At 72.4% G+C, this 115,343-nt stretch carries 113 protein-coding genes, 1 tRNA gene and 3 pseudogenes (1 of these 117 running past the window's edge); 52 read left to right on the top strand and 65 right to left on the bottom strand.

Annotated elements, in window-relative coordinates:
• From BL253_RS42740 to sigE, 3 genes are all read right to left on the bottom strand, one after another.
• On the bottom strand, positions 1-470 hold a 470-nt coding region (locus BL253_RS42740), incomplete at its 3' end, for a hypothetical protein (RefSeq protein WP_476644099.1).
• 220 nt (positions 471-690) lie between these two features.
• Positions 691-1,401 (bottom strand): anti-sigma factor family protein, encoded by a 711-nt coding sequence (locus BL253_RS00640; protein ID WP_076812388.1) that lies wholly within the window; start codon positions 1,399-1,401, stop codon positions 691-693.
• Complete coding sequence (sigE, locus tag BL253_RS00645) at positions 1,398-2,168, bottom strand: RNA polymerase sigma factor SigE (RefSeq protein ID WP_076812679.1); 771 nt, start codon at positions 2,166-2,168, stop codon at positions 1,398-1,400. The genes BL253_RS00640 and sigE overlap by 4 nt, the downstream gene beginning before the upstream one ends.
• Before the next feature lie 253 nt (positions 2,169-2,421).
• On the opposite strand from sigE, the gene BL253_RS00650 reads away from it, so the two are divergent.
• From BL253_RS00650 to BL253_RS00660, 3 genes are all read left to right on the top strand, one after another.
• On the top strand, positions 2,422-3,084 hold the full coding sequence (locus BL253_RS00650; protein WP_071051403.1) for an O-methyltransferase: 663 nt from the start codon (positions 2,422-2,424) through the stop codon (positions 3,082-3,084).
• A gap of 319 nt (positions 3,085-3,403) precedes the next feature.
• Positions 3,404-4,102 (top strand): PGRS family protein, encoded by a 699-nt coding sequence (locus BL253_RS00655; RefSeq protein WP_076812391.1) that lies wholly within the window; start codon positions 3,404-3,406, stop codon positions 4,100-4,102.
• Between the two features lie 108 nt (positions 4,103-4,210).
• Positions 4,211-4,606: a hypothetical protein gene (locus tag BL253_RS00660; RefSeq protein ID WP_076812392.1), complete on the top strand. Its 396-nt coding sequence runs from the start codon at positions 4,211-4,213 to the stop codon at positions 4,604-4,606.
• Between the two features lie 93 nt (positions 4,607-4,699).
• Here BL253_RS00660 and BL253_RS00665 read toward each other — a convergent pair whose 3' ends face one another.
• From BL253_RS00665 to BL253_RS00675, 3 genes are all read right to left on the bottom strand, one after another.
• Positions 4,700-6,496 carry a leucyl aminopeptidase family protein gene (locus BL253_RS00665; RefSeq protein WP_076812395.1) on the bottom strand — a complete coding sequence of 599 codons (1,797 nt, stop codon included), beginning with the start codon at positions 6,494-6,496 and terminating at the stop codon, positions 4,700-4,702.
• 237 nt (positions 6,497-6,733) lie between these two features.
• Complete coding sequence (locus tag BL253_RS00670; protein WP_076812398.1) at positions 6,734-6,901, bottom strand: DUF3117 domain-containing protein; 168 nt, start codon at positions 6,899-6,901, stop codon at positions 6,734-6,736.
• A gap of 315 nt (positions 6,902-7,216) precedes the next feature.
• The gene (locus BL253_RS00675) at positions 7,217-7,603 is read right to left on the bottom strand and encodes a DivIVA domain-containing protein (RefSeq protein ID WP_116438818.1); all 387 of its coding nucleotides are present in this window, start codon (positions 7,601-7,603) and stop codon (positions 7,217-7,219) included.
• 393 nt (positions 7,604-7,996) lie between these two features.
• Between BL253_RS00675 and folP the strand changes: the two genes are divergently transcribed.
• Positions 7,997-8,809, top strand: coding sequence for a dihydropteroate synthase (gene folP, locus BL253_RS00680; protein WP_081437893.1), 813 nt, complete (start codon positions 7,997-7,999; stop codon positions 8,807-8,809).
• Between the two features lie 91 nt (positions 8,810-8,900).
• On the opposite strand, the gene BL253_RS00685 is transcribed toward folP, so the two are convergent.
• The 6 genes from BL253_RS00685 to fdxA form a co-directional block, all read right to left on the bottom strand.
• Complete coding sequence (locus BL253_RS00685; protein WP_076812401.1) at positions 8,901-9,506, bottom strand: LOG family protein; 606 nt, start codon at positions 9,504-9,506, stop codon at positions 8,901-8,903.
• Between the two features lie 71 nt (positions 9,507-9,577).
• On the bottom strand, positions 9,578-10,498 hold the full coding sequence (locus tag BL253_RS00690; RefSeq protein ID WP_076812404.1) for an LOG family protein: 921 nt from the start codon (positions 10,496-10,498) through the stop codon (positions 9,578-9,580).
• 122 nt (positions 10,499-10,620) lie between these two features.
• On the bottom strand, positions 10,621-11,691 hold the full coding sequence (dapE, locus tag BL253_RS00695) for a succinyl-diaminopimelate desuccinylase (RefSeq protein WP_076812407.1): 1,071 nt from the start codon (positions 11,689-11,691) through the stop codon (positions 10,621-10,623).
• 58 nt (positions 11,692-11,749) lie between these two features.
• The gene (locus tag BL253_RS00700) at positions 11,750-12,589 is read right to left on the bottom strand and encodes a 2,3,4,5-tetrahydropyridine-2,6-dicarboxylate N-succinyltransferase (protein ID WP_076812409.1); all 840 of its coding nucleotides are present in this window, start codon (positions 12,587-12,589) and stop codon (positions 11,750-11,752) included.
• Between the two features lie 214 nt (positions 12,590-12,803).
• Positions 12,804-14,375 carry a succinyldiaminopimelate transaminase gene (dapC, locus tag BL253_RS00705; protein ID WP_076812688.1) on the bottom strand — a complete coding sequence of 524 codons (1,572 nt, stop codon included), beginning with the start codon at positions 14,373-14,375 and terminating at the stop codon, positions 12,804-12,806.
• A gap of 50 nt (positions 14,376-14,425) precedes the next feature.
• Entirely contained in the window at positions 14,426-14,749 is a 324-nt protein-coding gene (gene fdxA, locus BL253_RS00710; protein WP_076812412.1) for a ferredoxin, read from the bottom strand.
• 87 nt (positions 14,750-14,836) lie between these two features.
• On the opposite strand from fdxA, the gene BL253_RS00715 reads away from it, so the two are divergent.
• Both BL253_RS00715 and BL253_RS00720 read left to right on the top strand, forming a co-directional pair.
• Positions 14,837-15,109, top strand: coding sequence for a putative acetyltransferase (locus BL253_RS00715; RefSeq protein WP_076812415.1), 273 nt, complete (start codon positions 14,837-14,839; stop codon positions 15,107-15,109).
• A complete protein-coding gene (locus BL253_RS00720; RefSeq protein ID WP_076812418.1) occupies positions 15,106-15,984 on the top strand; it encodes a transglutaminase family protein in 879 nt (292 codons plus the stop codon). Before BL253_RS00715 ends, BL253_RS00720 begins: the two co-directional genes overlap by 4 nt.
• Here the strand turns inward: BL253_RS00720 and BL253_RS00725 are convergent.
• The 5 genes from BL253_RS00725 to BL253_RS00745 all read right to left on the bottom strand — a co-directional run bounded on the left by BL253_RS00725 (position 15,981) and on the right by BL253_RS00745 (position 21,534).
• Entirely contained in the window at positions 15,981-16,454 is a 474-nt protein-coding gene (locus BL253_RS00725; RefSeq protein WP_241834392.1) for a DUF6113 family protein, read from the bottom strand. The genes BL253_RS00720 and BL253_RS00725 overlap by 4 nt on opposite strands.
• Before the next feature lie 120 nt (positions 16,455-16,574).
• Positions 16,575-17,489 carry an N-acetyl-1-D-myo-inositol-2-amino-2-deoxy-alpha-D-glucopyranoside deacetylase gene (gene mshB / locus BL253_RS00730; RefSeq protein ID WP_076812421.1) on the bottom strand — a complete coding sequence of 305 codons (915 nt, stop codon included), beginning with the start codon at positions 17,487-17,489 and terminating at the stop codon, positions 16,575-16,577.
• A complete protein-coding gene (gene galE / locus BL253_RS00735; RefSeq protein ID WP_241834393.1) occupies positions 17,486-18,547 on the bottom strand; it encodes a UDP-glucose 4-epimerase GalE in 1,062 nt (353 codons plus the stop codon). The genes mshB and galE overlap by 4 nt, the downstream gene beginning before the upstream one ends.
• A 120-nt stretch (positions 18,548-18,667) precedes the next feature.
• On the bottom strand, positions 18,668-20,560 hold the full coding sequence (typA, locus tag BL253_RS00740) for a translational GTPase TypA (RefSeq protein WP_076812694.1): 1,893 nt from the start codon (positions 20,558-20,560) through the stop codon (positions 18,668-18,670).
• Positions 20,561-20,940: 380 nt separating this feature from the next.
• Positions 20,941-21,534, bottom strand: a complete 594-nt coding sequence (locus BL253_RS00745) for a (deoxy)nucleoside triphosphate pyrophosphohydrolase (RefSeq protein WP_081437868.1) — start codon at positions 21,532-21,534, stop codon at positions 20,941-20,943.
• A gap of 208 nt (positions 21,535-21,742) precedes the next feature.
• Between BL253_RS00745 and BL253_RS00750 the strand changes: the two genes are divergently transcribed.
• Complete coding sequence (locus BL253_RS00750) at positions 21,743-23,026, top strand: heparan-alpha-glucosaminide N-acetyltransferase domain-containing protein (RefSeq protein WP_081437869.1); 1,284 nt, start codon at positions 21,743-21,745, stop codon at positions 23,024-23,026.
• On the opposite strand, the gene ychF is transcribed toward BL253_RS00750, so the two are convergent.
• A complete protein-coding gene (ychF, locus tag BL253_RS00755) occupies positions 22,978-24,054 on the bottom strand; it encodes a redox-regulated ATPase YchF (protein ID WP_076812424.1) in 1,077 nt (358 codons plus the stop codon). The genes BL253_RS00750 and ychF overlap by 49 nt on opposite strands.
• Positions 24,055-24,144: 90 nt before the next feature.
• Here ychF and BL253_RS00760 point away from each other — a divergent pair, with 90 nt between their 5' ends.
• Both BL253_RS00760 and BL253_RS00765 read left to right on the top strand, forming a co-directional pair.
• Positions 24,145-25,554: a DNA recombination protein RmuC gene (locus BL253_RS00760; RefSeq protein ID WP_076812702.1), complete on the top strand. Its 1,410-nt coding sequence runs from the start codon at positions 24,145-24,147 to the stop codon at positions 25,552-25,554.
• A gap of 188 nt (positions 25,555-25,742) precedes the next feature.
• Positions 25,743-26,192, top strand: coding sequence for a DUF6542 domain-containing protein (locus BL253_RS00765; protein ID WP_241834394.1), 450 nt, complete (start codon positions 25,743-25,745; stop codon positions 26,190-26,192).
• Between the two features lie 107 nt (positions 26,193-26,299).
• On the opposite strand, the gene glpX is transcribed toward BL253_RS00765, so the two are convergent.
• Entirely contained in the window at positions 26,300-27,286 is a 987-nt protein-coding gene (gene glpX, locus BL253_RS00770) for a class II fructose-bisphosphatase (RefSeq protein WP_241834408.1), read from the bottom strand.
• 317 nt (positions 27,287-27,603) lie between these two features.
• Here glpX and BL253_RS00775 point away from each other — a divergent pair, with 317 nt between their 5' ends.
• Positions 27,604-28,188, top strand: a complete 585-nt coding sequence (locus tag BL253_RS00775; protein ID WP_076812706.1) for a DUF4245 domain-containing protein — start codon at positions 27,604-27,606, stop codon at positions 28,186-28,188.
• An 81-nt stretch (positions 28,189-28,269) separates the two neighbouring features.
• Here BL253_RS00775 and BL253_RS00780 read toward each other — a convergent pair whose 3' ends face one another.
• The gene (locus tag BL253_RS00780; RefSeq protein WP_076812429.1) at positions 28,270-28,524 is read right to left on the bottom strand and encodes an exodeoxyribonuclease VII small subunit; all 255 of its coding nucleotides are present in this window, start codon (positions 28,522-28,524) and stop codon (positions 28,270-28,272) included.
• Positions 28,525-28,666: 142 nt separating this feature from the next.
• Complete coding sequence (gene xseA, locus BL253_RS00785; protein WP_241834395.1) at positions 28,667-29,995, bottom strand: exodeoxyribonuclease VII large subunit; 1,329 nt, start codon at positions 29,993-29,995, stop codon at positions 28,667-28,669.
• A 302-nt stretch (positions 29,996-30,297) separates the two neighbouring features.
• Here xseA and BL253_RS00790 point away from each other — a divergent pair, with 302 nt between their 5' ends.
• The 3 genes from BL253_RS00790 to sthA all read left to right on the top strand — a co-directional run bounded on the left by BL253_RS00790 (position 30,298) and on the right by sthA (position 34,591).
• Positions 30,298-31,257, top strand: a complete 960-nt coding sequence (locus BL253_RS00790) for a 4-hydroxy-3-methylbut-2-enyl diphosphate reductase (RefSeq protein WP_076812433.1) — start codon at positions 30,298-30,300, stop codon at positions 31,255-31,257.
• 264 nt (positions 31,258-31,521) lie between these two features.
• Entirely contained in the window at positions 31,522-32,913 is a 1,392-nt protein-coding gene (locus tag BL253_RS00795; protein ID WP_076812436.1) for a class II fumarate hydratase, read from the top strand.
• A 268-nt stretch (positions 32,914-33,181) separates the two neighbouring features.
• On the top strand, positions 33,182-34,591 hold the full coding sequence (gene sthA / locus BL253_RS00800) for a Si-specific NAD(P)(+) transhydrogenase (protein ID WP_076812440.1): 1,410 nt from the start codon (positions 33,182-33,184) through the stop codon (positions 34,589-34,591).
• A 109-nt stretch (positions 34,592-34,700) separates the two neighbouring features.
• Here sthA and BL253_RS39080 read toward each other — a convergent pair whose 3' ends face one another.
• From BL253_RS39080 to ppk2, 6 genes and pseudogenes are all read right to left on the bottom strand, one after another.
• On the bottom strand, positions 34,701-35,930 hold the full coding sequence (locus BL253_RS39080) for a serine hydrolase (RefSeq protein ID WP_241834396.1): 1,230 nt from the start codon (positions 35,928-35,930) through the stop codon (positions 34,701-34,703).
• Between the two features lie 199 nt (positions 35,931-36,129).
• On the bottom strand, positions 36,130-36,945 hold the full coding sequence (locus tag BL253_RS00810) for a serine hydrolase (protein ID WP_241834397.1): 816 nt from the start codon (positions 36,943-36,945) through the stop codon (positions 36,130-36,132).
• Between the two features lie 277 nt (positions 36,946-37,222).
• The gene (locus BL253_RS00815) at positions 37,223-37,813 is read right to left on the bottom strand and encodes an SRPBCC family protein (protein ID WP_076812443.1); all 591 of its coding nucleotides are present in this window, start codon (positions 37,811-37,813) and stop codon (positions 37,223-37,225) included.
• A 57-nt stretch (positions 37,814-37,870) separates the two neighbouring features.
• Positions 37,871-38,416 carry an NUDIX domain-containing protein gene (locus BL253_RS00820; RefSeq protein ID WP_241834398.1) on the bottom strand — a complete coding sequence of 182 codons (546 nt, stop codon included), beginning with the start codon at positions 38,414-38,416 and terminating at the stop codon, positions 37,871-37,873.
• A gap of 266 nt (positions 38,417-38,682) precedes the next feature.
• Entirely contained in the window at positions 38,683-39,363 is a 681-nt protein-coding gene (locus tag BL253_RS00825; RefSeq protein WP_076812448.1) for an adenylate kinase family protein, read from the bottom strand.
• Positions 39,364-39,415: 52 nt separating this feature from the next.
• Positions 39,416-40,247: pseudogene (gene ppk2, locus BL253_RS00830) on the bottom strand (polyphosphate kinase 2).
• Between the two features lie 271 nt (positions 40,248-40,518).
• Between ppk2 and BL253_RS00835 the strand changes: the two are divergent.
• Complete coding sequence (locus BL253_RS00835; RefSeq protein WP_241834399.1) at positions 40,519-42,279, top strand: hypothetical protein; 1,761 nt, start codon at positions 40,519-40,521, stop codon at positions 42,277-42,279.
• A 164-nt stretch (positions 42,280-42,443) separates the two neighbouring features.
• Here the strand turns inward: BL253_RS00835 and BL253_RS00840 are convergent, their stop codons facing one another.
• Complete coding sequence (locus BL253_RS00840; RefSeq protein ID WP_076812453.1) at positions 42,444-43,076, bottom strand: hypothetical protein; 633 nt, start codon at positions 43,074-43,076, stop codon at positions 42,444-42,446.
• Positions 43,077-43,414: 338 nt separating this feature from the next.
• Positions 43,415-44,179: a class II aldolase/adducin family protein gene (locus tag BL253_RS00845; RefSeq protein WP_096335881.1), complete on the bottom strand. Its 765-nt coding sequence runs from the start codon at positions 44,177-44,179 to the stop codon at positions 43,415-43,417.
• A 132-nt stretch (positions 44,180-44,311) separates the two neighbouring features.
• On the opposite strand from BL253_RS00845, the gene BL253_RS00850 reads away from it, so the two are divergent.
• On the top strand, positions 44,312-45,106 hold the full coding sequence (locus BL253_RS00850; RefSeq protein WP_241834400.1) for an HAD-IIA family hydrolase: 795 nt from the start codon (positions 44,312-44,314) through the stop codon (positions 45,104-45,106).
• A gap of 40 nt (positions 45,107-45,146) precedes the next feature.
• On the opposite strand, the gene BL253_RS00855 is transcribed toward BL253_RS00850, so the two are convergent.
• On the bottom strand, positions 45,147-47,396 hold the full coding sequence (locus tag BL253_RS00855) for an arylsulfatase (RefSeq protein ID WP_076812459.1): 2,250 nt from the start codon (positions 47,394-47,396) through the stop codon (positions 45,147-45,149).
• Between the two features lie 271 nt (positions 47,397-47,667).
• Between BL253_RS00855 and BL253_RS00860 the strand changes: the two genes are divergently transcribed.
• From BL253_RS00860 to BL253_RS00890, 7 genes are all read left to right on the top strand, one after another.
• Positions 47,668-48,489: a TetR/AcrR family transcriptional regulator gene (locus BL253_RS00860; RefSeq protein ID WP_081437872.1), complete on the top strand. Its 822-nt coding sequence runs from the start codon at positions 47,668-47,670 to the stop codon at positions 48,487-48,489.
• A gap of 26 nt (positions 48,490-48,515) precedes the next feature.
• Complete coding sequence (locus tag BL253_RS00865; RefSeq protein WP_241834401.1) at positions 48,516-49,538, top strand: YndJ family transporter; 1,023 nt, start codon at positions 48,516-48,518, stop codon at positions 49,536-49,538.
• A gap of 2 nt (positions 49,539-49,540) precedes the next feature.
• Complete coding sequence (locus BL253_RS00870; RefSeq protein WP_081437874.1) at positions 49,541-50,146, top strand: DUF1990 family protein; 606 nt, start codon at positions 49,541-49,543, stop codon at positions 50,144-50,146.
• A gap of 76 nt (positions 50,147-50,222) precedes the next feature.
• On the top strand, positions 50,223-50,528 hold the full coding sequence (locus BL253_RS00875) for a type II toxin -antitoxin system TacA 1-like antitoxin (RefSeq protein WP_274535161.1): 306 nt from the start codon (positions 50,223-50,225) through the stop codon (positions 50,526-50,528).
• Positions 50,525-50,788, top strand: coding sequence for a hypothetical protein (locus BL253_RS00880; RefSeq protein ID WP_076812465.1), 264 nt, complete (start codon positions 50,525-50,527; stop codon positions 50,786-50,788). Before BL253_RS00875 ends, BL253_RS00880 begins: the two co-directional genes overlap by 4 nt.
• A 432-nt stretch (positions 50,789-51,220) precedes the next feature.
• On the top strand, positions 51,221-52,333 hold the full coding sequence (locus tag BL253_RS00885; RefSeq protein WP_076812468.1) for an NsdA family TPR-like regulatory protein: 1,113 nt from the start codon (positions 51,221-51,223) through the stop codon (positions 52,331-52,333).
• Positions 52,330-52,893: a GNAT family N-acetyltransferase gene (locus tag BL253_RS00890; RefSeq protein WP_076812471.1), complete on the top strand. Its 564-nt coding sequence runs from the start codon at positions 52,330-52,332 to the stop codon at positions 52,891-52,893. The genes BL253_RS00885 and BL253_RS00890 overlap by 4 nt, the downstream gene beginning before the upstream one ends.
• Positions 52,894-52,922: 29 nt before the next feature.
• Here BL253_RS00890 and BL253_RS00895 read toward each other — a convergent pair whose 3' ends face one another.
• The 9 genes and pseudogenes from BL253_RS00895 to trhA form a co-directional block, all read right to left on the bottom strand.
• A complete protein-coding gene (locus BL253_RS00895; protein WP_076812474.1) occupies positions 52,923-54,134 on the bottom strand; it encodes a lanthionine synthetase C family protein in 1,212 nt (403 codons plus the stop codon).
• 83 nt (positions 54,135-54,217) lie between these two features.
• Positions 54,218-55,420 carry a methyltransferase, FxLD system gene (gene fxlM / locus BL253_RS00900; protein ID WP_076812476.1) on the bottom strand — a complete coding sequence of 401 codons (1,203 nt, stop codon included), beginning with the start codon at positions 55,418-55,420 and terminating at the stop codon, positions 54,218-54,220.
• Positions 55,417-56,175, bottom strand: coding sequence for a thiopeptide-type bacteriocin biosynthesis protein (locus BL253_RS42745; RefSeq protein WP_241834410.1), 759 nt, complete (start codon positions 56,173-56,175; stop codon positions 55,417-55,419). Before BL253_RS42745 ends, fxlM begins: the two co-directional genes overlap by 4 nt.
• Positions 56,124-56,378: pseudogene (locus BL253_RS45260) on the bottom strand (lantibiotic dehydratase C-terminal domain-containing protein); the annotation flags it as partial. The pseudogene BL253_RS45260 and the gene BL253_RS42745, both read right to left, overlap by 52 nt.
• A gap of 153 nt (positions 56,379-56,531) precedes the next feature.
• A pseudogene (locus tag BL253_RS45265) lies at positions 56,532-58,285 on the bottom strand (lantibiotic dehydratase family protein); the annotation flags it as partial.
• 12 nt (positions 58,286-58,297) lie between these two features.
• Entirely contained in the window at positions 58,298-58,474 is a 177-nt protein-coding gene (locus BL253_RS39085; RefSeq protein ID WP_081437877.1) for an FxLD family lanthipeptide, read from the bottom strand.
• A gap of 556 nt (positions 58,475-59,030) precedes the next feature.
• A complete protein-coding gene (locus BL253_RS00920; protein WP_076812485.1) occupies positions 59,031-60,323 on the bottom strand; it encodes a PhoH family protein in 1,293 nt (430 codons plus the stop codon).
• A 690-nt stretch (positions 60,324-61,013) separates the two neighbouring features.
• Positions 61,014-63,041 carry a thioredoxin domain-containing protein gene (locus BL253_RS00925; protein WP_076812488.1) on the bottom strand — a complete coding sequence of 676 codons (2,028 nt, stop codon included), beginning with the start codon at positions 63,039-63,041 and terminating at the stop codon, positions 61,014-61,016.
• Positions 63,042-63,331: 290 nt separating this feature from the next.
• Positions 63,332-64,246 (bottom strand): PAQR family membrane homeostasis protein TrhA, encoded by a 915-nt coding sequence (gene trhA / locus BL253_RS42130; RefSeq protein ID WP_338013676.1) that lies wholly within the window; start codon positions 64,244-64,246, stop codon positions 63,332-63,334.
• 131 nt (positions 64,247-64,377) lie between these two features.
• On the opposite strand from trhA, the gene BL253_RS00935 reads away from it, so the two are divergent.
• The 3 genes from BL253_RS00935 to BL253_RS00945 all read left to right on the top strand — a co-directional run bounded on the left by BL253_RS00935 (position 64,378) and on the right by BL253_RS00945 (position 67,171).
• A complete protein-coding gene (locus tag BL253_RS00935) occupies positions 64,378-66,201 on the top strand; it encodes a phosphoenolpyruvate carboxykinase (GTP) (protein ID WP_076812489.1) in 1,824 nt (607 codons plus the stop codon).
• A 424-nt stretch (positions 66,202-66,625) separates the two neighbouring features.
• The gene (locus tag BL253_RS00940) at positions 66,626-66,919 is read left to right on the top strand and encodes a hypothetical protein (RefSeq protein WP_076812492.1); all 294 of its coding nucleotides are present in this window, start codon (positions 66,626-66,628) and stop codon (positions 66,917-66,919) included.
• Positions 66,920-66,982: 63 nt separating this feature from the next.
• Complete coding sequence (locus BL253_RS00945) at positions 66,983-67,171, top strand: hypothetical protein (RefSeq protein WP_076812495.1); 189 nt, start codon at positions 66,983-66,985, stop codon at positions 67,169-67,171.
• An 83-nt stretch (positions 67,172-67,254) separates the two neighbouring features.
• Here BL253_RS00945 and BL253_RS00950 read toward each other — a convergent pair whose 3' ends face one another.
• On the bottom strand, positions 67,255-69,084 hold the full coding sequence (locus BL253_RS00950; RefSeq protein WP_241834403.1) for a chloride channel protein: 1,830 nt from the start codon (positions 69,082-69,084) through the stop codon (positions 67,255-67,257).
• 49 nt (positions 69,085-69,133) lie between these two features.
• Here BL253_RS00950 and BL253_RS00955 point away from each other — a divergent pair, with 49 nt between their 5' ends.
• Together BL253_RS00955 and arfB are read left to right on the top strand one after the other, a co-directional pair.
• Positions 69,134-69,535 (top strand): MarR family winged helix-turn-helix transcriptional regulator, encoded by a 402-nt coding sequence (locus BL253_RS00955; RefSeq protein WP_076812497.1) that lies wholly within the window; start codon positions 69,134-69,136, stop codon positions 69,533-69,535.
• 182 nt (positions 69,536-69,717) lie between these two features.
• The gene (gene arfB / locus BL253_RS00960; protein WP_076812500.1) at positions 69,718-70,173 is read left to right on the top strand and encodes an alternative ribosome rescue aminoacyl-tRNA hydrolase ArfB; all 456 of its coding nucleotides are present in this window, start codon (positions 69,718-69,720) and stop codon (positions 70,171-70,173) included.
• 75 nt (positions 70,174-70,248) lie between these two features.
• On the opposite strand, the gene BL253_RS00965 is transcribed toward arfB, so the two are convergent.
• Both BL253_RS00965 and BL253_RS00970 read right to left on the bottom strand, forming a co-directional pair.
• Complete coding sequence (locus tag BL253_RS00965) at positions 70,249-70,542, bottom strand: YiaA/YiaB family inner membrane protein (RefSeq protein ID WP_076812502.1); 294 nt, start codon at positions 70,540-70,542, stop codon at positions 70,249-70,251.
• A 71-nt stretch (positions 70,543-70,613) separates the two neighbouring features.
• Positions 70,614-70,838, bottom strand: a complete 225-nt coding sequence (locus BL253_RS00970; RefSeq protein WP_076812505.1) for a hypothetical protein — start codon at positions 70,836-70,838, stop codon at positions 70,614-70,616.
• Positions 70,839-70,863: 25 nt separating this feature from the next.
• Here BL253_RS00970 and macS point away from each other — a divergent pair, with 25 nt between their 5' ends.
• Positions 70,864-72,117 (top strand): MacS family sensor histidine kinase, encoded by a 1,254-nt coding sequence (gene macS, locus BL253_RS00975; RefSeq protein ID WP_076812508.1) that lies wholly within the window; start codon positions 70,864-70,866, stop codon positions 72,115-72,117.
• Complete coding sequence (locus BL253_RS00980) at positions 72,104-72,850, top strand: response regulator (RefSeq protein ID WP_081437878.1); 747 nt, start codon at positions 72,104-72,106, stop codon at positions 72,848-72,850. The genes macS and BL253_RS00980 overlap by 14 nt, the downstream gene beginning before the upstream one ends.
• Before the next feature lie 152 nt (positions 72,851-73,002).
• Here the strand turns inward: BL253_RS00980 and BL253_RS00985 are convergent, their stop codons facing one another.
• The 3 genes from BL253_RS00985 to mca all read right to left on the bottom strand — a co-directional run bounded on the left by BL253_RS00985 (position 73,003) and on the right by mca (position 77,628).
• Complete coding sequence (locus BL253_RS00985; protein WP_076812513.1) at positions 73,003-76,008, bottom strand: leucine--tRNA ligase; 3,006 nt, start codon at positions 76,006-76,008, stop codon at positions 73,003-73,005.
• Between the two features lie 237 nt (positions 76,009-76,245).
• Complete coding sequence (locus BL253_RS00990) at positions 76,246-76,515, bottom strand: hypothetical protein (protein WP_158230315.1); 270 nt, start codon at positions 76,513-76,515, stop codon at positions 76,246-76,248.
• A gap of 108 nt (positions 76,516-76,623) precedes the next feature.
• The gene (mca, locus tag BL253_RS00995) at positions 76,624-77,628 is read right to left on the bottom strand and encodes a mycothiol conjugate amidase Mca (protein ID WP_081437879.1); all 1,005 of its coding nucleotides are present in this window, start codon (positions 77,626-77,628) and stop codon (positions 76,624-76,626) included.
• 516 nt (positions 77,629-78,144) lie between these two features.
• Between mca and greA the strand changes: the two genes are divergently transcribed.
• The 3 genes from greA (at position 78,145) to BL253_RS01015 (ending at position 82,588) form a co-directional block, all read left to right on the top strand.
• A complete protein-coding gene (greA, locus tag BL253_RS01000; protein ID WP_076812519.1) occupies positions 78,145-78,630 on the top strand; it encodes a transcription elongation factor GreA in 486 nt (161 codons plus the stop codon).
• Between the two features lie 349 nt (positions 78,631-78,979).
• Positions 78,980-80,437, top strand: a complete 1,458-nt coding sequence (locus BL253_RS01010; RefSeq protein WP_476644100.1) for a sigma 54-interacting transcriptional regulator — start codon at positions 78,980-78,982, stop codon at positions 80,435-80,437.
• Between the two features lie 159 nt (positions 80,438-80,596).
• Positions 80,597-82,588, top strand: coding sequence for a vWA domain-containing protein (locus tag BL253_RS01015; protein WP_076812528.1), 1,992 nt, complete (start codon positions 80,597-80,599; stop codon positions 82,586-82,588).
• Positions 82,589-82,686: 98 nt separating this feature from the next.
• Here the strand turns inward: BL253_RS01015 and BL253_RS01020 are convergent, their stop codons facing one another.
• Positions 82,687-83,316, bottom strand: coding sequence for a PadR family transcriptional regulator (locus BL253_RS01020; protein WP_076812531.1), 630 nt, complete (start codon positions 83,314-83,316; stop codon positions 82,687-82,689).
• A gap of 101 nt (positions 83,317-83,417) precedes the next feature.
• On the opposite strand from BL253_RS01020, the gene BL253_RS01025 reads away from it, so the two are divergent.
• The 4 genes from BL253_RS01025 to BL253_RS01040 all read left to right on the top strand — a co-directional run bounded on the left by BL253_RS01025 (position 83,418) and on the right by BL253_RS01040 (position 88,046).
• On the top strand, positions 83,418-83,900 hold the full coding sequence (locus tag BL253_RS01025) for an antibiotic biosynthesis monooxygenase family protein (RefSeq protein ID WP_081437880.1): 483 nt from the start codon (positions 83,418-83,420) through the stop codon (positions 83,898-83,900).
• Positions 83,901-84,272: 372 nt separating this feature from the next.
• Positions 84,273-85,463: a trypsin-like serine peptidase gene (locus BL253_RS01030; protein ID WP_081437881.1), complete on the top strand. Its 1,191-nt coding sequence runs from the start codon at positions 84,273-84,275 to the stop codon at positions 85,461-85,463.
• A 183-nt stretch (positions 85,464-85,646) separates the two neighbouring features.
• The gene (locus BL253_RS01035; protein ID WP_076812533.1) at positions 85,647-86,111 is read left to right on the top strand and encodes a hypothetical protein; all 465 of its coding nucleotides are present in this window, start codon (positions 85,647-85,649) and stop codon (positions 86,109-86,111) included.
• Positions 86,112-86,249: 138 nt separating this feature from the next.
• Positions 86,250-88,046, top strand: coding sequence for an MBOAT family O-acyltransferase (locus BL253_RS01040; RefSeq protein WP_076812536.1), 1,797 nt, complete (start codon positions 86,250-86,252; stop codon positions 88,044-88,046).
• Positions 88,047-88,112: 66 nt separating this feature from the next.
• On the opposite strand, the gene BL253_RS01045 is transcribed toward BL253_RS01040, so the two are convergent.
• Entirely contained in the window at positions 88,113-89,312 is a 1,200-nt protein-coding gene (locus BL253_RS01045) for a tyrosine-type recombinase/integrase (RefSeq protein ID WP_131831429.1), read from the bottom strand.
• Positions 89,309-89,989: a helix-turn-helix domain-containing protein gene (locus tag BL253_RS01050; protein ID WP_158230316.1), complete on the bottom strand. Its 681-nt coding sequence runs from the start codon at positions 89,987-89,989 to the stop codon at positions 89,309-89,311. The genes BL253_RS01045 and BL253_RS01050 overlap by 4 nt, the downstream gene beginning before the upstream one ends.
• An 83-nt stretch (positions 89,990-90,072) precedes the next feature.
• Between BL253_RS01050 and BL253_RS01055 the strand changes: the two genes are divergently transcribed.
• The 12 genes from BL253_RS01055 to BL253_RS01110 all read left to right on the top strand — a co-directional run bounded on the left by BL253_RS01055 (position 90,073) and on the right by BL253_RS01110 (position 98,279).
• Positions 90,073-90,309, top strand: coding sequence for a hypothetical protein (locus BL253_RS01055; RefSeq protein ID WP_081437896.1), 237 nt, complete (start codon positions 90,073-90,075; stop codon positions 90,307-90,309).
• On the top strand, positions 90,306-90,563 hold the full coding sequence (locus BL253_RS01060) for a hypothetical protein (RefSeq protein WP_076812547.1): 258 nt from the start codon (positions 90,306-90,308) through the stop codon (positions 90,561-90,563). Before BL253_RS01055 ends, BL253_RS01060 begins: the two co-directional genes overlap by 4 nt.
• Positions 90,560-91,363 carry a bifunctional DNA primase/polymerase gene (locus tag BL253_RS01065; protein WP_076812550.1) on the top strand — a complete coding sequence of 268 codons (804 nt, stop codon included), beginning with the start codon at positions 90,560-90,562 and terminating at the stop codon, positions 91,361-91,363. The genes BL253_RS01060 and BL253_RS01065 overlap by 4 nt, the downstream gene beginning before the upstream one ends.
• Positions 91,360-92,568: a DUF3631 domain-containing protein gene (locus BL253_RS01070; protein WP_076812553.1), complete on the top strand. Its 1,209-nt coding sequence runs from the start codon at positions 91,360-91,362 to the stop codon at positions 92,566-92,568. Before BL253_RS01065 ends, BL253_RS01070 begins: the two co-directional genes overlap by 4 nt.
• Before the next feature lie 495 nt (positions 92,569-93,063).
• Positions 93,064-93,222: a hypothetical protein gene (locus tag BL253_RS42135; protein ID WP_158230317.1), complete on the top strand. Its 159-nt coding sequence runs from the start codon at positions 93,064-93,066 to the stop codon at positions 93,220-93,222.
• The gene (locus tag BL253_RS01080; RefSeq protein ID WP_076812559.1) at positions 93,219-93,707 is read left to right on the top strand and encodes a hypothetical protein; all 489 of its coding nucleotides are present in this window, start codon (positions 93,219-93,221) and stop codon (positions 93,705-93,707) included. Before BL253_RS42135 ends, BL253_RS01080 begins: the two co-directional genes overlap by 4 nt.
• A complete protein-coding gene (locus BL253_RS01085) occupies positions 93,704-94,063 on the top strand; it encodes a hypothetical protein (RefSeq protein WP_076812563.1) in 360 nt (119 codons plus the stop codon). Before BL253_RS01080 ends, BL253_RS01085 begins: the two co-directional genes overlap by 4 nt.
• Positions 94,060-94,473, top strand: a complete 414-nt coding sequence (locus BL253_RS40090) for a hypothetical protein (RefSeq protein ID WP_076812565.1) — start codon at positions 94,060-94,062, stop codon at positions 94,471-94,473. The genes BL253_RS01085 and BL253_RS40090 overlap by 4 nt, the downstream gene beginning before the upstream one ends.
• A 42-nt stretch (positions 94,474-94,515) precedes the next feature.
• The gene (locus BL253_RS01095; RefSeq protein WP_076812567.1) at positions 94,516-95,046 is read left to right on the top strand and encodes a hypothetical protein; all 531 of its coding nucleotides are present in this window, start codon (positions 94,516-94,518) and stop codon (positions 95,044-95,046) included.
• The gene (locus BL253_RS01100) at positions 95,039-95,221 is read left to right on the top strand and encodes a hypothetical protein (protein WP_076812569.1); all 183 of its coding nucleotides are present in this window, start codon (positions 95,039-95,041) and stop codon (positions 95,219-95,221) included. Before BL253_RS01095 ends, BL253_RS01100 begins: the two co-directional genes overlap by 8 nt.
• Before the next feature lie 536 nt (positions 95,222-95,757).
• Positions 95,758-96,099 carry a WhiB family transcriptional regulator gene (locus BL253_RS01105; protein ID WP_158230318.1) on the top strand — a complete coding sequence of 114 codons (342 nt, stop codon included), beginning with the start codon at positions 95,758-95,760 and terminating at the stop codon, positions 96,097-96,099.
• A gap of 11 nt (positions 96,100-96,110) precedes the next feature.
• Complete coding sequence (locus BL253_RS01110) at positions 96,111-98,279, top strand: phage tail tape measure protein (RefSeq protein ID WP_241834411.1); 2,169 nt, start codon at positions 96,111-96,113, stop codon at positions 98,277-98,279.
• A gap of 44 nt (positions 98,280-98,323) precedes the next feature.
• Here BL253_RS01110 and BL253_RS01115 read toward each other — a convergent pair whose 3' ends face one another.
• Genes BL253_RS01115 through BL253_RS01125 form a run of 3 tightly spaced genes read right to left on the bottom strand, consistent with a single transcriptional unit; the run spans position 98,324 to position 98,978 of the window.
• A complete protein-coding gene (locus tag BL253_RS01115; protein WP_076812575.1) occupies positions 98,324-98,524 on the bottom strand; it encodes a hypothetical protein in 201 nt (66 codons plus the stop codon).
• Complete coding sequence (locus BL253_RS01120) at positions 98,521-98,790, bottom strand: hypothetical protein (RefSeq protein ID WP_076812578.1); 270 nt, start codon at positions 98,788-98,790, stop codon at positions 98,521-98,523. The genes BL253_RS01115 and BL253_RS01120 overlap by 4 nt, the downstream gene beginning before the upstream one ends.
• Complete coding sequence (locus BL253_RS01125) at positions 98,787-98,978, bottom strand: hypothetical protein (RefSeq protein WP_076812581.1); 192 nt, start codon at positions 98,976-98,978, stop codon at positions 98,787-98,789. The genes BL253_RS01120 and BL253_RS01125 overlap by 4 nt, the downstream gene beginning before the upstream one ends.
• Before the next feature lie 174 nt (positions 98,979-99,152).
• Here BL253_RS01125 and BL253_RS01130 point away from each other — a divergent pair, with 174 nt between their 5' ends.
• Positions 99,153-99,374, top strand: coding sequence for a helix-turn-helix transcriptional regulator (locus BL253_RS01130; RefSeq protein WP_081437885.1), 222 nt, complete (start codon positions 99,153-99,155; stop codon positions 99,372-99,374).
• A gap of 766 nt (positions 99,375-100,140) precedes the next feature.
• On the opposite strand, the gene BL253_RS01135 is transcribed toward BL253_RS01130, so the two are convergent.
• Genes BL253_RS01135 through BL253_RS01145 form a run of 3 tightly spaced genes read right to left on the bottom strand, consistent with a single transcriptional unit; the run spans position 100,141 to position 101,503 of the window.
• Positions 100,141-100,497 (bottom strand): hypothetical protein, encoded by a 357-nt coding sequence (locus tag BL253_RS01135; protein ID WP_076812583.1) that lies wholly within the window; start codon positions 100,495-100,497, stop codon positions 100,141-100,143.
• Positions 100,494-101,273 (bottom strand): hypothetical protein, encoded by a 780-nt coding sequence (locus tag BL253_RS01140; RefSeq protein ID WP_076812585.1) that lies wholly within the window; start codon positions 101,271-101,273, stop codon positions 100,494-100,496. Before BL253_RS01140 ends, BL253_RS01135 begins: the two co-directional genes overlap by 4 nt.
• Positions 101,270-101,503, bottom strand: a complete 234-nt coding sequence (locus BL253_RS01145; RefSeq protein WP_076812588.1) for a hypothetical protein — start codon at positions 101,501-101,503, stop codon at positions 101,270-101,272. Before BL253_RS01145 ends, BL253_RS01140 begins: the two co-directional genes overlap by 4 nt.
• 166 nt (positions 101,504-101,669) lie before the next feature.
• On the opposite strand from BL253_RS01145, the gene BL253_RS01150 reads away from it, so the two are divergent.
• Both BL253_RS01150 and BL253_RS01155 read left to right on the top strand, forming a co-directional pair.
• Entirely contained in the window at positions 101,670-101,891 is a 222-nt protein-coding gene (locus BL253_RS01150; RefSeq protein WP_076812591.1) for a hypothetical protein, read from the top strand.
• A gap of 234 nt (positions 101,892-102,125) precedes the next feature.
• Complete coding sequence (locus BL253_RS01155) at positions 102,126-103,343, top strand: SGNH/GDSL hydrolase family protein (protein ID WP_081437886.1); 1,218 nt, start codon at positions 102,126-102,128, stop codon at positions 103,341-103,343.
• 12 nt (positions 103,344-103,355) lie between these two features.
• Here the strand turns inward: BL253_RS01155 and BL253_RS44620 are convergent, their stop codons facing one another.
• Positions 103,356-103,757, bottom strand: a complete 402-nt coding sequence (locus BL253_RS44620; RefSeq protein WP_076812593.1) for a hypothetical protein — start codon at positions 103,755-103,757, stop codon at positions 103,356-103,358.
• 108 nt (positions 103,758-103,865) lie between these two features.
• Between BL253_RS44620 and BL253_RS01165 the strand changes: the two genes are divergently transcribed.
• On the top strand, positions 103,866-104,102 hold the full coding sequence (locus tag BL253_RS01165) for a DUF4287 domain-containing protein (protein ID WP_076812596.1): 237 nt from the start codon (positions 103,866-103,868) through the stop codon (positions 104,100-104,102).
• 154 nt (positions 104,103-104,256) lie between these two features.
• On the opposite strand, the gene BL253_RS01170 is transcribed toward BL253_RS01165, so the two are convergent.
• The 10 genes from BL253_RS01170 to BL253_RS01215 form a co-directional block, all read right to left on the bottom strand.
• The gene (locus BL253_RS01170) at positions 104,257-105,072 is read right to left on the bottom strand and encodes a Bax inhibitor-1/YccA family protein (RefSeq protein WP_076812600.1); all 816 of its coding nucleotides are present in this window, start codon (positions 105,070-105,072) and stop codon (positions 104,257-104,259) included.
• A gap of 500 nt (positions 105,073-105,572) precedes the next feature.
• A tRNA-Leu gene (locus BL253_RS01175) sits at positions 105,573-105,647 on the bottom strand.
• Positions 105,648-105,925: 278 nt separating this feature from the next.
• Positions 105,926-107,314, bottom strand: a complete 1,389-nt coding sequence (locus tag BL253_RS01180; RefSeq protein WP_076812603.1) for an NAD(P)/FAD-dependent oxidoreductase — start codon at positions 107,312-107,314, stop codon at positions 105,926-105,928.
• A 272-nt stretch (positions 107,315-107,586) separates the two neighbouring features.
• On the bottom strand, positions 107,587-108,411 hold the full coding sequence (locus tag BL253_RS01185; protein ID WP_076812605.1) for a uracil-DNA glycosylase: 825 nt from the start codon (positions 108,409-108,411) through the stop codon (positions 107,587-107,589).
• Positions 108,412-108,565: 154 nt separating this feature from the next.
• Complete coding sequence (locus BL253_RS01190; protein ID WP_076812608.1) at positions 108,566-109,519, bottom strand: Ppx/GppA phosphatase family protein; 954 nt, start codon at positions 109,517-109,519, stop codon at positions 108,566-108,568.
• On the bottom strand, positions 109,516-110,073 hold the full coding sequence (locus BL253_RS01195; RefSeq protein ID WP_076812610.1) for a DUF501 domain-containing protein: 558 nt from the start codon (positions 110,071-110,073) through the stop codon (positions 109,516-109,518). The genes BL253_RS01190 and BL253_RS01195 overlap by 4 nt, the downstream gene beginning before the upstream one ends.
• A gap of 93 nt (positions 110,074-110,166) precedes the next feature.
• A complete protein-coding gene (locus BL253_RS01200; RefSeq protein WP_076812612.1) occupies positions 110,167-110,547 on the bottom strand; it encodes an FtsB family cell division protein in 381 nt (126 codons plus the stop codon).
• A gap of 26 nt (positions 110,548-110,573) precedes the next feature.
• Complete coding sequence (gene eno / locus BL253_RS01205; protein WP_076812614.1) at positions 110,574-111,860, bottom strand: phosphopyruvate hydratase; 1,287 nt, start codon at positions 111,858-111,860, stop codon at positions 110,574-110,576.
• A gap of 159 nt (positions 111,861-112,019) precedes the next feature.
• Positions 112,020-114,611, bottom strand: coding sequence for a signal peptide peptidase SppA (sppA, locus tag BL253_RS01210; RefSeq protein ID WP_076812617.1), 2,592 nt, complete (start codon positions 114,609-114,611; stop codon positions 112,020-112,022).
• A 70-nt stretch (positions 114,612-114,681) separates the two neighbouring features.
• Positions 114,682-115,343, bottom strand: partial view of a nucleoside triphosphate pyrophosphohydrolase gene (locus BL253_RS01215; RefSeq protein ID WP_076812619.1) — the 3' portion only. The gene runs 577 nt beyond the window's last position; 662 of the gene's 1,239 nt are visible here — the last part of the coding sequence; its start codon lies beyond the right edge, outside the window; it ends in the stop codon at positions 114,682-114,684.

Here is a 115,343-nt window from a genome sequence, read left to right on the forward strand (position 1 = left end):
CTCGCGGGCGCCGGGCTCGCGGGCGCCGGGCTCGCGGGCGCCGGGCTCGCGGGCGCCGGGCTCGCGGGCGCCGGGCTCGCGGGCGCCGGGCTCGCCGGGGCGGCCCTGCCGGGGCTCTCGGCCGCCGGGGCCGCCCCGGAGCCTCGCTCGCCCGCCGAGCGCGAGCTCTGCTCGGGCCGCGCGGTCTCTGGCGCGTCGGTCTTCCCACCGGCCGCGCTGGCCGGATCCGCCGCTTCCGACGGAGACCCACGCTCCGCCGGGGTCTTCTCGACCGCCGACGGCGCGGCGGAGGCGACCGACAACGCCCGCGCGCCGGAGGACCGATCGGTGCCCACGTCCCGCCCGCCGGTCAGGTCCGCGGGTAGGACGGAGTCCGCGAGGGCTCGCGCCCGTTCCAGCGCGACCCGCCCCAGGGCGCTCGTCGACGCGGTGTCACGACGCAGAGACTCGCCGCCGTCGGTCACGCCCACGGGCCCTCCGATCACGCCCACGCCACTCGGAAGGATCCCGGGCCCCTGGGCCCGCCTGCCCAGGGCGGCGTGCGCGAAATACACGGTAAAGCCTGTTGGTGAACTTACCCACAGCGGTTGGACAGACAACCCACATCAGGTAGCTGATTCATGGCCTGGAGGGCGCAACGTGTCCTGGATACGCCATGCAGTGGCCCTGGTAGCCGAATTCCGCGGCGACTCAACCTCGGGGAGTGAAGGAAACCGACGAGACCAACGGCGTCGTCCCGCCCCTGTTGACCACAGGTAGTTGGGTGGAGGGGGCGGACGGGCGGATGGTGCTTCCGCGCGCGGCGGTTGGCTGGTCCCCCACCGCGGCCCCGGTCACCGTCAGCAGCATGAGCGCCGCGGACCCGACCAGGGTCCTGCGCACTCTCGCCTGACCACGGCCGGGCCGGCCCTGGTCCAGCCGGCGGATCCGCGTGATGCCCCCTGCCCGAGGAGACCGCGGGCGGGAGAGATCAACCGCGGCGCCCGTCAGGTCGACCCGGCCGGGTGGTGCCGCCAGCCGCCCACGCGGCGACGGGCCTAACGCGGCCAGACTCGTCGGCACCGCCAGCGGCAGGCGCGAGTGCGCCGCGCGCCGCCGGCCCGCGCCCCCCGGTCGTACCGGTCCGGGACGATGGGCCGTCGCGCCCCGGGCACCCGCGGCGCCGGTCGGCACCAGCGGCGGCTGCCGCGTCCCGCCGAGACCGACAAGCCGGTCGGCCAGGCCCTCCGGCAGCGCCGGGGCCCACAGGCCGGACAGCCGCTGCTTCATCCGCCGGTATTCCGCGACCTCCTCGCGGCAGCCGGCGCAGTGCGCCAGATGGGCCAACGCCCGGTCGCGCTCATCGTGGCAAAGCTGACCGTCCACGAGCGGGCAGAGCCGCTCGCCGAGGTGCGAGGTCACGCGCGGCCTTCCCGCGCCGCGCCGATCTCGACGCCGACCACGCCCGCGCGACGTCGGCGGCCACGCGGCCGCGTTCCCCCCTCCCGCGAGACAGCCGCCTCCGCCGGAGGAGGCGGCGACGAGGCCAGCGGGGTGACGTCGCCCGGGGCCTGGGCCGCCGACGCGGTCGTCATCGCGTCGATCTCGGCGGTCAGGGTCTCGGCCGGCAGTGCCACGCCCGAGCGCGACTCGCGCGGGGCGCGATCCGCGAGCGCGGCACGCAGCATCGCCCGGCCCCGGGAGATCCGGCTCCGCACGGTGCCGAGCTTGACGCCGAGCGTCTGCGCGATCTCCTCGTAGGACAGCTGTTCGATGTCGCAAAGGACCACGGCCGCGCGGAAGTCCGGTGGCAGCGCGGCGAGCGCGGCCTCGATGTCCGCGTCCAGGTGCGCCTCGGCGTAGACGGCCTCCGGGCTCGCCTCACGGCCGGCCAGCCGTTCCGTGTCCTCGGGGAGCGCGTCGAAGCGGATCTTCTGCTGGCGGCGCATCCGGTCGAGGAACAGGTTGGTGGTGATCCGGTGCAGCCAGCCCTCGAACGTGCCGGGGGTGTAGTCGGCGAGCGACCGGAAGACCCGGACGAACACGTCCTGAGTGAGGTCCTCCGCGTCGTGCGCGTTGCCAGTGAGCCGGTAGGCAAGCCTGTACACCCGGTTGCCGTGCTCCTTGACCACGTCCTCCCAGGACGGTGGCACCCAGGCCGCATCGGCCGTTGGGCTGGGCACGACCACCGAGGCTTGCTCGGCCGCCGGGACGGACGGCTTGGCGTCCGGTCCGTTCACGGCTGCCTCTCGGTCGACTTTGAACGACGACCGTACTCGACGGGCAGGCCATGGCGCGGCAATTCCCGCTGCGGACACGAGCCCTTCTCCTCTCGGTGGGCTAGGACGAGGCGGTGRCACTGTGCGACATGGCTCGACACGAACTTCGATGAACGAAGCAACGCGCCGCTCTTGTACGCCGTTCCCGTAGGCTGCGTTTGTCATGCCGGACACCGACATCGGCGCACACGATCGAGCCGCCGCCTTCGCCGAGGGCTTCCTGTTGGAAGACCCCATCCTTCGTGCTGCCCGCGCACGTGCCGAGGAGGTCGGGATTCTCCCGGTCAGCCCCGGTGCCGGCGCGGTGCTGCGTTTCCTGGCCGCGTCCGTTGGCGCGCGTGCCGTCGTCGAGATCGGTACCGGGACAGGCGTCTCGGGTACCTGGCTGCTGCGCGGGATGCGGCCGGACGGCACGCTGACCACCATCGACGTGGAGGCCGAACACCTCCGGCTGGCCAGGCGCACCTACGCGGACGCCGGGATGGCGTCCAACCGCAGCCGCCTGATCACCGGCCGCGCCCTCGACGTCCTGCCACGGCTCACCGACGGGGCCTACGACCTGGTGTTCTGCGACGCGGACCGCCGGGAGGGCACCGAGTACCTCACCCAGGCGCTGCGGCTGCTGCGCCCGGGCGGGGTGGTCGTGTTCGCGGGCATCCTGATCGACGGCCTCGCCGCCGACCCGGCGGTCCGCAACCCGGAGGTCATGGCCATCCGGGAGCTGGCGACGGCGGTCCGCGACGACGCCCGGCTCACCCCGATGTTGCTGAACGCCGGCGACGGCCTGCTGGTGGCCGCCGTCGCGAAGTCCTCGCCCGTCGGGTAGCCGAGGTCCGCGGGGTTCCCCCGGGACCGGCGGCCGTCCTCCTGACGGACCGGTCCCGTGGAGCCGGGCGGCCGGCGGTCCGGGAGGTCGGCCGGCGGATCCGAACCCACGGGCCGGCGGTGGTGCTGTCACGTTTTACAGCTCACTCCAGTTGGCTTAGGACCGCCTGAAGGCGCGGTGAGCGTGTCGGCATTCCGACAGCACGGGGGCGGTCGAGGCGACGGCGGTGGGGCCCTGCTCAGGCGCACGCGACCGCGAACTAATGTCGGGTGGCGGTGTCCGCGCACCGCGGAATGAAGCGGCACCTKGGGGAAGGATCATGTCGGGCAAGCGGTTCGGTGGTGGCACTTCCGGTGGGGATCCCACGGAACGCCGCCACCCGTCACGTCGGCGTCGGCCGCCCTTCGTCGACGGTCGCGGCGACCAGGGCAGCAACGGCTCGCTCGCCGCGTTCCTGGTCGGCGTCGCCGTCGTGGCCGGCCTGATCGGCTTCACCCTCAACCGGGTGACCACCGGCAGCGACGGTACCCCCACGCCGGCCGTGACGCCGACCGCCGACGCCGCCGCGGTCGGCCCACTGGCCGGGCTGACCGCCGAACAGGTGGCGATCCGGCTGCTCGACGCCGGCGTGCCGCTGCACACCACGGTCGTCTACGACGCGTCGAGCGACCCCAACCAGCTACTCGGCAAGCCGGACGGCTACACCAGCAAGATCGCCTTTCTGGACGCCAGGACCCAGATCAACCCGGCGGGTGTCACCAGCAAGGACCCGGTCGAACAGGGCGGCAGCATCGAGGTCTTCGCCGATTCGGCCGCCGCGAGCTCCCGGGTTCAGCAACTGCGGACGGTCAGCTCCTCGAGCCAGCTGCTCCAGGAGGCCGACTACCAGCAGGGCGGAGTGGTGCTGCGGGTCTCGCGCTACCTCAGCAAGGAGCAGGCGGACGGCTATGGGGCCGCGCTCACCGCGCTCGTGACGGCCGCCACCGTGGCGCCGAGCGCCACGGCKACAGTCGGCTGAGTATCGGGCTCAGCCATCCGCGGACCGCCATCCGCGGTGCCGCCCAGCCCGGCGATTCGGGACCAACGGGGCAGATTGACGCCGGCTCTCAGTGGGAACCGCACCTCTGTGAACGTCCACGAGTTCTACACGGCCGACCCGCGGCGGCAGGAGTCCGAGGAGATCTCCTTCGGCGAAGGGTGGACCGATCACACGGACCCTTCGTCGACCTACCGGCTGAGCTGGGTCGCGGTGACGGGCGAGATCTACTCCGTGCGCGAGCCCCACCCCGGCGGTGGCCTGCTGGCAGCGGTGTTCGACCACTACAACGTCCACCAGGCCGACGTCGGCGAGATGAAGGTGGAAATCCTTGCCGTCGCCGACCTGGCGAGCGTCGAGCAGGCGCTGGCCGGCTGGCGCGAGCAGCTCGGTGAGCACGACAGCCTGCGATGGGCCCGAGAGCGGCTGAGCCCCATCCGTCAGGCGGCCGAGCCCGCTCGGGGACTCGACGCGCCGAACGTCTGAACCTGGGCGGAACGCGGGCGCGCGCCGCGCCGCCGGCTCACGCGGCGGCGGCGGAGGCGCGGCCGGCCCGGGAACGGTGCCGGCGGCCCAGCGTCAGGAAGCCGGGACGACGGCCGGCGCTGGGGCGTCGACCCGGGCTGGGTCGTCGGCGGCCGTCGGCGCCGGCGCCGTGGTGAGCCAGCGCAGCAGGGTCCGCACGCCCCAGCCGGTACCGCCCCGGGTGATCTCGGCGTCGTCGGAGTCCGAGCGGGCCGTGCCGGCGATGTCCAGGTGCGCCCAGGGCAGCCCGTCGGTGAACTCGCGCAGGAACAGCGCCGCCATGATCGACCCGCCGCCCACGTCCAGCGCGCGGCCGATGTTCGCGAGATCCGCGACCGGCGACTCCAGCGCCGGGCGGTACTCCTCGACGAGCGGAAGCCGCCAGACCCGTTCGCCGGCCGCCGCGGCGGCCGCGGTGAGCCCGTCGGCGAGCGCGTCATCGGACGCGAACAGACCGGCGGTGCGCCGGCCCAGCGCGACCGAGATCGCCCCGGTCAGGGTGGCGAGGTCCACCAGCAGGTCCGCGCCGAGCGCGCCCGCCGCGTACGCCAGCCCGTCGGCCAGCACCAGCCTGCCCTCGGCGTCGGTGTTGAGTACCTCCACCGTCCGCCCGCCCCAGCAGGTGATGACGTCGCCGGGCCGCATCGCCGCGGCTCCGATCATGTTCTCCGCGATGCAGAGCAGCCCGGTGACCCGGCCGGGCGCGCCGAGCTCCGGCAGCGCGACCATGGTCGCCAGCACGGCCGCCGCGCCGGACATGTCCGTCTTCATCCCGGCCATCGACCCCGCCGGCTTGAGCGAGAGCCCGCCGGAGTCGAAGGTGATCCCCTTGCCGACCAGGACGCGGTGCCCGAGCTCGGCGCCGTCACCGGCGGGTGGCCCCTCGTAGCGCAGCTCGACCAGGTAGGGCGGGCGCACCGACGCGGCGCCGACCGCGACCAGCCCGCCGAAACCGCCGGCCTCGAGCTCCCGGACGTCCATCAACGACGCGTCCAGCCCGGCCGCGCGCGCCGCCGCGACCGCCCGCGTGGCGAGCCACTCCGGCGATTTCACCAGGCTTGGGATGTTGATGAGATCACGGGCCGTCAGCACGGCCCTGGCCAGGACGCCGGCCCGCCGAACCGCCTCCGCGGCCTCCGCCAGCTCCGTCGGCGTCAGCGCGCGCGACGTCCAGACGATGACCTCGTCGATGCCGTTCCCGCGTTCCGGCCCCGGCGCTGGCGCGGTGGGCTCCGCCACCGGCGAGACCTCATCCGTCTCCGTGGCGGCGTCCGCGGCGTCAGCGACGCGCTCGTCGCCCGGCAGGTCGGTCTGTCCGGCGCCGAGATCGCCGATCTCGGCGTCCGCCGTGGCGGCGGTGGCATCGGACGCGGCCTTCCCGGCGCCGCGGGGCTGCCGGTAGGAGGCGAGCGCGAGGCCCTCGGTGAACGCGGCGAGGGCCGCCGGGTCCGGGTCCGCGACCAGTGCCACCCGGTCGCCGGCGCCGGCCCGGCGGGCGAGCGCCGCGCCGGCGCAGCGCCAGTCGGCGCCGCTCCCGGTGCCGGCGCCCACCAGGACAAGCCGGGCCGGGGACTCGGCGCGGGCCAGCGGAACCACCAGAACCGAGCCAGCGTCGCCACCGAAGGTGTGGGTGGTCAGCAGCGCGTCGAGATCGATGCCAAGTTCGGCGCACGCGGCGCCCGCTATCGGGCTGACCTGGTGAGCATCCCTGACCGTGGCCGAGCCGCCGGCCGCGCCGGCTTCGCCCGAGCCTCCCCGGCCGTCGGAAGCCGTCTCCTCGGACGACAGCACGACCACTGCGAGCGCGGACGAATCCGGCGCGGCCGGCCCGCCGGGTCGTAGGGTGACCACCGGGACGCTCCAGCGCCCCAGGTCACCATCACGGATGGAGATAGTCACACTTCCCTGATCGCGATCAGCTGTCATGGGCCGAGACGGTTCCTCCCCGCCCATCGCCGCCGAGCCCAAGGTAGAGCGAGGCTCGACCTTGGGCAGTCCAGAGGAAGCTCTCCCGACGGGGCACCCGATGCGAGCCCGCGGAAGCTGCCCCCGCGCCGGGGAAGGCGACGAGCAGGGTGGGCCGGGCGGCTACCCGACCKCCGTCTTGAGGGCGTCGCCGAGGGCGCTCGCCTCGTCAGCGGTGAGCTCAACGACGAGCCGGCCCCCACCCTCGAGCGGGACACGCATCACGATCCCCCGCCCTTCCTTGGTGACCTCGAGCGGACCGTCACCCGTCCGCGGCTTCATGGCCGCCATCGGTGCACCTCTTCCTGCCGTCGGACCTACGTCTGCCGACGATTATCCCGTAGCCGGGGCAGCAAACCGAAACACGGCCCTCCGCAGAGCCACAACGGTCGACGCAGCCGCCCCACCGATCTGCCAGGTCAGACCCGACGCCGGCCGATAGGTCCGGCGGCGCGGCGGCCCAACGGTAGATCGACCGCGACTCGGAGGCGGGCCCGGACAGAAGGTATGTCACGGATGCCCCGATTTATGACGGGTTCGCGAGCCGGTATGAGGATCGGCGGGCAGCCCGGGCGGGTCGAGCGGGTCGAGCGGGGGAACGATCGTCTAGGCCGGCGGAGGCTGGGAGGTAGTGGGCGAGAACGCGTCCGCGGGAGCGCCGCTCGGCCCCGGGGACGCTGGCACGTCCGCGTGCGCGAAGGTGGCCAGCCGGACCAGTTCCTCGTCGCGGCGGGCGAGCTCGTCATCCCGCCAGGCCAGCTCGCTGGCGAGCCTGGCGAGCAGCGCGTCCACCTCGGCCATCCGGTAACCACGGAAGGCGAGGTTGAGCCGCGTCTCAGCGACCTCGCGCGCGCCGACCGGACCGGTCGCCGGCAGGCCGGTCGGCACGGCGTCCGGCGGGGCCGGTGCCATCCGGTCGAACCAGCCGACGGCAAGCGCCGCGACCACGAACACCACTGCGGCGATCACGAGGACCTCGATGACGAGCACCACGCCCCGATCGTAGCTTCCCCACCGTTAGCTCCCCCACCAGACGCCAGACCACACCCCGGCTGGACGCTCGGCGCTGGTCCGGGGCTGGCAGTGAGATCCGGACCTCCCAGATCACGACCTCCCAGATCGGCTTCGCCGATCCGGCAGGGACCCCGTCCGCAAGCTCCGCCAATCCGGCAGGGACCCCGGATCCGGCGGGAACCCCGGGAGCCTCACGTCTGAGCACGCGTCGGAGGGCGTGCGGGGTCTGGCAGGCTCGGGGCTGTGTCCCGTGACGTCGCCGTGCCCACAAGTCCACCCCAGGCAGCCGTACTGGCGAGGCCCGGCCCCGAGCGGCGGCCGAGGCCGCTGCGGCTCGGTACGCGGGTGTTCGGGCCGGCCGAGATGGTCGTCATGGCGATCGTGAACCGGACGCCGGACTCCTTCTTCGACCGCGGCGCCACCTACGGCGAGGCGGAGGCCCTGGCCGCCGTCGACCGGGCGATCGCCGAGGGCGCGGGGATCATCGACATCGGCGCGGTCAAGGCCGCCCCCGGCGGCGAGGTGAGCCCAGCCGAGGAGCTGCGCCGGATCGGCGGGTTCGTCGCCCGGGTGCGCGCCGCCCACCCGGACGCGGTGATCAGCGTGGACACCTGGCGGGCCGAGGTCGGCCGGGTGGTGGTCGGCGAGGGGGCCGACCTGCTCAACGACGCCTGGGGCGGCGTGGAGCCGGAGCTCGCCGAGGTCGCGGCGGAGGGCGGGGTGGGCCTGGTCTGCACGCACGCCGGCCATCTGCCGCCGCGGACCCGGCCGCACCGGATGAGCTACCCGGACGTCGTGGCCGACATCGTGGCCACCACCAGCGCACTCGCCGAGCGCGCCGTCGCGGTCGGGGTGCGCCCGGAGGCGGTGATCATCGATCCGGGGCACGACTTCGGCAAGAACAGCCGGCACTCGCTCGAGGCGACCAGGCGGACCGACGAACTGGTCGCCACCGGGTGGCCGGTGCTGATGGCGATGTCGAACAAGGACTTCGTCGGCGAGGCGCTCGACACGACCGTCGAGGAGCGGCTGGAGGGCACCCTCGCGGCGACCGCCGTCAGCGCCTGGCTGGGCGCCCGGATCTTCCGCGCCCACCAGGTCGGAGCGACCCTTCGCACCCTGCGCATGGTCGCCGCGATCCGCGGCGACACCGACCTCACCGTCGCCCGCCGCGGCGTGGTCTAGGCGGGTGGCTCTACTCGATCGGAGGGGCCGGGTGGCTCTACTCGATCGGAGGGGCCGGGTGGCTCTACTCGATCGGAGGGGCCGGGTGGCTCTACTCGATCGGAGGGGCGGAGGCTTCGATGGCCTCGGCGGGGCTGGGCATGGCCGTGGGGAGGGCCGCGACGGCGGCCTCCAGGAAGTCGAGGGCCTCGGTCGCGGTGGTGGCCCAGCGCAGCAGGTCGCGCGCGCCAGGGCGGACGAAGCCACGGTCGACGAGGCCGTCGACGAGCGTGTGCAGGTGGGTGAAGACCCCGTCGGGATCGCACACGACGATCGGCTTGGTGTGCATGCCGAGCATCGCGGCGACCCACACCTCGAACAGCTCCTCGAGCGTGCCGAGGCCGCCGGGCAGCGTGAGGAAGGCGTCCGCCCGGCCGTCCATGATCGCCTTACGTTCCCGCATGGTCTCGGTGATGATCAGCTCGTCGGCGTCGGTGTCCGAGACCTCCAGCTCCAGCAGCTTGCGCGGGATCACCCCGAGGGTGTGCGCGCCCCCGGCGCGGGCGGCGCGGGCGACCGCGCCCATGCAGGAGATCGAGCCGCCGCCGGAGACCAGGTCGTGGCCGCGGGCGGCCAGCTCCGATCCYACCTGGGCGGCCAGCAGCACGTAGCCAGGGTCGATGCGCTCGGACGACGCGCAGTAGACGCAGATTCTCATTGGGGGCACAGCCTCACAGGGCACACAGCGTCACAGGGCACACACCCTCAAGGGGGCACAGGGGCACAGCCTCACGTGGCCACCCGGCCCGCCTCGCTCGGCGGCAGCGAGGGCCGCGCGCCACCCGGGGCCGCCGTGCCCTCGACGACCAGCCGGACCGCCTCGTCGACGTCGTCGGTGATCGAGACCAGGTCMAGGTCGGTCTCCTTGATCCGGCCGGTCGCGGCGACCGTCGAACGCAGCCAGTCCAGGAGACCGCGCCAGTAGTCGACGCCCATCAGCACCACCGGGAACCGGGTCACCTTGCCGGTCTGTACCAGGGTGAGCGCCTCGAACAGCTCGTCGAGCGTGCCGAAGCCGCCCGGCAGGCACACGAACGCCTCGCCGTACTTCACGAACATCGTCTTGCGGACGAAGAAGTACCGGAAGCTGACCCCGAGGTCGACCCAGTCGTTGAGCCGCTGCTCGAACGGCAGCTCGATGCCGAGCCCGACGGACAGGCCGCCGGCCTCCTGCGCGCCCCGGTTGACCGCCTCCATCGCGCCGGGACCGCCGCCGGTGATCACGGCGAAGCCGGCGTCGGCGAGGGCGCCGCCCAGCCTGCGGCCCACGGCGTAGTCCTGGTGGTCGCGCGGCACCCGGGCTGACCCGAACACGGTCACCGCGCGCGGGAGGTCGGCGAGCAGGCCGAAGCCCTCGACGAACTCGCTCTGGATGCGCAGGACCCGCCACGGGTCGGAATGGACGAAGTCGCCGGAGTCCTGGTTCGCCAGCAGCCGTTGATCGGCGGTGGAGTGGCGGACCTGGCCGCGCCGGGCGATCTGCGCGCCACGCCGCTGTTCCGGCGGCGGTGACGACTGGTGGTCCGTGTCGGGCTCGCCCTGGCTGCGCCCCGCGGGTACGGGCGTGCCGAGCGCGTCCGCGGCGTCGAGCGGCGCGGCCGGCTCACCGGGCTGGAAGGGTGTCACCCCGGAACCATAGGCCACGCGCATACTGGACCCGCGGGGCCGGTCAGCACGGCTCGGGTTTGACATATGAGATAGATCACATAAATCCGCGTCACCGGCGGCGCTCTCCGAGGCCAGCCACCGCGCCCCGCCGCCGATCCCGCCGGTCACGCCCCAGCGGTGAGGTAGGCCCGCAGGACGCGCTCGGCCTCGTCGACCAGGGCCAGCTCCACGTACTCGTCGCGGGTGTGGGCGAGGTTGGGGTCGCCGGGGCCGTAGTTCAGGGCGGGGATACCGAGCTCGGCGAACCGGGCGACGTCCGTCCAGCCGTACTTCGCCCGCGGGGCGCGGCCAGTGGCCGCCACGAAGGCCGCCGCCGCCGGCGCCGCCAGGCCGGGCGGCGCGCCGCCGACGCTGTCGCTCAGCTCCAGCTCGTACCCGGCGAGCACCTCGCGGACGTGCGCGAGGGCGCCCGCCTCGTCCCGATCCGGCGCGAACCGGAAATTGATCATCACCTCGCAGCGGTCCGGGATGACGTTGCCGGCCACCCCGCCCGAGATCCGCACGGCGGACAGGCCCTCCCGGTACTCACAGCCGTCCAGGACCACCGCGCGCGGCTGGTAGGCGGCGAGCCGCGAGAGCAGGTCACCCGCGCGGTGGATGGCGTTGTCGCCGAGCCACGAGCGGGCCGAGTGCGCCCGCCGGCCCGGCAGCGCGGCCACCACCCGCAGCGTGCCCTGGCAGCCCGCCTCGATCTCGCCGGAGGTCGGCTCCATGAGGATGGCGAGGTCGCCCTCCAGCCAGTCGCGACGCGCCGCGGCGAGCCGGCGCAGCCCGTTGCGGGCGGCGGCGACCTCCTCGTTGTCGTAGAACACCCAGGTCAGGTCCTGCGCCAGGCTCGCCAGCGGCACGGTGGCGGCGAGGCGCAGCATCACCGCGACGCCCGCCTTCATGTCGGACGTCCCGCAGCCGTAGAGCCGGTCGCCGTCGCGGCGGGCCGGCAGGTTCTCGGCCACCGGGACGGTGTCCAGATGGCCGGCGAGGACCACCCTGCTGGGCAGGCCGAGACGGGTGCGCGCCACGACCGCGTCGCCGTCGCGGTCGACGGTCAGGCCGGGCAGCCCGGCCAGGGCCTTCTCGACCGTGTCCGCGAGCGGCCCCTCACCGCCGCTCACCGACTCGACGTCCACCAGCGCCCTGGTCAGCTCCCCTGCCGGCGCCGCGATGTCCAGCTCCATGGCCGCACCCTATGGCGGGAGCGGCCCGCGGGCGCCAGGCGACCGCGGGCGCCTTCGCCTAGGTGGCGACGCCGTGCTCGCGCAGGACGTCGTTGAGGGCCAGCTTGTCGTGGATCTCACCTTCGGCGAGCACACGCAGCACGAGGACGCACGGCATCGCGAACTCACCACCGGGGAAGCTCTTGATCTTGCTCGAGCCGACCGCCACCGCCCGCTCTGGGACCTCGCCGCGCGGGTACTCCTCGCCGGTGGTCGCGTCGAAGACGTGGGTCGAGGAGGTCAGGATCGCGCCGGCGCCGAGCTTCGCGCCCCGGCGCACCCGCGCGCCCTCGACGACCATGCACCGGCTGCCGACGAAGGCCTCGTCCTCGATGACGACCGGCACGGCGTTCGGCGGCTCGAGCACGCCGCCGAGGCCGACGCCGCCGGAGAGGTGCACGTTGCGGCCGACCTGCGCGCACGAGCCGACGGTCGCCCAGGTGTCCACGAGGGTGCCGGAGTCGACGTAGCCGCCGATGTTGGTGTAGCTCGGCATGAGCACGGCGCCGGGTGCGATGTGAGCGCCCCAGCGGACGATCGCGCCCGGGACGACGCGGACGCCGTCGAACCGGGTCTTGAGCGGCACCCGGTCGTGGTACTGGAAGGCGCCGGCCGCCGACTCGACCATGGGCAGGACCTTGAAGGACAGCAGGATGGCCCGCTTGGCCCGCTCGTCGACGACGACCGCGCCGCTGGCCGCGACCTGGGCGACCCGGGCCTCGCCCGCGTCGATGGCGTCGACGGCCGCGACGACCGCCTTGCGGGCGTCGGAGTCGTCCGGGTTCAGCTCGGCCCGGCGCTCCCAGAGCTCGTCGACGACCGGGTCAAGCGGAGAGGAGAAGGATTCAGAGGTGCTCACCCGCCCGACCCTAACCGCCCCGGGCGGAGGGACAGGCCGAGGAGGCGCGAGGGACACCCACCCACGGACCTCGCCTGGCGGTCCCGGCGCCAGCCCCACCGGACCGGGCGACCGGCCGGCGGATCGCCACCCCCCGACCCGGACCCGCCAGAAACGCCAGCAGCCGCGCGACCACCTGGTGATCACGCGGCTGCTGGCCGAGAACCGTCTGGCCTCAGCGGATGTCGGGCGGCTCCGCCGGCCAGGCGGGGTCGGGAGCCGGTGGGTTCCCGTAGGTGTCGGCGAGGCCGGCGATGTTGTCGAACACCGGTGAGCCCTGCCGGTTCCCCGCCTGCCGGCCGTCAGCCCGCTGACCGACGGCCGAGTGCCCCGCGTCGGGGCGTCCCATATCGGAATGCCCCATGTCAGGGCGCCCCAGGTCGGAGTGCCCCCGCGGACTGTAACCCGGCATCGTCGGCGTCGCCCCCGGTCCCGGCTGCACCGGTCCCGGCTGCTGGCTGTACCCCGGCTGCTGGCCAGGCTGGCCATATCCGGGCCGGACCGGGCCGGGCCCGGGAGCGCCGGGCCCGTAGCCGGGCGCCGGCCCGGCCTGGCCTGACTGCTGCTGACCACCCCGCGATGCCTGCCCGGCGGGTGGGTACGCGTACCCACCGGTACGCAGGCCCCCCGTCGGCGGGCCGGACGGCCGGGGCGGCGGCAGCATGGCCATCCGCTCGGGCACCGTCGCGACCTGGGCGTCCGGCGCGGTCAGCGCGACCCGGACATGCCGCCGGCCGGCCTCGCCGTAGAACGTGCCGGGCGCGACGAGCACACCGACGCTGGCGAGGGCGTCCACCGTCGCCCAGGCGTCCTCCCCGCGGGTCGCCCACAGGTACAGGCCGGCCTCGCTGTGCTCGATCGTGAATCCGGCGACCGCCAGCGCGGCGCCGAGCACGGTACGGCGGTTGACGTACCGTGCTCGCTGGTCGGCCACGTGCATGTCGTCCGCGAGCGCCGCCGTCATCGCCGCCTGGACCGGGCCCGGCAGTATGAGACCCGCGTGCTTGCGGAGCTCGAGCAGCTCGCGGACCAGCACCGGGTCACCGGTGACGAACCCGGCGCGGTAGCCGGCCAGGTTCGACCGCTTCGACAACGAGTGCACGGCCAGCAGGCCCTCGTGCGAGCCGCCGCAGACGTCCGGGTGCAGCACCGAGACAGCGCGGGACTCCCAGCCCAGCTCGATGTAACACTCGTCACTCGCGACGATCGCGCCGCGCTCCCGCGCCCAGGCGACGACCGCCCGCATCTCGTCGACGCCGAGGCAGCGGCCGGTCGGGTTGGACGGGGAGTTCAACCAGACCAGCGCCACGCCGTCCGCCGGTCCGTAGACGGGCTCGCAGCGGGCGAGCAGCGCCCCGACCTCGTACGTCGGGTAGGCCAGCGTCGGGACCCAGACCCGGTCCCCAGGCCCCAGGCCGAGCTGGCCTGGGAGCTGGGCGACCAGTTCCTTCGTCCCGATCACCGGCAGCACCGACGACGGGGCGACGAGCACACCGAGCCGCCGGGCCAGCCAGCCCGCCGCCGCGTCGCGCAACCCCGGGGTGCCCCACGTCGGTGGGTACCCCGGGGAGTCCGCCGCCGCGGCCAGCGCCTGCTGGACGACCGCCGGCACCGGGTCGACCGGCGTCCCGACGGACAGGTCAACCAGCCCGTACGGGTGCTGGCCGGCCTTCTCCTTGTACTGGGCAAGGAGATCCCACGGGAAGTCGGGCAGCCGGACCTTCGACCGGGCTCGCCGGCCGGAGATCGCGGCGGAGTGTGGCGCCCGAGYTGACCCCGGCGTACCCGCTGGGCTGGTCAGTGCTCGCCCTGCGGCGCCAGGGCGGCGACGGCAGGCGGGTCGAAGTCCAGAGCGCCGACCTTCGACGCGCCACCTGGCGAGCCCAGTTCCTCGAAGAAGCTCGCGTTGGTGTCGGTGTACGGCTTCCACTGCTCGGGCACATCGTCTTCGTAGTAGATGGCCTCTACCGGGCAGACTGGCTCGCATGCACCACAGTCGACGCACTCGTCAGGCTGGATGTAGAGCATCCGACCGCCTTCGTAGATGCAGTCGACCGGRCACTCCTCGATGCAAGCCCTGTCCTTGACATCGACACAGGGCTCGGCGATGACGTAGGTCACCGGATGTTCCTCCTCGGCTCACGGGCGWCTGATTCCTTAGTATCGACCTCGACGGTTCCGTGTCGACAACAAGGGCGTTCGCCAATCGTGTATGTCGTCCGCATCACTCGGGCCGACATCGGCGCGCGGGTCGTGATCCGGCGCCGCATCGCGGGGCCGGTGCCGCTGACGGACGTTATCGGAACCCTCCAGGCATGGACAGCCGGGGTCTTGACCATCGAGCACGCAAACGGCGAGATCATCAGCATTCCGGAGGGTGATCTCATCGCGGCCAAGGTCATTCCCCCGCCCCCCATAAGGGGAGCACAGCGCGGTCAGCGACAGGATCCGGACGTCCAGGATGTGGAGGCCGACCGATGAGCGCCCGCAGCCGAGCCCAGTTCGCCGATGTCGTGCGACAGACACCGATCGATCTCGCGCTCGCCTGTCAGCTGATCGCGGCCGAGGTCGAGCCGGACGCGGAGGCCGCCGACGTTCCCGGCGCGCTGGACCGGCTCGCGGACGAGGCACGTCCGGTGCTCGCGGCCAAGACCAGCCGTGCCACGGCCGCCGGCGCCACCCCCGGCGCCTGTGCGCAGGAGCCGCCGGCCGGGCAGGACCCGATCGACGCCGCCGAGGCGCTGCACGAGTCGCTCGGCCTGCACGCCGGGTTCGCCGGCCGGGAGAGCGACTACGACGACCTGCGGGCCTCGCTGCTGCCGGCGGTGCTGCGCCGCCGGCACGGCCTGCCGATCACGCTCTCGGTCATCTGGCTGGAGGTCGCCTCGCGGCTCGGCGTGCCGGCCTACCCGGTCGGGCTGCCCGGTCACATGGTGGTCGCCCTCGGCACTCCGCGGGAGTACGTGCTCGTCGACCCGTTCACCGGCGGCCGGCGGATCACCGTCCACGACGCGGCGGCCCGGGTCCGGGCGGCGGGGGTTCCGTTCAGCCGCGCCCAGCTCGCGCCGATGAGCTCCGAGGACCTGCTCGCCCGGGTGCTCGGCAACATCCGGGTACTGGCCGCCCGCTCCGACGCCACCGCCACCCGGCTGTGGGCCGTCGAGCTGTCCCTGCTGCTCCCCCACCACCCGGCGAGCCTGCGCCGTGAGCGCGGCGAGCTGCTGATCCGTCGCGGTGACTTCCTGCGCGGCGCGATCGACCTGGTCACCTTCGCCGACGCGGTCGAGGTCGCCGAGCCCGCCGCCGCGGCGGCTGCCCGCTCCGCCGCCATCTCCGCCCGCGCCCGCCTCAACTAACGCGGGAGGGGGAAGCCGGTCAGGCCGCGGCGGCTGGGGCTCACGACGGCCACCAGGATGGGCGCCAGCACGCCGAAGGCCAGAAAAAGGTAGGCGGTGGACGAGGACCGCAGCATCAGGTCACCCTCGCCACGGGACGAGCCGAGCGCGAGCACGACAGGCGTCCAGCCGACCAGCATGATGCACGCGCCGAGCCGGGTCCCCGTCCACCAGCGCACCAGCATCGGGACGCCGACGTTGCCAACGACGACGAGCAGCAGGCCGAGGGAGAGCAGCGTGTCCCCCAGCCGCGGGCCGGCGGGCACGGCCGCCACCCCGTAGACACCCAGGATGACGCCCGCGAGCAGGCCGAACGCGTAGGCGCCGCCGAGGAAGAGCCGGGATGGCTCCTTGGGCTCGGCGACCGACAGGCTGCCCAGCCCCGTCACCCTCGCCGCCACCGAGTCGGCCAGACCGCCCGTACCACCCACGCCGGGACCACCAGGCGTCGGTTGGCGCGGACCTGGGCTGGGACGAGGCATACGTCGACAGTAGCGCCGAGGCACCCGGGCCCGCCCCCGGGCGCGTTGGAGCGCGAGGCGACGGCGCGGCTACAGGTCGAGGCCTGCGAACAGATCGGTCTCCTGGCTGACGGCGGCCGCCGGGGTGCCCCGGGTGAGGACGTAGTAGTCGATCCCGAACGCCTCCCGGCCGACGCCGTCGGCCAGCGCGAAGAAGAACCCGTCGACGGCGATCTGGGTCCGGTGCGCCCGCATCGCCGCGAGCTTGGCCTCGAGGAACTCCGGCGCCTCGACCCTGGTCGTGATCTGCTCGTCCGGCACGCCCATCGGGATGTCGTCGGCGCTGACCGCGCCGTGGAACGGACTGTTCTCGTCCTGGGCGAAGTGCTCGACGCCGCGTTRCACGAACGACTTCGGTATCGCCGTCTCGTACAGCTTCGACGGCGCCCACGGCGCCCCCGTCTCCGGGGCGAAGGTCGAATCGGCCGCGGCGGTGAACGCGGCGACCGTGATCTGATGCGCCCGGATGTGGTCGGGATGGCCGTAGGCGCCGTTGGCGTCGTAGCTGACCAGCACCTGTGGGCGCACCTCCCGCACGATCCTGACCAGTTCGACGGTCGCCTCGGTGAGGTCCGCCTGCCAGAGGCAGCGCGGGTCGTCGTTGCCGGGAGTGCCCATCATCCCGCTGTCGCGGAACCGGCCGGCGCCGCCGAGAAACCGGTGGTCCGACAGGCCCAGGGCGGCGCAGGCCCGCTCCAGCTCGCCGATCCGGTAGCCGCCGAGCTGGTCGTCAAGGTCGCTGCGCAGGTTCACCAGGTCGGGGGCGAGCACCTCCCCGAGCTCACCGAGGGTGCAGGTGACCAACGTCACATGGGTGTCGGGGCGCGCGGCGTACGCGGCGATCGTGATCCCGGTACCGATCACCTCGTCGTCCGGGTGGGCGTGGACGAACAGCACCCGGCGCGGCGGCGTTCCCACCGGCCCGGTGCCCGGCGCCTCGCTCACGCGCCGGCCCCGTCGTAGCCGCCAGGATTACGCCGTTGGAACTCCCAGGCGTCCCGGCACATCTCGTCGAGGCCGCGGCGGGTGCGCCAGCCGAGCGCGGCGGTGGCGTGCGTGGGGTCGGCGACGAGCTCGGCCACGTCACCGGCGCGCCGAGGGACCACCCGGTGCGGCAGTGGCCGTCCGCAGGCGGCGCTGAACGCGTCCAGCAGCTGCCGCACCGACGTCCCGGTACCGGTGCCGAGGTTGACGGCCCGGAAGCCCGCGGCGTCGCCGATGTGCTCGAGCGCCGCCCGGTGGCCTTCGGCGAGGTCCATGACGTGGATGTAGTCGCGCACGCCGGTGCCGTCCGGAGTCGGGTAGTCGTCGCCGAAGACCGACAGGTACTCCCGCCGCCCGACGGCGACCTGCTGCAGGTAGGGCATCAGGTTGTTCGGGATCCCGCGCGGGTCCTCGCCGAGCAGCCCGGACGGGTGGGCGCCGACCGGGTTGAAGTAGCGCAGCGCCATGACGTGCCAGCCCGGCTCGGCGGCGCACAGGTCGGCCAGGATCTGCTCGCACATCCACTTGGTGCGCGAGTACGGGTTCGTGGGCCGGGCGGGTGCGTCCTCCTGGATCGGAAGGACGTCGACGTCGCCGTGGATCGAGCAGGACGAGGAGAAGACCAGCCGACGGGTGCCATGCTCGCGCATCACCTCGACGAGGCGCAGCGTCGCGTTGATGTTCGTGTCGTAGTACTCGACCGGCATTGTCACCGACTCACCGACCGCCTTGCGCGCGGCGAAGTGGACGACCGCCGCGACCGGTGTCGTGGCGAACACCTTGCCGAGCGTGGCGACGTCGCGGACGTCCCCTTCGGCGAACTCCAGCCTGTCGGCCGCACCGGCCGCGACCTCTCGGATCCGGTCCAGGGCCCGCGGCGAGCTGTTGACGAAGTTGTCGACCCCGATCACCCGGTAGCCGGCCGTCAGCAGGTCCACACACGTGTGCGACCCGATGAACCCGGCCGCCCCCGTCACCAGCACCGTCTCGCCTGGCGTCGCGCCCACAGGCAGGACCACCCGTCTCCTCGGTCCGGCCGCGTCCTCGCGCGCCAGACGGCGTCGATTCTCCGTCCCGACCGTACCGACCGGATGCGACACCCCATCCTTCCGGGGCTGGGGTGTCGATCCGGGACCGGGTTAGCCGGCGCGGCGACGGGAGCGGAGCTTCTCGCGGTCCTGGGCGGCGAGCGCGACCTTGCGGATCCTGACCGTCGCCGGGGTGACCTCGACGCACTCGTCCTCGCGGCAGAACTCCAGCGCCTGCTCCAGCGTGAGCTGGCGGTGCGGGGTCAGCCGGACCAGCTCGTCGCCGGTCGACGAGCGCATGTTGGTGAGCTTCTTCTCCTTGGTCGGGTTGACGTCCATGTCGTCCGCCCGGGAGTTCTCGCCGACGATCATGCCCTCGTAGACGTCGGTCATCGGGGGGACGAACATCGTGCCGCGCTCCTGCAGGTTGAACAGGGCGTAGGCGGTCGTCGGGCCGGTGCGGTCGGCGACCATCGAGCCGGTCGCCCGGGTGCGCAGCTCGCCGAACCAGGGCTCGTAGCCCTCGAAGACGTGGTGCAGCAGACCGGTGCCCCGGGTCTCCGTGAGGAACTCGGTGCGGAAGCCGATCAGGCCACGCGCGGGCACCAGGTACTCCAGCCGGATCCAGCCGGTCCCGTGGTTGATCATCTGCTCGAGTCGGCCCTTACGCAGGGCCAGCAGCTGGGTGAGGGTGCCGAGGAACTCCTCGGGCGCGTCGATCGTGAGCCGCTCGACCGGCTCGTGCAGCTTGCCGTCGACGACGCGGGTGACGACCTGCGGCTTGCCGACGGTGAGCTCGAAGTCCTCCCGGCGCATCAGCTCGACCAGGACGGCGAGCTGCAGCTCGCCGCGGCCCTGCACCTCCCAGGTGTCCGGGCGCTCCGTCGGCAGCACCTTGATCGACACGTTGCCCACGAGCTCCGCGTCCAGGCGCGCCTTGACCAGCCGGGCGGTGAGCTTCTTGCCGGACTTGCCCGCCAGCGGCGAGGTGTTCACGCCGACGGTCATGCTGATCGACGGCTCGTCGACGGTGATGACCGGCAGGGGGCGCGGGTCCTCCGGGTCGGCCAGCGTCTCGCCGATGGTGATGTCCGGGATGCCGGCGATGGCGATGATGTCGCCCGGGCCGGCCTCCTCGGCGGGGGAACGCTCGAGCGCCTGGGTCATCAGCATCTCGCTGACCTTGACCCGCTCCTGGGTCCCGTCGGCGCGGCAGAGCATCACCTGCTGGCCGCGGCGGATCGTCCCGTTGTGCACCCGGCACAGCGCGAGCCGGCCGAGGTAGGGCGACGCGTCCAGGTTGGTGACCAGCGCCTGCAGCGGCGCGCCCTCGACGTAGGTCGGCTCCGGGATGGTCTCCAGCAGCAGTTCGAACAGCGGCTTGAGGTCCGGGGAGTCCGGGCTGTCACCGTCGGCGGGACGGCTCGTCGACGCCCGGCCGGCCTTGGCGTTGCAGTAGATGATCGGGAACTCGATCTGCTCCTCGTCGGCCTCGAGGTCGAGGAACAGCTCGTAGGTCTCGTCCACGACCTCGGCGATCCGGGCGTCGGAACGGTCGACCTTGTTGATGACGAGGATCACCGGCAGCCGGGCGGCGAGCGCCTTGCGCAGCACGAACCGGGTCTGCGGCAGCGGGCCCTCGCTCGCGTCCACGAGCAGCAGCACACCGTCCACCATCGCCAGGCCCCGCTCGACCTCGCCGCCGAAGTCGGCGTGGCCCGGGGTGTCGATGATGTTGATCGTGGTGTCGCCGTAACGGACCGCGGTGTTCTTCGCGAGGATCGTGATGCCCTTCTCGCGCTCCAGGTCCATCGAGTCCATGACCCGGTCGGTGAGGTCCTCGCTCGCATGCGCGCTGAAGGCGCCGGACTGGCGCAGCATCGCGTCGACCAGGGTCGTCTTGCCATGGTCGACGTGGGCGATGATCGCGATGTTGCGCAGGTCGGTGCGGCCGCGGACGGCGCCAGTGAACTCGGCGCTGGTGGGCTCGGTGCTGGTCAGCACGGTGGTGGGCTCCGGGGCGGACAGGGGGTGCTCGACCCCGAGATGATCGTTACGAGGAACGCCCGGATCCGATGACGGTGGCGCGCGACCACGGTCCGTCGTGTCATGGTCCGTCAGTCCGGCGCCCGCCAGGCGTGCCGACAGCCCGGGCGGATCCAGATAGTCCGACCGCGGGCGTCCGTTCCATGGTACGGACTCGCGCGGGGGCATTACGCCACGCGAGAGCCTGGACACCCATCCGCCGACGAGATTTCAGCAACAGTACGACGCACGGCCCCGCGCGGAACAGCCCCGCGCGGCCGCGCGCGCGGCGGATCCCGCCGATCACCGGCCTGGCTGACCGGTCAGACGGTGGATCACGGGCGGGGTCACGCGGCGGGTCAGACGGCCGGGAAGACCAACGGCTCCGGTTCGAGGAGACGGCGGCGCAGGGCATCGACGAGCGGCAGATCGGCGGGCAGCCAGCTGACGTCCCCCAGCTCCGGGACGGACAGCCAGCGCAGCTCCCCGCCCTCCACCGCGCGCGGTGTACCGGAACGGATCCGGCCGAACCACACGCGCAGCCGCCAGCCGGGGCTCGCGAGCTCGACCTGGCCGAGCACCGGGCCAGCCTCGATCTGGACGTCGAGCTCCTCGCGGCACTCGCGCTCCAGCGCCGCCAGCTCGTCCTCCCCCGGCTCGACCTTGCCGCCGGGGAACTCCCACATCCCGGCGTAGGCCGGCGGCGACGTCCGCCGCGCGGCCAGCACCCGGCGCTGGCCGTCCAGCAGCGCGACCGCCACCACCAGTCGCCCGCGGCCCGCACGGACGTCCACGGGACCAGAGGCCGCGCCGGTCACCGGGGCCGTCGGAACCGGGGCGGTCGGGACAGGCGCGTCGCCTCGCGCCGACCGCCCGGCCCCGGCGTGGCGCGTCTGGAGCCCACCGCTCGGCGCGGTGCCCGGCGCGGAGCCGGCATCCAGCTCGGGTTCCATACCTGGTGACTTTCCCAGATCGCCGGGGCACCACGGGTAGCGACCCTCGCCCAACCGGACCAATGAACCAACCACGGCGACGGTCGCAGTCAGGCGGCGCCCGGCGATCACCGGTTGTTCAGGGGCGGTGGCCCCGATGTCGCCGCGCTCGCGACCTCATCGGAGCGGTCGGTGGTCATCGCGGATGGCGGGCTGAGAAGGTGTTGGCATGTCGGACCTGTCGCGACGGCCGGGTCATGCCGTGGTGGAACGGCCGGCGCCGGACGCGGCCGGGGACGGGGCCCTGGGCCCGGCCCGAGGGCGGATCGTCGGGGTGGACGCGGCGCGCGGCGCGGCGCTGCTGGGAATGGTCGCGACGCACGTCATACCGCCGTTCGACGAGCAGGGCCGGCTGACGGCGGCGCACCTGGTCGCGGCCGGGAGGGCCGCCGCGGCGTTCGCCGTGCTCGCCGGCGTGGCGCTCACGCTGGTCACCGCCCGGGCCGCCCACCCGCGTACCTCGACCCTCACCCGAGCGGTGTGCATCGGCGCCATCGGCCTGGCGCTCGGCCTGACGAGCACGCTGGTCGCGGTGATCCTGCCGTACTACGCGGTGTTCTTCGCGCTGGCGCTGCCACTGCTGCGGGCTCCCCGCTGGGTGCTCGCCGTGGTCGCGGTGAGCGCGCTCCTCGTCGAGCCGGTACTGAGCCAGCTCGTCCGCCCGCATCTGCCCGACCCACTGATGAGCAACCCGTCCTTCGACGATCTGCTCGTCTCGCCGTGGCGGCTCGCCCTGACGATCCTGCTGACCGGCTACTACCCCGCGCTGGCCTGGATCGGCTACCTGTGCGTCGGCATGTTCGTCGGCCGGCTCGACCTGCGCCGGACGCGGGTCGCCGGCCTGCTGCTCGGCGTCGGCGCGGCGGTGGCGGTGGCGGCCTCGGCGCTGTCGTGGCTGCTGCTCGGCCCGCTCGGCGGGCGCGACGCGCTGCTGGCCACCAGTTCGGTCCTGCCGGGGGTCGGCCCGATCGCGCCCAGCGAGATCCCGTCCCTGCTCGAGGGCGGGCTGTATGGCAGCACGCCCACGCAGTCCTGGTGGTGGCTCGCCGTCGACACCCCGCACACGTCGGCGCCACTCGATCTGCTGCACACCACCGGCACGGCCCTGGCACTGCTCGKCGCCGCCCTGCTCGTCGCCCGGCTCGGCGCCGCCGCGGCGGTCGTGATCTGGCCGCTGGCCGCGGTGGGCTCGATGACGCTGACCTGGTACACCCTGCACGCCCTGTCGCTCTCGATCGAGCTCCCGAACGAGGACAGCTACGCCTGGTCCTATCTCCAGCAGATCATCCCCATGCTGCTGCTCGCGTCCCTCTGGCGCCTGACCGCCCGCCGAGGCCCGCTGGAGGCGGTCATCTCGGCCCTGACCCGCCGAGCGACACAAGGCCGGCCTGGATCTGGGCCTTGTCAGACGTTGAAGCGGAAGTCCACCACGTCGCCGTCGGCCATGACGTAGTCCTTGCCCTCCATGCGGACCTTGCCGGCGGCTCGGGCCGCGGCCATGGAACCCCCGGCCATCAGGTCGCCGAAGGAGACGATCTCGGCCTTGATGAAGCCGCGCTGGAAGTCGCTGTGGATGACGCCCGCGGCCTCGGGAGCCGTGTCGCCCTTCCTGATGGTCCAGGCGCGGGCCTCCTTGGGGCCGGCGGTCAGGTAGGTCTGCAGGCCGAGGGTGTGAAAGCCGATCCTGGCCAGCGCCGTCAGGCCGCTCTCGCTCTGCCCCAGCGACGCCAACAGCTCGGCGGCGTCGTCCTCGGGCAGCTCCAGCAGCTCCGCCTCGACCTTGGCGCACAGCACGACGGCGTCGGCGGGCGCGACGAGATTCGCGAGCTCCTTGTGCCTCGCCTCGTCGGCGAGGACGTCCTCGTCGACGTTGAAGACGTAGAGGAACGGCTTCGCGGTGAGCAGGAAGAGCTCACGCAGCAGCGCGCGGTCGATCGACGGCTCGGCCGACAGGGGCCGGCCCTCGTCGAGGACCGCCCTCGCCGCCTCCACGGCGGCGAGCATCGCCTGCTTGGTCTTGTCGAGCTTGGCTTCCTTCGTGAGCCTGGGCAGCCGGTTGTCGATGGTCTGCAGGTCGGCGAGGATCAGCTCGGTGTTGATGGTGGCGATGTCGTCCGCCGGGTCGACCCGGCCTTCGACGTGGACCACGTCCGGGTCGGAGAACACCCGCACCACCTGGCAGACGGCGTCCGACTCGCGGATGTTGGCGAGGAACTTGTTGCCGAGGCCCTGCCCTTCGGACGCACCGCGCACCAGGCCGGCGATGTCGACGAAGCTGACGGTGGCCGGCACGATCCGCTGGCTGCTGTACAGCTTGGCGAGCCGCTCGAGCCGGGGGTCGGGCACGCCGACGACCCCGACGTTCGGCTCGATCGTCGCGAAGGGGTAGTTGGCGGCCAGCACGTCGTTACGGGTCAACGCGTTGAACAGCGTCGACTTCCCGACGTTGGGCAGCCCGACGATGCCGATCGACAGACCCATGCCGCCGAGTTTACGGATCGACGCGGGGCTTGAACGGGGCGCTTCCCGCCCCGCCCGGATGTTGTCGGACCGGGATGGTTGGGTGTGGTCATGGACGCGTCGGGGGTGCTGCTCGCGCTGGTCTGCCTGGTGGTCGGCGCGGCGGGAGGCTACCTCGTCGGCCGGCAGGCCGGGGGGCAGCGAGCGGAGGCCGACGTCGCCGGCCTGCGGACCGCGCTGGACTACGAGCGCAGGTCGGCCGGCGAGCGCGTCGCCCTCGTCGAGCAGAGCCAGCGGCGCCTGGCCGAGACGTTCCAGGCGCTGTCCTCGCGGGCGCTGGAGGGAGCCAGTCGGCAGTTCCTGGACCTGGCCGCCGCCCGCTTCGACGAGGCCGGCACCCGCGCGCGTGGCGACCTCGACATGCGGCGCGTCGCCGTGGAGAACCTGGTCACGCCGCTGCGCGAGACGCTCGCGCGGATGGAGGAACGGCTGCGCGAGCTGGAGGCCGCCCGCACCGACGCCTACGCCACGCTCGTCGAGCAGGTGCGGGCCACCCGCGAGGCCTCCGACGCGCTGCGCACCCAGACCGCGCAGCTGGTGACCGCGCTGCGCAAGCCGCAGGCCCGCGGCGCCTGGGGCGAGCTGCAGCTGCGCCGCGTCGCCGAGGTCGCCGGCATGCTGGCCCGCTGCGACTTCACGGAGCAGCACACCGTCACCGGTGACGAGGGAGAGGCGATCCAGCGGCCGGACATGGTCGTCCATCTGGTCGGCGGGCGCAGCATCGTTGTCGACTCCAAGGTCCCCATGGCCGCGTTCCTCGAGGCGGCCGAGGCGACCGAGGACGCGGTGCGGGCCGAGCGGCTGGCCGCGCACGCCAGGCACCTGCGCACGCATGTGGACCAGCTGGCCTCGAAGGCCTACTGGCGCCGGATGGACTCGCCGGAGTTCGTCGTGCTGTTCGTCCCGGCCGAGGCCTTCCTCGCACCCGCGCTCGACCACGACCCGGGCCTGCTGGAGTACGCCGCCGGCAAGGGTGTCGTGCTCGCCACGCCGACGACGCTCATCGCGCTGCTGCGCACGGTCGCCTACGCCTGGACGCAGGACGCGCTGACCACCCGGGCCAAGGAGGTCTACGAACTCGGCCGCGAGCTGTACGCCCGGCTCGGGACTCTCGGTGAGCACGTCGACAGGCTCGGCACGTCGCTGGGGCGGGCGGTGAAGGACTACAACGCGGCCGTCGGGTCGCTGGAGGGCCGGGTGCTGGTGTCGGCTCGCCGACTGGCCGGGCTGGAGGTCGTCGAGGAGGAGCTGGCCAGCCCCAAGCCCGTGGAGGTGGGCGTCCGCCCGCTGACGGCCGCCGAGTTCCTGCCCGAGCCCGATGGGCCGGAACCGCTCGGAGAGCTGGGACTCGAGGGGCTGGAGCTGGTGTCGTCGGCACCCTTCGCGACGATGGCCGACACCGCCGGCGCCGCGGCCACCCAGACGGCTTCACCCGGTACCGGAGCCCCCACGGAGGGTTGAAATGGCCGGTGCTCGGTACACCCGCGACCTATCGTGCTGACGCATTCTTAAACCTGGGGCGGTACCTTGCCCACGTGAGTCTGCCCGACCGGCAACCCGCCGGCTCCCGCGGTCGTCCCGACCGGCCGCGCGGACCGGTCGACCGTCCACCCACGGGACGGCGTCGCTCGACCCTGCAACCGACGACGGTGATCAGCGACAACCGTCGGGGGCTCACGGCCTTCGGCGCGTCGCTGGCTGTGCTGATCATCGGTGCGGTGGGCGCGGCCGCCGACGTGGCCGTCTTCGGGCATCTCGGCTGGATCTTCGGCGTCCTGTTCGTCTCGGCCTGCGCCGCGAGCACGCTGCGCACGCATGTGGACGACCTGGTGGGAGTCGTCATCATGCCGCCGCTGGTCTACGCGGTGATCACCGCCGGAGTCGGTTTCCTGCATCCGGCGACCGGCAGCGACGGCGGGCTCAAGACGAAGGCCATCGACATCGGTTCCGAACTGATCCTTCGGGCGCCGAGCCTCCTGATCGCCGAGCTGCTGGTGGTCAGCATCGCGCTGGTCCGCGCCCGCCGGGCGACGGTGGCACGCCGTGAGCGTGCCCGCGCCCTGGCGGCCAGCCGAACGCGCCGCGACGCCCGCCCCTGACGCTCGTCCGGGCCAGGCGGGCAGCGACTCCGCCTCCGTCCGCTTGGCCCGCGCCTTCGCCGTCCGCGCGCCTCCGCGCGGCGGCTTGGAAGGGAACCGTCGAGGGCTTAGAAGGGAACCGTCGAGTAGGCCTGCAGCTTGGTGAGCTGGTGCTGGCTGTCGACGCGGCGGATGGTGCCGCTGCGCGAGCGCATGACGAGCGACGACGTGCTCGCGCCGCCCGGCCGGTAGCGCACCCCGGCGAGCAGCTCGCCGTCGGTGATACCCGTGGCGACGAAGAAGACGTTGTCGCTGTTGACCAGGTCGAGGGTGGTCAGCACCCGGGACGTGTCCCTGCCCGCTTCCTCGACCTTGCGCCGCTCGTCGTCGTCGCGCGGCCAGAGACGGGCCTGGATCACGCCGCCGAGGCAGGTCACCGCGCAGGCGGCGATGATCCCCTCCGGCGTGCCGCCGACCCCGAGCAACAGGTCGATACCGGTGTCCGAGGAGGCGGCCATCACGGCGCCGGCGACGTCGCCGTCCGAGATCAGCTTGACGCGCGCGCCCGTCGCGCGGATCTCGTCGACCAGCTGGGCGTGCCGCGGCCGGTCGAGCACGACGACGGTGACGTCGCGGGGGAGGATGCCCTTGGCCTTCGCCACCGCGCGGATGTTGTCCTCGACGGAGGCGGTGATGTCGACGACGGCGGCGGCCTCCGGGCCGGTCACGAGCTTGTCCATGTAGAAGCAGACGCTCGCGTCGTACATCGTGCCGCGCTCACTGACGGCCATCACCGAGACGGCGTTGTTCATGCCCTTGGACGTCAGCGTCGTGCCGTCCACCGGGTCGACGGCGACGTCACACTCCGCGCCCTCGCCCGAGCCGACCTGCTCGCCGTTGAACAGCATCGGGGCCTCGTCCTTCTCGCCCTCCCCGATGACGACCACGCCACGCATGGAGACGGTGCCGACAAGCCTGCGCATCGCGTCGACGGCGGCGCCGTCGGCCCCGTTCTTGTCGCCGCGGCCCACCCAGCGCGCGGCGGCCAGCGCGGCGGCCTCGGTCACCCGGACGAGTTCTAGCGCCAGGTTGCGATCGGGTGCCTGGCCCTGCACGGCAAGCGGTTCGGGGACTGCGCTGCTGTCATGTGCCACAGCAGAAGACTAGTTCGCGGGCTCCGTCGCCGCCCGCGGTTGTGACCGCCGTCCGATCCCGCCGCGAGGCGCGGCGCCTGGTGGCGCCCGGCGCGGCGACCGACCGAGTGGGTACGGCGCGAGAACGGGCGCGGGCGGCCGTCATGCCCCCTCCGCACGGCGGCCGCCCACGCGCACCGTCCGACGCCTTGCTCACCCGGAAGGTTGCGCGGCGGGAGAGTGTCGCGCGCCACGCTCCCCCGATCGTCGGCCGCCGGGCCGACCAGCATCATGGGAGCGTGGCACGCAAGCGTGGTCAGGAGACCATTCGGGACATGGCGCTCTCGCTCGCCGTCGTGATGGCGGGCGTCTTCGCCTTCGTCTTCTTCGTCCTTCCACGCGGCGACGACGAGCAGGCGGTCAAGGTCGTCGACAACGCGGCCGTGTCGGTCACCTCGTTCGCCCGGCAGGCCCCATACCCGGTGCTCGCGCCGTCTGGCCTGGCCCAGGACCTGTGGAAGCCCACCTCACTGCGGGTCCAGGCCCCCGGGGCGGTTCAGGGCGACGACAACGATCTCGCGGTGCTGACCATCGGCTACGTCGTCGACCGCAAGGACCACCGGACGTTCGCTCGTTACGAGGTGAGCAACGCGCCGGATGCCGTCCAACGCCTGCTCGGCAACCGCCCGGTGACGGGGCATCGCGCGATCGAGGGCGAGACCTGGGACGAACGCCGCGACGACGACGGCCATCTGGCGCTCACGCGCCCGGCCGGCGGCTCCACCGTGATCATCGACGACGGTGACGGCTCCGGCGGCGCGAGCCTTGAGGACCTCGCCGCGCTCGCCGCCTCTGTGCGCCCGGTCGCTACGGCGGCCTCCTGACCGCCCCGGCTCCAGACCGCCCCGGACCGCGCCCGCCGGCTCGCGGAAGGCCTCCGCCGTCAGAGTCCGCCGCCGTCAGAGTTACGAGCGGCCCGGGCCAGGCGCGGGCTCGGCGGCGGCGATGCGGGCCCTGGCGCCCTCGAGGAGGGCCTGGCAGGTCCTGGCCAGCTCCTCGCCGCGTTCCCAGAGGGCGAGCGACTCCTCGAGGGTGACCCCGCCCGCCTCCAGCCTGCGTACGACGTCCTCCAGCTCCGCGCGGGAGTCCTCGAACGTGGGTCCGCCGCCGGCGGGCCCGCCAGGCCGCGCGGCGGTCTGCTCTGTGTTCGGCTCGGTCAAGCGGAGCTCCTCAAGTCTGTGTTCCTGGGTGTGAGTCGGCGGGGTTCCTGGGTGTGAGTCGGCGGGTGCCGGCCGGCGGCCGCCAGCCGGCCGGTAGTCCGGCGCATCAGCGGGTCGGCTGACCCGCTGCTGGCTGGCCGGGTCAGGGAACGGGGTCCGGCGCCGGGTCCATTTCCCGTGGAGGGGGCGGCGCCGGCGCGGGGCCCGGCACCGTCGCCCCCCGCGCCGAGGACGCCGGGGCCACGTCGCCGCCCGTGGCCAGGTCGGTGACGACCGCTCCGAACGACCCCCCGGCGACCCGGATCCGCAGCGCCTGGTCCGAGGTGAGCGCCACCGGGTCCCGGACGATCGCGCCCCCCGCCGCGTCCTGTACGAGCGCGTAGCCGCGATCGAGGGTCGCCGCCGGGGAGAGGGCACGCAGCCGGGCGGTGGCGTGGGTGAGATCGCGGCCCGCGACGTCGACGGCGTGCGTCACGCAGCGGCGCGCCCGCCGGGCGAGCGCGTCCACGTCCTGCGCCCGCCGGTCCAGCTCCCGGTGCGGCGCGGCGAGCACCGGCCGGCCGCGCAGGTCGGCGAGCGCGCGGCGTTCCCGCTCGACCCGCTGTTCGACCACCCTGCGGGCGCGGGCGCGCAGCTGCGCGACGATCGCCGCCTGCTCCGCGACGTCGGGCACCACCCGCTTGGCGGCATCCGTCGGGGTGGAGGCGCGCACGTCGGCKACGTAGTCGAGCAGCGGGCTGTCCTGCTCGTGCCCGATGGCGGACACCACGGGGGTGAATGCCGCGGCGACCGCGCGCACCAGCGCCTCGTCGGAGAACGGCAGCAGGTCCTCCAGCGAGCCACCGCCCCGGGCGATCACGATGACCTGCACCTCCCGGTCGGCGTCGAGCTCGCGCAGGGCGTCGATGACCTGGCCGGCGGCGAGCGGTCCCTGCACGGCGACCTCGCGGGTGACGATCCGCACCGCGGGCCAGCGACGCCGGGCGTTCTCCACGACGTCGCGCTCGGCGGCGCTCGCCCGGCCGGTGATCAGCCCGACCGCCGTCGGCAGGAACGGGAGCCGGCGCTTGCGGGAGGCGGCGAACAGCCCCTCCGCCGCGAGCACCTGGCGCAGCGCCTCCAGCCGGGCGAGCAGCGCGCCCACCCCGACCGGCCTGATCTCGAAGACGTCGAGCGACAGCGTGCCCCGCCCGGCGTAGAAGGACGGCCTGCCCCACACCACCACCCGCGCGCCGTCGACCAGCGCCGGCCCCACGGCGTCGCACACCGCCCGCGTGCAGGTCACCTGCAGCGAGACGTCCGCGACCGGGTCGCGCAGAGTCAGGAACACCTTGTTCATCCCAGGCCGCCGCGAGATCTGGGTCACCTGCCCCTCGACCCAGACGCGGCCGAGCCTGCTGATCCACTCGCCGAGCGCGCGGGACACCGTCCGCACCGGCAGCGGCTGTTCGGGGCTCGATGTCAACGCCACGCCCGCACGGTAGGACATACCGACGGGCAGGTCCCGGCCCTGGGCCCGCCGGCGCGCGGCCTCAGCACGGTTTTCGACATGGTGGCGGCGTGTTGCCGGGTATGCCGCGCTCATCACACTCCCGGCCCGCCGTGGCACGACGCGCCGTCGACCGGCCGACACCCCTATCCGGAACTCTTCGCGGTCCAGGCCGCTGACCAGGCACGACAGGGAGAAGCCGCGAGCGGGACGGATGCCGTCAACGCGTGACGCACCGGCAGCCGGTCTTCCCGTCGGGCCCGTGCCGCGTAGACTGCCGAGACATGGGGCGGGTCCTGCTGGCCAAGCCGCGCGGCTACTGCGCCGGTGTCGATCGAGCGGTTCAGACCGTGGAGAAGGCACTGGAGTTGTACGGCGTTCCGGTATACGTGCGTAAGCAGATCGTGCACAACGCTCACGTCGTCAAGACGTTGGAGGCGAAGGGCGCGGTCTTCGTTGAGGAGACGGAAGAGGTGCCGCACGGCGCTACCGTCGTGTTCTCCGCGCACGGGGTAGCACCCACCGTGCACGAGGAGGCGTCGGAGCGAAAGCTCCGCACGATCGACGCCACGTRCCCACTGGTGACCAAGGTTCACCACGAGGCGCGCCGGTTCGCCAGTGACGACTACGACATCSTGCTCATCGGCCATGAGGGCCATGAGGAGGTCGTGGGCACGACGGGCCAGGCGCCGGACCGGATCCACCTGGTGGACGGGCCGGAGGACGCCGCCGGGGTGGCGGTGCGTGACCCCAAGCGGGTCGCCTACCTCTCCCAGACGACGCTCTCGGTCGACGAGACCATGGAGACGGTCGAGGCGCTGCGCGAGCGGTTCCCGCACCTGACGGGCCCGCCGAACTCGGACATCTGCTACGCGACCCAGAACCGCCAGGTGGCGGTCAAGGAGATCGCTCAGGCGGTCGACCTGATCCTGGTCGTCGGCTCGCCGAACTCGTCGAACTCGGTCCGCCTGGTCGAGGTCGCGCTCGACGCTGGCGCGCCGGCCGCGTACCTCGTCGACAACAGCGAGCAGGTACAGGCTGAGTGGCTCGACGGTGTGGAGACCGTCGGCGTCACCAGCGGCGCCTCGGTGCCGGAGGAGCTCGTCACCGAGCTGATGACCTGGCTCGCCGAGCGCGGCTACAACGACGTCGACGAGGTCACCTCCACCGAGGAGCACCTCCTGTTCGCCCTCCCGCCGGAKCTTCGCCGCGACATGCGCACCAAGGAGCGCGCTGCCCGGTAAGGCCCGACACCACACCCGCTCCACAACGACCCGTACGCAGGGCCGCCTGGCCTGTCGCCACTGCGCGATAGCCAGGCGGCCCTGCGTCGTTGGTACCGGATGTTGGCTGGTACCGGATGTTGGTCCCGGCGACGATCGTGGCCACATCTCCTGACCCTGTCCCGGCGGGACTCGTTAGCCTGCGAGAGGTACCCGCGTCGCCTACCCGCGCATCGTGGCGGTCGAACGGCGGCGGCCGGCTGAGGACGAGGAGCACCGAGCGGCATGACCGAGCAGGAGTACCGGATCGAGCACGACAGCATGGGGGATGTGCGGGTCCCGGCCAGCGCGAAGTGGCGGGCGCAGACCCAGCGCGCGGTCGAGAACTTCCCGGTCTCGGGGCAGCGCATCTCGCGAGCGCACATCGCGGCCCTCGCTCGGATCAAGGCGGCGGCGGCGACGGTCAACGCCAAGCTCGGGGTGCTCGACGGTGAGATCGCCGAGGCCATCGTCTCGGCGGCCACCGAGGTCGCCCGTGGCGACTGGGACGACCACTTCCCGCTGGACGTGTTCCAGACCGGCAGCGGCACCTCGTCGAACATGAACACCAACGAGGTCCTCGCGACACTCGCCACCGAGCGGCTCGGCCGGCCGGTGCACCCGAACGACCACGTGAACTGCTCGCAGTCGTCGAACGACGTGTTCCCCTCGTCGATCCACGTCGCGGCGACCCAGGGAATCGTCACCGAGCTGATCCCGGCGCTGGAGCACCTCGCGGCATCGCTGTCGCGCAAGAGCGAGCAGTTCGCCGATGTGGTCAAGTCCGGGCGCACGCATCTGATGGACGCGACCCCGGTCACCCTGGGCCAGGAGTTCGGCGGCTACGCCGCGGCGGTGCGCCTCGGCGTCGAGCGGCTGAACGCGGCGCTGCCGAGGATCGGCGAGCTGCCGCTGGGCGGCACCGCCGTGGGCACCGGGATCAACACCCCGCCCGGTTTCTCCGCGACCGTCATCTCCGAGCTCGCGGCGAGCACCGGACTGCCGCTGACCGAGGCGCGCAACCACTTCGAGGCCCAGGCCTCCCGGGACGGCCTCGTCGAGGCGTCCGGCGTGCTGCGGGTCATCGCGCTATCGCTCTACAAGATCTCCAACGACCTGCGCTGGGCGTCCTCCGGCCCGCGTGCCGGCCTCGGCGAGATCCACCTGCCCGACCTGCAGCCCGGCTCGTCGATCATGCCCGGCAAGGTCAACCCGGTCATTCCCGAGGCGGTCTGCCAGGTGGTCGCCCAGGTCGTCGGCAACGACGCGGCCGTGGCGTTCGGCGGCTCGGCCGGCAACTTCGAGCTGAACGTGATGCTGCCGGTGATCGCCCGCAATCTGCTGGAGTCGATTCACATCCTGTCGACGATCAGCCGGCTGTTCGCCGACCGCTGTATCGATGGGGTCGAGGCGAACGTCGAGCGTTGCCGCCGTTATGCCGAGTCGTCACCGTCGATCGTCACGCCGTTGAACAAGTACATCGGCTACGAGGAGGCGGCGAAGGTCGCCAAGCTGTCGCTCGCCGAGGAGAAGACGATCCGCGAGGTCGTGCTGGAGCGCGGCTACGTCGACGCCGGCAAGCTCACCCTGGAGCAGCTCGACGCCGCCCTCGACGTCCTCTCCATGACCCACCCGTAACCTTCCCAGCACTTCCCAGCGGTCCTGGCTTTCAGGGACCGGCGGAGGACTGGTCCACCCGGGTGGGAGGCGGCCTGGCCGCTTCCCACCCGGCGCCGCTTGACCGTTCCCCACCGTTGGTGTCGTCGACGGAACCGCGATGGAAAAATGCGGGTAACAACCCCAACAGTGTGGCCGTATTTCCCGTTCAGTCTGGATACTCTCGGCTCGCACGCACGCGGGGCCGGCTGACACGGACCCGGGGCGGGGTCGCTGAGGGGGAGCCCGAATGTTCGACTACGACGTCCTGGTCATCGGGTCGGGGCCGGGCGGCCAGAAGGCGGCGATCGCCGCCGCGAAGCTCGGCCGGCGCGTCGCGATCGTCGACAAGCGCGACATGATCGGCGGCGTCTGCATCAACACGGGCACGATCCCGTCGAAGACACTGCGCGAGGCGGTCCTTTACCTCACTGGCCTTTCGCAGCGTGAGATGTACGGCCAGAGCTACCGGGTCAAGGACGACATCACCGTCGGCGACCTGTCGGCCCGCACGCAGCATGTGATCAGCCGCGAGATCGACGTCATCCGCAGCCAGCTCTCCCGTAACCACATCACGGTCGTGACCGGGATGGCGAAGTTCCTCGACCCGCACACGGTCTCGGTCACCGGGCTCGACGGCCTGGAAGTGCGCCGGGTCTCGGCCGACAAGATCATCATCGCCACCGGCACGCGGCCGGCGCGGCCGGACTCCGTCGACTTCGACGGCCGCACCGTCGTCGACAGCGACCAGATCCTGAACCTGGACCGCATTCCCAGCTCGATGGTCGTCGTCGGCGCGGGCGTGATCGGTATCGAGTACRCCTCGATGTTCGCCGCGCTCGGGACGAAGGTGACCGTCGTCGAGCGCCGCGACCGGATGCTCGACTTCTGCGACCTCGAGATCGTCGAGGCCCTGAAGTACCACCTGCGCGACCTCGCCGTGACGTTCCGGTTCCGCGAGGCCGTCGTCTCCGTCGAACGGCACAACGGCGGCACGCTCACCCTGTTGGAAAGCGGCAAGAAGATCCCGGCCGACACGGTGATGTACTCCGCCGGTCGGCAGGGCCTGACCGACGCGCTCGCGCTCGACGCGGCGGGACTCGCCGCCGACAGCCGCGGCCGCATCAAGGTCGGCAGCGACTTCCGCACCGAGGCCGACCACATCTACGCCGTCGGTGACGTCATCGGTTTCCCCGCGCTCGCGGCGACGTCGATGGAGCAGGGCAGGCTTGCCGCCTACTCGGCGTGCGGCGAGGAAGTGCACACGCTGCGTGCCGACCTGATGCCGATCGGGATCTACACGATCCCGGAGATCTCCTACGTGGGGAAGACCGAGGACGAGCTGACGGAGAGCTCGATCCCGTTCGAGGTCGGCATCGCCCGCTACCGCGAGCTCGCCCGCGGCCAGATCGTCGGCGACTCCTACGGCATGCTCAAGCTGCTGGTCAGCCCGGACGACCACAAGCTGCTCGGCGTCCACGTCTTCGGCACCGGCGCCACGGAGATCGTGCACATCGGCCAGACGCTGATGGGCTGCGGCGGCAGCATCGACTACCTCGTCGACAGCGTCTTCAACTACCCGACGCTGTCCGAGTCCTACAAGGTCGCCGCGCTGGACGCCATGAACAAGATGCGCGCCGTCGCCCGCTTCAGCGGCTGAGGCGGTCGCCGGAAGCCGGGTCGGCGTGCCGTTCGAGCCCAGGCGACCCGCCGCCGGGCGTCGGCGCCGGCCGGTCGAAGATCTCCCTGCCTGGCCGCGCGGGGCGCTCTCAGGGCGCCGCGAGCGCGATCGGGTCCGGGGCCGCGAGCGCCTTCGGGTCCGGGGCCCCGGGGACGTACCGCCAGGCGAGGCGGGAGAGGCCCGAGATGGTCTCGATGCCGGTGGCCATGGTTCGGCTGTCGCGGGTGTAGGCGGCCATGACGTAGTCCTTGCCGGCGCCGTGGACGTGGGCGAGGCTGTTGATCACCCAGCCGCCGCCGTAGGGCAGCCAGCCGTTCTTGATCTCCACCGACACGCCGGCCGGCACGCCGGCGGTCAGGCCCCAGCGCTGCGACGGGATGACCGTGTCCAGCAGGCCGGCGGCGGTCGCCATGGCGTTCGCGGACAGGCCCGAGCCCGGATACGCGACGGCGCGCAGCACGCGAAGCTGGTCATAGGCGGTCGTCCTGGTCAGGCCCCACGCCCCGCCGCCGCCGGCCGTGGTCGAGGTCATTCCAAGCCCACGGAAGAACCCGTTCATCCCGCTCTGCGCGCCGGCCGCCCGCCACAGCGTGCTCGCCGACGCGTTGTCGCTGATGGAGATCATCGGCTTGGCGAGCCGCAGCTGCCCGGCCGTGAGCTGGCCGCTCTCGCCGGTCTTCGAGAGCAGCGCCGTCAGGATGTCGAGCTTGACCGTGCTGGCGGTCTCCCAGCCGGTCCGGGTGGAGTTCGTCACGTCCACGGTCATCCCGGTGGCCGGGTCGTACAGGGCGACGCTGACGGCCCCGGGGCGGGTGGCCAGGTAGGAGCGGAACTCCGCCGCGAGGACGGGCGCGAACGAGGAGTCCGGTTCGGCCGCGGCCGGCGGGCCGCTCGCGGTCGCCGCCGGCGCGGACCCGGATGGCACCGGCTCCCAGGTCGTCGCCGGCGGCACTGACGCGGATGTGGGCGCCGGTGCGGTCGGCACGGCTGGCGCGACCAGGGTGGTCGGCACGGTCGGCGCCGCGGCGGGGGCCGAGGACGTCGCGCCGCCCGGCATCGCGGCGACCGATTTCGCATCCGATGTCGCACCGCCCGGTGTGGTACCGCCCGATGTCGCCCCACCTGGGATCGCGCCGTCCGGTGTCGCGATGGCGAAGTCGATGCCGAGGATTCCCGCGAGCACGGAGCCGTCGAGGGCGTCCGTCGAGCTCACCGACGCGGCCCGCTCGACAGCGACAGCGGTGTCGTCAGGCGTCGCGGCGGTCGCGGCGGCGGTGAAGGGCGGGGCGCCGACGGCCGCGAGCGCGGCGACCCCCACGGCGGCCGTCAGGCCGGCCAGCCGCGAGCGAGAACGCGTCCGCGCGCGGCGACCGCGAGCCGACCGGCCGGAGACCATAGACGAATTTGTATGTATCTCCGACTACGCGCGATGTCTCGGACAGTTACAAATGCTTCAACTCTTCGCGGCCCCAGCGGTCGGCGGTGCCCTCGTACGCAGGGGCACCGCCGAGATCGCGTCAGGCCGCCGGCACGGTCGACCAGGCGAGGCGGGACAGGCCTGAGATGGTGTTGATGCCCGTCTGCTCGGTCGCGCTGTCACGCGTGTAGGCGGCCATGACGTAGTCCCTGCCGGCCCCGTGGACGTGGGCGAGGCTGTTGATCACCCAGCCGCCGTCGTAGGGCAGCCAGCCGTTCTTGACCTGAACCGGGACGCCGGTCGGCACGCCGGCGGTCAGGCCCCAGCGCTGCGCCGGGACGACCGTGTCGAGCAGGCCGGTGGCGGTGGCCCGGGCGTTCGCGGACAGGACCGCGCCCGGGTAGGAGACCGCGCGCAGGACCTTGAGCTGGTCCAGGGCGGTGGTCTTCGTCAGGCCCCACTTGCCGCCGGCCCCGGCCGCGGTCGCCGTCGTCCCGACCTGACGGAAGAACGCGTCCATCCCGTCCTGCCCGCCGACCTGGCGCCACAGGGAACTGGCCGCCGCGTTGTCGCTGACCGAGATCATCGGCCTGGCCAGCCTCAGCTGCGCGGCCGTGAGCTCACCGTTCCGCCCGGTTTTCGAGAGCAGATTGGTAAGAATGTCCAGCTTCACCGTGCTCGCCGACTCCCACCCGGCACCGATGGATTTGGTCACGTATACGGTCCGACCGGTGCTCCGGTCATAAAGGGCGACGCTGACGGAACCCGRCCTGGTCGCGAGGTAGGAACGCCACTTCGCGGCCAGGGCGGAGGTGAACGACGGCGTCGTCGCCGCCGAGGCCGCGTCGGCCACCGGGCCGGCCGCTACCAGCGCGACGGCGATGATCCCAGCACAGATCAAACCAGTCAGACGCACCTGGAGGCGTGATCCGCCACGCGGACGGCCCGAAGAAACGGAACGACCATGAAAAAGCGCCATGAACGTATGTATACATACGGCTCCCTACCAGGGAGATTACCGGTCGTAAAAGTTCTCGAAACTATTGTTCACGCTCCGTGGCAATATTTTGTCAATCCGAAGAAATTACGGCGGGAAGCACCGGGCCCGCCCATTTCCGTCACTCCAGGCGCCGCGGAGGCGGATTCCAGCCGATTTGCCGCCCGATGCTCCGGCACCGGAGGACTGATGCTGGTCAGTGGCCCGGGGGCGCCCCTGGAGCGGGCGACGCCGCCGACCCGCCGGGGGTGCGGCCGGCGGCCGCCGCCTTGGCGAGATGGCGCGCCAGGGACCCGACCGAGGTCAGGGCGAAGAGCCTCAGCAGGGGGCCGGTACCGCGATACGCGGGCACGAAGGTCGCTCGCCAGGTGATGCGAGTGCCGCCGCCCGGCAGCGGGTCGAGCTCGACGATCCCCTTGTAGCCGTGGACCGGGATGCCGGAGACGATCGTGTAGGCGATGCGGCGAGGCGGCACGTACTCGACGATCTCCTCGCGGGACAGCACCGGGCGCAGGCCCAGCTCCCGGATCGCTCCGACGCCACCCGGCGCCGGTGCGCCCGTGCGGTACCAGCGGGAGCGCGGGATGAGCGGACCCGCCCACGACGACCAGCTCGCGCCGTCGGCGAGCAGCGCGAAGACGGCGCCCGTCGGCGCCGAGGACTCGACGACCAGCTCGAAGGACTGCAACCCGTTCGCGGCGCGGCCACCGCCGCCCTCACCGCTGCCGCCGCCATCGCGGCTGCTCGCTGCCGCCGCTCCGACGACGCCGCCGTCATCCCGCGCCATGCCTGGACCTCCCGCCTCGGCCGGGCGCGCCAGCGGCCCCGGCCAGGAGCTGCGCGACTACCGCAGAGCGGCCGGCGTCCGGGAGCTGCGCCGGAGCTTCGTCCCCAGTCTTCCAGGAACCTCGTTCACGGGAACCCATCGGACGTCCGTCGCCACGTCGGCCCCGAGCTCGCGAGAGGGCAGATGGAGCAGGTAGCGGAAGTCATAGTGGACGTGCTCGCGCTCGTCGAGGTCGAGCGCTGGATCCACGGGTACCGCGTCGAGGTCGCAGGGCAGCGCCGACTCCGGGCGCAGCACGTTCGGGTCGATGCCGGTGACCTCACGCAGCTGGCGCAGCACCGAGCCGAGGAGCGAACAGTCCTCCTCGGCGACGTRCCCGCCCGGGAGGTGCCATCCCGGCTGACTCGTGCCGCGGACCGTCAGGACGTGCTGGTCGGACGTCATCACGACAGCCCGACACGCCAGGTGCGCCGGGAGCGTGCTACGCAGGGTGATCGGTGGGCCGAGCAGGGACAGGATGACAAGGTCACGAACCGTATCCAGCTCGGAGGGGTTCGCCTCCACGTAGCCGAGCGCGGTGCTGACCACTGCGTTGTTCGACACGGACACGCCACGCAACGTACCCCCACATTGCCCCATCCATGCGCACGGTCGGGCACCCTGGGCAAACTTTAAGGTATAGGTCTGATAACGCTACGTGCCGCCAATCGCGACACTAAGGGATAAATACCACTGGAAACACCGGGGCTTCCTCGACGGCAAATAGCTGCGCAGGTTTACACATACGCCGCCACAGCGGTGAYGCGCCGCCGTCCCCGCGCCGCCGTCTCCACGTGGCCGTCTCCACGCGGCCGTCTCCGCGCCGCCGGTCAGCCGGCGCGCCTCACCTCGGCGACGGACGAACCACCTCCGGCGGACGGGAGGTGCAGCCGGGCGCGGATGTCGGCCTGGACGGCGGGCACCGGCTGGCGAGCGTCGACCACCGCCACGTACTCCTTGCGCTGGAAGATCTCCAGCACGGGCCGGGTCTTGCTGTGGTACTCGCGCAGCCGGACGGCGAGCGCCTCAGGATTGTCGTCGGCCCGCCCGACCAGCGCGCCGCCGCACACGTCGCACACACCCGCCTGCCTGGGCCGGCTGGCGATCAGGTTGTAGTCCAGGCCACATCGGGAGCACAGCCGGCGGGCGAGCACCCGGCGCACGACCTCCTCGTCCGGGAGGTCGAGGTAGATGACACCGTCGATGTCATAGCTCTCCAGGAAGAACTCGGCCTGCCGGGCGTTGCGCGGGAAGCCGTCGACGACGAAGCCGTAGTTCCAGTCATGGTTGGCCAGCCGCTCCCGCACGACCCGCTCTACCAGGTCGTCCTCGACCAGGTGCCCGCTGTCGACCGTCCGGCGCACCTGAGCACCGATCTTGGTGTGGTTCTGCACGTTCCAGCGAAAGATGTCGCCGACGTTGATGTGGACGAGGTCGAGGTCGGCCGCGAGAAGCCGCGCCTGAGTTCCCTTACCGCTGCCCTGAACGCCCATGATGACGTATTTGCGCACGCGTGCACCTCCCAGACGTGGTGCCGGCCAGCCTGACGGACGTGGTGCCCCGTCAGTCCACCTCGTACCGGCGCGGGACCCAGGTCTGACTGTCGATCGGCGGGCGTTTGTAGGCGCGCTGCTGGCGTGGCGGCAGGGTCACCTGTGGCTGCGGGACCTCCTGATAGGGAACCTGGGAAAGCAGGTGCGAGATGAGGTTCAGCCGGGCCGAGCGCTTGTCGTCCGCGTCGACGACGAACCAGGGCGCCTCGCGGATGTCCGTATAGGCGAACATGTCGTCCTTCGCCTCGGCGTAGTCCACCCTGCGCGCGGGACTGCAGGTCCATCTCCGACAGCTTCCAGCGCTTGCCCGGGTCCTTGATCCGGGCGTGGAACCGGCGTTCCTGCTCCTCGTCGCTGACCGAAAGCCAGTATTTCAACAGGATGATCCCCGAACGGACCAGCGCCCGTTCGAGCTGCGGGCAGGTGCGCAGGAACTCGTCGTACTCGGAGTCGGTACAGAAGCCCATCACGCGCTCGACTCCGGCACGGTTGTACCAGCTGCGGTCGAAGAACACGATCTCGCCGGCCGCTGGAAGATGGGCGACATACCGCTGGAAGTACCACTGCGTGCGTTCGCGTTCGGTCGGTGTCGTCAGGGCGACGACCCGGTAGTGCCGCGGGTTGAGCCGCTCGATGATCCGCTTGATCGTGCCGCCCTTGCCCGCCGTGTCGCGGCCCTCCATGACCACGACGACCCGCAGGCCGGAATGAACGATCCACTCCTGCATCCGAACAAGTTCGACCTGTAGCCGAGCCAACTCGGAATCGGCGTCCGACTTCGACAGCCGCGCCGGCTGGTCCCCCACGGCCCCGTCCGCACCGCGATCCTCGCGCACGCGCATCCCTCCCTCTCCCGGCCCTCTCCCGGCACCTCGGCCCGGCACCTCGGCAATCCGGCGACGCCGAAGGACAAACCCTGGGTACCCGCTCGGACACAGCACGCCACCGGGCGGCAGCCCGCCGCGGCGGGCTGGTCCCCGACAAGTCCCCGGCGACGTTCGCGACCAATGTTCGCGACCAATCAGATCAGACCTCCGGGAGCCGCCTGAAGACGCCACATCGGGACAGTCCAGGATGAAGGGCGGTAATGGCACCGAGGCGAAGGCGAGGCCAGTGACCGGGACAGCGCACACCTCCCTGATCGGCGCTCCTGATCAGACCGGGACCCCGAGGGCGACCGCGGCCACCGGCACGGCTCCTCGCCAGCCCGCGACCCGCGGCCGGACCGCGTCGCGGCTGCTGGGTGCCGCTGCCGTGGCCGCGGTGCTGGCCAGCGGCGCGGCGGCCTGCGGCAAGGGCGACGACAAGCCGGCGGGGCCGCTCAACGTCACCGTCACCCGCGGCCAGGAAACGTCGGCGCCGTTCGCCTCGACGGGTGGCGAGGTCATCCTCGACCTGGGTACCGCGTCACCGGAGGCGTCCTGGGGGACGAACGGCGGCGAGTCCGCGGTCGTCTCGCTCTACGTCGACGACACCTACACGACGGACCTCGTCATCCCGGCGTCGTTCTCGATCCCGCGCAGCCTCGACCTGGGCAACGTGCCGGCCGGCGACCACACGTTGAAGATCAAGTTCGCGGATGACCGCTCCCCCGCCGCCACCCACACGGCCAGCCTCACGAACCTGAAGTTCCGCACCATCACCGCCGCCGACGCCGGTTTCGCCGCCACCCAGTACGCCCCGGTCATCTACGGGCGTACCGGCCAGGGAGCGACGCCGGATGTCAGCGGGCCGTTCCAGAGCGCGGTGACCGACACCCCGATGGTCGAGTTCCACACCGAGGCCACCTCGCCGACCACCGGCAACAAGGTCTTCCGGTACTCGGTCATCTACTCGAACGAGGACGGTGCCGCCTCCGTCCCGGAGACGCTCGCCGAGTGGGGGCGCAGCACCGACATCGCCTGGGTCTACCAGGTGGAGGTCGACGCCGCCGGCCAGGTCGTGCCCGGAAGCGCCGCCGTCCAGGGCCAGGACGGCTCCACCGTCCCGTTCACCGGCGGCTACGAGGGCACGCACGCCGTCGTCCAGACCTGCGGCCTGGTCAACAGCGTGTGCGGGAAGTCGGACGGGCAGATGCGCTTCTCGCTGTCCGCCCTCGACAGTCTCGATCCCCAGAGCGAGGCACCCGAGGGGATCATGGACCGGAACCCGTKGACGTACTGGATGATGTCGCAGGAACTCGTCCGCGAGGGCAAGACCGCCGAGGACCCGATCGACGACCCGGCCGGGAGCCCGACCCAGCTGGCCGGTGACCCGCGGTCCTACCTCTACCTGGTGCTGCGCAAGACCACCCAGGGCACGCCCAACACCGACGCGTCCTGGGTCGGGGTGTCAGTCGGCGTCAAACTGGCCGGCAACCCGACGATCTACCGGTCGGACCTCGGAGTTGCCAAGTGGTCGCTTCGGCGGGACGAGCCGGCCGCGACCGCGATCGAGCTGCCGCCGGGCTCGGTGGCCGAGGACATCGAGCAGATTCGCGCGGTCCGGGTGGTTGGCACGGGCCGGGACACCAAGGCGACGGTGCAGGTCGAGTCGATCGAGCGGGCGTTCTTCCTGGACGCCGACTACAAGCCGCAGGAATCATTCCTGTTCGCCCCGGTGAAGGCCACGCTGACCTCGGCGAACCCGGCCGTGACCCTGCTCGACCGCGCGAACGGGCCGATCATCCGGACCAGCGCGTCCCCGACAGGGTCCACCGACCCGAACGCGACGCCTTCCTCGACCGACACCCCGCTGCTGCCCGGGATCACGATCAGCCCGAGCATGGGGCTGAACCTGCCCGGGAAGTCACCATCGGCGACGGCCACGCAGCCGTCCGCGCCGAGGACCACCACCGACGCGCCGTCGAGAGCCACGGCGACGAGCACGCCCTGACGTTCATGCCCGAGCCCGGACGTCCGTGCCGTGTGGTCGGGGGCCGTGCCCGTGCGTGTGCTCGTCAGGCCCGGACCCCGACCACACGGGCGACGGGGACCGGCGGGAGCTGACGGCCGCCGGGCCAGTGGCCGGGCCCGGGCCGGGACAGTCCCGGCCTGGCGTCAGCCCGCGACCGGGGACGTGGTCGGGGCCGGCGGATCGTCCGACCCCGCCGCGGCCGCGATCTGGGGACTCGAGGAGGACGACAGCGCCGTCCAGGCCGAGTCGGCGGCGTCCAGCGACGTGCTGGTCTCGTTCAGCAGGGTGGACACCGGCACCTGGGTGCCGTCGAAGAGCTGCGCGCACGATCCCGCGGCCTGCCTGAACGCGCTCAGGCCGTCCGTCCACGCCTGGCCCACGGCGCCGGCCGGCGCCGCGACGCCGGCGCTGCCGGCGGCGGCCGCGCGCGTCTCCAGCAGGGCGCACGCCGGTTGGAGCGCCACCCCGTTGGCCTCGGCGATCGCCTTGCGAACGTCCGCCTCCGCCAGGCCGATGTCCGTGCGGTAGCCGTCGATGGCGGCGTACCACTCGTCGAGGTCGGGACCGGTGCCGGCCGGTGACTCGACGACCGCGGCGGCACTCATCGCCGGGGGCGGGGCACCGACCGGCGTGCCACCGCCGCCCGTGCCGCCGTAGACCCAGACCACGGCGACCACCGCGACGAGCCCGGCCCCGCCCAGGACCGTCAGCCCCCGTCGCCGTTCAGAGGCGCTGAACTCGTCCCAGGTCCGGTACTCCTTGCGCCGCCCCGCCACCCCGGCTCCTTGCTATCAGACCCACCGCGTGCCCCTCGGCCTCGCCGAAGGTCGCGACCATGCCCCGACCGCGCCAGCGCCAGCCCGGGAGTCGGCCACCCGTAGGACAGACGCACAGCACGGGGACCACGTTGTCCCGTCGAGCCCGGCGCCGTCCCGTTCCACGCCGGGCGTTTTGTCACCGTTCCAGGATCCGTGGGTTCGGTGACGCTCCAGTGGGACTGGGAGTCGCGCGCTCGCGCCGGGGACATTGGCGCGACCCTGGCCGCGGTCGGCGGCCACGGCGGCGKCGGCGATGGCGATGGCGATGGCGATGGCGATGGCGGTGAGCGGCCCGGCTACTCGAGCAGGTCGGGCTCGCGCCGGGTGATCTGGTCCCACAGGGGCTGGAAGTTCAGCCAACCGGTGAGCGGGTTCCCGTTGAGACCATGGGTGAGCCGGGCGTTCTCGTGGGCGATGCGCGTCGCCGTGCCCGCGGCCTTCGCCAGCAGCTGCACCTGCGCCGAGCGTTCCATCGTGATGAACCACCACGMCGCGGTGTCGACCGTGTCGCCCACGGTCAGCAGGCCGTGGTTGGCGAGGATGACGGCCTTGTGGCCGCCGAGCGCCGCGGCGATCCGCTTGCCCTCGTCGAGGTCGAGCACGACGCCKCCGAACTCCTCGAACAGGCCATGGTCCTCGTAGAAGGCGCACGCGTCCTGCGTGATGGGCTCGAGCAGCTGGCCCAGGGTGGACAGCGCCCGGCCGTAGGTCGAGTGGCTGTGGGCGGCGGCGACGACGTCCGGCCGGGCCTGGTGGATCTGGGAGTGGATCGCGAACGCGGCCGGGTTCACCGGGTAGCGACCCTCGACCGTCTCACCAGCCTGGTTGACCAGGATCAGGTCGCTCACCCGGATGTGGGAGAACGAGACGCCGAACGGGTTGACCCAGAAGTGATCGGTCAGCTCCGGATCACGCGCGCTGATGTGGCCCGCGACGCCCTCCTCGAAGCCGAACCAGCCGAAGATCCGCAGGGCGGCGGCGAGCCGCTCCTTGCGGTGCCGGCGCTCCTGCTCGACGGTCTCGAACGTCGGCGGCAGCCGGAAGATCAGGTTGTCAGCCATGTCCCTAGCGCACCACATGGCCCTCGCGAGTCGGACACCGGATCGGCCAAAGCGACTGGTGACGTGCCCGCCGACCCGGTGCCGGCATCCTCTGGCCGTTGAAGGCAGAATCCCGGAGTCGTGGGCACTCGGGTGATTGAGAACTACCTCATCGACATGGACGGCGTCCTCGTGCACGAGGCGCAACCCATCCCGGGCGCGGACCGGTTCCTCGCCTCGATCACGGCCGCCGGCCTTGGGTACCTGGTCCTGACCAACAACTCGATGTTCACGGCCCGGGACCTGCAGGCCCGGCTGCGCGGTTCGGGCCTCGACATCCCGGCCGAGCGGATCTGGACATCGGCGCTGGCCACCGCCAAGTTCCTCGACCTCCAGCGCCCCGGCGGGACCGCCTACGTCGCCGGCGAGGCGGGTCTGACGACGGCGCTGCACGAGATCGGGTACGTCCTCACCGACCGCTCGCCCGACTACTTCGTGCTCGGCGAGACCCGGACGTACAGCTTCGAGACGATCACCAGGGCGATCCGGCTGGTGCGCGACGGCGCCCGGTTCATCGCGACGAACCCCGACCCGACGGGCCCCTCCACCGAGGGCCTGCTGCCCGCGACCGGCTCGGTCGCCGCGATGATCACCAAGGCCACCGGGATCGACCCCTACTACGTGGGCAAGCCCAACCCGCTCATGATGCGCACCGGCCTCAACCGCCTCTCCGCGCACAGCGAGACCACCGTCATGATCGGCGACCGGATGGACACCGACGTGATCGCCGGTCTCGAGGCCGGTATGGACACCGTCCTCGTCCTGTCCGGCATCACCGCCCGCGCCGACATCGAGCGCTACCCCTTCCGCCCGACCGCCGTCGTGGGCAGCGTCGCCGACATCCAGGTCGGCCAGGACGTCCGCACCCTGACGACGACCACACCCTGACGACGACCGGCGGCGCCGCCCGAGGTCGGCCCGTCGGCGTTCACTCGACCTGGAGGGCCATCCGGAGGAAGTCGCGCTCGGGGGGTAGCTGGGAGCCGGCGTCGATCCGCACCTGGTGCAGTTTTCCCTTCCACGGGAACGGCGGGTCGTAGCCCTCGCTGACCGGCAGGCCGCGGTCCGCGCCGAGAGTGATCGACGTGCCGCCGTRCTGCCAGACGAACGGCAGCGTGTGGTCGACGTGGACGGTCCCGACGGCCTCGCCGTCGACGACGGCGTCGACGTGCAGGCCGCCTGCCGGTTCCGGCCGCAGCACCAGCCCCGCCCAGTGCCGGCCGGCCGGCAGGGGCCGGCCGGCCACCACCTCGATGTCCGCGCCGGGGATGGCCGCCGCGACCCGCAGCGTCCCGTCCACGACGTAGGCGACGAACCCGCCGGTCCAGTCGCCGAGGGCGAACAGAACCCCGGCGGCGCTCTCCACCGGGTCCGGGACGTCGACGTCGGCGATGATCCGGGCGCCGCCGAACATCAGCGGCAGCGAGTCGTCCGAGACCGGCCCGCCCTCCGGGCGGAGCACCACGGTCTGTGCCGGGGGGTACGCGCGGGGCAGGAGTGTGCTGATCCGCTTGAGCATGCCGTCGTACAGCGGAAGCACGTTGTTCGCGCCCGCCTCGACGTACCACTGCCGTTCCAGTCGCGTCACGACCTCGGGATGGTCGTCGGCGACGTCGTGCGCCTCGGAGAAGTCGTCCGCCAGCCGGAAAAGCGACCAGCGGTCGTCGTCGAAGTGCCGGCTGCCCTCCATCAGCCGTTCCTCGTCGATGACCCCCTCCGAGACGTGGTCGGTGGTCGCCTTCCAGCCGTCGGCGATGATCGATCGGGAGCCGAGCATCTCGAAGTACTGCGTCGTGCGCGGGCTCGGCGCCGCCGGGTCGGTGAAGGTCGGCCGCAGGCTCGCGCCCGCGACCCGCTGCTGGCGCACGCCGTCGACCGACTCGGGCAGCTCGATCCCACAGGCGTCGAGGACCGTCGGCAGGATGTCGATCGCGTGGCCGACCTGGCCGCGCACGCCGCTCGCCGCCTGGACGGCGCCGGCGTCGATGCCGGCCGGCCAGTGCACGATCATCGGCACCCGGGTGCCGCCGAGCCAGGTGTAACGCTTCCACAGCCGGAMCGGCGTGTTGCCCGCCCAGGCCCAGCCCCAGGCGTAGTGCGGGTAGCCGCGCCGGCCGCCCCAGTCRTCCAGCCGGGCGAGGTTGTCGGCGAGGTCGTCGACGACCTGGTGGGTGAAGGTGTGCTCGTTGGACGTGCCGTTGACACCGCCCTCGGCGCTCGCCCCGTTGTCGGACATCACGAACAGCAGCGTGTTGTCGAGCACGCCCAGCCCCTCGAGCGCGTCGACGACCTTCCCGATCTGCGCGTCGGTGTGCGAGAGGAACCCGGCGTACACCTCGTRCATGCGGGCGAAGACGCGGCGCTGGTCGGCGCTCAGGTCCGTCCAGCCCGGGACCCAGGACGGCCGCTCGGTGAGCGTCGTGCCCGCCGGAACGACCCCGGAGGCGAGCTGGCGGGCGAAGACCTCCTCACGCCAGCGGTCCCAGCCGAGGTCGAATCGGCCGGCGTAGGTGTCGGCCCAGGACCGCTCGACGTGGTGCGGCGCGTGCATCGCGCCCGTGGCGAGGTAGAGGAAGAACGGCTTGCCCGGCGCCGGCTCCTGCTGGTTCACGACCATCCGGACCGCCTGGTCGGCGAGGTCCTCGGTCAGGTGGTAGCCGTCGCGCGGACCTGCCGGCGGCTCGACGTAGGAGTTGTCACGGACCAGCTCCGGTGCCCAGTGGTTGGCGTCGCCGCGCAGGAAGCCGTAGTAACGCTCGAATCCGAGGCCCAGCGGCCACCGGTCGAACGGGCCGGCCGAGCTGCGCTCACCGGATGGGACGAGATGCCATTTGCCGACCGCCATGGTGTTGTAGCCGGCGTCGCGCAGCAGGCGCGGCAGCGTGGCGGCCGAGCGCGGGATGCGGGCGGTGTAGCCGGGGTCGGTGGTCGGCAGGTCGGCCAGGAAGCCCATGCCGACGGCGTGGTGGTTGCGGCCGGTCAGCAGCGAGGCGCGGGTGGGTGAGCACAGCGCGGTCACGTGGAAGCGGTTGTAGCGCAGCCCCGCGGCGGCGAGCCGGTCCACGGCCGGGGTGGCGATGTCCGAGCCGTAGGCGCCGAACTGGGCGAACCCGAGGTCGTCGAGGAGGATCATGACGACGTTCGGCGCGCCTGCCGGCGGCCGGGACGAGGGCGGCATGTCTGTCAGCCTCCATGCTGTGACCGACCGGATCGATCTTCCCCAAGCCGGTGCGAAATACGAGGAAAGCGCCTGGCGACCCATGGGATCCCGCTCGTCAGCGCGCGTCAAGCATCCGGCGCCGCGCCGATCGGCCGACCGACCCCACGCCGCCCAGCCGACGGCAGTCACCCTCCTACCAGCGCACCGCGTTCGGGGCGAGTTGAACACGTTCAACTTATGGTTTAGCCTCGATACCGAGGGGTTTTGTCGGCCCCGCGAAAGGTGTCCGGTGGCCAGCGACGACAGCGAGAAGCTCGACGATCACAGCGATGGCGACGGCGACGAGCGCACCGGGGACGCGACTCGGCCGCCACCCCCCGGCAGGGGTGCCGCGACCCGGGCGCTGGTGCTCGAGACGGCCCTGGCCTCCTTCCGAGACCAGGGCTACGAGCGGACCACGATGCGCGGGATCGCCAAGGCGGCCGGTGTCTCGCTGGGCAACGCGTACTACTACTTCGACTCGAAGGAGCACCTGGTCCAGGAGTTCTACGCCGCGATCCAGGCGGGGCACCGCCAGCGAGCGGCCGAGGCGCTGCGGTCGCCCGACCTCGCGGACCGGCTCCGCCGGGTGATCCACGCGGGTATCGACGAGATGGCGCCGTACCACTCCTTCGCCGGCTCGTTCATCAAGGTGGCCATCCCGCCGGGCGCGGCGGCCAGCCCGTTCAGCGGGGCGTCGACGGCGGCCAGGGACGCCTCGATCGGGCTGTTCCGGGACGTGCTCGAAGGCCCCACCGGCCTCGCCAGCCGCTCCGGCCCCGCCAGCCTCGCCGGCCCCGCCGGCCGCCCCGGCGCCGCGCGGTCCAGGGCGCCGGGCGGCTCACTGGCGCCGGACCTCCCGGAGCTGCTCTGGCTCGCCTACCTCGGCATCACCCTGTTCTGGGTCTACGACATGTCGCCCGGCCAGGCACGCACCCGCCGGCTGGTGGACTCCGCCGCGCCGCTGATCGCCCGGTCGATCGCGCTGACCAGGGTGCCGGTGCTGCGCGCCGTCGCCGACGACCTCCACGCCCTGGTGTCCGAGCTACGCCCGCCGGGCTCGCGCCGATGATGACGCCTGTCGCCGCGACGCCGCGTGTGCCCGCCTTGTCCGTCCCGCCGGTCACGTCCGTCCCGCCGGTCACGTCGGCCGCCGCGGCGACGGGACTGAGCCCGTACGGCGCCGGACTGCTCGCCGCGCTGATCCTGATCGGCATGCTCGTCGTCATCCCGTGGGGGCTCGGGCTGCTCGACCTGGACATCCTTGACCCGCTGCGCCGCTGGTGGCTGCTGGCCGCCTTCCCCGGCGCGGCGTCGTTCCTCGTCCCACGCGGCCCGGCGGCCGCCGCCCTGGCCGGCGTCTACGCCGCCGGGACCATTGCCCTGCTCGTGGCACTGCCCGAGGTCACGGGACGCGCGCCGGTCCGGCGGCCATCGGCTTGGACGACGCGGCCAGCGACGACGAGGCAGGCGACGATAAGGCAGGCGACGGCGGCGACGAGGCTGGCGGCGTGGAGCGCCCCGGTCCGGGCGGCCATGGCGAGCGCGCTGGTCGCACCGGTGATCGCGTCCAGCGCGCTGGTGGCCGCGCGCGGAGGCTATCCGCTCTTCGGGTTCTCACCGACCGTCCTCACGCTCACGGTCGCGCACTTCCACTACGCCGGCTTCGCCGCCGCGCTGATCGCCGCCCTGGTCTGCCGAGCCCTGCCCGGCGATCCGCGAGCGGGAGCCGCCGCCTGGTCGGTTCCCGCCGGAACCCTGGTGGTCCTCGCCGGCTTCTTCCTCTCCGACTGGGTCGAACTCGCCGGCGCCGCGATCCTGACGGCCGGCCTGTGGCTGGCCGCCTGGCTCACCTGGACCCGGATCCGGCCGCGCGGCGAACGCCTGACGCGCTGGCTGATGGTCATCTCCTGCGCGGTGCTCCCTGTCAGCATGGCGCTCGCGCTGAGCTGGGCGGTGGGGCGAGCGGCGGGCCTCCCCCACCTCTCGGTCGCCTGGATGATCGCCACCCACGGCGTCACCAACGCGCTCGGCTTCGCCGTCTGCGCCCTGCTCGCCTGGCGCACGCTCGACCGCCCCGCCCTGGCGACCCCCACTCCGGCGACTTCCACGGAGGCATGACCATGACCACTGACGGCCCGCATGACGCCGATCCGGCCCGGCACGACGGCGGCCGGCCGCCCCAGACCCCCGATCCCGCGGCCAGCGGCTCTGGCGCCTTCACCTACAAGGAGGTGGGCGCGACCAGGAACGCGTCTCTTCCCGCCGGATACCATCACCTGCTCCACAGGGCGCCGGTCGCCACCGGCGCCGCCGGCTTCCGCGCCGCGGCCGACGCGCTGCTCACCTGGCGGATGCACCGGGCGGCGGGGCTACGGGTACCGGCCGCCACGCCGAGGGCCGCGCCAGGGGTCGCGGCCACCTCCCGCGCCGGCCTCGGACCGCTGGGGATCAGCGCGCCCTGCCAGGTCGTCTGGGCCGACGACGACCCGGGCACGGACAGCGCCGGCTTCGCCTACGGGACGCTGCCGGGCCACCCCGAGTCGGGCGAGGAGTCCTTCACGCTCACCCGGGACGGCGACGACGTCGTCTGGCTGACCATTCGGGCGTTCAGCCGGCCGGCGACACTCCTCCCGCGCCTCGCGGGCCCGGTGGGCCCCATGCTCCAACGCCACATCGCCACCCGGTTCGCGAAGGCCCTACGCCGCCTCGCCACCACCGCGGGCTGACGATCACCGCGGCGCGGAGTCCCCCACGCCCGACTCCGACGGACGGGCCGCGCAACCAGAAGTGACGGGTGAGACAGTGTCGGCTTATACTCCCCAAAAGGGAGATCCGCCAGGGAACCCGCGCCTCAGGAGAAGCACCGTGACCGACGAACTGACCGACCGGGCGGCCTCGCCGGCGAACGAGACCGTGTCGGACTTCGCCCGTACCGCTGTTGAGGAACGTGCGGCCGCGATCATCCGCGAACACGACCTCGTCACCCGTGCATCTCCCGACTTCTTTGACGATCTGCTCGCCGCGCTCGACGCTCCGCCGGCCGAGCCGAACGACGCGCTGTCGCTGGGTGCGGCGCTACTCGACACGATCATCACGGAACGGCGGTGACGAACCTTCGTGTCGTAACCGAGCAGCTGGCCGCCTCGCGCTCAAGGTCAACGATGCGGAAGAGGTGCTATGCCACGCGCGCCGACGTTAGGCCGGCCGCGGTCGTGCTCAGCGCCGATGATCTCGAGTTCCTCGAGGAGACTTTGGAAGTGCTGGGCAACAACACCCTGATGGCGGACATTCGCGAGGCGCTCACGAACGTCGAGGATGCCGCCGTGATGACCAGGGCAGAGGCTCTCCGGTTGATCACCAAGCGGTGACGAATAGCGACGAGTTCGAGGTCGCCGTCTCAGCGCCGACTCGCCGCGCCCTGGGCCAACTGCCGGAAAAGCAGGGGAAAGCGATCGTCAAGCTCGTCTTCAGCCCTCTCACGCGGCGAGTCGGAGCCGTCACGGCCGGCTCGGTCCGCTTCATCAACGCCACAGATCCACCGCTCTGTTCCTCGAACATAACGCTCCGCATAATTCATCTGACGGCCCGACGCTGCTCGGTCCGGGCTGCCTGCCGACGCCACGGGGAGCACTCATGGAGGACACGCTTGCGGTCCGGCTCGGCGAGGAGCTTCGGAGCAGGCGGAGGGCCGCGGGGCTGACACAGTCGGGACTGGCCGGCCGGATCCCCCACTACGACGCCGAGTCGACCGCACAATCATTTCCAAGTGCGAGCGCGGCCGGATCGTGCCGTCCGAAACGATGCTCAAAGCGTTCGACCAGGAGCTGGCGGCGGGCGGCGCGCTCGTCGCACTGGTGCGCGCGGCCCGCTCGCCCGGACGGCACGAAAACGTTGCGCCCCTTCCCGGCCAGGGCGCCGCGGGAGACGACGCCGAGGAGGTCGCCACGGACCGCCGGCAGTTCGCCGTCTTGTCAGCGCTCGCGATCGATACCGTCCGCCGCATGGACACCTTCGGCGCCTCGGTCACCCTGGGCGAGCTGGAGGACGACGTCACCGACCTCGCGCTCCGCTATGAGACGACGCCGCACACACAGTTGTTCTCATCAGTTTCGCGTGCCTGGCAGCAGATCGAGACGATGCTCGAACAGCGGCTCAGTGTCACGGACGGCCTGCGGACCACCAGGCTGGGCGGCCAGTTGACCTACTATCTCGGCCGACTCGCGTTCGCGGGCGGCCACTACCGTGACGCCCGCCGGTTCTGTGACCTCGCCGATCGGTATGCCGGCCAGGTGTCGGACGATGTTCTCGCCGGGTCACTCGCTGGTCTGCGATCGAGCATCGCTTACTACACACACCGCTGGGACGAGGCGGCGATAGTCGCCGGCCAGGCGCGGCAGGAGGCGCCGTCTTACCTGGCGGCCCGGCTCGCCGCATATCAGGCCTGTGGCCTCGCCCGCCAGGGTCTGCACCGGGAAACCGCGGACGCGCTGGCCAGTATGCGGGCGGCTGCAGGGTCGTCGGTGTCCCCGCGTCCTGGCTCGTCGCCGTTCACGGCGGGCAGTGTCGAGATGTTCAGCGCCGTCTGCGCGATCGAACTCGGAGAAGGGTTGGCGGCGCAGCGCCACGCCCGAGAGGCGATTGACCTCATTGCGCCGGATTGTCATGAGGAGCGCGCGCATGCCTACCTCTGCCTAGCCTCTGCCCAGGTGTCGCAAGCGCGGCCGGATCTGGCGGGCGCGGTCGCCGCTAGCTGGGCCGCGCTCGACCTGCCGAACGGCCACCTGACGTCGACGATCGTTTCCGCGCTCGGCCATGTCTGCCGTGATCTGCGGCCCTGGGCGTCTGACCCGGACGTCCAGGCCCTCGGTTCGCTGCTCGACGCGTCCCGAGCGCTTACCCGGAGCCAGTCATGACCCTTGAGTTCGGCCCGCCAGACGTCGTCACGATCCCGAGCGTCCTGACTCCGCGGCTGGTGCTGCGTGGCTGGCGCGCTGAGGACATCGAGCCTTACCTGGAGATGGCGTTGCACCCTGACATGGCGCGCTACACCAGCTCGCCGAGCCGGATCGGGTCAGTGTGGGGGATGACGGCGTTCCAGATCGGGCACTGGGCGCTGAACRGCTTCGGCATGTGGATCGCGCGAGACCGGGCGACGGGCGAGTTCGTAGGCCGGGTTGGCCTCTACGAGGAGCATGGCTGGCCGGACATCGAGGTCGCCTGGACGATCCRCCGGGACCGCTGGGGGGAAGGTCTGGCGACCGAGGGCGGCGCCGTGGCCCTGGAGTTCGCCTTCACCGGTACCGAGCGAGCCCGGGTGATCAGCATCATTCACCCGGAGAACGCCGGCTCGATCCGCGTCGCCGAAAAACTCGGTCTCACCCTGGCCGAAGGGCCCATCGACCGTGACGGCGAGCCACGCAACATCTATGAGATCACCCGCGAGACCTGGGGGAAGCGGGCCAGCCTGAGGTAGGCCCGCCGCGGGCAGTCAGTAGACGGGATTCAGGGCAGGTCGAGGAGCAGCGCGGTCTCCCAGGTGCTCCGGGTACCGGTGGCCAGGCCGTGAAGAACCGCGGCGATGCCAGCGGTGCCTTCGATGAGGCCGGGCGGCTTCCAGCCGGCGGCCTGCGCCGTCTCCAGGTGGTCCAGGAGCTGGTCGAGCAGGCCCGGTAGGCGGGCGCCGAGCGGGTGGAAGCGGGCGTCTGCGTCGGCCGCGCGGACGGTGGCGAGGACGCCGGTCCAGCCATGGCAGAGCGCCGGATCAGGGAGCTGGTCGAGCTGTGCCTGGTCGGTCAGACAGGCGGCGAGCCCGGCTTCAGCGCGTTCCTGACGTACGGGATCGCGTAGCTCGGCGGCGGCGAGCTGCTGGGCGCGGGCGAGGCCGGGGGCGCCGTAGCACCAGGAAGCGCGGCCTGGGACGAGCCGGTCGGGGCGGCCTGCTTGTAGCTCGGCGGCGGTGATGCGCTCGGGCCACCAGTGGCCGGGCTGGCGCCAGGTGTCGAGCCAGCCGCAGATCCGGTCGAGCGCGTCGAGCTGCCCGGGGACAGTGACGCCTGCCCGATACGCGAGCGCGAGGAGAGCTAGGGGGCCGGCGATGCCGTGGGCCATCCCGAAGTCCGCGTGGCCGTCGGCGAACGCGGCGGGCGGTTCGCCGCGTGGGACGTCCCGGCTCCACCAGCCGGGCAGGTCGGGGTCGGTGGGCAGTGGCTCGGCGAGCCGGACCAGGTAGGCGAGGACCTGTCGGAGACGTTCGCCGCCAGGGTGGCGGAGCAGCAGGTAGGCGCCAAGTCCGGTCAGACCGCTGACCAGGTCGTATTCGGTCCGCTCGGGGCACTGCGCCGTCTCGATGCGACGGTGGGCGGCGGCGAGTCGCCGTACGGTCATCTGGTCGACGGTCTCGTCGAGGCGCTGGGCTGCCTGCTGGTAGCAGCCGGGCGGCGCGGCGGTGAGGGCGAACGCGAGGGCGGGTGCTCCGAACCACAGGCCGGCCCCCGCGCCCGCAAAGACGCCCTCTCGGGTGGCGGCTCTGAGCCAGGCGTCGGCGGCGGCCTGGGAGCTCCCGGTGCCGCGCGCCGTGTGCAGCAGGGCGACGCCGGCCGCGCCAGCGGCCAGTGACTGGTCACGCGGCCCGGTCGGGAGCGCGGTCGCCAGCGCGTCGGCGAGCCTGGCAGCGGCGGCGGCTGCGCGGACAAGCCGGTCCCCATGCAGGGTCATCGACGCTCGCCTCCACACGAAGTCCGGTCGGGGCCGCGCGTGGTCGCGCTCGGGCAAGCACGGCCACGCGGCGCCCATGGCTGTCAGAAGGTGACAGTGATCGCGCAATCCTTCTTGATGATCGCGCCGGCCGGGATGTCCGCGAGGTCGGTCAGGGAGATCGCGGTGAGGGTCGGGCTGGCATCGCGGTCGGTGTCCCAGGTCCGGATATGCCCGCAGAGGCGCTCGGCGAGGTCCTGGCCGTCGGGTCCGTGACCGTGGGCGCCGACCTCGTACACCGGGTCGGGGCCGTCGAGGCGGCGCTTGGCGAGGTAGGCCAGCGAGGCGCCGGYGACCAGCGCGGGACTCAGGTTCGGGATCAGTGGAACGCACAGGTCGGCGTCGACCGCGCCGCGGCTGGCGTTGATCCGGCAGACGGCCGGATCGGTGGCGGTGGCGCGCAGCCAGATCCCGTCGATCGGGTCCTGCGGGCCGACGGTCGCGCCCGACCAGACGGCGACCCGGGGCGTGTCGAAGATGCCGGCCAGCCGGTCCGGGTCGATGTCCTGGTCGACGTCGTAGTGGATCTGGACGAGCGGGTCGGCGTGGAGAGCGGCGGCGCGTTCGACGTCCTGGCCGATCATGGGGACGAAGCCGCAGAGAAACACCGCGTCGGAACGCAGTACGCCGTCGTCGTCCTTGACGAAGGCGACACCGCGGGTCTGGCCGCGCCAGCGCAGCGGCAGGACCATCCGCCCGCCGAGGCCGAGCTGGGTGAACCAGGCATGAGGGATGTCGCAGGCGCCGACGGTGACTTCAAGCCGGTCAAAGGGCGAGCTGGCCTCGTCGCCGAGCGCGYCGTCCCGGGTCAGAACCCGCACGGCGCCATTGCCGGTGGCGTCGAGGGCCTTCGAGGCCTGCCCGGTTACCTCCTCGTCGATGTCGGCCGTGACGACCTGCCCGTCAGGGCCGGTGAGTTCGGCGAGGAGCGCCGCGTTGTAACCCGTGCCGGCRCCGGCCTCGAAAACTCGGTCACCGGGGCGGACCTGGAGACGGTCGAGCATGCCGGCGACCAGCGTGGCGACCGAGGCGCAGGACAGGGGCGTGCCGTCCTCAGCTCTCTTGGTGATCACTGCCGTGTTCGGCTTGTACGCCTCCTTCAGCGGCGCGTCRGGAAGGAACAGGTGCCGGGGTACCGCCCGCAGCGCGTCCACGACCCGTTCGTCGAGGGCGGGCTGGCCGGCGACGATCCTGTTGACCATGGCGTCGTGGAGCTCGGTGGCGGTRCTGGGTGTCGCGGTGCTCATGCGCGGGTCCTTGTCGCGGTGAGGGCGGGCCTGGGGCCGCGGGTCAGGGCGGGGCTGGTGGATCGTCGAGGCGCGGCGTCGCCGCGAAGTGGCGGGGCGGCGCGCCAGGCGAGCGCGGCACTACGAGTCAGCCGCAGGCAGGCGGCCTCATGCTGACGGTCGATGCCGCGGTGCCGGTTGAACGACAGGTGCAGCAGGGAGGCCAGGACCGCGGCGGCGTCCATCTCGGCGGGCAACGCCGCGCGGTACGCCATCAGCGCGTCGGCTCGGGCCTCCCACACCTGGGCGAGTTCGCCGGGCAGCAGGGGGTGGGTGCGCGGGGCGCCGTGCCGGGCCAACCGGGTCGTGGCACCAACGACGTCGTGTTCGACAGCCTGGCGGGGAACGGCACTCGCGGTGAAATGGTCGGCGGCGCGGTGCAGGTCGCCGAGGAACGCTTCGGCGAGGTCGAGCAGGGAGAGCGCCGTGAGAGTGTCGCGGTGCAGGCCTGCCGGTGGGTGCCGCAGCACGGCGATGGCCGCCGCCGTGTCGGCGCAGAACACGGCCTCGGCCGCGGCGAGGGCCACCCCGGTGCCGTACCGTCCGGCCTCCGGGAAGTAGGTGTCGAAGGCGACCGCTCCGACGGCGCCCGTCGCGGCGAGCGCCGCGCCCCATCGGCCGAGGGTGGTGAGGCGGGCTGCCTGCTCGGGCCACCCGTGGCGACGCGGACACGCAGGTGGTCGGTCAGCTCGGGGTTGCGGTAGCGCACCATCCACAGGTCCGCGCCGCCGAGCTGGGCGCGCAGGTCTGGCAGGTGGGTCGCGAGGAGGTCGTCCATGGCGGCGGGGTGGGTGTGGACGCGGGCGGAGATCCAGCGGGCGTCCAGGGCGCCGGGTCGGTCGCCGTCGGCGTTGTCTCGGCGGACAAGCAGAGGGCCGAGCTTGTTCGGTGTCGGCTGGCCGGCGCGGACGACGGGCATGACGATCTCGTGGGCGCGGCCGATCCAGGCGAGGCCGTCCTCGGTCGCGGCACGGTTCAGCAGCGCGGTGCCATGTTCGGCCAGGTGGTCGCGGAGGATCGCGGCATGGGCCGGGACGGAGAGGTCGAGGCGCAGAGTCAGATCGCCATCGGCCAGTTCCACCAGCCCCGGGCACCGTTCGCGCCGGCGCCACCGGTCAACGGCGTCATTCCAGTCGGCCGCGGGGACGCCGGCGGCGGGGAGATCCGCGGTGACGAGCCGCCACCGTTCGGGCGCCAGGATGATCCGGCCGTAGCGGACCTCTGGCAGGTGCGGCAGCGCGACGGCGGCCGGGCCGAAGCTGAACGACGTCAGCGCCGCGGCGTAGGCCCGTGGTACGTGCGCGAGGAACCGGGCCAGTAACGGCAACTGCCGGTCCAGCGCCAACGCGTGGTGGACCTGCGGGTCGACAATCCGGCCCGTGGCCGTCTCCAGGAGCAGCAGGCCCCGGCCGGTCGCCGTCAGCGCCAGATCGACGGGTCCGAGCCGGCGCTCGCCGATGGGCGGCTCGCCGACAGCCAGGACCTCGGGCAGGAACCGGGGAAGCCGCGCGACGTTCTGCCCTCGGGTGAACCGGGGCGGGCACGAGAGCTGCACGGCGACCGCGCCCGCGTGGATCGCCGGGGCCTGCCGGTAGACGTGCTCCATCGTCCTGTCACCGGTCGCCGTCAGGAACCGGGCGGACAGCGTGCCCGCCGCGCGTGCCGGAGTGATCGCCAGGACGTAGTCGCCCGCGTCGACCGCCGCCAGGCTTCGAGCCTGGAGGCGGCCGGCGATCTCGCCATGAGCCTGAAGGAAACGGGCGTCGAACAGGTCGCCGTCCGTGATCTCGTCGATCAGCGCGTCGGTCAGGTCGAGCCGGCCTCCGGCGGCCAGCGCCCGCCAGGCCAGCGCGAGCAGCCGCTGGTCCCGCTCACTCACCGACTCAGGCGGCACTGGCAGCACAGAACCCGGGTAGCCGGCCGGATAGCCCAGGCCTGCTGCCGGGTCGAGCACGTCGGTAAGTGGTACGGCCGTGCTGACGCCGTAGCGCTCCACGAACCGGCGGTGGTAGTCAGCCCACCGGGCCGGCCCCAGCGGCTCGCGGCCAAGCCGGGTCAAAATCCCGGCGGCCGTGGTCAGGCCGGAGGCGACCGAGGCGGGAAGCCGCAGGTCGCAGTCCAACAGCAGATCGACGCCAAGGGCGAGCGCCGCTGGGGCCCGATCCGGTCCATCGCCGCGACCAGCACGGCCCGCGGCTCGGACTGTGCCTGAACCGTCGGCAGCGCGTTGCACTCGCCGATGCCGGTCTCGATCTGTTCCAGGTCAGCCAGCAGCGGTGCGGCCTCAGCAAGGTCGGCGGCGCCGGCCCGCCGTAGCGCCGTGACCAGGTGGCCGAGCGGGTCGGGGACCGTCATCGGTGCGCGCAGCCCGCTCAGGAGGAAACCCTCAGCGACCAGGTGGCGCAATATCGCCTCGACCCGCCCGGTGCCGAACCGGGCCGGCGCGACCCCGGCGAACAGCGCGAACGGTGTCGCCCGCCCGCCGGAACGCAGCAGATAGCGGATCACAGTCGTCGCGGCGCCACGCACCCGCCGATCGGTGACCGGAACGCCGCCGAGGATCTGCCCGACCCGCGCGGCGAGCGCCCCGCTGGCAAGCCCAACCGCCTCACTCGCCGCCGGCCAGACCTCTCCCAGCCAGCCCCGGCAGTCGTCCGTGTCGGCAAGGTCCGGCCAGCGCGGAACCCCTCCACCCGGCGAGACCGCCGCCGCCCGCAGCAGTGCGGCGCCCGCCGGCTCGAACAGCCGCCCAGCATCCACAGTCCTCACCACCTTCCGGGAGTTCCGCATAGTGGTGCCGCCCCGCCGTGCTCGGGGCGGCACCATGACGGCTGGTGGCTACGAGCTCGCGCATGCCGACGGGCAGGTGGACGAGCAGCCGTCCGAGGTGTCGCAGCTCTCGCTCTGCGCGCACGAGTCCTCGTCGACGATCGTGATCGGCAGGTCGAACCAGTCGTCCGGCACCGAGTCCGGCACGCCGGCCACCGGCACATCAGGAATCTGGGTGGTGGGCATCGTTGTCGCCTCCAGGGAGTACGGGGCGGGGCGGCCCTCTGTTCGAGTGCCACCAGCGAACGGGCTTCCTCGAGGACCGTCACCAGCCCCGGCCGTGCGCTGAACCGATCACAGCGCGAGTGGCGGACCGTGGCGAGGGTGTGATGCCGTGTCATCACATGTGACAGATCGACGTCACATCGCCCTGTCGTCAGCTGTGACGCCCGTGTGATGCGGTGGCGCTGCCGACCGACGGTTCGTGTTGGCTCGACAGTCGATGGCTACCCCTGCGCCGCAGACCGCGCGCTCACGAAGGCGACTTGCCTGGGCCGTCGCTGTCAGATCCATGCGACTGTGCGGCCAACCGCGGCGTATTCGCGAAGTAGAGCAACAGCGACGGACCGCTCACCCTTCATGTCGCTTGTCGTTCGAAGGAGCGGAGCGACGCCTCGGCCATGACAGGGGCATGTCGTTCCCTGGGCACAACAGAACGGGGTGGTGGATCACGGCTGTCCCGTGGTCCACCACCCCGTCATGCACCGCGAGCCCGAGTCAGGCCGCCGGGTGAGACGTCCTCCTACAGGACCAGGTCCTCCAACATCGTCGTGACCAGGGCCGCGATGGGCGAGCGCTCGGAGCGGGTGAGCGTGACATGCGCGAACAGCGGGTGGCCCTTGAGCGTCTCGATCACCGACGCGACGCCGTCGTGCCGGCCGACGCGCAGGTTGTCGCGCTGCGCCACGTCGTGCGTGAGCACCACCCGGGAGCCGGCGCCCAGCCGGGAGAGCACGGTGAGCAGCACGCCGCGCTCCAGCGACTGCGCCTCGTCGACGATCACGAACGAGTCGTGCAGCGAGCGGCCGCGGATGTGCGTCAGCGGCAGCACCTCGAGCATCCCGCGCTCGACGACGTGGTCGATGACGTCCTCGGRGACCAACGCGCCGAGGGTGTCGTAGACGGCCTGCGCCCAGGGGGCCATCTTCTCGTTCTCGCTGCCGGGCAGGTAGCCGAGATCCTGGCCGCCGACGGCGTAGAGCGGGCGGAAGACGACGACCTTGCGGTGCGCCCGGCGCTCCATCACCGCCTCGAGGCCGGCGCACAGCGCCAGCGCCGACTTGCCGGTGCCGGCCCGGCCGCCCAGCGAGACGATCCCGATCTCCGGGTCGAGCAGCAGGTCGAGGGCGACGCGCTGCTCGGCGCTGCGGCCGTGCAGCCCGAACGCCTCCCGGTCGCCGCGTACCAGCTTCACCGACTTGTCCGCGCAGACCCGGCCGAGCGCGGACGCGCTGCCGCCGGAGGCCGTCAGCACCAGCCCGGTGTGGCAGGGAAGCTCGGCGGCGGCCGGGAGGGTGAGGTGCTCGCCCGCGTACAGCCGGTCGAGGTCCTCCTGGCTCACCCCGAGCTCCGCCGTTCCGCCCCAGCCGGTGTCGACGGGCTGCAGCGCCCGGTACTCCTCGGCGTCGAGGCCGACCACGGAGGCCTTGACCCGCAGCGGCATGTCCTTCGTGACGAGGACGACGTCGTCGCCCTCGGCGGCCAGGTTGAGCGCGACGGAGAGGATGCGCGAGTCGTTGTCGCCGACTCGGAACCCCGGTGGCAGCACCGTCGGGTCGGTGTGGTTGAGTTCTACTCGCAGCGTTCCGCCGCTCTCCAGCGGTAGCGGGTGGTCGAGCCGCCCGTGTTTGATGCGCAGGTCGTCCAGGATGCGCAGCGCCTCCCGGGCGAACCAGCCCAGTTCGGGGTGGTTTCGCTTGGCCTCCAGCTCCCCAATCACAACGAGGGGGAGCACGACGTTGTGCTCCGCGAATCGCAACAGCGCGCGAGGGTCAGACAGCAGCACGCTTGTGTCAACGACATGCGTTCGTGGCACACGCCCACCCGCTTACTCGGAGTTGTCCGGGATAGGCCCCACAGGGGGCCGGGTCCCGGCCTCCTGGCGTTGTCGCGACTGCGGCACGTAGGGGCCTCCCAGCGGTCCAGCCCAATGCCGGACCACGACTTGAGACGTCAGGGCATCACGGTAGCCGCAGGTCGGAGGGTTGGCGACCAACTTTGCCGAACACGTCRCGAAAGTACATCGACGCCTTCCGTAACGCAGATGGCACGGCATCATCGCGACGGCCCACATTGGACGCAAACCACTACCCTGCGCAGCCAACTTGAGTCGCGACGTCGCCGCCTGGGCGCCCACGCGGCGCGTCCGAAAGCGCTGCCGCGATGYGAGTCCAGTCACCCCTCGGCCACGCCACGATCGCTGTCCAGCACGAACTCGCGCGAGGCGTCATCACCCTCCGCTCATACCCAGCAGAAGACGATCATCACCCGTTCCACCTCGGCACTCCGCTCGACCACAGGCCGTTACCGGTATCAGCCGCCGATATCGGGGCCACCTCAGCGACGTAGCGATCACCTGAGCGACGTACGGGGCCACCTGGGCGTGCCGAACCCCGACGTTTCACGTGTCTGAACTTCAGGCAACGAGCCGGGGACCGGGAAAGGGGTGCCATTCCCGTGAGCCATCCTCACGCCCCAAGCCCTGGCTCCCGGCCACGGGCACCCCTCAGGCCGGCAGGCGCGCCCCCAGCAGGCGGCGGACCTCGTCGGCCGTGCGCGCGGGTCGCTCGCAGACGAAGTGCCGGCAGACGTACACGCCGGGCTCGGGTCGGTCGGCGGTGAGGGGGCCGGCCGTCACCACGACCGTGCCGGGTGTGGTGCCGAGCCGGGCGAGCCGTTCCAGGTCCGGCCGGCCGACGACGGCGACCTCGGGCGGTCCGGCGAGCAGCGCCTCCGCCACGGCGCCCGCATGCCCGGCGAACCGGGCGTCCCGGGCGAGCAATGGCGCGAGCAGGCCGATCGTGGCCTCGGCGTCCGCACGGTGCCCGGCCGAACCGGTGAGCGCGGCGTACGTGAGCAGGGCGCCGGCGAACGCCGACTGGCCCGACGGCGTCGCCGAGTCGGAGATCTCACGGGGCCGGCGCAGCAGTGTCGGCGCGTCGTCGGCCGTGTCGTAGAAGCCGCCGTCCGCGGCGCGGAAGCGGGCTCGAGCGACGTCGAGCAGCTGGCCGGCCAGCTCCAGCCACTCGATCGCGCCGGTCACCTGGTGCAGCGCGAGAAGGCCGTCGGCGACATTGCCGTAGTCGTCGAGCACGCCCACGTTCGGGCCCACGCGGCCGTCCCTGCTGGTGCGGCGCAGCCGGCCGTCGACGACGTGCACGTCGCGCAGCAGCACCGCCGCGCGCTCCGCGGCCGCGACCCACTCCGGCTCCTCGAACAACGCGCCGGCCTCGGCCAGGGCGGCGATCGCCAGGCCGTTCCAGCTCGCCACCACCTTGTCGTCGCGCGCGGGCTGCGGGCGGGCGGCTCTCGTGGCCGCGAGCGTGGCCCGCACCCGGGCGAACCGGTCGGCGTCGTCGGGGTCCGCCGGCAGCGCGAGCACGGAGGACCCGTGCTCGAAGGTGCCCGTATCGGTGACCTCGAACAGGCTGGCCGCCCACCCGGCGTCGGCCGGGTCGAGCGCGGCGGCCAGCTGCGCGGGCGTCCACACGTAGCTCGCCCCCTCGACCGGCTGATGGGAGTGGCCGTGCGCGTCCGCGGGCGTGTCCGTGGGCGGTACCGCGTCGGCGTCCAGCGCGGAGGAGAAGCCGCCCTGCGGGGTCCGCAGATCGGCGAGCAGGAAGGCGGCCGTCTCGCGGACCACCCGCGCGGCGAGCGGGTCGCCGGTCGCCCGCCACAGATGCAGGTAGATCCTCAGCAGCTGGGCGTTGTCGTAGAGCATTTTCTCGAAGTGGGGGACGGTCCATGTCGCGTCGACGCTGTAGCGGGCGAACCCGCCGGTGAGCTGGTCGTAGATCCCACCGCGGGCCATCCGTTCGCAGGTGAGCGCGACCATGTCGAGCGAGCGCTCGTTGCCGGTGCGGGCGTGGTGGCGCAGGAGGAGCTCGGCGACCATGGACGGTGGGAACTTCGGCGCGCCGCCGAAGCCGCCGTGGCGCGGGTCGAACCGCGCGGCGAGCTGGTCGACCGCCGAGTCGAGCAGCTCACCGTCCAGCCGGATCGCCGGGCCGCGGCCGCCGGCGGTGGGCGCCTCGGCGGCCTCGGCGAGCTTGCGGGCGATGTCCGCGCCGGAGGACTCGATCTCCTCGCGGCGGGTGTCCCAGGCGGACGACACCGCCGAGAGGACCTGGCGGAACGAGCCCATCCCCGGCCGGGGCGTCGGCGGAAAGTAGGTACCGGCGAAGAACGGCTCACCCGTCGGGGTCAGGAACACCGTCATCGGCCAGCCGCCATGCCCGGTCAGCGCCACCGTGACGTCCATGTACACCGAGTCGACGTCCGGGCGCTCCTCCCGGTCGACCTTGATATTGACGAAATGCTCGTTCATGTAGGCGGCGGTCGTCTCGTCCTCGAACGACTCGTGCGCCATGACGTGGCACCAGTGGCAGGACGCGTATCCGACCGACAGCAGCACCGGGACCTGGCGGCCGGCGGCCTCGGCGAACGCCGCCGGCTCCCACGGCCACCAGTCCACCGGGTTGTCGGCGTGCTGCAGCAGATAAGGGGATGTCTGGTCAGCCAGCCTGTTCGCCACAGAAGCTCCTTCACGGGGTCACGACGCAGCCTGTGACGCTATTGCCCGCCGGCGCTGTCACGCCGATGACACGTCTCACGTCTCACGTCGACCTGACCGCGACGCCGTCCCGGCGAGCTACCCACGCACCCCAGCCACAGCTGGTGACAGCGCATCGGCGCACCACCAACGCAACCACATCTCGACCCCGACCCGCACCAGCCCCGGCCGTACACCTCAGCCCTGGAACCAGGCCCACGAGGGCGCTCAGCGCCCGACGAGACTGGCGCGCCCAGCGCCCAGCCTCATCATCAGCCTCGGTATATGGCGAGCATCAGGGCGACGTAGTGGCAGCAGGCCGCGACGAGGGTGAACGCGTGGAACACCTCGTGGTAGCCGAAGACCGCCGGCGCCGGGTCGGGGCGGCGCAGCGCGTAGATGATCGCGCCGACGCTGTAGCAGGCACCGCCGACGACGAGCAACGTCAGCGTGGCGGCGCCGGCCGTGTGCAGGACCTCGGGGAAGACGAAGACCCCGACCCAGCCCAGCGCGATGTAGAGGGGCACGATCAGGTAGCGCGGTGAGTGCAACCACAGCATGCGCAGGATGACGCCCAGCGCCGCCCCGCCCCAGACGACGGCCAATACCGGCTGCGCGACGTGGCGAGGCATGGCCAGCAGCGCGAAGGGCGTGTACGTCCCCGCGATGAAAACAAAGATCATCGAGTGGTCGAGCCGCTTCATGAGCGCGCGCGCCCGTGAGGTCGACCACATGGTCCGGTGGTAGAGCGCGCTCGTCCCGAACAATGCCGCGATGCTGATCGCGTAAACACCGACCGCGAGCCGGGCGCCAAGCGTCGTCGGCAGCGCCACGGCCACCACGCCGAGCGCCAGGCTTACCGGAAATGCCCCCGCATGTAGCCATCCCCGCATGCGTGGTCGCGTGAGGTCACGCGGGTGCGCTCGCTTGTCGGCGCCGTCGCCGGCGCGGTTGCTGTCAGGTCCTGGAGCCGCCGGCTGCGTCGTCGCGTGAGTGACCACGGCAGAACGATAACCGCACTGGCCACGGAGGGTGGCACGCCCCGGCGCGCGTCGTGGGACCGGTCCGTCCCGATGCGTGATGGATCCAACGTTTCCGCCCCCCGTCGTACCGCGCGACTGTGCATGGAAAGAGCGGTACAGTCTAATGATCCTGAACGCGGCCTCGAGCGTCCCCAGTACGGGCATCACAGGGTAGCGGCTTCCACTGTAGCCGCTGGTTTGTGACGGCCGGTACACGAGGTCGTTCGGGTGCGCAAGCTGCACCTGTATACCGAGGCGAGAACGCGGCAGGTTCAACGCGAGCGGAGGTGTGAGCTGTGACGACCGCGGCACAGATTCCCGGGCTGGATGCCGCCCCGACCAAGCACGCCAGGTTGATCGCCTGGGTGCGTGAGATCGCCGAACTCACCCAGCCGGACAGAGTGGAGTGGTGCGACGGCTCCGCCGAGKAGTTCGACCGGCTCACCAGCCTGCTCATAGAGCGCGGGACCTTGGTGAAGCTTAACGAGGAGAAACGTCCCAACAGCTTCTATGCCGCGTCTGACCCGAGCGATGTCGCCCGCGTCGAGGACCGGACCTACATCTGTTCGGAGAATCGCGAGGACGCTGGCCCGACAAACAACTGGGTTGAGCCCAAGGAAATGCGGGGCACGCTTCGCGGCCTGTTCAGCGGGTCTATGCGGGGCCGCACCATGTATGTTGTCCCATTCTGCATGGGACCGCTCGGCTCGCGTATCTCCGCTCTCGGCGTCGAAATCACCGACTCGGCCTATGTGGCGATCTCGATGCGCACGATGACGCGTATGGGTGCCCCGGCGCTCGAGCAGCTCGGTGAGGACGGCTTCTTCGTGCCGGCGGTGCACTCACTTGGTGCCCCGTTGGAGCCTGGACAGGAAGACGTTCCGTGGCCGTGCAACAACACGAAGTACATCGTCCACTACCCGGAGACCCGCGAAATCTGGTCATTTGGCTCGGGTTACGGCGGTAACGCGCTGCTCGGTAAGAAGTGCTACGCGCTGCGGATCGCCTCGGTGATGGCTCGGGACGAGGGCTGRCTCGCCGAGCACATGCTGATCCTCAAGCTCACCTCCCCGAAGGGGAAGGTCCACTACATCGCGGCCGCGTTCCCGTCGGCCTGCGGCAAGACGAACCTGGCGATGATCATTCCGACGATCCCCGGCTGGAAGGCCGAGACGGTCGGAGATGACATCGCCTGGATGCGTTTCGGCGAGGACGGCCGGCTCTACGCCGTCAACCCGGAGGCCGGCTTCTTCGGCGTGGCGCCCGGCACCGGCGCCGAGACCAACCCGAACGCCGTCCAGACCCTCTGGGGCAATGCCGTCTACACCAACGTCGCCCGCACCGACGACGGCGACATCTGGTGGGAGGGCCTGACCAAGGACAAGCCGGCCCACCTCATCGACTGGAAGGGCCGCGACTGGACGCCGGACTCGTCCGAGCCAGCCGCGCACCCGAACGCCCGGTTCACCGTCCCCGCCGGCCAGTGCCCGACCATCGCCGACGAGTGGGAGGACCCGCGCGGCGTGCCGATCTCGGCCATCCTGTTCGGCGGCCGCCGGGCCACAGCGGTCCCGCTGGTGACAGAGGCGCCTGACTGGCAGCGTGGCGTCTTCTTCGGCTCGATCGTCTCCTCGGAGACGACGGCCGCGCAGGCCGGCGCGATCGGCAAGCTGCGCCGTGACCCGTTCGCGATGCTGCCGTTCTGCGGCTACAACATGGCCGACTACATGGCCCACTGGCTCGCCACCGGGCAGAAGGCCGACGCCGCCAAGCTCCCGCGGATCTACTACGTCAACTGGTTCCGCAAGAGCCCCGAGGGCAAGTTCCTGTGGCCGGGCTACGGCGAGAACAGCCGCGTCCTGGCCTGGATCGTCGGCCGGTTGGAGGGTGAGGTGGACGGCGTGGAGTCCGCTCTCGGCGTCCACCCGACGGCGGAGTCGTTCGACACCGATGGCCTGGACCTGTCCGAGGCCGACCTCACGACCCTGCTCACCCTCGACACCGAGGTGTGGAAGCAGGAGGCCGACCTCATCCCCCAGCACTACGACACCTTCGGCGACCACCTCCCCGCCGAGCTCTGGGCCGAGCACGAGGCCCTGGTGGAACGCCTCAACAGCTAACGAACCACCACCCGGTCACATCCGACTCGCGTCCGACGATCGCCCCCGCCGCCCCCGCCCCGCCGGCGGGGGCGATCGCGTTCGACCCCAACTCGAGCCCGGGCCTCACCGCACCTGCCAGCATCGTTGTCAAKCTGGCGACGTCGCGATCGACTTGTGTCGGGTTTGACACTGTCTGACCCATCAGTCATGATCCATGCATGCCGTCCCACGCGCACGAGGCCCCCTCGTGATGATCCGCGCGGACCCCACCCTGCCCGACTGGATCCAGACCCGGCTTGGCGACTCGGTGGCGCCCTGTGCCCGCGCCCGCCTGTCCGATCCCACCGTCCGCCCGCGCATGTTCCAGGCTTGACACTTCTACGATGACGCGATTAGTGGCGGGTTCGCTCCGGCGACTCGGACCAGATGGGAGGCGTTCCTCATGGCCACCGCCACCGGGCAGCGATACCACAACGAGAACTACAACAAGATCGATCGCGAGGCCGAGGCGCGCGGTGAGGCACGGGGCGAGGCGCTCGGAAGGGCGGAGTCGGTGCTCGATCTGCTCGCGGACCGTGGAATGAACGTTCCCGACGAGGTTCGCGCCCAGGTGCTCGCCTGCACCGACCTCGACCGGCTCCGCCGCTGGCAGCGCCGCGCGCTCACCGCGATCACCGTCGCCGACGTCGTCGAGCCGCAGCGCGATCAGGGGACGCGAAGCTACAGCCACCAGTGAGTTCACCCGGTCGCCGCCACCCGGCAGGCTTCGTGGGCGCGGCGTGGCTAGCACGACAAGACCATGACTGAGTCCGGCCGCCCCGCCGCCGGCCAGTCCGAGGCGCGGGCCGCGGGCGAGCCATGCGCTGCCGATGATGTGGGCGACCGGCGCCGGCGGACCGCCATCCTGACCCGTGCCCGACGCGACCGGCAGGTGTCCGTCCCGCCGCACGGCGGGTCATCGACCCCGGTCAGGACGTTCTTCGACTGACATCGACGTGTTGGCCAGGCCCGGCTCGCGGCCCGGTGACCGCGTTCCCGGCCGCCGCGCACGGGCGTGGCCCCGGCCTTCGTTCAACCCCCACTGTGCGCCCTGCTCACGTCGGACTGTGTGCCGCGCGGCCCGATGAGGCGGATGGTCAGCGGCCGTTCCCGTTCGCGGGCTTCCCGCTGGTCGCGTCGCCGGCCGGCGAGGAGCTGTGGGAGGGCGATCAGGCCGACGACCGACGTGCCGTCGAGCCGGTCGAGCACGGGCATCGTCGTCACGTCCTCGACGGCCATCAGCTCGGCGGCATGCCGCAGCGTCTGCTCGGCGTGGGTGACGACCGGGCCGCGGTCGGTGGCGGCGGCGACTGTCCAGCCGTCACCCGCGGCCGCCAGCAGGCCGGCCCGGGTCACGACGCCCGCGAACCCGCCGCCGGATCGGGTGACCGGATAGAGGCGTTGGCGTACGGCGTCCGTGCCGCGCTCGTCGAGGTCGGCGAGCGCCTGGACGGCGTCGAGGGACGCGTCGAGCTCGACGAAGTCGGTCGTCATCACCTCACCGACGAAGACGATCTCGAGGGGGTCGACGTCATACTCCCTGCTGAGGTGGTAACCGCGCCGCGCGATCTTCTCGGTGAGCACCGAGCGCCGCAGCAGGAGGACCGACACGGCGTAGGCCGTCATGGACGCGATCGTGAGGGGCAGGACCGCCTCCCACCGGCCGGTGAGCTCCATCGCGAAGACGATGCCCGTGAACGGCGAGCGCATCACCCCACCGAGGACACCGGCCAGCCCGACCAGCGCCCAGAATCCAGGCCCGACCGGGGGGAAGACGTGGGCCTCGAGGGCGCCGAGCGCGCCACCGATCATGAATACCGGCGCCAGAACGCCGCCTGATGTGCCCGAGCCGAGGGAGAGCGACCAGATCAGGGTCTTGACGACCAGGACCCCGACCACGAGGCCGAGACTGATGGAGCCGGTGAGCTCGGCGTCGATGACGTCGTAACCCACGCCGAGGGCCTGCGGCACGATCAGGCCGCCGACGCCGATGAGCAGCCCGCCGAGGGCGGGCCACCACATCCAGTGCACCGGTAGTCGCTGGAAGGTGTCCTCGGACGCGTAGACAAGCACTGTCGCGACGAGCGCGAGGACGGCCGACAGGATCCCCGCGACCACGCAGAGCGCGTCGTCGACCGGGCGAAGATCCAGCGCACCCGCGCTGAGGAAGACGTGGCCCTGCCCGAGCAGCGGGTACCGGATGATGGTCGCCACCGACACGGCCGCCGCTACCGGCACGAGGCTGCGGGGCCGCCACTCGAACAGCAGCAGCTCGGCGGCGAGCAGCAGGGCGGCGAGCGGCGAGTTGAAGGTGGCGGCCATGCCCGCCGCCGCGCCCGCGACCAGCAGGCTCTTACGCTCGTCGGCGGTCAGGTGAAGGAACTGCGCGAGCAGGGAGCCGAGTGCTCCGCCCGTCATGACGATCGGTCCTTCGGCGCCGAACGGACCACCCGTACCGATCGACACCGCGGCCGAGACGGGCTTGAGGACGGCGACCCGAGGTTGGACCTTGCTGCCGCCGAGCAGGATCGCCTCGATCGTCTCCGGCATTCCATGACCGCGGATCTTCTCCGAGCCGTAGCGAGCCATGACGCCGACCGCGAGTCCGCCGACTACCGGCGCGGCCAGGACCAGCCACCACGCGGCGTGCTGCGCGGGCGCGACGAGCGCGGTGGAGACCCGATGCCGGAACACGGCATTGGTGATCAGGCCGATCAGCCGCTGCAGCACCCACGCGGCGACGGCGGCGAGCCCGCCGATCGGCAGCGCCAGTGCCGCCATCGCCAACATGCGCGGGGTCGCGGTGAAGTCGCCCAGATGCCGGACATCACGCACCTGGCCGGCGTGCCCCAGGTCGGCCACCTGGCCTCCTTCGTCAATATATCGTGACACGACATATTAGCCTGGGCGTGTGCCCACCGACGCCCAGTACCAGCGCCTGCTCGCGTTCCGCACGGCGCTGCGGCGTTTCGACCAGTGGAGCCGGCAGCAGGCCGAGGCACTCGGGCTCACCCACACTCAGCACCAGCTCCTGCTCGCGATCCGCGGCAGCGCCAGCCCGGCCGGGCCCACCATCGGCGAGGTCGCCGAGGCGCTCCTCATCCGGCACCACAGCGCCACAGAGCTCGTCGACCGCACCCAGCAGCTCGGGCTGGTAAGCCGGCTACGGGACCCCGCGGACTCCCGCCGTGTGCATCTGCGCCTCACCGACCACGGGCGCGACGTCCTCGCCCAGCTCACAGCGGTCCACCTTCAGGAGCTGCGCCGCCTCGCCCCCCTGCTCGACGCGCTCCCGCGGGACATGGAGGGCTGAAGGCGGACAGCGACGTCCTCCCGACCGGCTTCGCGCGCTCCTGGCTGTTCGGGGCCCGGGGATGGTGCGACACCGATCAGGTACTTCGCCTCATCAGCGGCGTTGGTCGCCAGACTGGTCATTGACGCGGGAGGAGCGAATTTCCAATTCCCGCAGGGCGACGATCCTGGCACCATGGGCGCATGCCCGGCGAAGCAGGCACGCGGCCAGCACGCGAGGTTCGGCCGGGCTTCGTGCTGCCCGAGACCGAGCTGCGCTGGCGTTTCTCCCGCTCGTCCGGTCCCGGCGGTCAAGGGGTGAACACGACCGACAGCCGGGCCGAGGTCCGCTTCGACGTCGCTCGCTCGACCGCCGTCCCCGAACCGCTGCGGGAGCGGGCGCTTGCCCGCCTGGCCGGACGCCTCGTGGACGGCGAGCTCATCGTCACGTCGTCCGAGCAGCGCTCGCAGCTGCGCAACCGCGAGGCGGCGCTCGACCGCCTGGTCGCGCTGCTCCATGACGCCACCGCGCCCCCGGCCCGCCGCCGGCGCCCCACCAAACCCAGCCGGGGTGCCGTCGAGCGCCGTCTCACCACCAAGCGCCACCGCTCGCAGACCAAACGCACCCGCCGGCCGGGCTCAGCCGACACGGACGGGTAGAGCGCCGACCGCCCGGACGCCACCCAGCTCAGATCAGTGATCGCCATGTGTGCCTGCCGTGGTTGTCAGCGGTCATCACGTGTTGGAGGTCGTGCGGAACGGGTCGTGCTCGGCTAGCAGGCGCTCCAGGCGGACCTGGTCGACGCGGCTGACGACGCTGGCCGATTCCTGGTGGTCGCGCACGCACTTGGCGAGCGTGAACGTCGAGGTGACGACGTAGAGCAGGCCGAGCCCCAGGAGGCCGCGCATCCAGGCGTCGCCGGGCAGGTACGCGATGGCGACCACAACACTGACCGTCGAGATCGCGAACGACAGGATCGCCTGCACGAAGTAGGCGGTGGTGTTCCGGGAGGGCGGGGGTTTCGTCATGCGGCCAGTGTCGGGACGGGCGCGGCGCCCGGCCTGAGCCCTCGCGCCCAGGGTGTCCTGAGTAATCACGCTCAGGTGCGTTTCGGCCGGTTCTGGGAGACTGGCGCGGTGCTTGACGGCAGGAGCGCGACGGTGACGACCGGCGCCCACGACGCGGTGACGCCAGCGTCTCCGGTGGAGCCGGAGAGGCCCGCGGCCTCCACGAAGCCCACCGCGCCCACGAAGCCCGCGGCGTCCACGAAGCCCACCGCGCCGAAGGCGTCCACGGCGCGGTGGTCGCGGCGCGCCTCACGCACCTGGCGGGCCCGTCCTCCCTGGGTGATGACCGGCAGCGGCCCGGAGGGCGCGCGCGGTGCCCTCTGGCGGTCGCTGGCGGTGTTCCGCTGGGTGTCCGTCGGCTACGCGACCGTGGCCGCGGGTGCTCGGCTCGACGACGCCTACCGGCCGGCGCTGGGTGCGGGCCTGCTGGGCGTGATGGTCGGCTGGTCCGCGGCGCTGACCGTGCTGGTGCCGCGCGCCGACCGCGGGGACCAGCCGCGCCTGCTGCGAGGGCTCATCCTCGCCGACGTCGCGATCTGCGCCGGCCTGGTGGTCGGCGCCGAGCTCGTCGGCCCGAGGTCGAGCCACGCCCTTCCGATGATGTGGGCGACAAGCGGGGTGTTCGGCGCCGCACTGATCTGGGGCACGGCTGGCGGGATCGCCAGCGGGCTGCTGGTGGCGGTCATGTTCATCGTGGAGTGGGGAGCGCTGACCGACGCGCTGGTGGGGACGAGCATGCTGCTGCTCGTCTCGGGCGCGGTAGCGGGGCACCTGAGCCGCACGACGCTGCGGGCGGAGGCGGCGCTCGCCGACGCGCTGGAGGCACGCGCCGGCGATGCCGAGCGCGAGCGGCTGGCACGCCGGGTGCACGACGGCGTGCTGCAGGTCCTGGCGCTGATCGCCCGGGAGGCGCCGCGGGGCATGCCGGCCGAGGAGGTCGCGAGGCTCGCCGCGGAGCAGGAGAGCGCGCTGCGAGACCTGCTGCGCACGCCCGGCCCGGGCGGATCGACGGCGATCGCCCCCGGGGCCCCGCCGGGGGCCTCATCCGGCCGCGGCGAGTCCGGTGGCCGACTGGACCGAGGCGGTACCGCGCGCGCCGACCTGGCCCAGGCCCTGTTGGACCTGGCCCACTCCATGACCGTCGGGGAGCCCGAGGCCGGCGGACCCGCCGCCGGGCAGCCCACGCGGCGGATGTCCGTGACGGTCGCCACGCCTGGTGTCCCGGTGCCGCTGCGGGCCGACCGGGCCGCCGAGGTGGTGGCGGCGGTGCGGGCCGCGCTGGACAACGTCACCCGGCACGCCGGGACGGGCGCGTCGGCCTGGGTGCTGCTGGAGGACGACGGCGACGAGGTCGTCGTGACGGTCCGGGACGACGGCGTCGGTCTGGCGCCGGGGCGGGCCGAGCGGGCCATGGCCGAGGGGCGTCTCGGCCTGGCGGTCAGCATCCGCGGGCGCGTCCGTGACCTGGGCGGCGAGGTCACCGTGCTCGGCCGCCCCGGCCAGGGAACGGAGGTCGAGCTGCATGTGCCCCGCTGAGCCGTTGGGGACCGACGCCGCACCCGTGGGGTCGGGATCGTCCGTCGACCACGCGGCCGAGCGTCCGCCGCGGGTGGTGGTCGTGGACGACCACCCGCTGTGGCGCGACGCCCTGAGCCGGGACCTCGACGCGGCCGGGCTCCAGGTCGTCGGCACGGCGGGGTCCGTTGCCCAGGCACTGCGGGTGGTGGCGGCGACCAGGCCGGACATCGTGGTGCTCGACCTGTCCCTGCCCGATGGTTCCGGAGTTGAGGTGATCCGGGGTCTGCTGACATCGGGCGGCTCGACCGGGTTCAGCGGGTCGGTGCTTGTCGTCTCCGCGTCCGGTGAGCAGGCCGACGTACTCACGGCCGTCAAGTCAGGCGCGTCGGGCTACCTGGTCAAGTCGGCCCGGCCGGAGGAGCTGATCGACGCGGTCCGGCGCACGGCCGCGGGCGAGGCGGTCTTCAGCGCGGGCCTCGCGGCGCTGGTCCTTGGCGAGATGTCCCGCGCCGCCAGAGAACCGGCTCCTGCCCGGCACGCCTCTCCCCGACTCACCGCCCGCGAGCTCGAGGTGCTCCGACTGGTCGCCAAGGGCCTGACGGCCCGGGATGCCGCCGACCGCCTCGGCGTCTCCCCGCGCACCGTGCAGAACCACGTCCACAACGTCCTCGGCAAGCTCCAGCTCCGCAACCGCGTGGAACTCGCCCGCTACGCCGTCCGTGAGGGCTACGACGACCCGACCTCAACCTGACCCGCGAGCCCGCCCACATCGCGTCACCCACCGCCCACCGCCCACCGCCCACCGCGCCGCGCACAACGTCACAGGGAATCGCGTCCGACGTCAGAGCCACCGCTGGCACCGTTTCGTGCCCCTGACGTCGGACAGGATCTCCGGATCTTCCGCTACGCGACGGCGATGTTGACGATGCGGCCGGGGACGACGATGAGGCGCTTCACCGTCTTGCCGTCGGTGTGCTTCGCATAGTCCGCGTGCGCCGTCAGGGCGGCCCTGATGTCGCCCTCCCCCGCACCGGCGGGGACGGACAGGGTGAAGCGGACCTTGCCGTTGACCTGGACCGGCAGGGTGACCGTCGACTCGGCGGCCAGCGCCTCGTCGCCCACCGGGAACGGCACGTGGACCAGCGAGCCGTCGTGGCCCAGCCGCGCCCACAGCTCCTCGGCGATGTGCGGCGCCAGTGGGGCGACCATCAGCACCATCGCCTCGGCCAGTGCCCGCGGCGGCCGGTTCGCGTCGCCGTAGTGCTTGCTGACGAAGTTCGTCAGCTCGATCAGCCGGGCGACGGCGGTGTTGAAGCGCATCCCGGCGTAGTCGGCGCGCACCGCCAGGATCGTGCGGTGCAGCGTCCGGGTCGCCTCGTCGTCCAGCTCGGCGTCGACGGCCCTGATCTCGCCGTTCGCCTCGTCGACCAGGTTGCGCCACAGCCGCTGCAGGAAGCGGTGCGGGCCGACGATGTCGTCGGTCCGCCAGGGCCGGTCGGCATCCAGCGGGCCCATCGCCATCTCGTAGACGCGCAGCGTGTCGGCACCGTACGCGTCGTACATCTCGTCCGGCGTCACGCTGTTCTTCAGGCTCTTGCCCATCTTCCCGGACCGCCGGGTGACGGGATCTCCCTGGTAGCGCAGGGTGCCGCCGGCGTCGGTGGTCACCTCGGCCGCGGGCACGTACATGCCGCGGGYGTCCAGGAACGCGTCGGCCTGGATGTAGCCCTGGTTGAACAGCCGCTTGAACGGCTCCTTCGTCGACACCAGGCCCAGGTCGTACAGGACCTTGTGCCAGAACCGGGCGTACAGCAGGTGCAGCACGGCGTGCTCCACGCCGCCGACGTACAGGTCGACGCCGCCGTCGCCCGCGGGCCCGCGGGCGGCCTGCATCCAGTAGCGCTCGATCTCCGGGTCGACGAACCGTTCGGCGTCCGTCGGGTCCAGGTAACGCAGGTAGTACCAGCAGGAGCCGGCCCACTGCGGCATCGTGTTCGTCTCGCGCCGGTACTGGCGCGGCCCGTCGCCCAGGTCCAGCGTCACCGTCGTCCAGTCGGTGACGCGGGCCAGCGGCGGCACCGGGTCGGACAGGTCGTCCTCAGCCATCGGGGCGGGCCGGAAGTCCGTCATCTCCGGCAGCTCGACGGGCAGCGCCTCGTCGGGCACCGCGATCGGCAGCCCGGTCTCGTCGTAGACGATCGGGAACGGCTCACCCCAGTAACGCTGCCGGGAGAACAGCCAGTCGCGCAGCCGGTAGGACCGGGCGGCCCGGCCGCTGCCGGCGTCCTCCAGCCAGGACACGGTCGTCTTCACCGCGTCGGCCTTCGACAGGCCCGTCAGCACCGGGGCGCCGGTGCCGGGGGGTGGCGGCAGGTACTCGCCCTCGCCGGAGAACGCCACCGGCCAGACGTCGACCGAATCGTTCGAGGACAGGCCGTGCTCGGCCAGGAAGTCGTCGTTCGGCGCCAGCACCGGCGGGGTCGGCAGGCCGAACTCGCGGGCGAACGAGAAGTCACGCTGGTCGTGAGCGGGGACGGCCATGACGGCGCCGGTGCCGTAGCCCAGCAGCACGTAGTCCGCCAGGAAGACCGGGATGACCTCGCCGGTGACCGGGTTGCGGGCGTGGGCGCCGGTGAAGACGCCGGTGCGGTCGACCTCCTCGCCGCGCTGGCGGTCGCTGCGCTTGCCGGCGAACTCCCGGTAGGCGGCGACGGCGGCGGCCGGGGTCCAGTCCGCTTCCGGGGTGCCCTCGGGGCGGCCCTCCTCGAACCTCCACCCGTCCTGGGCATCGGCGGGCCATTCGGACGCGGTCAGCGCGTCGACCAACGGGTGTTCGGGCGCCAGCACCATGAACGTCGCACCCGGCAGGGTGTCCGGCCGGGTGGTGTAGACGTCCAGCGCGATCGCCGGGACGGGCGGGCCGTCGGTCGGGCCGACCCACGCCGGGAACGTGACGTGCGCGCCGTCCGACGGGCCGATCCAGTTGCGCTGCATCTGCTTGATCGAGTCGGGCCAGTCGACCAGGTCCAGGTCGGCCATCAGCCGCTCGGCGTAGGCGGTGATCCGCAGCGTCCACTGGCGCAGGGGGCGGCGGAACACCGGATAGTTCCCGATGTCGCTGCGGCCGTCGGCGGTGACCTCCTCGTTGGCCAGCACGGTGCCCAGCCCTGGGCACCAGTTGACCAGGCCCTCGGCCAGGTAGGCCAGCCGGTGGCCGTCGACGACCTTGCGACGCTCGGTCGCGTCCAGTTCGTCCCAGGGCAGGCCGGACGGGTTCGTCTCCTGGCTCGGGACGCGGCTGCCCGCCTCGAACTCGGCGACCAGCTCGGTGATGGGGCGCGCCCGGTCCAGGCCCTCGTCATACCAGCTGTCGAAGATCTTCTTGAAGATCCACTGTGTCCACCGGTAGTACGTGACGTCGGTGGTCGCGACCTCACGGCGGGTGTCGTGCCCCAGGCCCAGGCGGCCCAGCTGGCGACGCATGTTCTGGATGTTCGCCTCGGTCGTCACCCGGGGGTGCTGGCCGGTGTTGATGGCGTACTGCTCGGCGGGCAGCCCGAAGGCGTMGTAGCCGAAGGTGTGCAGCACGTGCTTCCCGGTCATCCGCAGGTAGCGCGCGTACACGTCGGTACCGATGTAGCCCAGCGGGTGGCCGACGTGCAGCCCCGCGCCACTCGGGTACGGGAACATGTCCAGGACGAAGAACGGGGTCAGCCCCTTGACCTCCTCGAACCCGTCGGACAGCGGCCCGGTTGGGTTCGGGGACGCGAACGTGCCGTGTTCGCGCCACCAGGTCTGCCACCGGCTCTCGATCTCACCCGCGAGCCGCGCGCCGTACCGGAACGACGGTTCGGCCTCCGCCGGCCCCGCGGCGGGTGGGGTCGTGATGTCCTGGGCGTTGTCGGTCATTCTCGTCGCATCCACTCGGCTGGTCAGCATCCACGCGCGCGTGTGGTCACACGGCCGCGCATCGGGCGGCCGTGGGCGCGGACAGTGTCGATCGTCTCCGTCCGAGACTACCGGGACCACCGATTTTCAGCCGCCGCGCTACCCGCCGGCACCGGCACCGCCGGGGCGAGCGACGCCGCCCACGCAGGGCGCGAACGCGGGCGAGCGGGCGCGAACGCGCAACGGACGCGCTTGGCGTCAGGCGTTGCGGTCGGTGTCCTCGGAGCCGTCGGGCTGGCGGGGGACGACGACCGGCTTGGCCTTGTCCCCGGGGCCACCCTCGGCCGGGCGCCGGCTGGCGTTCACGGCCCCGAAGTCGCCCCGATCGACGTTGCTCCGCAGCCGCTTGAGGCTGCCGAACATGAAGTAGAAGACGAAACCAGCCGCCACACAGAGGAAGAGAACGATGAGCGCTCCAGCCGTCCCACCGCTGATCTCATCGGCCGCGAGTACCGGCCCAGCAAGCACCTGGTTCACATCCCGACCCTACGCCACCATTTTTGACGCATGGCCAGGCGCGGGGTCCCCGCCAATCTGCCTGCCAGCCCGCGATCGGGCCGGACCTGACGACAAAGGTCAAGCCGGGCTTGGCAGATCGGTGGGGGAGCTCCGAATGCCGGCGAAGAGGTCGTCCTCCGGGAGGGTGCCGACCTCGATGAGGGAACGGGCGAGCTGGTAGTCCTCGGTGGGCCAGGCCTCGCGCTGCAGGTCCATCGGCACCCGGAACCAGGGGCCGTCAGGGTCGACCTGGGTGGCGTGGGCCAGCAGTGCCCGGTCACGCACCTCGAAGAAGTCGGCGCACTCGACGCTGGTCGTGAGCCGGGCGCTGTCCTCGGCCCGGTCGATCCAGTTCTCCAGTCGTTCCCCGTAGGGCGACTCCAGGCCCCTGGCCGTCATCGCCTCGTGCAGCGCCAGGATGCGCGCCTTGTGGAAGGTGAGGTGGTAGTAGAGCTTCAGCGGCTGCCACGGCGCCAGGCCCGCGTCCACGCCGTGCTCCGGGTAGCGCTCCGGGTCGCCGGCCGCCTCGAACGCCACCGCGCTGATCTTGTGGGTCATGATGTGGTCCGGGTGCGGGTAGCCACCGTTCTCGTCGTAGGTCGTGATGACCTGCGGACGGAACTCGCGGATCAGCCGGACCAGCGGCGCGGCCGCCTCCCGCGGGTCGAGCGTGCCGAACGTGCCCGCCGGCAGCGGGGGCAGCGGGTCGCCCTCCGGCAGGCCCGAGTCGACGAAGCCGAGCCAGGTCTGCCGGACGCCCAGGATGGCCCGCGCCCGCTCCATCTCCTCGCGGCGCACCTCGGGCAGCCGCTCGACGATCTCGGGCTTGTCCAGCGCCGGGTTGAGAATGCTGCCCGCCTCACCGCCCGTGCAGGTCACGACGAGGACCTCGACGCCCTCACCTATGTAGCGCGCCATCGTCGCGGCGCCCTTGCTCGACTCGTCGTCGGGATGGGCGTGCACGGCCATCAGCCGAAGGCCGTGGTCCGGCGCGTCGTGGGACTCGGACAGGGTCTCGGCGGAGGCTGTGCGCTCGGCAGCGAAGCCGCTGCCAGCGGAGGCCGCCTCGAGGTTCACCGGCATGGAGCCATTGTGGCTGATGCCCGTGACAGCTCTGGCCCTTGACCGCGCMCGACCAGGCCATACCGGAGGATGTGGTCGACGTCACGTGACGCCTGGGCACCCCCCGCCCGTGGCCAAGTTCACGTTCGTTATGGAAAAGTCACCGAACGCCGTGGCACAATGCACCGTCCGCGCACGCGCCCCSGGGACAGTGAGGTCCGACAACGGGGACGTGAGGTCGCGGCGCGGCGTGGCGTCGACGCTGTCCGCCCTGACACACAGGGCAGGTGTCGCGTGACCGTCAGTGTCAGCACCCCCACACCTGGGGATGTGACCGACGGGGTTCCTGCCGGATGGCGACGGGGTTCCTGCCTGATCGGCTTCACCGATCCGGGGGTCCGCGATCCAGCAGGTCCGAACGTCGAGGACCACCGGATCAACGCCCTCCGCCGAGTGGGGGCGCGCTGCGTGTCGTCCCGAGTTTCTAGATCTTCCTGATAAACTGAGTATTTGCTTGTGCCACGAGGAGCGTGACGCGTGACCCCGCAGACCTGGCTCACCCAGGAGGCTTACGACCGGCTTCGCTCCGAGCTCGACCACCTCACGACGACCGGCCGGACGGAGCTGGCGAACAAGATCGAGGCTGCTCGCGAAGAGGGCGACCTGAAGGAGAACGGCGGCTACCACGCGGCCAAGGAGGAGCAGGGCAAGCAGGAGGCCCGCATCCGCCAGCTCACGGACCTGCTGCGCGACGCCAAGGTGGGCGAGCCCGCGGCGGGCACCGCCGGCGTGGCTGGGCCTGGCATGGTCGTGGAGGTCCGGTTCCCGGGCGAGAAGGAGACCGAGCGGTTCCTCATCGGCTCCCGGGAGGACCACAGCACGGCTATTGAGGTGTTCTCCCCGGCCTCCCCGCTCGGCGGAGCGGTGACCGGCCACAAGGCCGGCGAAAAGGTGGACTACACCCTGCCAAACGGCCGCGGCGCCTCCGTCGAGATCGTCTCCATCGCCCCGTACGCCCGCTGAACGCTGAACGGCGGCGGCTGTGCCGGCCGCGATGTGCCCACGCGTTTCCCCGTCCCGGCACCCCGGGTCCCGGTGCTGACCGGCAGGTTCGGCACGGTCACAGGCCTGCCGGCAGATCACCGGGACCCGGGTGCCCGGGCCGTGAGCAGGCGCGTTCAGCTCCCCGAGCCCGCCGGGCTCGGGGAGCTCGAGTCCTTCGAGCTCGGCCAGGCCGGAGGGGCGCGCGAGGGGGAGCTGATTCGGGGTGAGTTTGGGAACCGGGCTGGCGAAGCCGTAGGCGGGCGGTAGCGTCGGTGGGGTGGTAGAACTGCCGGTCCCGCCCCGTCCCGCCGTTCCGTCGTCGGCGACCATCCAGCCTCGGGCCTCCCGGGCAGGCTCCGCCGACCCAGGAGCAGCCCCGGCTCCGCCCCCCACAACCCTGGGTGGCCTGCGTGCGTCCGGGCATGTGCACCGGTCCGTGCGTACGGAGCTGCGGGACAACCTGCTCGCCAGAATGGCCGCCGGTGAGAGCCGGTTCCCCGGCATCGTCGGCTTCGACGACACAGTGCTGCCCCAGGTCGAGCGCGCGCTGCTGGCCGGCCACGACATCGTCTTTCTGGGCGAGCGCGGCCAGGGCAAGACCCGCCTCATCCGGACGCTCGTAGGCCTGCTCGACGAGTGGTCACCGGTGGTCGCCGGCTGCGAGATCAATGATCATCCGTACGCACCCGTCTGCGGGCGCTGCCGCGCGCTGCACGCCGAGCTGGGCGACGAGCTGCCCGTGGTCTGGCGGCACCGCGACGACCGGTTCGGGGAGAAGCTCGCGACGCCGGACACCAGCGTCGGCGACCTGATCGGCGATGTGGACCCGGTGAAGGTCGCCGAGGGCCGCACCCTCGGCGACCCGGAGACCGTCCACTACGGCCTGGTTCCCCGGTGCAACCGTGGCATCTTCAGCGTCAACGAGCTGCCCGACCTGGCCGAGCGCATCCAGGTGGCGCTGCTCAACGTGCTCGAGGAGCGCGACATCCAGGTCCGCGGCTATCTGCTGCGGCTTCCCATGGACATCCTGCTGGTCGCCTCCGCCAACCCGGAGGACTACACCAACCGCGGCCGGATCATCACCCCGCTCAAGGACCGGTTCGGCGCCGAGGTGCGCACCCACTACCCGCTGCGCCTCGACGACGAGCTGCGGCTCATCCGCCAGGAGGCGGTGCTGGCCTGGGAGGGCTCCCCGCTGGGCGCGCCGGCACTGCCCGACCATCTGATCGAGATCGTCGCCCGCTTCACCCGGCTGGTCCGGGACGCCCCGCAGGTGGACCAGCGCTCCGGCGTGTCGGCCCGGCTCGCGGTCGCCGCCGCCGAGACGGTGGCCGCCTCCGCGGTCCGGCGGGCGGCGCTGACGGGAGAGGACGTCCCGACGGCCCGGGTCGTCGACCTCGGTTCGATCGTGCCGGCCGTGCGCGGCAAGGTCGAGTTCGAGGCGCTCGAGGAGGGCAGAGAGGACGAGATCCTCACCCACCTGCTGCGTCGGGCGATCGCCGAGACGTTTCGGGCACGGCTCGCCGGCACCGACCTGGCCGGGCTGCAGAAGCGTTTCGACGCCGACGGCCCGGTGGAGACCGGCGACCTGGTCACGGCCGCCGAGCTGCTGCGCCGGGTCGGCCCGGTCCCCGGACTCGCCGGCATGCTGACCAAGCTCGGGGTGGACGGCGCCGAGTCACCGGGGCTCGCCGCCGCGGCGCTGGAGCTGGCGATGGAGGGCCTGCACCTCAACCGCCGGCTCGCCAAGGAGGAACTGCCCGGCCGGACGGTCTACGGCGGCTGACCGCGAGCGGCGTCGCCAGCGGGGACGGAAAACCGCGGCGGGCTGGGATCTCGGGGCCAGCGGGACACGACAGAGAGCGGCGCGTGGGCCGGACGCACCCTGGACCACAGGGGCGTGGACCCTCGCGAAGCGAGGCCCTGAGAGGCACGGGATCACACGGTGAGCAACGAATTCCGCTACGGCCCCTGGGCGGGCGGTCCCGACCCGCTCGACTTCCCGTTCGCCGCCACCGACGCCCTCGACGAGATGTCCCGCCAGGTGCTGGAGGGCCGGACCCCGCGAGAGGCCCTCGACTCGCTGCTGCGCCGCGGCATGAACGGCCGGCGCGGGCTGGACGACCTGCGCCGCGCGGTCGACCGGCGCCGCCGCGAGGTGCGCTCCCGCGGCCGGCTCGACGGCACTCTGCGGGAGGTACGCCGGCTGCTCGACACCGCGATCGGCCAGGAGCGGGCGGCGCTGTTCCCCGACCCGTCGGACGACGCGCGGATGCGTGAGACGGAGCTGGACGCGCTGCCGGGCGACCCGGCCCGCGCGGTACGCGAGCTCGCCGACTACGACTGGCGTTCCGAGGCGGCCCGCGAGACGTACGACCAGATCGCTGACCTGCTGCGCCGCGAGGTCCTCGACTCCCAGTTCCGCGGGATGAAGGAGGCGTTGACCGGCGCCACGCCGGAGGACATGGCTCGGGTGGGCGAGATGGTTCGGGCGCTCAACGAGCTGCTCGCCAAGGACGCCCGGGGTGAGGACACCGACGAGGCGTTCCGCGACTTCATGCGCGAGTTCGGGGAGTTCTTCCCCGAGCAGCCGAGCAACCTCGAAGAACTGATCGACACGCTCGCCCAGCGCTCGGCCGCCGCCGCCCGCCTGCTCGCCGGCCTGTCGCCCAAGCAGCGCCAGGAGCTGGCCGGGCTGATGGCGTCCGCCGTCCAGGACATGGGCCTGGCCGACGAGCTCGCCCAGCTCGGCGAGGCGCTCCGGTCGGCCCGGCCGAACCTCAACTGGGGCATGCGCCCGTCGGGACGGGCGAACGGCTTCGGCGACCCGCGCGGGGGTGGGGCGGAGCTCGGCCTCGGCGACGCGACGTCGGCGCTCGAGGAACTCGCGGAACTCGACGAGCTGGCCGCCGCGCTCAACCAGGACTATCCGGGAGCCTCGCTCGACGACGTCGACCCGGACGCGATCGCCGAGGCGCTGGGACGCTCGGCGGTCGACGACCTGCGCCAGCTCCAGCAGGTCGAGCGCGAGCTGGAGCGCGCCGGTTTCCTGACCCGCCGTTCCGGGCGTCTCGAGCTCACGCCGCGGGCGGTGCGCCGGATCGGTCAGTCGGCCCTCGCCAGGATCTTCCGGCAGATCTCGTCGGGCGCGCGCGGCGACCACGCGCAGACCGACGCCGGCGCCGCGGGTGAGCTGATCGGCACCGCTCGTCCCTGGGAGTTCGGGGACACGCAGCCCCTCGACGTCGTCCGCACCGTGCGCAACGCGGTGCTGCGCTCCGGGCCGCCCGGGCCGGGGGTGGCGATCCGGCTGAAGGTCGAGGACTTCGCCGTCGCCGAGACGGAGAAGCGCACCTCGGCCGCGGTCTGCCTGCTCGTCGACCTGTCCTACTCGATGGCGCTGCGCGGCACCTGGGGGACGGCGAAGTCGACGGCGCTGGCCCTGCACACCCTGGTCACCACCAAGTTCCCCCAGGACAAGATCCACCTGATCGGCTTCTCGGACTACGCCCGCGAGCTGCGGCCGGTGGAGCTGGCCGGCCTCGACTCCGAGATGGTGCAGGGCACCAACCTGCAGCACGCACTGCTGATCGCCGGCAGGCTGCTGTCGCGCTACCCGGAGTCGGAGCCGGTGGTCATGGTCGTCACCGACGGCGAGCCGACCGCCCACCTGCTGCGCGACGGCACCCCGGCGTTCTCGTGGCCGCCGATGCCGGAGACGCTCGAGCTCACACTCGCCGAGGTCGACCGGCTGACCAAGCGCGGCGTCAACATCAACGTCTTCATGCTGGACACCGAGCCGCGGCTGGTGCGCTTCGTCGAGGAGATGGCCCGGCGCAACGGCGGCCGGGTCCTCTCCCCCGACCCGAACGCGCTAGGCGAGTACGTCGTCCACGACTACCTGCGCTCCCGCGGCGGCCGCCGCGCGGCCCGCTGACCTGGTCCCCACCCAGCGATGATTTGTTGATCTCGTTCACCACTGCCGCCCCCGGCGTCGATCCTGCGGCTTGATCACCCTGATCCGACAGACCACTGCTAGGAGCCCGGCGGCGCGGGACCGGCCGATGGGGAGGGCGGTATCCGGCCGGCGGCGAGGTCCCCGACCAGGGCCTCCCAGAAGTCCACCTGCAGCCGTTCGTAGCCGAGGCCGAGCTCCAGGGCGCGCCTTAGCGACCACGGCATCGCGTCCGCCGGGAGCGCCGCGAACGCCTCGTAGCTGGCGAGCTGCGCCCGGTGGGCGGCAGCCTGCCCGCGCGCGAGCGTCACCGCGTCCGCCGGACGGCCCAGCTCAGCGAACGCGAGCTTGAGCAGGCCGGGCGCGCGTAGCTCCCCCAGCGCCGTCTCGCCACTGGCGAGCCACTCGGCGAGTGCCGCCCGGCCGGCGTCGGTGATCCGGAAGATCCGGCGGCGGCGCCCGAACTCCTCGCGCTCCTCGGCGAGCAGGCCGGCCTCGGCCAGCCGCGGCGGCTCCTTGTAGAGCTGCGCGTGCGGGAAGGACCAGAAGTTGCCGACCGACTGCGCGGCGAACGACTTCAGGTCGTAGGGCGTGGCCGTGCCATGCCTGGCCACCAGCCCCAGCACCAGGTAGGAGACCGGCGTCAGCGACGCCGCTCCCGGAACCGATGAGGGCCGGTCCGTCGCGTCGGGTGCCTCCTTCTCGTCCACAGCCCGCAGATTACTCCTCGCAAATGGTCCGATTCATACTATAGTTCAGACCATCCGAAACAGACGGTCTGCTACGGACCACCGACGCCCGAGGAGCCCAGATGGCCACCATCCCCTGGTCCACCCCGTCCACCGCGACCACCACTGACCCGTCCGCGACCGCCACCCCGGCGGCCGCGACCGCCGGGACGCCCGACCCGTCGGCCGGTACACCGGTGGTCATGGCCTCCCGGTTCGAGATCACCTCGCGCCGGCACACCGTGTCGATGCTTCGACACGCGCTGCGGGTGCGGCGCGCACTGCTGACCACTCCCGGGGCTCTGGGGGTGTCGCTCGTCGCCCGCCCGATACGCGGGGAGTACTGGACGTTGTCGGGCTGGACCGACCGGCCGGCGCTGGATGGATTCGTCCGCTCGGCCGAGCACCGGGCGGCGATGCGCGAGCTCGGGCCCACGATGGCGCACTCCACGTTCGTCTTCTGGACGCACGACGCCGCGGCGCAGCCACCGACCTGGACCGAGGCCAGGGCCCGGGTCGACGCCGAACGATCGGGGCCGAAACCGGCACCGGAGCCGACCGCCTGACCACGGTTGGGGCCCGACTGGGGCCGAGGCCCCGAGTGCCCTGGCTGACCCAGCTGCCCGGGCTGGCCCAGCCCGTTCGAAGCGCCGCAACCCCCGATGCCGCTGCTACCGTCCGCAGCCATGTCTTCACAGATCGGGGTGGGGTCTTTGTCGACCCTGGAAGAAGACGGCGCGGCGGGTCCGCCCGGCGCCAGACGTCCCAGACCGGGCCAGCACCGCCGGCGGCGCCGCGGGCGCGGCTGGCTCCGTCCAGGCGGGCGGCACCCGCGCCGCGGGCCAGGCGGCCCGCGAACGGCGTGGGTCAGCCTGCCGCCGCCCGATCGCGAGCAGAAGCTTAGCGATCAGCACGACGAAGGCGGGGACGACCCGCCGATGGACGGCGGCGGGCGGCGCGGCGGCGGCGGGCGGCGCGGCGGCGCACGCTGGTGGCGCCCCTGGCTGGCCGGGCTCACGGTCGCGGCCGCGGCCATCGCCGTCCTGCTCCTGCTGGAACCGGCCCCGAGCCCCTCCCCGGCACCCGGCCCGCCGGGGGCCACAGGCGGGTCCCCCACCGGCGTCCCGACGACCCCGGTCACGTCGCGACGCCAGTCGCAGAACGACGATGAACTGACGCGCTACTGGACGCCGGAGCGCCGGGACCAGGCCATCAGGGGCGACGTCGCCCAGCGCCCGGCCCCAGCGGCCGGCGAGACCGGCCAGGCGGCGAACGCGCCCAGGTCTCCCGGCTCATCCCTTGGCACGCCCGGCACGCCCGGCGGGGCCCCGGCCGCCGAGGCTCCGGACGTCCTGGCACCCCACCTCGCCGACGACCCGGTACCGGGCGCCCTCTCACCGGACGTCCCGGTACCCGACGTCGTGGTGCCTGGCCGGGTGCCGCTCGCCGGCAACCGGGTCGCGCCCTACCGCGGCGGCGGGCTCGCGGCGCGCGCCGAGGGAGCCCTGTTCAGCACGATCGGCGGCATCGACTACGYCTGCTCCGGCACCGTCGTCGACAGCCCGGGCGGAGATCTCGTACTGACCGCCGGGCACTGCCTGCACGAGGGGGGCTCGGCGGGCGGGTTCGCCACCAACGTCATCTTCATTCCCGGCTACGCGAACGGCGCCTCGCCGTACGGTGTCTGGCGCGCCCGGCAGCTGACCGTGACAAACGGCTGGGGAACCCGGCAGAACTTCAACGAGGACGCCGGTTTCGCGGCCTTCAGACCGCTGGGCGGCCGGTCGCTCGCGGCCGTGGTCGGCGGCACCTTCCCGATCGGTTTCGGCACCGGCAGGCAGTCGCAGACCGTCCTCGGCTACCCGAAACTGCCGCCCTACGACGGTTCGACGCTGATGTACTGCTCGGGCACACCCACCGCCGATCCGCACGGCGGGACGTCGCTCGGCGTGCCGTGCTCCATGACCGCGGGCGCGAGCGGCGGCGGCTGGTTCAGCGCGTTCACCGGTGGCACCGGCACGGTGGACTCCGTGGTCAGCTACGCCTACACGACGGATCCGGGCACCATCTACGGCACCTGGTTCGGCCCCGTCGTCCAGGACCTCTACCAACACGCGATGGACCTCTGACGACGCCGCGACGGCGCCGGGACGGCGCTGGGACGGCGCCGGGACGGCGCTGGGACGGGCAGGGCTCGACAGGCAGGGCTCGACAGGCACCGCTCGGCGGGGCCGAGCTCTGTGGGCCGAGCCCGGCGGGCAGAGCCGGGGCCGGGCCACGCGGCGGCGCGAGGGGTCGGTAGCGTCGTGCGCATGCCRCACACCGGGCCGTATGGGCTGGTTCTGGCCCTGCACATCGTGGGCGCCATGTTCGTGATCAGCCCGCTCGCCTTCGCGGGCCTCTGCCTGCCCGCGATGACGTTCGTCGGCCTGCGCGCGCTCCCGATACTGCGCCCGGCGCCACGGCTGCTGCGGCTGGCCGCCGTGGCCTCGCTCGGGGTCGTCGCCCTCGGGCTGGTCCTCGTGCGGCAGGGGCCGTTCGGCAGCGTCCGCCACTACGGCGACGGCTGGATCACCAGCGCCGTCGCTCTCTGGGGGATCGCCACCCTGCTCACGGTCACCATCCTGGCGGGCGGCGTCGCGACGGCGGTCGCGGAGATCGAGCAGACCGGCATGGCGGCCCGGCACCGCCTGCCGTGGCTCGCTCTCACCGGCCTGATCACGACGTCCTGCTGGATCGGCATCGTCTTCCTCATGGTCGTCAAGCCCGGCATGTGACGGATGTCGGCCCGTTCGGGCCGGCCTCCGTCGCCGTGCGCGCCCCATCCGCCTCGCCATCGATGGTCGCTATCAGTATCGATGGGATCACTTTAAGTAAAGTGGCGTCGGCTACCGATGGYGACGAGGACGGTGCATGTGGTCTTTCCGACGATCGAGTTCGCCGCCTTCTTCCTGGTCGTGATGGCTCTGTCATGGTGGCTGATGCCGCGGCCACGGTGGTGGAAGCCGTTCATGCTGGCGGCGAGCTACTTCTTCTACGGCTACACGGATGCCCGGTTCGTGCTCCTGATCGTCGTGTCGACGCTGGTCAACCAGGCCGCCGCCACCATGCTGGCCCGCCGCCGTGACCGGAGGATCCTGATCGGCGCGATCGTGGCCGATCTTGGCCTGTTGGGCTGGTTCAAGTACTACGGGTTCTTCGCGCTGTCGGTGGACCGAACGCTTGGCCAGATCGGGCTTGGCGCGCCGCTACCCCTGCTGCAGGTCGCCCTGCCGATCGGGATCTCCTTCTTCACGTTCCAGGCGCTCTCGTACGTCATCGACGTCTGGCGTGGTGACACCACGCCGGCAAAACTGATCGACTTCGCCGTCTACGAGGCGTTCTTCCCGCACCTGGTCGCCGGCCCGATCGTGCGAGCCCGGGAGTTCATCCCGCAGCTGGYGAGCCCGCGCGACCGCGCCGCCGTGCCGGCGACCCGCGCCGTCTTCCTGATCTGCGGCGGCCTGGTCAAGAAGGTGGTACTGGCCGACCTGCTCGCCCGTCGCCTCGTCGACCCGGTCTTCGACACTCCCGGGCAGCACTCGTCCATCGAGGTACTCGCCGCGATCTACGGCTACGCCGTGCAGATCTACTGTGACTTCTCCGCCTACTCGGACATCGCCATCGGGATCGCGCTGCTGCTGGGCTTCCGCTTCCCGGACAACTTCGACCGGCCGTACGCGGCGACGAGCCTGCGCGAGTTCTGGCGACGCTGGCACCTGACGCTCTCGCGCTGGCTGCGCGACTACGTCTACGTGCCGCTCGGCGGCAGCCGGCGCGGCCCGCGCCGCACCCAGTTGAACCTGCTGGTCACGATGGTTCTCGGTGGCCTGTGGCACGGGGCCGCCTGGACGTTCGTCTGCTGGGGGGCGGCGCACGGCGCCGGCCTGGCGGCCGAGCGCTCGTTCGCACAGCGCCGGGCCCGCCCTCGCGACCGCCATGACCCCCCCGGTCCCGGCCTCGCCCCCGCGTCGAAGGCCGCCGCGCCCGCCGCGCGTTCGGTGACCATCCCGCTCCCCCGCGAAAGCGGAGACCCGACCAGGAGCGACCTGGCCGATTCACCCGCCGACGCGGCCGCGTTGACGGCCATCGCTCCCGCTCCCGCGGCACTCGACTCGGCGGAAGCGGCGCCGGCCGCCGCGGGCCCGCCACGGGCGAGCGAGGCCGCCGGTTCCGTGGCCGCCGACTCCATGGCCGCCGGTTCCATGACGGTCGGTTCCATGGCGGTCGACTCTGTGGTCGCCGGTTCCATGGCCGTCCCCGCCAAATCCACCGTCCCGACCGCGCCGGACGAGCTGTCCACGTCGCGCGGCCCGGTGGCGCCGGGGATGACGACGGCCGGACGCTGGGCACGCCGGATCGTGACGTTCCACCTTGTGTGCGCCGCCTGGGTGCTGTTCCGGTCACCCGACCTGGCGACCACCGGGGAGATCCTGCGCCGGCTGGTGACCGGCGGGCTCGCCGTCGGCCTGGTGACGCCGACGGTGGTCGTCGCGATCGCGGTCGGCCTCGGCCTCGCCGCCGTGCCGGCGCGCTGGTGGGTGGCGGCCCAGGGAGCCTTCGACCAGCTGACGCTGCTGGTCCAGGTGCTCGCCGTCGCCGCGTTCCTGCTGGTGGCGTACTCGTTCGTCGGCCAGCAGGACGTCGCCCCGTTCATCTACTTCCGCTTCTGACGCTCCCCCGCAGGTCGCAGCGTCGGCGGACCCGCTTTGGACACGGATTGGACACGAACGCGCCGATCATGCGCTGGCCGTGCCCTTCAGCAACGCTGCGACGGCGTCCGCCGCGGACTCGGCGGTTCCCTCGACGAGGTGCCCGTACAGGTCGGTCGTCACCCTCGTCGACGAGTGACCGACCAACTTGGAGATGATCTCCAGCCGGACACCGGCGTGCAGCAGCATCGAGACCGCGCCGTGGCGAAGGTCGTGCAGACGGATGCGCGGCAGGCCGGCGGCGGCCTCCAGCTTCCGGAACCGGTGGGAGATCGCCTCAGGCCGCACCAGGCGACCGATCTCGTCGCAGAACACCAGGCCGGCATCGTCGTACGCCTGGCCGGCGCGGAGCTTCTCCGCGGCCTGCGCCTTGCGGTGCGCCTTGAAGGCAGCCGCCGTGTCCGCCTCGTACACCACGACGCGGTTCTCRCCGGCTTTGGTCTTGGGCTTGCCGACGACTACCCGCCCGCCGGCGAGCGTGACGGCCTGGGCGACGGTCAGGCGGTTGGCGGCCAAGTCGACGTCCGACCACCGCAGGCCGACCCCCTCGCCCCGCCGCAGGCCGTACATCGCGTAGATCCGCCACAGAAGGGCGTACCGGTCATCGGCGACGTGCGCGAGGAACGCGCCTGTCTGGGTTGGCGACCAGGGGCTCACCCGCGGGGTGCCCTTCGGGGGTAGGTGGTTCTTGCCGTAGCGGAAGCAAGGATTCCGGCCGACCAGCTCCCGGTCCAGGGCGTCGCTGAGCGCGCTGGACAGCACGGCGAGCACCGAGTGCAGCGACGTCGGCCCGAGGTCGTGATCTTCGTCTTCTGCGATCAAGTCGAACAGATGATCCAGCGTGTCGACGCGGACCTTGCCGAGCTGGACGGYGCCGATATGCGGGATCACGTAGGTGTTCAGGCGGTAGGTGTAGTCGGCCAGCGGGCCGGGCTTCAGCGTCCGTTCCTTGCGCTTCAGCCAGTCCCGCAGGTACTTCGCCAGCGGCTCGCGCGACGGGTCGGTGTACGTACCCGCGGCGACGGCTGTGATCGTCCCCGCGCGGAAGTTCTTCGCCTCCTCCGCCGTGCGGAACCGCCGCTTGCCCTGGCGGCGCTCCCCGTTCGGGCCGGGCGGCTTCTCAAAGCGGACGAGGTAGCGCACCCGGTGTCCGGGGCTGTCCTTGCGACGGCAGGATTCGGGATCCTCGCAGGGGCACTCCCGCTCGTAATCCTTCGATCGGCTCACGGTGCACCGCCCCTACCGAGGTGCTGTTCGATCTGCTGCGCGAGCTCGCGCGTGAGGTGGCCGCGGTGCGCCTGGCGTTCGGCCGGCCCGGTGTCGCCGAGCATGTTCACCCGTAGATCGCGCTCGTCGGTCAGAGTGCGGCCCCACAGATCCAGGGCGGCGCCCATCACGTCCATGCGGTCGATGCCTAGCCGCTCGGCGAGCGCCTCATCCGCCTCAGTGCCCATTAGGCGACCGCCACGCGCTGGCGCCATGACGGTGGAATTCTCCCACGGTCCCGGCGGCTTCTCCCCCGCGAGCATCCGCCGGAGATCCGAGCGGCGCCAGGCCGTCGACGGGCTCACGRCCACGTCGCCGTCTCCTGCGAACAGCTCGCCGAGCGGAACGCCGAACGCCCCAGCCAGTAGCACAAGCGTGCCGATGTCGACCGTTTCCCGGTCGCCGCGCTCGATTGCCGCAACCCGGACCCGCGTCCAGTTCAGCCCCACGGCCTGGAAATGGCGCGCCGTCTCGTGCTGTGTCCATCGGCGCTGTTCGCGGAGCCGGCGAAGGTTCGCACCGATCACCTGACCTGTCGTACTCGGATCGGCATCGCCGGCCGTCACGTCGTCTGTCGCCATCTGTCGTCGCTTCGCACGGATCGATAATCGCACGTCGTTGGGTCGCTTGCCGAACATGCCACCCATCCATTACGGTCATCATCGTTCGATCGCTGGTCGAACAGACCAACGAGCACGAGCGACCCGACGAAGGAGTGGGCGTGGCAAACGCGACGGCCGAAGCACACACGGAGTGGACCGTCGAGCGGGTCCGCAGCCTCGGCGTGCGGACGGATCTCCGGACCGCGTGCAGGGTGATCGGCATCGGCGAGACTGTCGGCTACCGCATGGCGAAGAACGGGACGTTCCCGGTTCGGCTGATCAAGGTCGGCCGAAACTACGTGGTCCCCGTGGCCCGGCTGCTCGACCTACTCGGCATTGAGGCGCCGGCTGCATGAGCCCCAACGCAGAACGGCGCCCCTGGGAAGGCGCCGTTCCAAATGATCAGCGGCCGGGCGGTCGCGGCGATCAGTCCGAGAGTACCGCGCCGGCATGGTCGCCGGGGCGGATCGCCCGGGAGCGCACCCGCGCCTACCTCCGTGCCCGCGCCGCCGCCGCTGGGCGCCGGCTCCTGAGCCGCGAGGACGAGGAACGCCACGCCGATCGGCGCCGCGCCGGTGAGCTGGCGCGGGACTGGTCGGTGGCCGAGTGAGCACCGAGATGCGCGCCGCGGCGCTCACCCTGGCCGCCCGTGGGTGCCACGTCTTCCCCGTGCTGACCGGTACCAAGCAGCCGCTGGTGAAGTGGGGGACGACCGAGCCTGCGACGACCGACCCGTCCGTCATCACGTTCTGGTGGTCGACCTGGCCGCGGGCCTCGGTAGGCGTCGCCACGGGCCCGTCTGGGCTCGTGGTCGTCGACCTGGACGGAGACGAGGGCGTCGCGTCGTGGTTGTCGCTGGTCGCCGAGCACGGGCAGGTGCCCACGGCGACGGTGGCGACGGGTCGCGGTCATCACCTGTGGTTCCTCGCTGGAGACGGGCCGGAGCTCCGCAACTCGTCCAAGCTGGTCGCCCCCGGTATCGATGTGCGCGCCGTGGGCGGGTACGTCATCGCCCCGCCGTCGTGGCACCGGACCGGGGTGCGGTACCGGTGGGAGAACGACGACCAGCCTGCGCCCCTGCCCGCATGGGTGCGCGCGCTGGCCACCCCGCCAGCGCCGGAACCGCGGCCCGCCGCGCCGCGGTTCCGTCCGGCCTCCGGTTCGGGAACGGCCGCGCCTGACCGCATCCTCGCCGGTCTGGTCCAGGTGGTCATGGACGCGGCCGAGGGGACCCGGAACGACCGGCTGTACTGGGCCGCGCGGCGCGTAGCCGAGCATGCCGGCGCTGGTCGGCTCGACCTGGAGACGGGCGCGGATGCCCTGCTGTCGGCTGCGGCGGCCGTGGGCCTGCCCGCGTTCGAGGCGGAGCGCACCGTCCAGTCGGGGCTCCGCCATCTGGGGGCCGCGTGACGGCGCCCGACGAGACCCCTGCCGCGAGGATCGCGCGGCAGGCGCGGGAGCGCACCGCCGAGCGACGCAGCGCCGACGAGGCCGAGGCCGGCGCCGAGCTGGATGGCGCCGAGGTGCTCGACCAACTGCACGCGCTGTTCACCCGCTACGTGGTCTTCCCGGACCCGGAGTCGGCGGACGCCGTCGTGCTCTGGACGGCCGCGACGCACGCGGTACCGGCCTGGGAGCACGCGCCGCGGCTGGTGTTCTGCTCGCCCGAGAAACGGTGCGGGAAGAGCCGGGCCCTCGACATCGTCACCGGCGCCTGCCATGACCCGCTGATCACGGTGAACTGCTCGATCGCCGCGGTGGTCCGGTCGCTGTCGGACGACCCGCCGACACTGCTGATCGACGAGGCGGACACGATCTTCGGGACGAAGCGGCAGGCCGAGAACAACGAGGATCTTCGGGGCATCCTCAACGCTGGTCATCAGCGCGACCGCCCGACGATCCGATGGGACATCACCTCCCGCCAGCTGGAGAAACTGCCCACGTTCGCGATGGCGTGCCTGGCGTCCATCGGCGACCTGCCGGACACGATCATGGACCGCGCGGTCGTCATCCGGATGCGACGCCGCGGCCCCGGTGAGTCGGTCTCCCCGTTCCGGACGCGCCGCGACGGGCCGGACCTGGTCGCGGCGCGCGCCCGGGTCGGGACCTGGGCGCAGGGTCGGAGGGACGCCCTCCAGAAGGCCGAGCCGGACATGCCGCTGGAGGACCGGGCGGCCGACACCTGGGAACCGCTGATCGCGATTGCCGACGAGGCCGGCGGCGCCTGGCCGGAGCGTGCTCGCAAGGCCGCGAAGGTGCTCACCAAGGCGGCCGAGAACGACACCGGGAGCGGCGGTATCCGCCTGCTCGGCGACCTGCGGACCATCTTCGGCCAGGCCGACAAGCGGGCCATGCTCGGCGAGGTAGACCGGCTGTCGACGGAGCTGATCCTCGAAGGACTGCTCGGTCTCACCGAGAGCCCATGGCGAGACGTGGGCTTCGGCCGCGCGCTGGACGCGGCCGGGCTCGCCGAGCGACTCAAGGGCTACGGCGTCACCCCCAAGCCGCTCCGGTTCCCGGAGGGCACTCGCCGCGGCTACGACCGCGGCCCGCTCTCCGACGCATGGGCGCGGTACCTGCCCGTAACGGCCGTAACGGACGAAACAGATGACTGAACACGCAGGTCACGGCACCGAACCGCGTTACGTCCCGCCCGTAACAGGGGGCGTAACGGCCCGGCGCGCCGTTACGCCCGTTACGCCCCCTGTTACGGGTCGCAACCCTCTGACCTGCACCGTTACGGCTGTTACGGCTGTTACGCCCCCATGGCGTGAAGAGACCGAGGGGGATGTCGAGTACCCGCCCGACCTACCTGTGGGAGGGCGAGCAGGGATGTCGACCGAGCTACCCGATGTGGCCKCCGTCCGTCTCGACGGCGGGGGCCTGGCCGTCGCCCGGTGCCCCTTCTGCCAGCGGCGCCACCTCCACGGAGGTGCCCCCGGCGTACGGGTCGCGCACTGCGTCGGCGACGGGCCGCGCCGGTCCTACCGGCTGTGCCTTGACGCGTTGGCCGTGACCCGCAGTAACGGAGAGGAAGGCCGGTAATGGCCGGTGGTGGTGCCACGTGGACGCGGGAGGACACCGGACTGACGGGGGCTCAGCAGGCCGCTGTGACCCGCCTCGTTCACCGGGAGGTGGCCGACCCGGACGCGCGGCAGGACGTGCTCGAGGCGCTAGGGCTGGCGCCCTACTCCGACCCGAAGGCGGCCGGATACCGGGCGTTGGCCGCCGCCATCGCGGGCCCGGACGAGGAGAGGACCGAGCAGTGAGCAGGACACCCCGCCGGGTCCGCGCGGGCAGGAAGCTGGTCGCCGGGATCGCGGAGGTCTCCGCCAGGCGCCCCGTCGATGCGGCCGCCGCGGCGCCCTGGCTCGACGCAGCTGCGCGCGCCGTCCTCGCCGACGTCACCGCCGGTCGCGTCATCCGCTGCGAACACCGGCCGGGCCCGTCGGTGCCGCTGTTCGCGTCGCTGGCACGCCCCGGGCTCGTCACCTGCGGCTGGTGCACGCGGCTGCTGTTCGGCGACCTGTGCGACCGCTGCCACCAGCGCCTGCCGCGGACGGCCAGGGTCAGGGCGATGGTCGTCACCGCCGGGACGCTCGGCCTGTTCGTCCAGCTGTGCGCCACCTGCGACGCCACCGCCGGGCCCGGCGAGGACCAGGCGGCGCGGCACCGGCCGGGGAGGCGCGGACGTGGGAACGGCGGCGGCGCGGCCGGCAGGAACCAATCCACCGATCGAGAGGACCAGAGATGACGATCACCGGTGAGACGACTGGCCCCAACCACCACCCTGGCGATGGCGGGGCGTTCGTCCGGCTACGGGCCGCGGTGACGCGCGCCGACGTCGACGCGGTGCTCGCCGAGGTGCCCGCCGGTGCGTGGTCGGGCCAGCGGGTGAGTCGCTGCCGCTGTGGCGTCAGCCTGGCCGCGGCCTGCCGCGGGTGCGGGCAGCTCGTGAGCGCCACCGCCATGGTGGACGTCGACGCTGCCGAGTTCACGCCCCGCTGCTGCCGCGCGTGGGACCGCGAGGTGACCGCGGGCGAGCAGGGCAGCGACCAGGCGCCCACGGAGGAGGAGACACGTTCCGACGACGAAGGAGACCGCGCGTGACGACGACCGACCTGCTCCCGCTCCAGCGGGGCCACTACCGCTGTACCTGCGGCTGCGAGATCCGGATCGACCAGGGCGGCCAGGCCGAGGTGACCTGTGCCGGGTGCGGCACGACCTGGACGGACGCATCACTCGGCGACCCGGTCAGTGGGCCGCTGGTCTGCCGGACCTGCCGGGGCACGTCCACGGGCTCGCACGGTGCGCCGTGCGTGCCGTGCGGGGTGCCGCGGCGTACCCCGGTGGGCGCCGAGCCGGCGCCGGCCGAGGCCTGGCGCGCGCCGTCGCGGCCTGGCCCGTCGATCGAGCGGGCACTCGCGCCCGCCGACGTCGACATCGAGGTGCCCGAACCGGCCGCCGGGGTGCTGACCGGGCCGGGCGGGTTCTGGCCCGGCGGGTCGGACCAGGACTAACCACCCAACGCGGGACAATGGATCAACGAGAGGAGTCACACGATGGGCGACTGGGGTAACGGCGACTACTGGACGCGGGCCGACGGCATGCCGCGCGGGTCGGTGTCCGTCAGCTGCGCCCGGGCGACCTGCGGCGCGCACGCGAACCCGTTCGGCGGGGCGTACTGCTCGCAGACCTGCCAGACGCTGGCGACGTCGGCGAGGATGACCGCGGCCCGGGATCGGGCCCGTCCTCGCGAACTGCAGGACCGGGCCGTGGAGATCCACTGGGGTGCCGAGCGGCGCCGCCATGAGCAGGAGTGGGGCGTCAGCCTCGGCGAGGACCAGGCGCTCGCGCGAGCCGTGGTCCGCGACGACCGGGAGCGCCGCGCCGACTGGGTCGCCGGCCACGTCCGCGAGGCCGTGCCCTTCGACGGTGACCAGTACATCGCCGAGCTGCGCGCCCGCGCGGGCTATGTCCCGCCCGAGCTCCGCCGCGCGGCGCCGCCGGCCCGGACCGCGCCGCCGTCCCAGCGGGGTGGCGTCATCTACCGCCGGATCCCCGGCGGCGGGGTGGTGTGCAGCCATGGCTAAGGCGGCGGAGGCCGGGCTGGTCAAGGCCAAGGAGTCGTACTGGGCACGAGAGCTACTCGTGCCCGCTGGCACGGTGATGGCGGCGGACGACCYGCGGGTGCGGGCAGCGTTCGTCGCCCCGCTGGACCTGACGCCACCGCCCGTCGCCGAGCTGGCCTCGGATACCTGGGGCTGACAGGCCAGRCAGCAGACGAGAGCAGCCCTCGTGACCGATGGTCACGGGGGCTGCGTCGTGTCCGGCCAGCGATGCTCGGAGTCTGGTCACCTTCTGTCAGATACAGACTGTGACCAGACGACGGACCAAGATCCGTCACAGGTTGTGGCTAACAGATGGTGACGGACCCCAGGCCAGCCGCGTGACTCATGGTTGYGAAGGCGGGCCATCGATGGCTGATTTGATCACGTCGAGTGAGAATTTGGCGCGGCTCGGCGCGAAAGTCGATCGCGAAACAGGCGGGGACCCGCTGACCCCACGAACAGCCATCTCTCCCCCCGCGCTCGGAGGCCCTTCACGCAGCGTGACGGGGGCGCCAGGCCATGATCGCTACTCTGAGTAGCGCCCTCAAGATCGCTCAATGGTCACCGTACGTGACGTAGATCGATTCGGATGGCTGCTACGGAGCGTCACGGCTACCCGAGATGCGCCCTACTTGCCCTACTTCGGCGCGCCTTTACCGAACGCGCGTTCGCTCTAGCCCTAGACTGATCTCCGTGGCATCGGAATTGCCCCAGATCGCCGCCGCGGCCGTGCTGACCAGCGGCGATGCCTGGCGCGCCGAGGCACGCTGTGCCGGCTCGGACCCGGATCTGTTCTTCGGTGACGCGGTCGACGAGCTGAGGGCCGCTCAGGCCGTGTTCTGCGCCCGCTGCGCGGTCCGTGCCGACTGCCTGCGCACCGCCCTGGCGTTCGAGGTCGGCCAGACCCGCTACGGCGTCGTCGGTGGCCTCTCCGCCCGCCAGCGCCAGGACCCCGCCGCCGTCGGCCTGGTGCTCGCCGGTGGTCCGCCGCCGGTCGTCGGCGCCGGCTCGCCCCGTCCGTCGCGGCGGGGGTGACCGGGGTGGGCATGGACGCATCGCTGATCTTCGACCTGGTCTCCACGGACCACACCGGCGACGGCCTGAGCAAGGCGCGCAAGACCTTCGACGCCGCTTTCGCCGGTATTGCCGCGTCCGTCGGCGGCGCCCTCGGCTATGGCATCGCCGAATCGCTGAACCTCGGCACCGCGAACGCGAAGCTCGCGGCTCAGCTCGGTCTCGGTACCGCCGAGGCTGCGCAGGTCGGGAAGATCTCGGCCGACATCTACGCCGACAACTGGGGCGACAGCGCCGAGACCGTGAACGCCGCGATCAAGGGCGTGTACCAGAACATCGGCGAGGGGAACGCCGGCTGGGTCAAGGACACCGCCGAGAAGGCGACCGCGATCGGTGACATCTTCGAGCAGGACGTCGGCGGGGTGACGGCGAGCGTCGGCCAGCTCATGAAGACGGGCCTCGTCGACAACGCCGACGAGGCGTTCGACGTCATCACCCGCGGGTTCCAGTCGGGCGCGGACAAGAGCGGCGACTTCCTCGACACGCTCAACGAGTACTCGGTTCAGTGGTCCAAGTTCGGCCTCGACGCCCAGACCGCCACCGGCTTGCTGTCCCAGGGCCTGCAGGCCGGCGCGCGCGACGGCGACCTCGTCGCCGACGCGATCAAGGAATTCAGCATCCGGGCGATCGACGGGTCCACCACCACGGCCTCCGGGTTCCAGGCGATCGGCCTCGACGCGAAGAAGATGGCGGCCGACATCGCCGCCGGCGGCCCGACGGCGTCAGCTGCCCTGGACCTGACGCTCGACAAGCTGCGGGCGATGAAGGACCCGGTGGCGCAGTCCGCAGCGGCCACCGCCCTGTTCGGTACCCAGGCCGAGGACCTAGGCGCCGCGCTGTTCGCCCTGGATCCGTCGTCGGCGGTGGACGCCCTCGGCCAGGTGGGCGGCGCGGCGGATGCGGCGATGACGGCGATGTCCGCCTCGCCCGCGGCCCGTCTGGAGACCGCGAAGCGCGAGATCCAGCAGAAGCTGACGCAGATCGGTGGCGTCGTCGTGGGCTGGGCAACGCAGCACACGGACGTCGTCAAGCCGCTCGCGGTCGCTCTGGGCGCCGTCGCGGCCGTGATCGTGGCCGTGAAGACGGCGACGGCACTGCTCACGGTCGTCGAGCAGGCGAGGCTAGTCGCCACGAAGATCGGGACGGCTGCCCAGTGGGCGATGAACACGGCGATGAGCGCCAACCCGATCGGGCTGCTCGTCATCGGGATCGCGGCCGTGATCGCGATCCTCGTCATCCTGTGGTTCAAGGTCGACGGCTTCCGCGAGGCGATGATCACCGCGTTCCATGCCAGCGCCGACGCGGTGATGTGGTTCCTGCGCGGCGCCGAGATGGTGTTCGGCAAGATCGGTACGTTCTTCACCAACCTGCCGGGCTGGATCCTCAGCGTGTTCTCGATGGCCGGCTCGCTGCTCTACGACGTCGGCTCCAAGATCATTGAAGGTCTGTGGACCGGGATCCAGTTCTATTTCAAGATCGTCGAGTTCTTCTACGTCGGCCTGCCGCTCAAGATCCTCGGCTACTTCCTGGGCGCCGCGTCGTGGCTGCTCGGCGCCGGCAAGGACGTCCTGTCCGGCCTGTGGTCGGGCGTCTCGGGCGGATGGACGGCCGGCGTGGGCTTCCTGACCGGCCTGCCGGGCAAGATCCTCGGCTACCTGCCGAACCCCGCGGCCCTGCTCTACGACGCCGGAAAGAAGATCATCCAGGGTCTGTGGGACGGCATGAGGCACGTATGGAGCAGCCTGACCGGCTGGGTATCCGGCCTGGGCGGCTGGATCTCCAGCCACAAGGGCCCGGTCCAGGTCGACGCGCAGCTGCTCGTCCCCGCCGGTGACGCGATCATCGGCGGTCTGCTCGGCGGCATGCAGGACCGGTGGCTCGAGGTCCARCACTTCGTGTCCGCCGCCGCACCGTCGATCTCGGCCGGCGTCGGGAGCTCAGTGCAGGCCGCCCCGATGGCCGTGCGCGCCGTGGGTGGCGACGGGGCCTCGATGCCGCCGATCAACGTCACGTTCACCGGGCCGATCTACGCCGACCGCGCGGGCGTGGAGCGGTTCGTGCAGCAGGCCCTGCCCGCGATCCAGCGGGGGATGCGCCAGTACAGCCTGAGCAACGGCGGCGCCTCGAACATCACGGTCTGACCGCACCCGCCCGGGGCCGTGCCTCCGCCGGGCGGGTGCGGGGCTCAGGGAGTCGGTACGGGCGCCTCGTCGTCGTCCAGGCCCAGGCGCCCGCACCGGTCCGGCTGCACGTCGGCGGTCACGCACACCCAGCCGTTCTGCTCGGCCCCGATCTCGACCTTCCGGACGTCGGAGCACAGGCTCAGGATCTCGATCACGTCGGCGCAGTCCTCCGCCGTCCCGACGACCACGAGGCGCGCGGTCATCCGACGCACTCACCGGGCGCCGGGGCTGAATCGAGATGGAGATACACGCGGACGAGTCCATCCGTGCCGCGCACGGGGAACGGCTGAGAGACGTGCTGCACGTCCAGCACGAGGCGCAATGCCGCAATCGTGTCCGCGACGTCCGCGGGCGAGCCGACCACCCGGATACGCACTGCCGGCTCGTCGGCGCGCCCGACATCGCCCGCGGCGCGCTGCAGCCGGCGCGCGATGCCGGAGTGYCCGGCCGCCTTCACGGTCGCGCTCACGACATGCCCGGCTTCGGCGCCCAGCCGAGGGCGATCCGCGCGGCCCGGACGCCCTCAGGGTCCCACGTGTCGTCCATCAGGACGTCCGAGCGGAAGTCCCACTCCGGCACGGCCTCGTCGGTGCTGGCCTCGACGGGTACCTCGGCAGCCTCGACGAGCGGCTCGTCGGGCAGGGATGATGGGTCCATACGGCGCCCTCCGACGGCGTCGTGGCCCGTTCGGTGTTAGCGCACCGGGCGGGCCTTTCTCGTCTCTGYGCGCATCACGGACGGCGCGCGAACACTCGGTCACGCTAGCGGTTCGGTGGACGGCTGGGAAGACTGGTCGGTCAGACCCACCATCCGCACCTGAGTGTCTGGCCCGTGGGTGGGAACCGTGGGCCAGCGGCGTACGCCGACGAGATCGTCACCTTCGGCGAGATCCGCGCCGCGCTCGGCGTCGCGAAGTCCCGCGCCTGGACGATCACCAGGGACCGCGACTTCCCGGCGCCCTGGTTCGTGTCGGCCGACGGGCAGATACGCCTCTGGCTTCGCAGCGACGTCGAAGCCTGGCTCGACCAGCACCGCCCCGACTGGCGCGGCTGACGGGCATGACGGGGCGTGACGGGCACCGTGGGCCGCTGGCCAGCGCGTTGACGGGTTGACGGGTCCGCGGCACCACCCCCCGAAACGGGCCTCTACGGGCCCGGGGCGTACCTGCCCGCCATGTCGACAAGACCCGTCGCACCTAGCGGTCGCCCTGCTAGGCCTAGCACCGCCGCTAGCGGCCCACGTCCGGCCTGGCCTGCGATCTAGCGCCTAGCGGCAGTTAGGTCCGTGCGGGGCGAGTTAGATCCGTAACCCGGCTGCCGGCAGCCACGGCAGGGCCGCTAGCTGGGCGGAGTTAGCGAGTTAGGTCGTGGTCGCGAGTTAGGTCCGGCAGCTGCCGGCAGCGCTGCGGCAGGTGCCGGCAGGGTGCCGCCGGAGCTAACTTCCCCTCCGCCCGCGGCGGGGGCGGACCCTTCGCCAGCTGGTCTGACCGGGGCGTCCCCACGGACCCGATGACCCGATGTCGCCTGTGCCGCAGACACACCTAACCCGATCGACACCCGATCCAAGACCCGATCGATCGGGTCTCCATCGGGACCGGGGAGGGAGGCCGCGGCCGGTCGCGAACCCCGGCTCGGCGGCCCGCGGGGACGTTGGCGCATCGGCGCCGCGCGCCTCCCTGGCGGCCGTCTGCGCAGGTCAGCCCAGGGAGGCGGAGTAGGGAGGCGCCGAGGGAGAACTCCCCGCCTCCCTGGCGCCTCCCTGCACCCCGAAACGCCACCGGCCCGCCCCGACATGCGGGACGGGCCGGTGGGCAGGGGTCCTACTCGGCGAGCTCGGACGTGGGTCTCGTCGTCAGGGACAGCCGGTACAGGGACTCGCACGCGAGCGCGAGCCGCTCGCACGCCAGCGGCGAGAGGCCCTCCGGCGACCCGCCGGCCGTCGGGCCGACCACGTTCTCACGCTCGCAGTCGGCAGCCGAGTCCCGGGCGAGCAGACCCATGGCGATCTCGAAGTTCATCTCGGCCAGGACGGCGAGCAGCTTCACCGACTCGTCGCTGAGCGTCTCGAAGTCGATCGTGCTGCCGACCATCACGGCGACGCGGGCGAAGTCGCCGAGAACCGACAGCCGACGCTCGACGCTGTCCCCGGACAGGACGGCCGCCGGGTTGCCCGTCATCGGGCGTCGTCCTGCGCGGCCGCCCCGAGGCCGTGCTCGAGCTGCGCGGCCGCCGGGACGGCGGCGCCCTCGAGGCGCGCCTTCTCCGCCGCCCTGGCCTCGAGGCCGGCCAGCTCGGCGCGCATCGCCGCGGCGTGGGTCCGGTGCCGGTGTGCCCGCTCCTCGTCGCGGTCAGCCAGCCAGGCGGCTTCCCCCTCGGCCTCGGCGATCCGCGCGGCCAGCGTCTCGACGTGCGTCGGCCGCTCGTGCAGGACGGCGACGAGCGCCAGGACCGAGCGGATCGACCCCTGCCTCAGCGGGGTGGCCGGGCCCGGCGCGCCGGCCAGCACCCGCTCCAGCACGAAGCCGGCGGCGCCGATGGCGTGCATGGCCCGGCTGATCCGCCCGTCGCCCACAACCGCCATCCGCTGGCGTGCCRCCGCCAGCTCGGCGTCCGTGAGCGGGGCCACGGCGACCGCGGGCGCCGACTCGCGGGCGACGGCGACCAGGGCGTCGCCGCGGCGGACGCTCTCGCGCTGCACGTCGTCCGGAGCGTCGCCAGCGGCATCGATCGCGCCGGCCAGCCAGGCCTGCGCGTACCAGTAGCGCACCTGGCCGGACGTCTCGACGCCCAGCTCCTCGGCGAAGTGCGCCCGCGCCCACTCCAGCTCAGCGGCCATCAGGTACGGCGCGGACCCGCCGACCGGCCGTGCGTGGCACGAGCAGTCCGCGCAGTCCTTCCGGCAGGTCCGGCAGACCAGGTCGTCGTCGTACGGGCCCTGCTCCGCGGCGCTCACGCCGACACCTCGGCAGTGATCTCGAAGCTCTCCAGGCCGGTGATCCACACCGACCCGAAGGCGTTCGTGAGCTTGACGTTGACCAGGCGGTCGCCTGCGTTCATCCGCCGCAGCGCCTTGCGCAGGTCGTCCACCGTCGCGCCAGCGGGCAGGTTGAACGTGTGCGTTGCCGCGGCCTCGGCCGTGGTCTCGACCGGCTCGACGGCCGGCTCTGGGATCATCTCGGTCATGGTTCGGGACTCCAGGGGTCTCGTTCCTAGGGCCCGTTCCGGGGTGCCAGCCCCGGGCGGGCCTGCTTACAGGGTCGAACGATAGGCCGATATCGCGATATCTGTCTAGCCAACTCTGGAACAACGCGATACAGCGATAGCGCGGTATCGGGCTACGATCACCGGCATGAGAAAGAAGGCTCGCGATCTCGATGACCTCCGCGAGCTGGCGGAGGGCGTGCGAGATGCGGAGCAGACGCTCGACACCGCCCGGCGCAACCGGGACGAGGGCATCCGCGACGTCCGGCGCGCGGGACAGCACACGGTCGCCGAGATAGCCGAGGCGGCCGACGTGTCGGAACCGACGGTGCGCGTCGTCGTCCGCGGGATCCGACCCGGCGATAAATGATCTGTCCATGGACACGGCGTGGACACACATGCGCCGGCTAGGGGCGACGAACGATGTCGAACGGTATAGATCGACACATGCCCTGACCAGCACGTATGACCATGGGTGACGATCGGCGTTGACCGGTATCTACCGGGATCGCTACTTCCGCTTCTGACCCGGCGGTCGCGGGCGTCACATCGAGTCAGACCCGGCAGACCGACGGGGACGACGAATCGGCGAAGGAAACGGTTCGTGTCGCTGATGGAGACGATACGTAGCGACGTGGCAGGCTCGTGGGCCGTGGGCACCCAGGTGGACGAGACGCCGGCCGGGTACGTCGRCACGGCGGACGCGCGCGAGCACGGCCCTTCGGGGCGTCCCCCGGTACCAGCACCGCCGGGATCGTCCGCCCCTCCATCGGAGTTGGCGGCGGTGGCGGCGGCGGGCTCGTCGCCGCGGGTCGTGTCCGCTCGGCGCGCGTTCGCGCTGGTCACGCTGTCGCTGGCCACCGTGGCGCTGCTGCGCGCGCCGGCCGCGGTCCACGCCGGCGAGGGAATGCCGCCGGGCACGACTCGAGAGGTCGTTCTGGCCCTCGCCCGTCCGCTCGCGGCCGCCACCCGCCCGCTCGGCCTTGACTGGCCGAGCACGCGGCTTTCGGCACTGTTTGGACACGGCACCCCGGCCACCCCCACCGAGCTGGTCACCGCCGCGGGCCGGGAGAGGCCCGGGGCCACGATGACCGAGCCGCGGGCGACCGGCGGCGGACAGGCCACCCCCGCACCCGTCGCGCCTGCTCCGGTTCGGGTCCCGACGACCGCCAACCCGCTGCGCGTCCTCGTCACCGGCGACTCGCTGACCGAGTCGCTGGGCCCGACGATCACCAACTCCGCGCCGGCCACCGTGCGAGCGCAGACCGACACCCGGTTTGGCACCGGCCTCGTCCGTCCCGACTTCTTCGACTGGGCAAGCCATGCCCGCGCACAGATCGCGGACCGTGACCCGGAGGCCGTCGTCGTCGCCCTCGGCGCCAACGACGGCCAGGGCATCACCCTGCCCGATGGCACGATCCTGCCGGCCGGGTCGCCGGGGTGGGCTGACGAGTACCGGCGCCGCGCCCTCGTCGTGCTCCGGATCTGGACGGATGAGGGCAGGCGCCGGGTGTACTGGGTCAGCCTGCCCCCGGCGCGCTCCGACCGCCTCGACGGCTACTTCCGTCAGCTCAACGCCGCTGTGGCGGACGCCGCCCGCCAGGTCCCCGGCGCCACGTTCCTGGATCTGGTGCCCGAACTGACCGACCGGGGCCACTACAGCGACTACCTACATGATTCGGCTGGCCACACCGTGCTCGCCAGGACCCGCGACGGTGTCCACTACACGCTGGATGRCTCCCGGATCGTCGCCTCCCCGATCCTCGCGGCGCTCACCACCGACTATCACCTGACCACACCAGTACCCGGCGGCGGCGGGTAGCGAACCGCCCTGTCAGCGGCCGCGAGCGGCGGCGAAGCCGAATCCGGCGCCGTCGAGGTCGGCGCGGGCGGCGGTCACGACCTGGTAGGCCTCGGCGACGAGCTGAGAGCGTCGGGCCGGGTCAAGGTCGGTCCGGCCGAGCAGGCGGAGCAGGTCCTCCGCGAGGACGGTCACCTGGTCGGCCAGGCCATGGGGGGCGAGCGGCGGTGGCTGCGCGCCGTCGGGGGCCGCGGAGCCGGCCGCCCGGCCCAGGCGGGCAAGCTCACGGGAGAACGCGGCGGCCCGCTCGGCCCGCGTACCACCGGCGGCGGCACGCACGCCCCAGGACGCGGGACTCCAGCTCCGGAGGCGGTCGAGCAACCAGGTGACCTCACGGGTCAGATCGCGGGCCAGACCCTGGACCGATTCCGACATCCGGGCACCTTACCTGACGAGGACGACGCCGGGTCTTGCTCTACGGTTCGCCTTGATGCACCCTCCCTTCATGGTCCGTTGACTACGGGTTCAGCTCAGGAGGCGCGCATGTCTCAGTTTCGCTCCGTCCAGACACCGCAGACCCACCAGAGTCTCATCCAGCGCCTTCCAAAGATCACCGGCCACGATCTAGCTCATTGGCTCGCGCGCATCGAGGATGGCCCAGGTCTGCTGCGGCTGCAGGAGCGTGTCAACTGGCTGCGCGACGAGTACAACCTTCCGCACTGCTACGCCGCCGCACTCGTCCACGAGTCCGACATGCGCCGCCGCGCCATCAGAGTCTGACTCCACCGGCACCGGACCGGTCGGGGCGCCCAGCGCCCCGACCGTGTCGCCGCGTACCCGCCGGAGCCGCTACAGACCGGCGATCCGCCCGGTCCAGGGCGAGCGCGAGCGCGCCCGCTTGGCCTCCCGGCCGCGGCTCCGTCTCAACGGTGTCTCAACGACGAAGCTTTGAGAGAAGGCGGAGCATCTCCAGGTAGACCCAGAGGAAGCCGATGAGCAGGCCGTACGCGGCCCGCCAGGCCTCCGCGCGCGGCGCCCTGGCCGCGACCGCCCGTTCGATGTAGTCGAAGTCGAGGATGAACTGCAGGCTGGCGAACACCAGGACCACCAGGCTGAACAGGATCCCCAGCGGGGTGGCGTCGTTCATCACCGGCAGCTRGCTACTGCTCGTCAGCCGCAGCACGAGGTCGATCAGGCTCAGCACGATGACGGCGGACAGCACCGCGCCGACGACTCGCGCCATCCGCGGCGTGGCCCGGATACGCCGGCTGCGGTAGGCGAGCAGCATGGCCGTGAAGATCACGCCCGTTCCGAGCAGCGCCTGCGGGATGATCCCCGAGTAGGCCGACTCGTACTGCCGGGACAGACCGCCGGCGCCGATGCCGGCCAGCACCGCGAACGCGATCACCAGCGGCGGCGTCGCCCGGCCGCTGAACCCGATCACCAGGCTCAGGACGAACCCGGCGATGCCGGCGGCCATGACCAGTCCGGGCGAGCCTGGGACGAGCAGCCAGCCGGCGGCCCCRCCGACGCCCGCGATCCCGAACAGCCCGAGGGTGTGCATGATGACGTCGTCGACGGTGAGCCCGCTCGGCTGGCGGTAGACGCGCGCCAGGTCCTCCGGCGTTGGTGTCCCGGGCGCCCCGGGCAGCCCGCTCCGCGAGTCCGGCGGCCAGGTGATCTCATCCCGCCTGGCCGGTGCCGAGCGCATCCGGGTGAAGACGGGGTTACTTGATCGAAGTATCGCCATGTAGGCTTGCCGCCCCTTCGTGCTGACCACCGAGCGGCGCCCTGCCACCCCGCGTGCCGGGGCGTGCCCCACACGCCAACCAACACTCACCGCGAACGATAAACGTCATCCCGCATCCACCGGTTCCCCGACCGCGCCAGCCACCGAGGGCACCCTCGCTGGACACGCGGAGCCAATGCATCGGACCCTCCGCGCGGGCCGGGCACGCTCATGCCCCCGCGACGCGGGAGCGAGGCGCTGGGGCACCCAGAGCTACAGAACGGCCACGACAACGCGCGCCGAACGCACAAAGAGCCCCACAGTCAAGCAATACAAGAAACCCCAGCAAGGACATCGCAGAAGCGGAGCCCAAGAGGGCGAAGCCGCCGAAGGCGGCAAGCCCGAAGGGGGATCCAAGGGGGCGAAGCCCCTTGGCGCGGGGTCCGGTGCTCGGCCCCGGGGCAATATCGCGGCCCAAGGCGAAGCCGCCCAAAGGCGGCGAGCATGGAACGCCTGGCTCGTGCCGGTGGTCGGAGTCGAACCGACACTCGAGCTGTTTTTAGGACAGCCTCCTCTACCTGTTGGGATACACCGGCTCGTCTACATCGCTGATATTTCTACCACGCTACGTAGGTTCTGGGAATAACACAACGTGGAGAAATCACCCGGACGGCGGACGGATGGGACAGTCGTCACCCTTCGTGACGTTCGGGTGAACAACGCGCGGACAGATCGGTGCGGACCGTCATAGGAAGTCGCGTGGTCATCACACGGYGGTCATGCCTTCGGCCGACTTCCGATAGGCCGATATGTCCGTTCTGGGACAGTGCCCGTCCCCGACGACGCCTCGCCCGCCACGACTTCCGCCGCGTTGTCATACCGGGCCGACCGGCCCTCCTCCGCCGGCGGCCGCACCGGTCCTGGCCGGAGCGGCGGTGGGGGCGGAAGGGGGTGGCGCGGCGACGGCGCGGCGGAACTCGGCCCGAGGGTCAGCGAACGAGCCGAGCGAGACGATCTCCCGCTTGAAGAAGAGAGACAGAGTCCAGTCGGCCATCACCCGGGCCTTGCGGTTGAAGGTCGGCAGGCGGCTGAGGTGGTAGGTCCGGTGCATGAACCAGGCTGGCCACCCGCGCAGCTTGACGCCATAGACGTCGGCCACGCCGCGGTGCAGGCCAAGGGAGGCCACGCTGCCGGCGTACCTGTGCTCGTAGGGCTCGATCGGCTCGCGGCGCAGGTGGGCCACCAGATTCTCGGCGAGCCTGCGGGCCTGCCGGACGGCATGCTGGGCCGACGGGCTGGTGGTGGCCCCCGGAGGCCCGGTCAGGTCGGGCACGGCCGCGCAGTCGCCGGCCGTCCAGGCGTCCACGACCCCCTCGACCTGGAGGAAGGGGTTGGCCCGCAGGCGGCCTCGTTCGTCGAGTGGCAGGTCGGTGTGGCCGAGCACGGGGTTGGCGCGCACCCCGGCCGTCCACACGATCGTGTCGGAGTCGAACGCGGTGCCATCGTCGAGTTCGACGCGACCGTTCACGAGGCTCGTGACGCACCGGCTCAGCCGGACCTCGATCCCGCAGTGCTCGAGCTGTTTGACGGTGTAAAGGCCCATCGCCGGCGAGACCTCGGGGAGAATACGGTCGGTCGCCTCGACGAGCACCCACCGCAGATCGGCCGGGACGATATTCCGATAATAGGCGCACGCATGACGTGACATGTCCTCGAGCTCGGCGAGCGCCTCAATTCCCGCATATCCGCCGCCGACGAAGACAAAAGTAAGCGCGCGGGCACGCTCGACGGGGTCACGCATCGACGCCGCGGCGTCGAGCCGGTTAATCACCTTGTTTCGCAGGTAAATGGCCTCGGCGACCGACTTGAATCCGACGCCGAGATCCGCGAGCCCGGGAATCGGCAGTGTGCGGGCGACCGAGCCGGGTGCCATCACAAGGATGTCGTAGCCGAGTTCGTACTCGTCACCACCGACAGTACGGACCGTGGCGACGCGATGCGTGTGCGCGACGCTGGTGACCCGCCCACTGACCACCTCGCATCCGGGAAGCACCTTGCGCAGTGGGACAACCACATGACGTGGCTCCAGGTTGCCGGCGGCCGCCTCCGGCAGGAAGGGCTGGTAGGTCATGTAGGAGTTAGGCTCGACGACGGTCACCCGCGCCTCACCACGCCGTAGCCGGCGCTGCAGCCGCAGGGCTGTGTACATCCCGACGTAACCACCGCCGACGACGAGGATGTGTGGCGCCCGACCAAATGCCATGGGAAAGCGGTACCCACGGCGCCAACGCGTACGCCCCGCGGGCGTGGCGGGCGCCGGGCGTACCGCTCCCGCCGAAGCCGTCCAGACGTGACGTGCACCACGAATACGCCATTTGACTACCCGACCATGACGTAGGAGACACCGGTGATGTGGGCCACGACCGGGCGGGCCGGGCGCCCCATAGTGGCGTGACGCCGGGGCAATTCGGATGGCCGGTTGGCCTCTTGTGAGCTATTTGCGCGCTTATCGGCGCTCCGCTCGGGCCCGGCGGGTCAGCGGGCGGTGTCCCCCGGACGCAGGCCGGCGTACCCGGCGGCGGCGGACAGCACGTCCTCGAGCATCTCGGCCGTGACCCGGCCGGTGAAGGTGTTCTGCTGGCTGGGGTGGTAGCAGCCGAGCAGCAGGGGCCCGGCTGGCAGCTCGACGCGGGCGCCGTGGCCGAAGGCGGGACGGCGGGCCGGCAGCGGGTAGCACGCGGCCTTCAGCGCCGGCCAGAGGGCCTGCCAGGCGAAGCCACCGAGTACCACGACGGCGCGCAGCGTCGGACGGGTGAGCTCCAGCTCGCGGACCAGCCAGGGCCGGCAGGCGTCCCGCTCGGCGGGCGTGGGCTTGTTGACCGGGGGCGCGCAGCGCGCCGCCGCCGTGATCCTCGTCGCCACCATGCGCTGGCCGTCGCCCGCCGACGTGGACGTCGGCAGGCTCGCCAGGCCCGCCCGGTGCAGCGCCGCGAACAGCCAGTCGCCGCTGCGGTCACCGGTGAAGATCCGGCCCGTGCGGTTGCCACCGTGCGCGGCCGGGGCCAGGCCCACCAGGAGCACGCGCGCGTCCGGCGGCCCGAACGAGGGCACCGGCCGGCCCCAGTACGGCTCCGTGGCGTACGCGGCGCGGCGAACCCTCGCGACCTCCTCGCGCCACGCGACCAGCCGCGGGCAGGCCCGGCAGACCGACGCGCGCGCGTCGACCTCGGCCAGGTGGGGTGCCGCCGCCGCCAGCCGGGCCACGTCCTCGGCCGACCGCGCCACCGGCGTCGCCGCCGTCGCCGGGTCGCCGGGCCAGCCGGTCCCCGGCGGGACCGGTCCCCGAGTCTCGGCGTTCACCTGATCAGCGCTCCGTCACTGACTACACCCGTCTGTCACACATACAGAACGACATGACCACCTGAGGTTCCAGACCCGGCCATGCCGCCAACTCCAGGAGGGCGCTCAGCGCCCGGCCCCCGGCGGCAGAGCGGCGATGGCCGCGCTAGCGACCTTAAGCCGAGCGCCCCAGGGAGAACGCGATGCCGTCGAGGATGTCGCGCTCGCTGGCCACCACCGCCGGCAGTCCCACCCGCTCCACGAGCGTGCGCAGCACCAGCGCGCCGGCGGCGATGACATCGACCCGGCCGGGGTGCATCACCGCGAGCGCGGCCCGCTCGGGGTGCGTCATCGCCAGCAGCTTGCCGGTCACCTCCGCCACCGCCTCGGCCGGCGTGGACAGCAGGTGGATCCGTTCGGAGTCGTACTCGGGCAGGTCGGCGGCGAGCGCCGCGATGGTGGTGACGGTGCCCGCGACCCCGACGAGCGTCGCCGCCGTGCGGATCGGCACCACCTGCTCGGCCAGGTCGAGGGCGGCGTTGACGTCGGCGACGATCGCCGCGGCCTCGGCCGGGTCGGGCGGGTCGGAGCGGAAGTGGCGCTCGGCCATCCGCACGCAGCCGACGTTGACCGACCGGGCGGCGAGCACCCCGGCGGCGTCTCCGAGCACCAGCTCGGTGGAGCCACCGCCGATGTCGGCGACCAGGATGGGCGTCCGCGCGTCCGGAAGCTCCGCGGCGGCGCCGGCGTAGGACAGCGCCGCCTCCTCGTCGCCGCTGATCACCTCGGGGTCGGTCCCGAGGATCGCCCGCACCCCGTCGACCAGCTCGGCGCGGTTGCGCGCGTCCCGGGTCGCGCTGGTGGCGACCATCCGCACCCGGGTGGCGCCCAGCCGGTCGATCTCGGCGGCGTAGTCGCGCAGCGCGGCGAAGGTGCGCTCCAGCGCCTCGGGGGCGAGCTCGCCGGTACGGTCCACCCCGGCGCCGAGCCGGACGATCTCCATCCGGCGGGTCAGCTCGCGCAGCCGCGGCCCCGTGGTCGCGCGCCCCGGGCCCTCCCCGGGCTCGATGTCGGCGATCAGCAGCCGGATCGAGTTGGTACCGCAGTCGATGGCGGCGACGCGGCTCATCCGGCCGCTCCCTTCTGCTCGTCGGGCGATGGCGGCGGCTCGACGCAGGGGCCGCGGGCGCCCCAGTCTCCGGCGGCGGACAGCGCCTCGTCGCCGAACGGGTTCACCCCGGGCCCCGCCGCCAGGCTGTGGGCGGCGAGCACGTGCAGGCACTTGACCCGGTCCGGCATGCCGCCGGCGCCCGGGTCGCCCTGGAGCTCGCCCAGCGCGTCCCGGCGGGCGAGGTAGTCCGCGTGGGCGGCGCGGTAGGCGGCGGCGAGCTTCGGGTCCTCGCCGAGGCGGGCCGTCATCTCCCGCATCACCCCCGCCCCCTCCAGCCGGGAGATCGCGGCCGTGGCCCGCGGGCAGGTCAGGTAGTACAGCGTCGGGAACGGTGTGCCGTCCTCCAGCCGGGGCGCCGTCTCGACCACGTCGGGCAGCCCGCAGGAGCAACGGTGCGCGACCCGCCGCACCGCTCTCGGCCGCCGCCCCAGCTGCCGCTCGACGACGTCAAGATCGCGAGCCAGCCCGCCGGCCTCATCGTCCCCGACGTCGTCCACGGCGTCCGCACTCATCCGACCACCAGCCAAGCCACCTCACCGCCCCACAACCAGGCCAACCACTGCCATGTCCTCACGCAGGGAAGGCGTCCGCGCCCCGCCCCTCGCCTAACGTCCGTTCGCCTGGGACCAGAGCTGGCTGTACCACGCGTCGTCGGGGCTCGACCGCCCACGCCCGTCCGTCGCCGCCGGGCTCGGCGGCGGCGCGACGGGCACCAGGTAGGTCTTCTCCCCCGGCTTCACGTAGTGCAGCCGGCGGCGTGCCTCGTCCTCGACCCAGGTGTCGTCGTCGTACTTCGAGACCGTCTCGCGCAGCGCGTCGACGCGTGCCTGCGCCGCCGCGTTCTGCTTGGCGAGCGCGGCGATGTCCGCCTGCTGCTGCAGGTAGAGGCGCAGCGGGTAGGCGAGCGTCAGCACGAGCACGCAGATCACTACGGCGAGCAGAGTGGCACGGGTGGTGAGCGTCGTCCGCCGGGGCAGGCGCGGCATGGCGGCTGGTCAGCCGGTTCCGCGGCTCAGCCGGCCGCGCGTCGCGGGAACGCGCCCGCGCCGGCGTAGCGCGCCGCCGCGTCGAGCTGCTCCTCGATGCGCAGGAGCTGGTTGTACTTGGCGACCCGCTCGCTGCGCGCCGGGGCGCCGGCCTTGATCTGGCCGCTGCCCACGGCGACGGCGAGGTCGGCGATCGTCGTGTCCTCGGTCTCGCCGGACCGGTGCGACATCATCGTCCGGTAGCCGGAGCGGTGCGCCAGGTCCACGGCGTCGAGCGTCTCCGTCAGGGTCCCGATCTGGTTGACCTTGACGAGCAGCGCGTTCGCCGCGCCGGCCGCGATGCCGCGGGCGAGCCGCTCCGGGTTGGTGACGAACAGGTCGTCGCCGACGAGCTGGACCTTGGCGCCGAGCCGGCTGGTGATCGCCTGCCAGCCCTCCCAGTCGTCCTCGGCCAGCGGGTCCTCGATCGAGACGATCGGGTAGGACGCCACCAGCTCGGCGTAGTAGTCGGTCAGCTGCTCGGCGGACTTGTCGGCGCCCTCGAACCGGTACGCGCCGTTCTGGAAGAACTCGGTGCTGGCGACGTCGAGCGCGAGCGCGATGTCGTCGCCGACGGTGAAGCCGGCCTTCTGGATCGCCTCGGCGATCAGGTCCAGGGCCTCCCGGTTGGTCGGCAGGCTCGGGGCGAAGCCGCCCTCGTCGCCGACGCCGGTGCCCAGGCCCCGCCCCTTCAGGACGCTCTTGAGCGAGTGGTAGACCTCGGCACCCCAGCGCAGCGCCTCGGCGAACGTGCTCGCGCCGATCGGCGCGACCATGAACTCCTGGATGTCGACGTTGGTGTCCGCGTGCGCGCCGCCGTTGAGGATGTTCAGCATCGGCACCGGGAGCAGGTGCGCGCTCGGGCCGCCGAGGTAGCGGAACAGCGGCAGGTTGCTCGACTGGGCGGCCGCCTTGGCGACCGCGAGGCTCACACCGAGGATCGCGTTCGCGCCGAGGCCCGACTTGTCGGGGCTGCCGTCTAGGTCGATCAGGGTCGCGTCGATCAGCCGCTGGTCGGTGGCGTCCAGGCCGAGGTCGATCAACGCCGGGCCGATCCGGTCGATGACCGCCTCGACGGCCTTGGTCACGCCCTTGCCTCCGTAACGGTCGTCGCCGTCACGCAGCTCGACCGCCTCGAAGGCGCCGGTGCTCGCCCCGCTGGGCACCGCGGCGCGGGCCTCCGTGCCGTCGTCGAGCAGGACCTCGACCTCGACGGTGGGATTGCCACGCGAGTCAAGGATCTCGCGGGCGGCTACATCCTCGATGGACGGCACGGATCCTCCATTGGTCAGAGGTCGAGGGAAGGACAAGCTACAAGGTCCGGACGAAACCGCCCGCGTGAGACTACCGCCGCGAGCACCCGACCGGGTCGCCCACACGCCGAACACCACATGACACCACGGTGATCTGCCGGGTGGCGGTGGGCGGGCGCGTCAGCCGATGGGCCCGATCGGGGGCATCAGGAGCGGCCCGGCCGCCGGCAGGCCGGCGCTGGCGGCGAGCCCGGCGAGCGGGCCCCAGCCACCGGCATGGTCACCGGTGAGGACGCCCGTGAGGCAGCCGGCCAGCGCCTCCCACGCGCCGGCCAGCGCGGTCGCCTTCGCCTCCGCCCCGCCCGCGGCCGCCGGCCGGCCAGCCAGCGCGCCGAGGGCCGCCGTGACCGCGCCGCCGGCCCGACCGGCGCCTAGGCCGTACGCGCCGCGGGGACCGAAGGCCACCTGTGCGGCGGCGGCCTGGTCCTCGCTGGAACGAGCCGGGCGGATCCGGTCGACCAGCGACCGCTTCGGCACCAGTTGCACCCGCCCCGGGCGCGCGCCGGGCAGGCCCGCGGCGGCCCAGGCCAGCCTCAGCGCCCGCTCCAGGCCCCCGAGCTCGTCGACCAGCCCACGCCCGTGCGCGTCGGCGCCGGTCCAGACCCGGCCKCGCGCGAGCTCATGGGCCTGTTCCAGGCTCATCGCGCGCGCTGTCGCGACCTTGCCGACGAAGTCGTCGTAGACGCGGTCGAGGAACTCCTCCAGCTTGGCCCGCTCGCCGGGGCTGAACGGGCGGCGCGCCGACATCATCAGCGCGTGCTCGCCCTGGGCGACCTCACCGATGGCGACACCCAGCTTGTCCAGCAGGCCGCTGATCACCTGCTTGCCGCCGTAGACGCCGATCGAGCCCGTGAGCGTCGAGGGACTGGCGACGATCGTGTCGGCGGCGAGCGAGACGAAGTAGCCACCGGAGGCGGCGACCGCGCCCATCGACACGATGACCGGGCGCCCGGTGGCCCGGAACCGCTCCACCTCGCGGCGCACCAGGTCGGAGGCGACGTACGAGCCGCCGGGGCTGTCCACCCGGAAGACCGCCGCCGCGATGTCAGGGTCCTTGGCCGCGGCTCGGAAGGCGGCGCACACGGCGTCGGCGGCGAGCATGGGGCCGCCGACCGGCGAGCCGCCGCGGCGCAGCACCACCGGCCCGGTGCCGTGGATGAGCGCGACGGCGGCGCGGCCCGGGTCCAGGGTCGGCGGGACCGCGACCTCGGAGTCGAGGCCGGCACCCGCGACGGCCGGCGCGGGCGCCGCGGGTCGCGCGTCGCCCCGCGAAGCGCCGAGCCGGGAGCTGACACCGGCGAGGGAACGGGCCACCCGGCGCGGCGGCGAGGACTCCCGCCGCGCGGCCGACCGGCGATAGGCGCCCAGGTACATCGGGACGGGGCTGGGCCCCCCCGACGAGCGCTCCGGCCCGTCGGCCGAGGGCCGGCCGGCAAGCTGCCCGCCGCCATCGCCTCCCCCGCCACCATCGCCTCCCCTGGCGGCAGCACCTCCCTCGTTGGAAGCGGCCTTCCCCGCGGCGGCGTCCTCGCCGTTACCCGCGGCGGCGGCGGAGTGGCCGCCCGCGTCGGCGCGGGTCCCCGTACCCGCCCCGGCACCACCGGCGGTCACCGCGCCCGCGGCGTCACCGGCGGGCGGATCCACGGCGGCGGTCGAGACGACCTCCGTGGGGAGATCCGTGGCCGCGGGTGCCGTGGCGCCTTCGGCCGCGCGGGGCCGCGCCGGTCCGGCGGGCATGGCCTCGACGGGGCTCCGCCCCGCGGGGAGGTCCGGATCCGCGTCGGCGGATCGACTGGACGGCTCGTCGACGACGGCGTCCCGCCCTTCGGTCGCCGGCGTGGCGGGCGCGGGCACGGGCGGTGCGGCGGCGGCGAGCGACGGCTGGCCTGGCCGCGCCGGCGCGGCGAGCGGTTCGGGAGGCGAGCCCACCGGCTCGGCGGTCGGGTCCTCGGCCGCGGCGCGCTCGCGGGCCGCGGCGTACACCTCGTCGCGGTAGCCGAGCCGGTCGATCAGGCCGGCGCCGAGCGCCACCCGCGCGGACAGCGGCCCCGCGTCGACCAGCGAGCGCACCCGGTCCGACGGCAGCCGCCGGCCGGCGACGATGCCCGAGATGATCTCGTCGGCGCAGGACTCGACCACTCGTGTGGTCGCCTCCAGGTGGGCGGGGGTGAAGCCGCGCTCGACGAACGTGTTGACCGCGTTCTTGTACTCGTGTCTCGCTCCGAGCTCGGTGGTCACACCGAGGCGGTCGAGCGCGTCGCGCAGGAACGGGGTGTGGCTGGCGACGCCGGTGAGCCCGAGGTCACCGGGCGGGGCGAGCCAGATCTGGTCGAAGGCGCAGGCCAGGTAGTACGGGACGGTCCCGCCGCCGAACTCGCCGAACGTGTCGGCGTACGCGATCGTGAACTTCCCGGCGGCGCGGAACTCGGCGACGGCGTCCCGGATCTCCTGCGCCCGCGAGAGCGGCATCCCGCAGGTGGCGACGTGCGCGACGAGCACCCGGGTCCTGGGGTCGAGCGCGGCCCGGCGCAGGCCGTCCACGAGCTCGCGCAGCGTCTGGCGGTGCCGGCCGCGCCAGGCGGCCAAGGGGTCGTCGACGACTCCCTCGATCGGGTCGGTCGTGAGGTCCAGCTCCAGGAGTAGCGGGGCGTTACGCCGGGCGGCCAGCGCGCGGATCTCGGCGATCGCATGGCGGGGCGTCGTCGTCTCCATACCCAGAGGCTACGACCGCGCCAATGCCGCCGTAACCACCCATCACCCTCCCAACATGACCCCAAATCGGTCAGGAGGTGCGCGGCGGCCACCGAAGGCGCCAGTCGGCCGAGTCCTGCGCGACCGGGTCCACGGCGTCGGCGTGGGCGGACTCCTCGGCCAGCGCCAGGGCGTCACGGAAGGCACGGGCACGAGCGCGCAGGGCGGCCTCCGGGTCGACCCCGGCGGCTTCGGCCAGCGTGACCGCGGCGAACAGCAGGTCGCCGATCCCGCGCTCGTCCAGCTCCGGCTCGGCCGCGATCGCCGCGACCGCCTCGGCGGGCACGCCGGGACCGTCCGCCACGGGCAGGCCTTCGGACGCCACGTCGCCGACCGTCGTGGCATCGGTCTCGGCCCACGGCGCGGCGGGCAGGAAAAGGTCGGCGGGGACGCCGAGCTTGCGGGCGCGGCTCTGCAGCTTCGCGGCGAGCGAGAGCGCCGGCTGGGTCAGCGGGACACCGTCGGTGACCGAACGGCGGCTCTTCTCGGCGGTCTTGATGGCGTCCCAGTTGGTGACCACCTCGTCCGCGCCGGCGACGGTCACGTCGCCGAACACGTGCGGGTGCCGTCGCACGAGCTTGTCCACGAGGCCGGCGGCGACCTCGTCCACGTCGAACCGGCCGCCGCCCTGGTCCACGTCCCCGTCGGCCGCCTCCTGCGCGACCCGCGCGTGGAACAGGACCTGCATGAGCA

Source organism: Pseudofrankia asymbiotica (assembly GCF_001983105.1).
In the GTDB taxonomy this organism is placed as follows: domain Bacteria; phylum Actinomycetota; class Actinomycetes; order Frankiales; family Frankiaceae; genus Pseudofrankia; species Pseudofrankia asymbiotica.

Excerpts from the sequence above, each read along its gene's own strand:
- BL253_RS00650 (WP_071051403.1), top strand. The coding sequence starts at position 2,422 with ATGCCGGACACCGACATCGGCGCACACGATCGAGCCGCCGCCTTCGCC.
- folP (WP_081437893.1), top strand. The coding sequence starts at position 7,997 with ATGGCGATCGTGAACCGGACGCCGGACTCCTTCTTCGACCGCGGCGCC.
- dapE (WP_076812407.1), bottom strand. The coding sequence starts at position 11,691 with ATGGAGCTGGACATCGCGGCGCCGGCAGGGGAGCTGACCAGGGCGCTG.
- BL253_RS00720 (WP_076812418.1), top strand. The coding sequence starts at position 15,106 with ATGAGCGCCCGCAGCCGAGCCCAGTTCGCCGATGTCGTGCGACAGACA.
- BL253_RS00745 (WP_081437868.1), bottom strand. The coding sequence starts at position 21,534 with ATGGAACCCGAGCTGGATGCCGGCTCCGCGCCGGGCACCGCGCCGAGC.
- ychF (WP_076812424.1), bottom strand. The coding sequence starts at position 24,054 with ATGGGTCTGTCGATCGGCATCGTCGGGCTGCCCAACGTCGGGAAGTCG.
- BL253_RS00760 (WP_076812702.1), top strand. The coding sequence starts at position 24,145 with ATGGACGCGTCGGGGGTGCTGCTCGCGCTGGTCTGCCTGGTGGTCGGC.
- BL253_RS00795 (WP_076812436.1), top strand. The coding sequence starts at position 31,522 with ATGACCGAGCAGGAGTACCGGATCGAGCACGACAGCATGGGGGATGTG.
- BL253_RS00815 (WP_076812443.1), bottom strand. The coding sequence starts at position 37,813 with ATGGCGCGGGATGACGGCGGCGTCGTCGGAGCGGCGGCAGCGAGCAGC.
- BL253_RS00870 (WP_081437874.1), top strand. The coding sequence starts at position 49,541 with ATGACCACTGACGGCCCGCATGACGCCGATCCGGCCCGGCACGACGGC.
- BL253_RS00885 (WP_076812468.1), top strand. The coding sequence starts at position 51,221 with ATGCTCAAAGCGTTCGACCAGGAGCTGGCGGCGGGCGGCGCGCTCGTC.
- BL253_RS00895 (WP_076812474.1), bottom strand. The coding sequence starts at position 54,134 with ATGACCCTGCATGGGGACCGGCTTGTCCGCGCAGCCGCCGCCGCTGCC.
- BL253_RS39085 (WP_081437877.1), bottom strand. The coding sequence starts at position 58,474 with ATGCCCACCACCCAGATTCCTGATGTGCCGGTGGCCGGCGTGCCGGAC.
- trhA (WP_338013676.1), bottom strand. The coding sequence starts at position 64,246 with ATGCCCGTACTGGGGACGCTCGAGGCCGCGTTCAGGATCATTAGACTG.
- BL253_RS00940 (WP_076812492.1), top strand. The coding sequence starts at position 66,626 with ATGGCCACCGCCACCGGGCAGCGATACCACAACGAGAACTACAACAAG.
- BL253_RS00945 (WP_076812495.1), top strand. The coding sequence starts at position 66,983 with ATGACTGAGTCCGGCCGCCCCGCCGCCGGCCAGTCCGAGGCGCGGGCC.
- arfB (WP_076812500.1), top strand. The coding sequence starts at position 69,718 with ATGCCCGGCGAAGCAGGCACGCGGCCAGCACGCGAGGTTCGGCCGGGC.
- BL253_RS00965 (WP_076812502.1), bottom strand. The coding sequence starts at position 70,542 with ATGACGAAACCCCCGCCCTCCCGGAACACCACCGCCTACTTCGTGCAG.
- macS (WP_076812508.1), top strand. The coding sequence starts at position 70,864 with ATGACCGGCAGCGGCCCGGAGGGCGCGCGCGGTGCCCTCTGGCGGTCG.
- BL253_RS00980 (WP_081437878.1), top strand. The coding sequence starts at position 72,104 with ATGTGCCCCGCTGAGCCGTTGGGGACCGACGCCGCACCCGTGGGGTCG.
- mca (WP_081437879.1), bottom strand. The coding sequence starts at position 77,628 with ATGCCGGTGAACCTCGAGGCGGCCTCCGCTGGCAGCGGCTTCGCTGCC.
- BL253_RS01025 (WP_081437880.1), top strand. The coding sequence starts at position 83,418 with ATGGCCACCATCCCCTGGTCCACCCCGTCCACCGCGACCACCACTGAC.
- BL253_RS01060 (WP_076812547.1), top strand. The coding sequence starts at position 90,306 with ATGAGCCCCAACGCAGAACGGCGCCCCTGGGAAGGCGCCGTTCCAAAT.
- BL253_RS01085 (WP_076812563.1), top strand. The coding sequence starts at position 93,704 with ATGACGATCACCGGTGAGACGACTGGCCCCAACCACCACCCTGGCGAT.
- BL253_RS01095 (WP_076812567.1), top strand. The coding sequence starts at position 94,516 with ATGGGCGACTGGGGTAACGGCGACTACTGGACGCGGGCCGACGGCATG.
- BL253_RS01115 (WP_076812575.1), bottom strand. The coding sequence starts at position 98,524 with ATGACCGCGCGCCTCGTGGTCGTCGGGACGGCGGAGGACTGCGCCGAC.
- BL253_RS01125 (WP_076812581.1), bottom strand. The coding sequence starts at position 98,978 with ATGGACCCATCATCCCTGCCCGACGAGCCGCTCGTCGAGGCTGCCGAG.
- BL253_RS01135 (WP_076812583.1), bottom strand. The coding sequence starts at position 100,497 with ATGACGGGCAACCCGGCGGCCGTCCTGTCCGGGGACAGCGTCGAGCGT.
- BL253_RS01145 (WP_076812588.1), bottom strand. The coding sequence starts at position 101,503 with ATGACCGAGATGATCCCAGAGCCGGCCGTCGAGCCGGTCGAGACCACG.
- BL253_RS01150 (WP_076812591.1), top strand. The coding sequence starts at position 101,670 with ATGAGAAAGAAGGCTCGCGATCTCGATGACCTCCGCGAGCTGGCGGAG.
- BL253_RS44620 (WP_076812593.1), bottom strand. The coding sequence starts at position 103,757 with ATGTCGGAATCGGTCCAGGGTCTGGCCCGCGATCTGACCCGTGAGGTC.
- BL253_RS01165 (WP_076812596.1), top strand. The coding sequence starts at position 103,866 with ATGTCTCAGTTTCGCTCCGTCCAGACACCGCAGACCCACCAGAGTCTC.
- BL253_RS01180 (WP_076812603.1), bottom strand. The coding sequence starts at position 107,314 with ATGGCATTTGGTCGGGCGCCACACATCCTCGTCGTCGGCGGTGGTTAC.
- BL253_RS01190 (WP_076812608.1), bottom strand. The coding sequence starts at position 109,519 with ATGAGCCGCGTCGCCGCCATCGACTGCGGTACCAACTCGATCCGGCTG.
- BL253_RS01195 (WP_076812610.1), bottom strand. The coding sequence starts at position 110,073 with ATGAGTGCGGACGCCGTGGACGACGTCGGGGACGATGAGGCCGGCGGG.
- BL253_RS01200 (WP_076812612.1), bottom strand. The coding sequence starts at position 110,547 with ATGCCGCGCCTGCCCCGGCGGACGACGCTCACCACCCGTGCCACTCTG.